The following is a 115,343-nucleotide window of genomic DNA, read 5'->3' on the forward strand; positions in this document are numbered from 1 at the left end:
CTTTCGTAAGAGTAGCTGTTATCTATTATGCCAGTTGCATCGGCAAGAGCTCGTCATTAAACAACTGGAAAAGAGCCTAAAAGCAGATGAGCAAAAAATTTCCATTTTAATGAGAAGGAACCTGAACAAAGAACGATAAAATGAGGTGCTATTATCTATAATAGCACCCCTTCCCTGTTCCGATTGCCATTAAGCACATTTGAATGAATGTTTAGTGCTTGTGCTGCATCTCCATTTGCTGATTTATCCGTTGCGCCAGTTCCTCTGAGGCATTCTTCAAATAGCTAAGGACAATGCTACGGGTTTCATTGGCTATGCCGGCTAGATCGGCAGCAAGGTTATTTACTAGATGTTCCTGTCCTTTGGCAGAAAGAGCCTGATAATATTCACCTGCCTGGGTGTAGTCATCCTTTTTAAACAAATCAGATCGTTCGAGGTTTCCTTGTACATATCTTCCTTCACCACTTGTTACAAGCTCAGCCGGAGACCAATTGTGTTGTTGATTGACGGGAACCGAGCGAAAATCAGGACCAATCCTCCGACGCTGCGAATCAAAATAAATATTGGCGCGTCCTTGAAGCATTTTATCGTCAGATAGTTCTGCACCTTCCAATAGATTGGTGGGTGAAAAGGCCACTTTTTCCACCTGCTCCATAAAGTTATCTGGATTTCGATTCAACACCATTCGCCCAACCGGCATCAAAGGGAATTGTTGTTCGTTCCAGACCTTGGTATCATCCAGTGGATCAAAGGGAAGGCTGGCTTCATCTTCAGGCTTCATGAGCTGCACATAAAGCCCATATTCAACCGTATTGCCCTCTGCTATCGTATCGTATAAATCCTTTCCTGCAACATCCGGGTTCTCGCTCATCCAACGGGTGGCTTCTTTGCTGTCGATATATTGCTCTCCCGATAGTGGAACCCATTGGTACTTCACATAATGGCGAATGCCCTGCGCATTTCTCCAGACGTAGGTATTGACACTGTGGCCAGGAATGTGGCGGAGGCTTTTTACCGTGCCTGCGTCTGAAAAAAGGCGGACCACGAAATGAGTGGATTCAGGGGCTCTGGCGACAAAGCTCCAAAACCGCTCCGGATCGATCAAATTGTTTTTCGGCGAGGGCAAAAAAGCCTTGATCGATTCAGGGAAGCGGACGGCATCCCGCACGGAAAACACGGGAATATGGTTGAATACCAAATCAAAAATACCCTCCTCAGTATAAAATTTTGTTGAGAATCCACGCACGTTGCGGGATGTATCCGGAGTCCCCTTCGTGCTTACGGCAAGCGAAAATCTTACCATGACGGGAACTTGCTGCCCTGGGGTTTGCAGGAAACTGAGTTTGGTATATTCGGTCATGGAATGAATCGTCTCAAAATATCCAAAAGCTCCATAGCCCTTTACGTGCACCGGTCTTTCTATGATTTTTTCATGGACGAAAGTTTCAAGTGTTTCATGCAATATACTGTCCTGCTCCAGAACCGGCCCACGTTCACCTACCGTCTGCGAATGATAGGCTGCCGGTATATCACCTTCCCAAGGCAAAGAAGGGCTATAGCCTTGGGAAGGACCGTCATTCATTCCCTGGATGTATGGTCTAGGGGAAGCTATTTCCTTTTTCAGTATTTTTGGTTTCGCTACTTGATCAGTGTTATCGCTTTTTAGATACTCGTCATGCTTTTGGACTTTTCGCTCTTCAGGGGGAGAGCTTTTCAATACGGTTTTGCTTTGCGGCTTGTTATTGGATAAAGGAGTTTTTCCTTCCAATTGATACCATCCGTTGTTTTCTTCCATACTTTTACCTCCCGTGTTCGCAGGTCACTTCTCTCATTATCTATGTATGCCTCGATGGAATTATGACATTGCACTATATGGAGACAAAGGCTGCCATGCATATTGGGGAGAGTGAATGTTAGGAGGGGGATTGACAAAAACAAGACCCTTGCTTAATCAACAAGGGCCTTGTTTTCCATCGAACTAACAATGTGTCTTCGTCTTTGATCAGGATTTCACTTCATTAAAAAATTGCGGCAGGTCATCTTTATGAGCTTCGAGCATTTCATCCAATATTTTTTTGGCAATGGTGTCCGATGGAACGAGCGGATTAATCGTCATCGCTACCAATGCTGTTTGATAATCCCCAGTCACCGCCGCTTCTGCAGCCACTCTCTCAAAAGATTTAATTTGCTGGACCAGTCCACGAACCGCTACAGGGAGGTCGCCAATTGCAATCGGTCTTGGTCCCTCCTTCGTAATCACACAATTGATTTCAATGGCTGATTCATCCGGAATGCTTGCAATGGCACCATTATTCCTTGTATTGACCGGCTGAATGTCCCGCTTATCATTATAAATCGAGTCGATGAGGCTGCACGCGGCTTCGCTGTAATACGCTCCGCCGCGCTTTTCCAATTGAGGCGGCTTTATATTCAGTTCCGGATCTTTGTACAATTCGAATAAGTCCTTTTCCAGTTGCTGAACGACTTCGGCCCGCGTTCCTTTTGTGGCTGAAGACTCCTTTTCCTCAGCAAGCATTTCATCTGTCTTGAAATAATAACGGTGGTATCCACATGGGATAAGGCCGATTCCTTTAATGAAATCACGATCCCAGGCAAAGCCCGCGATATTATTCATCGTCATTTCATTTTGCGGATTTCCAAGTGCCGTTATCACTTCTTCCTTCACGCTTTTTCCGTCCAGATACACATCAAGACCGAATACCATATGATTCAATCCGGCAAAATCGACCTGGACCCTGCTGGCATCAACATCCAGTGCCTTGGCGATGCCCATTTTCATCCCGATCGGGACGTTGCATAAGCCGACAACCTTCTTGATGGGACTATATCTTAAGACAGCCTCGGTAACCATTCCTGCAGGATTGGTAAAGTTGACAAGCCAGGCGTCGGGACATAGCTCCTCCATATCTTTGCAGATTTCAAGGATCACCGGTATCGTCCTAAGTCCTTTGAAAAGACCTCCTGGTCCATTCGTCTCCTGCCCGATTACATCGTATTTCAATGGGATCCTTTCATCCTTAGCTCTTGCGTCAAGGAGGCCGACCCGGAATTGTGTCGTGACGAAATCCGCATCCTTCAATGCTTCGCGCCGGTTCAGGGTCAAATGAATGTCAATGGGCAGACCGGCCTTTTCCACCATCCTTTTCGCAAGATTTCCTACAATGTTCAGCTTGTCCTTTCCTTTGTTTATATCAACAAGCCAGATTTCACGTACTGGAAGCTCGTCATACCGTTTGATGAAGCCTTCGATCAATTCAGGTGTATAGCTGGAACCCCCGCCAATCGTCACGATTTTTATACCATTTTTCAAAACGACACCCCACCATTTTTATTTTGTCTCATTTCACGATACATTTTAATCATTTCAGTAACTAGGTCACTTACCGTCTCTGCACTCATCATTTGATCTTCTGCATGCATAAGCAGCAGTGAAAATTCCACTTTTTGTCCAGAGGCCTCCTGCTGGATGAGACCCGAATGGGCATGGTGGCCTTCCAGCATATAAGTCCGCGAATCTTTCAGCTTTTCCTCGGCCTCATCATACCTGCCATCCCTTGCTTCATATAAAGCCTCCATAATCAAGCTTTTTGCTGTCCCTACATTACTGATAATCTGAAACGCTACCGCTTCCATCCCTTCCATGACTATTCCTTCCTTCCTGCACGTATGTTTGGTGATGGTGATACAGGGCACCGATCATGCCTGCATCATTGTTCCATTCACATGCTTCAATGCAATCGCCCTTTATATATCCATTTAACGATGTGACCCGCCTTCTGAGCTCAGGAATCAGTTCTTCCCTTACGCTTACGGCTCCGCCAATCAAGATTTTGCTTGGATTAAAGAGGAAATACAAATTATGTATTCCGATTGCAAGACTATCATAAAATCGTTCAACTTCTAAAAGAGCGATAGAATCTCCAGCTTCATAGGCTTGGAAAATATTCAGGCCTGTCAAATCGGCTGCCTGAAGCCCCTTTCGTGCGGCATAACGCTCCCTTATGCCTGTAATGGAACCATTCCAGCTCAATGTATTCTTTAAAGCTGCTCCACTTTTGGCACCGTGGGTGATCATATAACCAAATTCACCGGCCCCAAATGAAACACCACGGTATAATTGGTCATTAATGAAAATCGCTCCACCAACACCGGTACCCACTGTCATGCAGAGAAAGTGCTGATGATCCTTTGCTTTGCCTTTCCATTTCTCAGCAAGAGCGACACAATTCACATCATTTTCGACTGTGACTGGAAGCTTCGTCACTTCTTCCAAATAATTCTTAATATTGAAGCCATCAAAATCCTTGATGGCTCCTCCCAATTCGATAAACCCAGTCTCATTATTTACAAACCCGGGGGCGCTGAGGGCGATCCCACCCAAGCTTGGAAAAAGGGAAACCTTAGCCAAGATAGCTTGAAGGATGGCTTCCCCGCTGTTACGAACCGTTGTGAATATCCCTTTTTCCAATATGTCCCCGGATTCCGTCAATAAGCCGTATTTTATTTCCGTTCCCCCTATGTCAAAGGCTAAGTAGTTGGACATGAGCTGCTCCCCCCGTAACTCTCTACATATTTTTGATGGTAAAGTATAGCCCAGGGCCAAACTTCGATAACTGAAAAACCTGTTTAAGGTGCTTCACGGCTTCCTCGATATCGAGTGGGGTCTTGGCTTCGAAAACCGCTTGGACCCGATTGGCGGATAAAAGGACAGTCTGGATCTGTTCGTCTTCGTATTGCGAGAAGAAGTCACAAAGATAGGCTATTTGCCCGCAATTCATTTGAATTCGATAAGTGTTCATTCCTTCTCCTTTCTATGCCGGTAAGTCATTATTACTGGATTCTGATGATTGCTGGATGGATGCCGCCTTATTGGAAGCCAGCACGAATGGCAGGTAGACTAGCGTTGATACGGCTAGGCAAATGAGACCAATGAACAGGGCCATCCAGTTCCCGCCTGTTCCGAAGAATGCAATGAGCGGACCAGGGGTCGTCCACGGCACAGCATAGGCAATAGGTGGTATCAGCTTCGTGCTGATGGCGATATAGCCAATCAAGATGTTTACAGCAGGCACCAGGATGAAGGGGAAGATCAAGATTGGATTAAGTACGACGGGCAATCCAAAAATGATCGGTTCGTTGATGTTAAAGATGCCCGGGGCAATGGATAGCTTTCCGATATCACGGTAATCCTGTCTCCTCGATGCAATGAAAATCGCAATGATCAACCCCAAGGTCATGCCAGATCCCCCGTAGTTGGCGAATGCATCATTGATGGCCCACGTGACAGGGTATGGCGCACCCCAAGCCGATCCATGTGCGGCCACATAGTTCAGGTTCTCGAGCCCTGCCTCGGCAAACATTCCTTCTCTGATCGCCGCGATCGTATTGGGACCATGAATTCCGAAAACCCAGAGGAGATTGGACACGATGGCCAAGAGCACCAATGAGAAAATATTCGTCCCCAAGTTTTTCAATGGAGTTTGAATCGCTGCATAAATCAATTCATGTATCCCATTTGGATAGATAGCTAGTATGATTGCATTACCGACTGAGAACAGAACCGTAATGATGACGATGGGAAAAAGAACCTTGAACGTTCTAGCGATGGCCGGCGGTACGGAAGCGGGCATCGTGATTTGCAGGCGCTTCGATCTGGACAATCGACTGAATATCTCACCGACAAGCAAGCCGATGATCATCGCTACGAAGAGTCCTTGGGCGCCAACCCATTGGGTGGAAAGAAAATTGGCCCCGTCCACGACGGTATAAGCAGGATAGACGATGAAAAACGTTGAAAGGGCGGTCAAACCGCATAGAAGATCATCTGCCTTCATGGCTATCGCTATATTCCTGGCAATCAGAAAAACGATGAAAATGGATAAAATGCTAGTTGAACCATTCAATACTGGTGCAAATACTTGCTGGTAATCTGCTAAATTAGGAAATAATTTATTCAAGAACAGCAGTTTAGCAATGAACCCATCCGGAGCCAGCACAGCAAAATTCAAGAGAACAATCAATGAACCTGCCAGTGTGATGGGAAAAGCCAATATAAATGCATCTCGAATCGCGACAATATGCCTTTGCGAGTTCAATTTAGCCGCAACCGGAACAAGGGCTTTTTCCATTACACGCTCAAAACTAGCCATGAATCCCATAATATACCCTCCTGAAATCGTTTTTGTTAGTGCTTTTACCCAATGAGCTTTAAAGCCCGGTCCAGGATTGCGCTTCCGTTCATCGTTCCATATGCTCTCATTTCTATGACCTCTACAGGCACCCTCCCTGCTACAATGGAATCCACCTGCGCTTTTTGATAGCGGACCTGGGGACCCAATAAGACGACGTCCACTTCCTCCGCCGCTTTGGAACATTCAGAAATGGGCAAGGCTACAATATCGATGTCGATGCCCTTTGCTTTCGCCGCATCATTCATTTTATTGACCAGCAAGCTTGTGGACATGCCTGCGGCGCATACCAATAGTATTCTTTTCATCGTTCACTCCTCCTTCGATTTAATAGATTGAATATTCTGTAAATTATTTCCGTTTGTCTCCATCAATTCCTTATACCAATAGAAACTCTTCTTCTTTATCCGTCGAAGATCGTTTTCACTATGCTCATCCCTGTTCACATAAACAAAGCCATAGCGTTTTTTGTACCCATTCAGCCAGCTTAAAATATCCGTGAATGACCACGTACAATACCCGATAAGATCGACTCCGTCACTGATGGCATCCTGACAGGCCAGGATGTGACTTTTTAAATAGTGAATGCGATAATCATCATTCACGATGTCGCCATCGAGAAGCGTGTCATATTCACCTAACCCATTTTCCGTGATGAGGATCGGAAGCCCATATCTGCTGGTCAGCCTGCGAAGACCGATGCGAAGGCCGGTCGGATCGATTTCCCAATCCCAATTCGTCGTATCCAAGTGTGGATTTCGCTTCGATTTAAAAAGACCGGGAATCCCGCTTTCCTCTGAAGTTCCTTTCTTCCCCGTCGTGTTCATGGCCCCCTGTTCAATGCCATCAAGCGGGTTCATTTCAACGGTTCCCGTCCGATAGTAATTGACCCCGATGAAGTCTGGCCTTCCAAACGCAAGGAGTTCCATATCTCCCTCCAGGATTGTCGGTGCGATATCCTCCCGCTCTAAAAATTTCATGCTAATCTTCGGATAGGTCCCCCAGCAATAAACGTCCAGCCACCAATGGTTATTAAGATCCTCGGCATTTTCGGAGGCAAGGATATTATCCGGCTCGCAAGTGTAAGGGTATGTCGGTCCATAGGCAAAACTCGGGCCGATCTTGCCATCAGGTACGAACCTTCTGAATGATTGTATCGCTTTCGCATTTGCCAGGTTAGCAATATGATTGGCTTCATACATCCTTTTGGGATCTTTCACTCCTGGTGGATGCAGCCCTGTCCGGTAGCCTAATCCGATGAATACATTCTGCTCGTTCAAGGTGACCCAATACTTGACCCGTTCCCCAAAGCGTTTGAACAACGTGATGCAATATTCGTTGAAGTCATGGATGATCTCCCTTGACTCCCAGGCACCGTATTCCTCCATTAATGCTTGAGGAACATCCCAATGATAGACGGTCAAAATCGGTTCAATGCCGTGTTTTAATAGTTCATTAATCAGGTCATCGTAATAGTTTAACCCCGCTTCATTGACTTTCCCTTTACCTTCCGGGTAAATCCGGCTCCAGGCTACGGAAAAGCGATATGTTTTCAAGCCCATTTCTGCCATTAAAGCAATGTCTTCCCGATATCGGTGATAGTGATCGACCGCCACATCCCCGTTCGTACCTTCATAAGTCGTTCCAGCCATTTTCGTGTAAACATCCCAGACGGAAGGACCTTTTCCATCCGCTTTCCATCCTCCTTCCACTTGATAGGCCGCCGATGCAGAGCCCCAAAGAAAGTCATCCGGAAAAGGTCGTTTCTTTTTATGAATCATGTCTTCACCTCTTTCTACAAAGAATTGTATCCGCTTTCAACAAGATGGTAAATACCATTCCTCCTTTCTGTTTTTTGTGACGTATATTGTCATGTTTTACAAAAAAGAAACAGGATGTTTCCAATCATTTATAAAGTTCTTTTGCAATTGCCTCCAATAGATACACTACCGGTATTTGCGTCGTTATATTCGATTTGCCGCTATATTCCTCCGTAACGAAATAAGCTATATTCAAATCGGAAATCCTTGCAATCGTGCTGACCTTGTTATTCGTTATGCTGACAATGGTGCTTCCCACTTCTTTTAAACATTTGATAAGATCAATGATTTCCGCTGTTTCTCCAGATACGCTCAAGGCAATCGTCACACTATTGCTGGAATCCTTCGATTGGATCGGGAAGAAAGGATCCTTAATATACAAGGATGATTTCCCAAGGCTCGAAACGTAGCGTGACCCATATTCGGCCATGATGCCAGAGCTGCCGATGCCCAAAAAAATGACGCTTTCTGCCTGGGCTATCAATCTTGCCGTTTCTTGGATATATGATTCGAAGCTTCCCTTTAACGTCCTTTCCACAAACTCGGATAAAGAATGCTGGGTACTCTTAAGCTTGATGTGCTGCTTTTCACTCATATACATTTTAAGCTTCACTTTGAATTCCGAATAACCGGCGCAATCGACCTTCCTGCAAAAACGCAGAACAGTGGAAGTGGAAACATGGTTTTCATCCGCAAGCTCCCTAATCCTCATATAAGCCACCTTCTCGGCATTTTTCGTTATATAACCGTATAAGGAGCATTCCAATTCATTAAAAGATGCAATGGCTTCTCTAGTAAACATATAATATCCCCTTTTCCTTGTCAGTTAATGACTATTGTCTCAAATCAATTCCATACTCGTATGTATATTTCGATTTCTATGCCATTTTTCCTTTTATTACTTTGAATTCAACGTTTATTTGAGAGTTAGCTTCACTGAATGGTGAAATGAAAAAACCAATGCATTGGATGTAAAACGGCAGAAAAATATATGCCTGTCCCTTTCATGAAAAGAGACAGGCATATTTCTTAGAGAAGTTTGTTCATTCAAGCCGACTTTTATAGTACTTTCGAAGATTTATTCAATGTCAGTTTTAGTACATTGCTTTGCGGTGACTAAAGTGCTTGATATGTTTGGTTATTGCCAGCCGCCGCCAGTGCAGTAACTTCAATGAAAAGTACGTCAACATAGATACCAGGTTGCGGAGATATTTTAACATCTTACATATTTGCGTTTGAAACCGAGCCGCCCTCTTTGAATTTCTTTTTCAATACTCTCGGCAGCATTTAAGTAACTGTTTTTCTTCTTGTCCCGTTTAACTTCTACTGTCCCAACTTTCTTTGCGGTGTCGACTGCCTTTTCGTGTAGCGGCAAATACGAAATCCCCACATTGCATAGAAAATTATTCATAGAGGATTTCGTTCGTTCAGGCGAATCATGAATAAGATCTTTCACGAGATCAACCTGATTGGAAATCTTTATATCGGAAAATTCATCGTCTTGGCGATTGCCTAAAAGCCAGCAATAGCAACTCCAGCCCGCTGACATTCTCAGGTCATCGCCGCTTGAAATCCATTTGTCTGCAACATCTTGTGCAAGATCTGATTCTGATAAAGTTACGGCCACCACATAATCGGAAAGCATATAAAAATACGCTCCATCCATCCAACGATTAAAATCCGACTCATTCATGGCTTTTGGGTCTGCAATAATGCCTGCAAAGTACATCGCATCGTAGTTACCTGTGGCATAAAGCTCTTCAGCTAAACGTTGATTTATTTTTATATTCTTTGCAAGTGGCTTCATGGCACCGGTTGCCACACCAAAAAGCGGCTCGTGAGCACCATTGGATATGTACATTTTTTTCGTTCGTTCCTTACCGAGTGCTTCTAGCTCCTGCATAACCGTATTGAAATCCATCATTTTGCACGCCCTTTCTTTAATAGTTCCTGGATAATTGTATACAACTAGCTTTTATTCTCTATCAAGTCTTCAACACCTCTCCATTTTACCATTAGTCTAATAGGAGCACCCTACATCTTCCGTACACAAACAAAGCAGGCAATGAAATTGGTCAAATTACAAAATATTCAATTTAGCAAATTGGTGCCATCATATCTGAATGAAGCAGCTTAAATCCCTCATATTTCAAAATGGCATACAAACTGGAGACACTCTGTTCGTATGATCAACGGTTGCTTCGTTGTAATCCTGAAGAAGAAACAACTTTGTAACCTGTAGTATTTTCATCGATGGAGACAATGGTTTGTGCACCTTCCCTTTTTACTGTAATAGAGAGAATACCTTTACCAATGCGGATTCCTTGCACGTTCAGTTCATTCATATTATCCAGTAGGCAAGGATTTAAGTGGATTTCTTCAGATGGGCTGTCAGGAAATAGTTGAAGTAACGACTGGATGAATGTTAATGGTGTTGCAGCAGCCCAAGCCTGGGGTGAACAGGCAACTGGATATTTCACGGGTTTACCAAGCTCAGATGAATACCCGCAAAATAATTCAGGCAGTCGATCATATTCAAAATGTTCCGCCGCTTGCATTAATCCTTGCATCACTTTATTTGCTTCTTGTTGTTTCCCCGTTTTACTTAATCCGAGGATTATGAGACTGTTATCATGAGGCCAAATGCTTCCATCATGATAACTAATAGGATTATAAGCAGCCTCATCTTCCCCCATGGTGCGTATGCCATAGCCAGAAAACATTTTATCTGATAACAGCATGGTCGCTACCTTATCTGCTTTATCCTCATCCAGCATCTCCGATAATAAAACATGACCTGGGTTTGTTGTGATGGTACCTACCTTTTCTTTGTTTTGATCTAAGGCTATTGCGTAAAAAGAAAGATCATCCATCCAGAACTGCTCATTAAATTTTTCCTTCAGTAGAGCTGCTTCCTCTATTAACAATTTAGCTTCCGAGTGTTTATGGACCGCTTGATACAATGAAGCCATGCCCATTTTCGCTTGATATACATAACCCTGGACTTCTGCAAGGGCGATAGGACTTTTTGCAAATTCTCCGTTTCTATGAACAACAGCGTCAGCGGAATCTTTCCAACCTTGATTGGCAATTCCCTTACTCGATTCTTGATGATATTCGACAAATGAATCTCCATCTCTATCACCGTATTCATTAATCCATGTAAATGCTGCATCAAGGTTAGGCTGCAGGTCATTAAGTAACGTAAAATCGCCTGTCCATTTTACATATTCCGTTAGTAATATGATAAATAAAGGGGTTGCATCAACTGTACCGTAATAGGGAGTAAACGGAATTTGATTTGTATTGGCCAACTCACCATAACGGATTTCATGCATGATTTTCCCTGGCTGCTCATCACGCCATGGATGGTTTTCTTTTCCTTGATAGACAGCCAAAGTCCTTAATGTCCCTTTGGCTACTTCTGGATTGAATGGAAGCATCTGCAAGGCTGTGATTAAACTATCGCGTCCGAACAGAACTCCATACCAAGGTAAGCCAGCTACAGGAAAGGGACCATATCCCACATCGGAAAGTAAAACACGGATATCACTTAACCCTCTGGTAATTAACCGTTGGAGCGTTTCGTGGTCAGTTTTTACTTTTGTCGTACTGCTATTCCATTGTTTGTAGGATGCTCTTAATTCGTGAAATGCCTCCGTCATGGGGAGTATTTCGCTTTCATTCTCTCCTGCGATTTGAGGTCGTATCGTTAGCGCGACCTCCTCTTCTTGTGCATGCTCTAATGTGAAATCGAATGTAATTTCACCTGTCTCCGTTACCTTAGCGGGTTCTCTGTCCCAAGAGATATAAGTTTCTCGGGAAAGATTATCAGAACCTTGATAGGTAAAAATCAAAGACTGATCATTAACCATTTGTCCAGTTCGTTTTCCGACTTTTCCCGTTTGGAAACCACGAACAATGAACATGTCCGTAAAATCAGCATCCACCTCAACCGTGATTGAGAATGAAATACGCTTCGGGGAGTAATTTTTTAACGTAAGTGCCTCATATAAAACTCCATCGTTAATGAAACGCTTTCTCAGGATTTCTATCGATTCTCTCCATAAAATGACTTCTTCATCATTTTCCATATGAGGATTTGTAAGTAAGATCGTTGCCATATAATTTTCATCGGCTTTGGAAGACAATAGAATTGGATCTTCCCCATTAATTTTAATATTGAGTTTATTTAAAAATCTCGTGTCCTTTGCATAAAGACCTAGCCCATACTGGTGTTTTTCCGTGATATTTCCACTTTCATCTGTTAACAAAAACAAATCATTTTCCTTGATTACACGGTATTCCACTTAATCTCCCCCTATTTCCGAAACGTTTCGGATTTACTTGTCTTACATTCTATCTTTTTAAATCTGATAATTCAATGTTTTTTTAACAAACCTTATTCACAGGCACGATAACATATCATGTTAAGAACTACTGTTGCCTTCAATACTTCCATTGGATACGGATTTATTTAAATCCCATTTTTGGAATTTTATCAACGTAATCTCTTTTTCAGAAAAAAAGCTTATACCTTTGGCTGTCTGGTCTGGATAAATCCTGGCACTCATTACTTTTTCACCATTATTGATAAAAACCTCTATAGAAGATTTATCAATGAAAATACGTAAACATAGTTTATTATCATGCAGTTTAACTGGAACTACTCTACTTCCTTTCGGACCGCTTCCAGAACGGTCCCTGTTAAGCTCAAGCAAGCTTTCCGCTCGATTGTACATAAGCAAAGTCTCTTGATTTAATGCTTCGCTTTTTCTAACTTTCACTCCAAAAGTTAAAGAAGCTTGTGCGTCAATGATCACCTCAAGTTCATAACTATCACCTGAAATTTGATTGAAAGTATGTTCGCCCTCAACCGTGATATTTTTATATTGAACAGCATTTTCACGAAGCTTTTCAATTTCCAATATAGGATTACTTATGATTTCATTGTCTTGAATCGTTAACTCACGAGGAATGGTCATGGCCCCTGCCCAATTGTTTTTTTGTTCAGGCATCTCGCTTTCCCACATCGCCATCCAAGCTACCATAATACGCCTTCCTTGAAAGTCTTGAATGGTTTGCGGAGCATAAAAATCAAAACCATAATCCAATAATCGAAAATCCCCATGACTGAACATTCCGGTTTCATAATCTAACTTGCCTTGAATATATCCCGCTTGATGGAGATTATGATAACGATAATCCTTTGGCTTCATACCTTGTGGGGAAATCATTAATACGTCCTGCCCATCTAAATGAAAAAAATCCGGGCATTCCCACATATATCCTAATTGTCCATCACTCTTTGCCATGACGTTCATAAAATGCCAATCGATTAAATCTTTTGAGCGATATAACAGTGCTTGCCCTTGTTGGTCCTTTGTACGTGATCCGACCACGCAATAATAATCATCACCATGCTTCCACATCTTTGGATCTCTAAAATGATGAGGATGGATATCTCCATTTGGTGCTGATGAAATGACGGGATTTTTACTACTTTTATTAAAATGGACGCCATCTTCACTTACAGCAAGACACTGAGTTTGCCTTAAATCGGTGTCTTGATCATTACCTGTCCAAACATTCCCCGTATACAAGGCATAGAGAAATCCATCTTTTTCTATCGTACTGCCTGAAAAGCAACCATCCAGGTCGTAGTCTTCGCTTGGAGCCAACGCTATCGGCAGATGTTCCCAAAAGACTAGATCTTCACTTTTTACATGTCCCCAAAACATAGGTCCCCATTCAGCGCTATATGGGTGATGTTGATAAAATAAATGATATTCATTTTTAAATGTACTGAACCCATTAGGATCATTCATCCAAAAGGCCTCCGTGCTTATATGATAATTTGGTCTCCAATGATCCCCGCTAACTTTCTTCATGTTGTGGCGAATGGATAGGGCTGCCCTTTCAATCGCTTCTTGATGTCGACTATCTATCCACATGATTTACCTCCTTTTCCCCTTTATTCTCATCGATTTTCCCGATATCTTTTAATGAATCAGGTGTTCCATTGTTTCACTCATACATTAATCTAAATGTGTAATGAAATACAAGAGTAATTTATTTATTATCAATTTTCCAAATAAAAAAAGATTGAATATTTATTTTAATGGCGCTAGAATATAGTGAAAGTAATCCGAAACGTTTTGGAGGTTTTTTATTGACAACGATTAAAGACATCGCAAAGGTTGCTGGGGTTTCCGTCACTACTGTATCCCGTGCATTAAATGGTTATTTTGATGTAAATGAAAAGACCAAACAAAAAATCTTAGCTGTTGCTAAAGAGCTTAACTACAGCCCTAACACCCTAGCGCGCGGACTTGTTATGAAGAAGTCCAAAACCATTGGGTTACTCGTATCCGGTATGAGTAAGGAAAATATAAAAGACAATTTTACATTTGAAGTACTCTGTGGAATTAACGAAACGGCCTCAACCCTAGGTTACGACTTGATTTTATTTAACACAAACACCACGAAACAACGTGAAAAGACCTATACACAGCTTTGTCGTGAACGACGTGTCGATGGCGCTATTGTTCAGGGTATCAGAAAAGACGATCCATATTTAAAAGAAATCTTAGAAAGTGATATTCCTTGTGTATTGATAGATATTCCCATACAAACGGATTCTGTTGGATATGTAACGACGGACAATGTATCAGGTGCCAAAAAAGCCATTGAGCATCTCATCCAACTAGGTCATAAAAATATAGGGATGATCAATGGACATGAAGGGGCTTATGTAAGCGAAGAACGATTAAAAGGATTTATGGAGAAGCATACGGAGTATAATCTTCCCGTTAACAAGGAATGGATTGTGGATGGTGCTTTTGAAGAAGATGCATCGGAAAGGGTTACTTATAAGCTCTTGGAAGAATATAAAGAAATTGATGCTTTATTTTGTGCTAGTGATGTCATGGCACTGGGAGCTTTAAAAGCTTGCCATAAATTAGGGAAGACTGTACCAGATGACATTTCCATAGTCGGTTACGATAATATTACCCTTGCTTCCTATTGTCTGCCACCATTAACCACGATTGGACAAGAAGTGTACAAAATTGGTTCTGAAGCTGCTGACCTACTCATTAAAATGTTAGAGGATAAACCAACCGATCTGTCCCGTTACGTAGATACGAATTTAATTATTAGAGACAGTACTACTAAAAACTATAAATAGTTTTTAGTTTTATATAATTTCCGAAACGTTTCGGAAAAAATGCTATTTACAGTGAAACCTATACTTACCTCACAGTAAAAAAAGAAAGCGCTTCAACCATGTGTAATTTTCTAATTATTAAGTTATTGGGGGATTTTCAGTTTTGGAATTCACATGGAAAACAATTACATACAAGGGGTTGTTAACATGAAAAAGAATTTAAATTATTGGTCATTAAGCGGATTTACTTTTTTCTATTTTTTTGCTTCTACATCTGCCATGTCCTTGTTTGCTATTTGGCTGGGACAAACATTAGAGCTAAGTGGCGCACAAGTGGGTATGATTTTTTCGATTAATGCCATCGCTACCCTTTGCTTCCAACCACTATACGGTTTCATTTCGGATAAAATTGGATTGAGGAAACATCTGCTGTGGCTCATAACATTTTTAATTATGCTGATTGGTCCATTTTTTATTTATATATACAGCCCACTCTTACATTACAATCCTTTTTTAGGAGCAATAATAGGAAGTGTTTATCTCAGTGCAACATTACTAGCGTCGTTTGGTGCCATTGAATCATACGCGGAACGCACCGGAAGAACATATAATTTTGAGTATGGACAGGTAAGGATGTGGGGATCCTTAGGTGCCGCAGCTGCAGCCTTCTTTTCAGGAAAACTGTTTAACATCAATCCTCATATCAGCTTTTGGATTGCATCAGCCTGTAGTATCTTCTTAATTATCTTTCTTCTATTAATGAAAGTTCATGTTTCGGGAGAAGAACAAAAGAAAACGGATTCATTAAAGTTAACAGATACATTTTCTTTACTAAAGAACAAAACTTTTTGGATATTTATGGTGTATGTTCTAGGCGTAGCTTGTGTTTATTCTGTCTATGATCAGCAATTCCCTGTTTATTATGCTTCCTTATTCTCTACAAGTGGTCAAGGTAACCAAATGTTTGGTTATTTAAATTCGATTCAAATCTTCTTAGAAGCAGGCATGATGTTTATTGCCCCGTTTATCGTTAATAAAATAGGTGCCAAGAAAAGTTTGGTAGTGGCAGGATTACTCATGGCAATTCGTATTACGGGATCGGGTTTAGCAGTGGAACCAATAGGCATTTCTACAATGAAAATGTTACATTCTTTCGAACTTCCCATTATGTTGATTGCCATCTTGAAATTTATTGATGCAAATTTTGATGCAAAGTTCTCGGCAACGATGTATATTGTAGGTTATTATTTTGTGTCTCAAGTGGGTCAAGCCCTTCTTTCCCCTATACTTGGTCATTGGTACGATACTATCGGTTTTTCTAAAACCTATTTAATTTTAGGTGTAAGTGTATTTGTATTTGTTATCACATTCGCGGCTTTGAGGCCAACTGCTGTACCTAAACACGTTCATTTTCCTAATCAAGCTGTATAACGATAAAAAATAAATAGATACAAAAAAGCAATTCACACGTAGTGATTGCTTTTTTTAAGGTATTTCGATATAAACTTCTCTTTGATCCAAACGTAGGTCAAGGCAGCCTTTGACTTTTGAAGGGATCAAAGATGATGGAGATTGTCCGTACCAATTTCTTTTTTGGTTTTTAAAAAAATGATTTGTAAATCTCTTGGTGCTCCTTACACTCGTTACAGGAATATTCTATTTCCAATGCATCTTCCCTAACCGTATGAATCGTCTCCTTCTTGCACGTTTCACAGAATCTCTTTTGGGATATTTCCTTCATATCAATCACCTTCCGCGTTTTTTGGCCTTTGTATATTTTGCGGAAATCAAATAAAATCATACCTTTTTCTTGAAGAAGCTTTTTTTTGCTCATTACCGTTAGTAGACGTAAAGGGTTCGGATCTTAAAACGTCCGCACCCTTTTTCAAAACCCCTCGAATGTTCGTTTATGGATAATTTTCTTTCATGCTTCCTGAACATGTTTTGCTATTTTCGTTTTTTATTCATTTAATTTCGCGGACTTCTTTGAGTAGAAATTAAATTCAACACATGCTGTTTTCCTGGTGCGGCTTGAATGGCGCCTTTTACAGAAGCAGTAAGAGCCCCACTGGCATTGGCAAACTCAAGTAGTTGTCGGTGATTTTCGCTAACCTTTGCACATAAATTATCAGTGGAAATATTTAACGAAAGTAATTCGGATAAAAAACCCCCAATAAACGCGTCACCCGCTCCTGTAGTATCTGACACAGCCACTTTAAAGCCTTTATCTTCAAAATGCTCTCCATTTTTCAAATAAATGGAGGCTCCGATACTTCCTTTTGTATATACGACTACTTTCACATTCCCATTAAAGAGAGATTGAATAGCATCCATTTCATTTTCAATTTTTGTTATGAAAGGTAGCTCGTCTTCTGAAACTTTAATAATATCTGCCAAAGGCAGAAAGTCTAGAATGGTTCTGCGGCAACTCTCTTCATCAGGCCATAATGGAAGGCGAACATTCGGATCAAAACTCACAATTCCTCCTACTGCCCGAAAATCATCTATCACTTTTATATGAGTTTGTCTCATAGGACTTTCAACTAAATCCACTGAACAAAAATGAAGTAAATCTCCTTCGCTAAACCATTCTGCTTGAATCTCATCCGTTGAAAGCATCAAATCTGCCGCATTCTTTCGATAAAAACTAAAGTTACGTTCACCTGATCGATCTACAGATACAAATGCCAATCCCGTTTCCCCTTCATTGCTTCGAATAATACAGGAAGTATCTACAGCATTTTCTTTAAGTACATCCACCAGATAATCGCCAAAATTATCATTGGCTATTTTCGTTAACATGACCGATTTTCCCCCGTATTTCGCAATAGCAATGGCCACATTCATAGGGGCTCCCCCAGCAACACGTTCAAAACTAGTGACCTCTTTTAACGCAAGATCTTTTTGAAGCGGTATAAAATCAATCAATACCTCACCCAAGCAAAATACTTTATTCATTCGGTTCACCTCAAAAGAAGGAACAAGTAATGGCATACCTGTTCCTTCGTTATTTTGTTTTATTCCCAAATATCCTTTAAGCTCCAATATGTCAATTCTTTAATTCTGACTTCCCCATTTTCAGTAAAAACCTCGATACCCAACTTTTCTTCAATCGGATAAATGCGACTGGTCATCGTCGTTTGTCCTTCGTTTGCAAAAATCTCGATAGAGGATCGATCAACAAAGATTCGTAAGGAAAGCAACTCGTTTGCTTCAAGAGTGGCCGTTCTTCTTCCATCATTTACCCTCCCAGATTTAGAGCAATCGAGTGTTAGTTTTTGTTGATTTAAATTGTACGTTAGAACAGTTTCTTCTTCATTGACTCCACGGATTTTTACCCCTATAGCTGATGCATGACAATTCTCTAAATCAAAAACAGCTTTAATTTCAAGTAACTCTTCATTGACCTCCACCAAGTAACTATCAGCAACCTTTTGTTGCCGGATTATATTGTGTTCCGCATTACGTAAGGCATCCAACTCTTGAACAGGATTCATCAAAAGCTTATGATCCTTACCTAACGTTAATTCACGTGGCAATGTTAAGGCACCACACCATCCATCTGCTTTTGTAGGCATATCCGACTCCCACATGTCCATCCACCCAAAGGCTATTCGACGATTTTTATCATCGACAAGCGTTTGAACTGCATAAAAGTCGTGACCGTGATCCAATTCGATAAATGAATCATGTGTAAAATCATTTGTCTGGTAATCATAATCTCCTACTAAATAACCCGTTTGATAGAGATTATTATATAAATCTTTCTCTGCTTTCATACCTTGAGGTGAAATAAGTAAAACGAATTTTCCGTCCAATTCAAAGAAATCCGGGCATTCCCACATAAATCCGAGTGTTTCGTTTCCTTCTGCCAATACACCTACGTATGACCATTTACGTAAATCGAGGGAACGATATAAGATGACTCGTCCAATCTTGTCTTCTGTTGAATTACCGATTACCATATACCATGAATCTTTATGTTTCCACACTTTAGGATCACGAAAATGAGTATTACTATCTGCAGGAGGTTCAGGAATGACTGGATTTTCAACAATTTTATGAAAAGTTATGCCATCTGTACTGACGGCAATATTTTGATTTTCATAAATAATATCCGTTTCTTTATCCACATCATGGTGACCTGTGTATATTAACGTCAATTCGCCGTTATTATCAACCGCACTTCCAGAAAAACATCCATTGGTATCACACGTATCTCCTGGAGCAAGGGCAATAGGTAAGTGTTCCCAGTGAACGAGATCCTTACTTTTTACGTGTCCCCAGTGCATGGGTCCCCAATTTTCATCATATGGATTGTGTTGATAAAACACATGGTAGTCCCCTTTGTACTGTATCAAGCCGTTGGGATCGTTCATCCAGTTAGCAGGCGCCATAATGTGATAACCTAACCGATATTTATTCTTGACCTTTCCTATCGCATGATTCAAAGCATCCTGCGCTTGCTGTAGTTTATTTTGTGTAATCATTTTGTTATCTCCTTATCTAGCTTTTTTGTTTCTTTTACATCCTTTCTTGCTCTTTTCCTGTGTCAACCGGTTTCAGTTTGGAGTGATGCCTATTTAATATAGAAGTAAAGTTCAATAATCCAATTGAACATAACTGAATTTAAAGACATTGTATTGATGAGATAGTAATCATTTGCACAAAGCTGTTGTTCCTTAGCCATTTTTCCTTATTTCATAGGATATGAACTCAGCTTTTTTTGAATGTTGGTTGCTCAAGAAAAACATAGCAGTGAAAGTAAAGATGTAGACAATTGCGCCAAGCACAAAGTACGTCGTTTCAAAACTTGTTGTGTCATAGAGTTTACCAATTAAGGATGAAAAGAAAATGACACCAACCTCCCCAGACACTTTAAAACCAATTAAGTAAATCGTCGCAGAAAGCCTTTGGTCGAAATTTAGTGAGATATATTTAAAAATCGCTACGAGTAAAATAGGAAGTTCGACACCATGCAAAAGCTTGATAAGTGAAATGCCAACAGCGCTGTCGACAAGTGCTGACCCTACAATTCTCGATCCCATGACGAAACCAGCTAAAATCAAAGCCTGTTTTGCACCAATTCGATTTACGATAAATGGAGCGACAAACAGCATTGCTGATTCAAGTAAGACTTGGAATGAGTTTAGATAGCCATAAACTTGATAGCCGGTTTTTACATCCTCAAAATGTTGGGTGAAATAAATAGGAAATAGCTGAACATCATAAATAGTATATATACAAGCAGTTCCAAAAAGGAATGCAACGAAGTACCAGAATTTTTTCACACTGAAGATTGTAAGAATGTCCTTTACACTCAAATTTGCTGTTTTTTCTTCTTCCTTTGCACTCACTTCATTTTTAAAGAAACAGTTTAAGATAAAGAAACCAACCCCTGCAAGCGAAGCCAACCAAAAATTAATATGAGGGTTAATGCTCAATAATATCCCAGCTATGAATGTCGCACATGCATACCCGATTGAGCCCCACATTCTTGATGTACCGTATTCAAAGGTGTACTTACGGCTAAGCTTCTCCGCATAGGATTCTATAAATGCAACCCCAGCAATGAAACCAGCTCCAAAATACAGCCCGCCAAGTATAGCACCTGTATAGAAGTTTGACTGCAATAGCGGTTCATACACAAAGATAAAAAAAGGACCTATTCCCATAAGGAAAATACTCTGGAACCAGATGAGGTATTTCTTCGTGCCAATCTTATCTTGAATCACACCATAGAGAATCATAAATATGAGTGAAAGAAAAGAGTTAATGGAAAAAATTGTTCCCGTTTGTGATCCTGTCAAACCAATCGTTCCATTTAACCAAATCGAATAAAAGGACCACCAAAATGACCATGTAATAAAGAAAAGAAACAAATAACCCGATGAAAACCAATAATTCTTATTTTTGAACGTTTGCATGTTATCACCTATCTTTCAGTAGAAATATGATGGAACAGGTTGCGACACAAAAAACTGAAATCGATTTCATCTTTTGGAATAGGATGGATTTCACCGTAAAAACTTTCAAATATATATTCCTTTAAAGCATTTTCAACTTATGATATCTGTGAATATGATAGAAAGACTTTTCATTACAGATTTCTTTATCAACGATCATGAATGGTACCGCTTACTATTTTCGCGAACTTTTCATTATTGAGCCTTACTGCCTAAAACCTGAAAGCTGTTTAGTCATACTTGTTTACCTGCCGATTACCTCCTTTGATTCGGGAAGCAAGAATGCACCTTACTTGCCAGTTTAATGTTTGTAAAAATCAAAACCTTTCATACTGTAACTTTTCTACTGTTTAAGATTTGATAGTAGAAACAATTCTGCCCCCATTTTCAACAATGAAAGCACTTGCAAAATCATTATATGTCAACCGGTACCACATGTCAACGGGATGACATAAGAAAAACACTGCTTATGCAATGTTTTAAGTAGTAGATCCTCTTAATAATGTTATCGGCAGACTGGTTTCCAGTTGAAGATTATTAAATTCTCCTTCCATTTGTCTGTCCAAAATATCTATCGCTTTTTTAGCCATTAAGTTTATCGGTTGCTTAATCGTTGTTAATTCTGGAAATAATGTTTGAACGGTTTCCGTTCCGTCATAGCCAACTACCTTTATCTGACCTGGAACATCTTTTCCACGCTTTTTAGCTTCCGCTATAAAGGAAGCAGCAAATAAATCATTTGTTGCAAAAACACCGTCTACTTCAGGGTGTTCCGTAAAAATAATGTCAGCAACCTCCCTTTGGCTTTGGCGATCAAAAATTTTCGGGATTTCGTAGATTATCGGCTTTTTTCCATTTTTCAGCATAATGTCCACGTATGCATTCCTTCTTAATCTAGCTGGTGTTTCCAATTCTCCTACTGAATCAATTAGAACAACGTGCTTACACCCCTCTGTAATTAGCAATTCTGTTGCAATTTTTCCGCCTTCATAATTATCAGAACTTACTACAGGAACTGTATCCGATAAATAGCGATCGATAGCGACAATTGCCAAGTTTTGTTTGTGATAATCTAAAATTCCCTGGTTATGTGTCCCAACGATGATCCCATCCACCTGATTTCGTAATAACATCTCTAAATATCTTTCTTCTTTATCCATCTGATTTAAACTATTACAAAGCAACACTTTATAACCTAGAGAATTACAAATATTCTCGAGATGGAAAGTAAGTTCACCAAAAAACGGATTGGATGTCGTTGGTAAGATTATCCCAATCAGGTTTGAACGTTTTTTAAATAAAGATCGCGCAACATCGTTAGGGAAATAGTTAAGCTCTTTCATCGCTTTTTGCACTTTTTCCCTAGTCTTGTCACTTATATAACCACGATCATTTAAAACCCTTGAAACCGTTGTAGGTGAAACACCCGCTGATTTTGCCACATCTCCTATCTTAGCCTTCATTCTTAATACCTCCTGCTCTCTCTTTGCAAAAAACCTTAATATCATTATATCTTATTTGAAGTAATATAGTATTTAGCTAGGACATTCATAATTTAATGGTAATAATCATTATTTACATTCCAAAAGCACACTAAACTTATACTGATATTTTAAAGCTTTTCATCCTACATTACACTGTTTTGCATAAATTTATACGAATCATAGCAAATAACGGACTGCGTATTTTTATGTATGAAAAGGATTATTACCTCCAATGTTAGGAACAGCAATAATAAGTGCAAGTAGAAAACATAGGGGTAGCCTCTTTTCTTTCATTCTTTAAAATTAGATTGACCACTTCAGTCAGTTATATTTCACTCCCGTTGACCTCTGTGGTCAACGGTGTTCAAGTTTTATTTTTTACAAAAAATGATATTGTCGCATTTACAGCTTTGGAATAATGTTGGTTTGATTTGATACTTATAACCTTGATGAACAAACAAAAAGAAAGAGCGTGTTTTATGGAAAAATTGCTTAAAACACGCTCTTAATATGTTGGAATTTAGAATAACTGTTCTAGCAAAAATGGTCTTTTCAAAGCAAAAGTATATAATTGGCCAGCCGAATGAAGTTAAGCAATGTAAAGGAAGAAATATGCCTGTAAACGAATATGCGAGATTACAAAATGTGTCTAGAGCTTCATTAAATAGATAGCTGCAGAAGGGAAATAATCGTCCATTTTTTGAATATTGAAAGCTAATATAGAATAATGAATGGTATTTAGTGTAAAAGTGTAATTATCGGAGAGTGCTAATCATGATTATTAAGTTCATTCGTTTTCGTTCATTTCATTTATGCTCATTCATTTTTGGAAAGACAATCATAAATCAAAGAAGATAGTTGTTGCTTATATGAAGTAACAAACAAGCCCAATTTCTCTATAAGGTTACAGAGAAGTTGGGCTTGTTAGTATTGTAATATCCGTAACGTTGATTTCCCTTTTGAGTGAAGGTTATCGTTTCGATAAGGAAGACCATGTGCCCTCAAGCCATTTATCGAAGTCTGCGCCCTTTTCCCCCTCATACGTATCATATATATCCATCCGCATCTTCTGTAGTTTTTCCTTGAATTCTTCATACGTATGGTTTTCAGGCAAGCTCTTCTTAATTCTTAATAAGATTTTCGCTAACCCTTTAACCAATTCCCCTTTTTTTCTGGCTGGCAATTGAACGTCTTCTCCTAATCTTTTCAATTGACGGTAGGATGCCTCCTGAACTTTATAAACGGAATCACTGTTCATGATATTGGTTAGTATATCGATTACTTGTTGGTTTTTCCATTGTCCTAACTCTTCTATCGCATCCAAACGTTCCCTCCAATTAGATTTACGATTGGCGGACTTTTTTAATTCCTCATAGTTTTCAGGTAACTCGATCATTTTTGTTTCTTTATTTTTCAAATGAATCATTTCTCCTTCTGTCTTTGTGTAAATATCTGGATATTTAACGACAAGTAATTCCGATCCTGCATAAATCCTCTACTTGAAATCCATTATTCCCTTCCTCATTATACCCTTTTCCATATTTTAATATAGTTAAATTTCGTAACATGCTGCAAATCACGAACTTTATCGATGCCTGTCGTCATCCTCCATGTTTTCAACAGCCTTGAAGTTCAACTGTCACTTCAAGCCACAGGCCTTGGCAAGAACTTCAACAAGATGCATGCTTTTGATATGGTTTGCCGCGCCATCCTTTTGGATGCCGATGTTCATTTGCATTTGGCACCCAGGATTAACCGTCACGATTGTAGTCGCCATCGTTTTATTAAGGTCGTTCATTTTTCCATCCAGGATTTTCATCGATTCCTCAAAATGGAGAAGATTGTAGATGCCTCCAGATGCACAGCAACGGTCATATCCTTCCATTTCCACGTAAATGATTCCTGGTATCGATTGCAATAGTAAACGCGGTTCCTTTTGCACCTTCTGTACATTGCGTAAGTGACAGGAATCCTGAAAAGTAACGATGCCGCGATATTCTTCAGTAAAAGGAAGCGGCCCTAAATGATGAAGAATTTGGCTGATATCTTGCGATTTTTTTGAAAAGTCCATTGCTGCACCCGCCCATTCACAATCATCGGCCAATAGCTGTTCATATTCCTGAAGCGAAGCACCGCACCCCCCAGCATTATTGACAATGACATCTGCATCGATTTGCATGAAAGCCTGGATATTTCGTTTCGCCAGGGCCTTTGCTTGCATCGCTTCGCCTTGATGGGAATGGAGCGCACCGCAACAGCTTTGATTTGCCGGGAGTACGACCTCACATCCCACCAGGGTAAGCAGTTCGATGGTAAGACGGTTGATGCGTGACATCATTGAATCCATGATGCAGCCAGTGAAGAAGGCTGCCCTTAATCGCGTTTCCTCTTTGGCTGGTATGACCGTCCCTGGCTTGAACCGTTTCGAGGGAGATTCGATTGGCGGAAGCGCCTGTTCTAAATGGGCCAGAGCAGGTGAAATTTTTTTGAGCAATTTCGAAGAACGAACAAGCTTGGATAACCCTGATTTTTGATAAAACATGACTCCATTTCCGAGCAGCGTCATCCGTTCTGGATAAGGAAAAAGATGAACCAATGCCAGCTTCTTTAATTTTTTCATCTTTTTAGGCGTGTAAGGTGCAATCGCTTCCTTAGCGGCCTCCAATATATGCCCGTATGGAACTCCGACCGGACAGGCCGTTTCACAGGCGCGACAACCTAAACAAAGCTCGATCGGCCCGCTTAAATCCTTTTGAAAATCTATTTTTCCCTCGGCAGCAAGTTTGACTAGATTGATTCGACCGCGTGGTGAAGCGGATTCCACACCCATTGATTCATATGTTGGGCATGCTGGCAAGCAATACCCGCATTTAACGCATTGGTTTGTCCAGTCATAGGCATCAGTATGCAATTGTTGAACCGCTCCATTTTCTTTGTTGGATGTGGCAGGTGCATTCATGTAACCAACACGACCTTTGTCTGGCCCTTTTCAGGAAAAATCTTGCCAGGATTCAAAATATTATTGGGATCCCAGGCTTCTTTAATTTTCTTCATCATATTTACTCCATTTATCCCTAATTCCATTTCCATATAGGGTGACTTCAATGTACCGATTCCATGTTCCCCGGAAAGCGTTCCGCCCAGTTCTATCGCCGCTTCGAAAATTTCACTAACGGCAAGCTCGACTTTTTTCATTTCCGCTTTATTTCGTTTGTCGGTAATGATGTTCGGGTGCAAATTTCCATCACCGGCATGACCGAATACAACCAAGTTCAATTCATATTTATCGCGGATTTGCTTTAATCTCTCCATCATCGCCGGAATTCGATTGCGTGGGACCGTGGCATCTTCCGAGATTTTTGTTGGCCCCATTTGGGTGATGGCCGGGGACACCAATTTACGCGCGCTCCATATTGTGTCACGTTCATCCTCCGATTCCGCTATCTTGACGTAGGAAGCCCCCTTAGCTCTGCAAATATCCGCGCATTTGTTGATTTCTTCTTCAATTGCCAACGGATGACCATCGATTTCGATGATCAAGATGGCCTCTGCTCGTAACGGCAAGCCTGAAGGCCGATAGCTTTCCACAGCACGAATGCATGCCTGATCCATCAATTCCAAGGATGAAGGCAGAATCCCTGATGATAAAATGCTTGTTATCGCATGGCCCGAGTCAATGAAATGATTGAAGTGGGCCACAAAGGTTTTTCGACTTTGCGGCTTTGGAATCAAGCGGATGATCGCCTCCGTCACGATCCCCAAGGTACCTTCCGAACCGACGATTAAACGGGTCAAGTCGTACCCGGTCACATTTTTCACAGTCTTTCCGCCAGTACGGATGATTTCTCCTGTAGGTGTGACCACTTCTAAGCCGATCACATATTCTTTAGTCGTTCCATACTTCAACCCTTTTGGTCCGCTCGAATTTTCTAATAAATTCCCGCCTATTGTGGCAACATTGGAACTGCTTGGGTCAGGTGGATAAAACAACCCCGCTTCCTCGGCTTTTTTATGGATGGCTGCAGTTATCACTCCTGGAGACACAATGGCAAGCATGTTTTCCCTGTCAATAATCAATTTATCCCGTAAAAGGGTCAGATCAAGAACCATCCCCCCTTTTACAGGTAATGGGCCGCCGCTTAGAGATGTGCCCGCTCCTCTAGGGGAAACGGGGATTTTGTGTACATTGGCCAATTTCACTAACTCACTGACTTCCTTCACGTTTATAGGCTGTAGGACGACTTCAGGTAAATACTCCCCAAAAGAAGCGTCATAGCTATAACAATACCGCTCCGCTAAATCAAGGAACATCCGACTTTCAGGAATGATTTGACTAAGAGCATCAAGGGCAACCTGCTCCATATGCTTCACTTCCTTTCTAGGCTCATAGCGGTCATCCATTTGTGTGATGTGAACCGCCAAAAACTTTCCCGACACCTTGGATTTTTTCTAGAATGATGATCAGCAGCACGGATATGAAAATGACTACGCTTGAAACGGAAGCGACGATTGGATTGTAGGCATCCTGCATTTGGGAGAAAATCTCGATTGGCAGCGTGCGCATTTCTGGTGATACCATAAAAAGGGAGACCGTCACATTATCAAAAGATGTCAAGAAGGCAAATAAACCTCCCGAGATGGCCGCAGATCCGATCAGTGGCAGCGTCACTTTTAGGAATACAGTCGCAGGATTGGCTCCCAATATCGCTGCGGCACGTTCAAGATTGTAATCAAATCCGCTTAAACCGGTCAACACAAGCCTCATGACATACGGGATGCAAATGACGATATGGGCAATTAGGAACCCAGTAGACGTCCCGGCTAGCATCATTGGTGTAAAGTACATTAACAGCGCTATCCCCAAAACCAATTGAGGGACGCTTAATGGAGACGTTAAAAGGGCTGTAATATAAGATTTTCCCGGTATGTCATACTTTGCGATTCCAAGTGCCCCCAAAGTCCCGAATATGACGGAGAAAAGTGCAGCCAACGCGGCAAATTTTGCACTGTTGAAAAATGCTTCGAGAAATTCAGGGCGCTCCAAGATTTTCGTGTACCATTGCAACGAAAACCCATCGGCTGGAAAACTAGGATAGTTCGCACTTGTAAAAGATGCTGGGATGACGACGATCAGCGGAATCAAGATATAAATGATTGCCAACACGGCTAAGGCAATCCGAAGGCCACTAAACGCTTTCATCATCGGAAAACCTCCTTGAATTTCCCTTTTTCAAACATTCTAGTAAAAATGGTCACTGAAATGACCGTCGTTGCCAATAGAATATAAGAAAGGGCAGATCCGAATGTCCAGTGAAGCAGGTTATTAATCTGGTCGTATATGACAACAGGCATGACCGGGACGTTGGCTCCACCCATGAGTGCCGGCGTGACATATGCACTCATCGATAAGCTGAACACAAGGATGCAGCCTGATACGATTCCAGGAATGCTCAACGGCAATGTTATGGAAAAGAACCTTCGGAAGGGGCTAGCACCAAGTATGGCTCCCGCCTTGTCCAGGGAAGGGTCGATATTATAAAGGCTGGCAACGATCGATAGGATCATGAACGGCAGATAGGCATTGGATAGTCCGATCACCACACCGATTTCCGAAAATAATAGTTTCAATGGCGCATTGATTATCCCGAGCGCCATCAAGGTTTGATTGATCGTTCCGTTTGGCAGTAACAGCAGGTACCATCCAAAATTCCGCACAACGATACTTACCAAGAGCGGCGAGACGATCAAGAGGGTGATGTAACCTCTGATTCGCGCTGAACTTCTTGCCATTGTCAAAGCTACAGGATACCCTAGGAATAAAGCGACCAATACGGAATATAAACTGATTTTTACAGTCAGCCATAAAGAGGATAGGTAGTAGGTATCGGAAAATAATTGGGTATAGTTTTTCAGGCTGTATACGGCATCCTCTGCCCCGAGATTATCGGTTGATATAAAGCTTAAATATAGGATGTATAACATCGGTATGACGAAGAAACCGAATATGAATAGCAGAATGGGCGTTAAAAGCAGTAACCCTGGCACCCACGCCTTCCTTTTCTTGAGTTTAGGTTTCTGCTGCGGCTCAATCGGATTCGTTTCCGTTTCTATTTCTTGACTAGCATAACTTCTGATGGGCTCCATCCGATAAACACCTCACTTCCAATATGCCATGAAGAATCAAAAGCGGAAGTCAATACTTGAATGCTCTTTCCTTGGAGCAGCACATTGATCTCCCAAGATGTACCAAGATAATTGATTTGGGTGATTCTGGCAAGATGGAAGTCTGGTGGCGGTGAATCTGTTCCATTGGCGGAAATGATCTCCAGCTTTTCAGGTCTGATATAAATTTTGACCGCATCTCCTGGAATCAAGGAACCATCATCACCCATAATATTATCGGCGTCGACATGAGTGATATCAGAGCCTATCAGGACTGTGATTTTTCGATTATCACTAGCCGTCACGTTCCCTTCAAAGCAATTCGATTTTCCGATGAATTGAAAGACGAATTCAGTTTTGGGATGATTGTATATATCAGTCGGGGTACTGATCTGTTCGATTTTCCCCGCATTCATGACAACTACTCGATCCGACATGGAAAGAGCCTCTTCCTGGTCATGTGTGACAAAAATGGTCGTGACGCCAATTTCCTTTTGCAAGCGCTTGATCTCTGTCCTCAATTCGTGCCGTAACTTGGCATCGAGGTTTGAAAGGGGTTCATCAAGAAGGAGGAGCTCGGGCTCGACGACAAGTGCCCTCGAAATGGCAACACGCTGGCGCTGTCCTCCTGATAGTTCCCTTGGATAACGATTCTCGAGCCCGGACATTTTCACTAATTCAAGCGCTTTGCTTATTTTCTTTTTTTGTTCGGACTTTCCGACCTTACGTAATTTCAACCCGAAACTTAGATTTTCATAGACTGTCATATGGGGAAAAAGGGAATACGTTTGAAAAACCATTCCTAAATCTCTTTTATAAGGTGGAACCTTTGTCACATTATTGCCTTTAATATGGACCTCGCCCCGATCCGCATCGAGAAATCCTGCGATGAGGTTCAAGGTGGTCGACTTGCCGCATCCTGAAGGGCCAAGAAGGGTGAGCAGTTCCCCTTGTTTCACCTCGAGGTCGATCCCATTGAGAACAACATTCGTACCAAACTGCTTAAATGCGCCTTTTATCTCCACATCATTTTTGGTTGTCTCGGATCGATGAATGGGCTCCATGGTCACCCTGGTGGTTTTTGCTTCTTTTTTAACTACTTCCATATGATCTGCACACTCCTTATTATTTAAGTTTTTTTCCTAATTCAGGAGTCACCTCTTTTGCCCATCTGTCCGACACCTGAGCACGGATTTCGGCGAACTTGGCGAAATCAGGTTTGAATGTTTTGTCACTATCCTTTAGTCCGATTGATTCTTCATATTTCCCCGGTAGTTTCATCCCTTCCACCGTCGGATAAAATCCTTTTTCGGAAATGAATTGTTGCGCTTCTTCACTGACTAAATAGTTTATGAATTCAAGTGCTTCATTACTATTGGGCGTATTCTTCACAAGCCCTGCACTGAAAGCCTGTAGCGGCACACCTTCTTTCGGTACAGCCATTTTGATGGGAATACCCGAAACTGCCAGTTCACCTATCGAATAGCTGCCCATGACCGTTACATCCGCGGCTCCTTGCTGGATCGCAGGCATCATCTGCGTCGAGTTTTTATAAAACGTATTGGAATAGCCAGCAAGGTCTTTTGCTTTTTCAAGACCTGGTTCGATGTTTTCCGTAGTGCCACCGTTTGATAGCGCTAAACCATTTAGGGTATTGAAGCCCCAGTCATTCGTAATATCCGCAAAGGCCGTTTTCCCTTCGTAAGCCGGTGAGACAAGATCATTCCAGGATTCAATTGGTTTTAAATTTTTCTTTTTAAAGGTTTCCGTATTATAAGCTGGGGCAATGACCAAACCGAATACGGGGGCAGCTGCATTCTCAGTCGGAATGAAGCGCGGGTCCACCGATTTCATATTCGGCACATTGGAGGCATCAACCGGTTCGATCAGGTCCTTATCCTTAGCCCGTATCACGTCCACTGGAACAAAAAAGGCAATATCAATTTGTGGAGCGTTTTTCTGCAATTCCACTTTAGAAAGGATTTCACCTGATAGTCCAGAGATATAATTGACGGTTATCCCTGTTTCTTCTTTGAACTTTGGAGCAATTACATCCCGTATCGCGCTTTCAATGACGCCTCCATTTCCGGCAATCGTTATTTTCTTCTCTCCTTTTTCTCCTGAATTCGTTTGTACGGCTTCCCCCGGCTTTTGAGGAGTCGGGTTACCGCAGCCTGTAAGAGCAATCAAAATCATTATTGAAAAGATACTCATTATTTTCTTCATACTCATTTCCTCCGTTTTTTCATTTTTTCTTCAACCCATGTTCGGTAAAATATTTCATGGCGCCAGAATGAATTTCGAGCGGAACTTGTTCGGCTGCAACACTCATTGAAATATCAGAAGCGGCGGGATGTGTAGCCTGTAGCTCAGGCAAATGCTCATATAATGTTTTTACAAGATTGTAAGCATGCTTATCGGACATTTCATCGTAAGTGATCAAGACATTCTTGATGGAAATCGTTTGAACCCCTTTATTCATTCCCTTGTATGTATCAATGGGAATTTCATTTTGGGTGTATACACCATATTGCTTTTGCAGACGGTCAATAATTTCATTCGGTATCGGAATGATTGAAAGCTCCGTTTGCTCGGATGTGTAAGCGATTTCATTATTCGGAATTCCTGAAGAAAAGAAAGCGGCATCAATGGAACCATTTTGCAACGCTTCGGCAGCCTGGGAAAAAGAAAGATAGGATAAATTCAATTGTTCAGGCTGTAAATCTGATTCCAAAAGGATTCTTTCTGCAATCAGCCTAGTACCACTTCCGCTTGTACCAACACTAACCCTCTTCCCAGCTAAATCGTCCAAGGAATCAATATCATGTTGCTTGGTGGTAACTAGCTGAACATAGTTGGAATATAGGGTCGTTAATACACGTAACCTTGAATCATCCGTATAAGGCAACTCAAGTACGTCCACTGTCGTAAAACCAATTTCTGCGCGGTGTTGGCTGACGAGCTCGGTGTTTTCGATGGAAGCTTGGGTGACCTGGGTCCCTGATATGGCCCCGTTATATTTTTCGTACATGGCAGACAGCCTCTGACCTAATGAAAAATAAACACCTGACATGTCTCCGGTTGCTATGATCAGCATCCTATTCGATAAATCCTGTCCACCACCAATGGGTTGTCCCTGAAGGGAAGAAGCAGGTTTATATATTTCCTGCTGTTCATTCATAAAAGAACATCCCGTTATGAAACAAAGTAATATAGTTAATTTTAGGGATAATGTTCCATTTTTCATCGTGTTCTCCTTTCTTACTCTGTTTTAGTTGCAAGTAGCATGCCAAATGAAGTTACCGCGCAAAGACGAGAAAAATGCCGTTTTATCTACAGGAAACCGGAAAATTTTTCCGGATATCCAGAAAAATTTGCCGGTTCAGTTGTTATCTTATTCATTTTTTGAAATGAGTTTAATTTTATCACGCAGGCTTCTTTCTGATATTTTTAGGACTTGCGCTGTTTTTTGCCGATGATTCTTACAGTAGTGCAAAGTGGCGGTTATGACTTTTTCTTCTATTTCTTTCATGGATATGCCAATGGGAACGCGAAAACTGTTATGATCATCCTCCAGCACATCTGGCCGAAAGACGAACTTTTGTTCTTGAACATATTGTGGCAGGTCTGTATCCTCCATGCATTTCGAATTTGATAGAGCTACCGCATATTCTATAATGTTACCAAGCTCGCGGACATTCCCGGGATAATGATAATCGAGCAAAATCTGCCGTGCTGCGGCTGAAAATGTCTTGTCCTCCTGGTTCATGTCACTAGCATGTTTTTTCATATAATAATCCATCAGGATCGGTAAATCTTCTTTCCTTTCTCTAAGCGGAGGCACGGAAATGGGGATGACATTGAGCCTGAAAAATAAATCCTCCCTAAACTCCCCATCCATCACCATTTGTTCGAGATTTTTATTCGCTGCACTAATTATTCGGACGTCCAAAGATCGTTTCGTATTGGATCCGAGCGGAGTCACTTCCCGTTCCTGTAATACCCTTAATAGCTTGGCTTGGAGGGGAAGGGGCATTTCACTAATCTCATCAAGAAACAAAATGCCTCCATTAGCGGCAACGAACTTCCCATCCTTCCTGTGGGTGGCACCTGAAAAAGCTCCCTTTTCGTATCCGAACAATTCAGATTCCAGCAGCATTTCGGGTATTGCAGCACAATTGACAATTTGCATGGGCTTGTTTTTCCTTCTTCCCAGCGTATGGATGTTTCGAGCTACAAGCTCTTTGCCCGTCCCGCTTTCTCCTGTAATAAGGACACTGGAATCAATGTCTTTCACTCTTTCAATCATTGAAAAAATGCGCTGCATCGGCCTGCTGTTACCGAGAAAGTTCCCTGATCCCCTCTGCTTATCCAATTCTTCATGAAGTGTCTCCAATTGATTCGTCATCTGAGTGAATTCAGTGGCCCTAATCATAAGCAACGAAAGTTCTTCAATATTTAAGGGCTTTTCGATATAATAATAGGCCCCTTTTTTTATGGCCTCAATGGAAGTATCGATGGATGAGTAAGCCGTCATCATGATGACTGCCAGATTAGGAGCCAATTGTTTGATTTTTTGAAGGATATCAAGTCCGCTTTTATTGCCTATCCTCAAATCAAGCAGAACGATATCAAAAGGATGATTTTCAATTTTTCGAAGACCTTCATCCGGGTCTGTCGTTGCCGTGACTTGATACGAATCCTCCAATGCGAAGGTTAAGGCGCTGCAAATAGCGAGTTCATCATCGATCACTAATACATGTAACTTCATATTGATCTTCCTCCTTCATGGTTTCGGTCGTAGATAATGGGAGTAAGATGGTGAATGTCGTTCCACAATCGGGATGGCTTTTCACCTGGATATCTCCGTTGTTTTCTTTAATGAGCCTATACGATAACGTGAGTCCCAAACCGACGCCTTTATCTTTATTTGTATAAAATGGTTCGAAAATATGATTCTGATCTTCCTGCTTGATTCCTTTCCCTGTATCGGATATGCTGATCCGCCCCGTTTTTTCATTTTCTTTATTAATTGTAATTTTAATTATTTTTTCGACTTTTTCTTCCACAGCTTGAATTGAATTCAATATTAAATTAAGAATAACTTGGTGGATCTGTTGTAAATCTATATAAAAGATAAGGTTCTCATCAATTGCCTGTTCAAAATTTATTTTCTTTTTTTCCATTGTCACCTTATGGAAAGCAAGTAATGATATAAGTTCATGGGCAGGGCAATTCGTTATATTCGGCGGCCGTGGGCGTGCATATTCAATTAAATCAGTAACTATCGCATTAAGGCGGTTGACCTCATTAGGTAAATGCTCCATTAGAACTTGTCGGAATTGAGGTTTATCGTATTTGCTCGGAAGCAAGTCTATGAATGTTTTTATTGAGGTTAACGGGTTTCTAATTTCATGAGCAACCCCGGCAACCAGTTGACCAAGTGCGTGCAGCTTTTCCTGTGTGATCAATCTTTTCTCCAATGTTTTCTTCTCCGTTTCATCATTCATGGAAAGTAAGTACCCGGTATGTGACTTTTCCGTATTGAACATTTTATGCATCGAATAGGAAATCACCTTTTGCTCGTGCTGTCCATTTAAAGCTCGAATCCGAAGGGACCCTGTACCCTTTTTTTCTCCTTGTTTAGGATAGGAAGCATCGAACATCTTCAAAAACTCATTATGATTCGAAATATTCAGAATCATTTCCTTGGAAATGTTCAGGATGTCTGATGCCTTTTCATTGCAGCTTGTAATGAGGAAATCATGATTGTAGGTAATGATGCCCGCATCGATATTGTTTAATATTTGTTCTTTGAAAGCTTCACTATTCGCGAGTTTTTGGCGTTGTTTCTTTAAATCCTCATTCAATAGATGCAATGTTCGTGTCTTGGCATGAACGGATTTTTTAAGCTTTTGATTCCATATGTAAATAATGAAAAGAATGATGGCTCCTGCGGTTAATATCATGGTCAACCAAAATATGAATTGCTCCAGTCTAGCGATTTTTCGATCGGATTGCGGCATGATCCATTTATCGATGATCCCATTTAATTGTCGATTGGCTTTAAGTTCAGTGAGTGCATTGTCCATCATGAATAGTAGCGTTTGATTTCCTTGCTTTACAGCAATCGTATAATCCGCAGGTTCAATGACCTCATCAAGAATGATGTACTGTTTTTCCTTGCGGAGTTTTTTCAAATAAAATTCCGCTGTCCATTTGTTTCCGATGAATACATCTGCGCGTCCATTCAATAACGTTAACACTCCGGAGTATTGATTCGATACAGTCGTTAAGTTGGTATTTCTCATATTGAGAAAAGTGCCGATTACTGGAGTTGTATGGTCCAGGACTACGTGGGCATCGCGTAAATCCGTCAGCGTATGGATATCCTTTTTCCTATTGCTTGGGATGATGATCGATTGGGACATGGTAAAGTAAGGCTGGGTGAAATCAAGTTGATTATCTTTTTCGATACTATAGGTACTGCCGACAAGGGCATCGATCTCACCATTCATTAATGCTTTTTCCGCTTCTTGTATCTCCATCGGAACATACTCGAAAACAGCACCGCTATTTTTTGCTATTTCCTCCATTAATTCAATATTGATGCCGTCCATTTCATTGGCTTCATTTTTAAATGAAAATGGAGGGAGGGCAGTTTCGACCGCAATGATGAAGGTTTTTTGTTCAGCCAAAACATCTGAAGACCACGGTATTTGCCCAAAGGATGCACAACAAACTAGACTTAAAAATGCCATAAGGTTCTTTTTGATTAAAAAGCCCTCCTTTCTTTGATAGTCATGCAAGCAACATTCCCTTCCCAAAAACGTCATGATACTACTATTTCTCCGATTACGCCTTGAACCCTTTTTAAATATGTTAAATGATGAGGGTAATCTGACACAATTCAACAAGAATCTACATGTGGCTTCATGTTAAATCAATGGATATAAACCCAGCATTCAATGCTGGGTTTCAGTTGGATTTCACTAATAGTCTTTATTTTTCACTTTCGAGTGCTTTTAGCATTTGTCTTAAGGCTCCAAGATGATAAGCGGAATGGGCGATGGTCGCATTCACATTTGTTAGCCATTCCTCTAAATCGATTGTATCGATTTCGGCTAAAAGAGTGTGGTATTCAGTTTGTAGCCCTTCCTTGATTTCGGTCCATTTTGCCTCATCAACTTGAGAAATGGTCCAGCTAGCACCCCAATCCTTTTCAAACTCCTCGCCACTGATCATCGTCCGGATCACCCATAAATAATAACGGATGTGGTCAGCGTGAGCGGCTATAGTCGATCCGTGAATGGAAAGAGATGCATCTTCCGCGCCGACATCTTCAAGAGTGCCAAAAATGCCTGCATTCGGTCTTGTATCTGTATAATAGCTTCCTCCATTTTCCGGTCCCTCAAACGTCTCATTCAAAAGCATTTTTAGCGATTCCGCCAACGTCTTCCCCATTTTCCATTCCCCTTTCAAGCGTTATAATTTGCTTCAACCTTTATCATACACCATGAAGATCCCACATTTGGATTTATTTTGAAAGAACATTTTGCTTTCAAGCCTCCCATACTCCCGTTAGCATATGATGAAACCGGAAGAAAACGAAAAAATCCTTCGCAAAATGTCTGATGAAGCACATGCGTTGCAAAGTGAAAAAATAAAAGGGTGTAATAGCTAGTGCTTATAGGTGGATACGCTGCGAGCAGCCAAAGGTTACGATACTAAATCAAATGTTTCACGGGGACACCACCATATGACCCTCTTCGGTGTTCCAATTTCTTCGCCTGCCCTCTAAACGGCGGGCAAAGGAGATATTGCCGGGAGAGCACATAGGGGAGATCTTGCATACGAAAAAGAGCCAAGGGCGGACTGACCTCGGAAAGAAGGGTGCATGAAGTGGAAAGTAACGTTCAAGCGGAAGCTTTCCAACAGAGCTTTTCTGCGTTCTAACGGAGTTTAACAACACAAAAAACGTAGCCAAACTCCGGGATCATCGAGTTTAGCTACGGTCTGAGAGGATTAACCTTCATTTTACATTAGCTTATATTGGTAGTTCATATAATCATGAGCAGCCTTTTAGCAGTTTCCTAGACGCTCATCCAAAGACAAAATCCGAAAGGTAGACTCTTGGTCTCTGCACAAGCCGCCCATAACTATTTGATTATCTTTAGTAATGGTGACATATCTGAACGTTTCATCGTTGTTCATGTTAATAGTGGTTTCCGGTGTCGTTTCCATCTTTGCAAAGCCTTGTTCTGTGTACGTAAGCGGAAGTAAGTCATCCAATCCTTCATCTGGGCTACCGAGCCACTTAAACATAAAATCCTTCAATGAAAATTGTTCGATCATCGATAAATGCTCTTTAAAAATTAATTGATCTCTTGTTACTTCTTTCAACTTATCCACTCCTCAATCGTATTTAAGTGTATATGGATAAACGGCTAACATCAAGAGCATTCCAATGACAAACGATTTACATTTAGATTACGGCTTTCACTTAGGTTCGCAGTCACCCTTACAAACTACCAGGAAGATGTATACGCACCTTTGCCAGCCATTGGGGTGGTTAGATTTTTATTCTCACCTTGCTGCCATGTAATCTTGCCATTTTCATCTTTCATGATGAACTTGAATTGATAAGATTGATTGGCAGCTAAACGGAAGGTTCCGCTCCAATTGCCTTTTTCACTTTGAGTCAGTTTATATTCATAATCGACTGGATTCCACCTTCCGATTTCCCCTCTATCTCCAATTAAGTATACCCCCCGTGTCGCTGGGACATTATCAACGGTGAATGTAACCGGAATCGATTTGCTTTGCAATTTATCCGCCAACAATCGTAACTCTGCTGTTGGATTTCCTTTATCATCGAATAAATAGGACATTCTTAAGAAGGTGAAACCATCAAAACCATAGTTGAAAACCATTTCCGCTATATTATCATAGCTACCTACATCGTTGATGGCTAAGGCGTTTTCACCGTTAAGCGATAGACCCTTTTTTGTAGCCAATGTAGCAATTTGCGCAACCAATGTTTTAGGTGAGCTATACTGGGGCGCCGTTTGAGCGGCGGAGTCCCCCATTTCCAAGCATGTGAAGGTGAGGGCCAATTTGGATTTCTTGAATTGATCAAGAAGTTGGGAGTAGTTATAGTACCCAGCACTATACTCGGCCGAATGTGGCATGAACGGATCATTCATTTTCCAATGGACTCCTGAGATTTTAGCTCCAATGGGAACTTTGAAGACACGATCAAAATGCTTATGGGCCAATCTTGAGATACTTGCAAGATGTTTTTCCAGTGTTCCCTGATACCATTTCATAAAGTCTATTCCAAATGCAGTGTCAATTGCACCGCCTACCTTGAAAAATTCATCTCCGTTATTTGGCGGCTGAATCTCATCCCAGTTCGTATACCTTTTTCCCCAAGCGACATTAAGTTTGGTTATCGATGCATATTTTTCTTTCATTGAAAGCCTGAAATCCGATTTCGCACCATCTGTATAAGCTTGAAGTTCCCCCCTTCCCGGATATTTCCAACCATTCGTTTTCTGATAGGAAGGATATCTTAATTCCCCTGCCGGTCCTGCACTTAAGTATATTTTTGCAATCAAATTTCTTTTATCTGAGAAATTCTTTGCAAAGGACCTGTACAATTCCTCATATTGAATTGAGGTACCTTCCCACCAAGGGGCGAGTACTTCTTTATTCCAGTCCCCGCTTTCGCTCTTGAATGCCATGTTTTCGGCAGAGTCTTCCTTCCAGAGCCAGCTAGGAATGGGATAGCTGCAAACATCTCCTACATTTTCGCCACATTGATGTGTGGACAAAATGGGGACCCATTTTAAACCGGATGCCTCCACTGCCTCACTGTACTTTTGATAATAAGACCAATCAAACTGATTATCTTTTTCACTCTCGACCAGCCCCCACCATATATCTGTCGTTATGGCGTATACACCATTTTCCTTCAGTAGCTCCAACTCCGCTCTAAAGGCGTCCCAGTCTGTTATTTGACCCAATGGCGCCATGACATAGAGCCTGTAATCTGGTTTGACTTCTGCAATTCCAGCTGAATCACTTGATAAAGGAACAAAATAAAACATGAATTTGAAAACGCCAGTCGATAATTTTCCCAAAAAAACCATCCTTCCCTCATCAATAATGGAAGCAATACATATATAAAAATGGTCAGGAAATTGTTCTTGATGCTAATCGATAAAAAGGGCGGCTTGTACCAAAAGTATATTTCAATTGGGAATATTTATCAATCAGTTTCATCACAATGCTAAGGGCCCGTTCAATCTAATGGCCTTCATCTCAGCACGAAACAAGTTCTTGCTTCATATGATGTGTTATGGGGTGTACAGGAAAATGGAAGGGTTGGGTGCTGATATATGAGACAATCTCCAATTTATAATATTCCGTTTCAAAATATCCAAGAAAAAAACATGTCCTTTGAAGTGGTCTTCAACCATATTGCGGAGTTTATGAAATTAAATCCAGCCGGTAACTTTCGTCTTATGATCGGCACTGATTCGCAGGTACATAAAAAACATACAGTATTCATCACTGGCATCGTAATTCGGCAGGTCGGAAATGGAGTTTGGGGCTGCATAAGGAAAGTGATGATTCCTAGAAGGATGACGCAATTACATGAACGAATTTCGTATGAATTGTCATTAACCGAGGAGCTCGTTTCCATGTTTACGGAAGAAAGAAAAAACCAGCTAATTGAAATTGTCCTTCCTGCCGTTTATCAAGGAGCCACCTTCACTATGGAGGGCCACATTGATATAGGAATAGGAAAACGGAACAAAACGAGTGAGTTCGTAAAAGAAATGGTCGCTAGGATGGAATCGATGGGAGTTGAACCGAAAATAAAACCTAATGCTTTCGTGGCTTCAAGCTATGCCAACCGATATACAAAGAACGAGTAAAGGTTGTGCGTTCACTATTAAAATAATTTAACGAAAATGACACCCATTTGTATAATGAGTGTCAGTCCTGCCGTTTCAAGCCACCTTTTCACCTGGGCAATTGTGCAGCCTATGCTAATTTCCCCACATATGTACGGACCATTTCGGCGGTAACCATTTTCCGAGTAGGTATAAATCTTTCATTTGCCAAAGCGTTGATTTGGATGGTGATCATATTGATGGAGTCTGTTGTAAAATCCTTTTCAGCCTTACATAATTCAATCGCTTCTTGAATATAGTCTTCCCGTTTTTGATCCAAAAACGAAAATTCAGTGAATTCCTTGTTTTGCTTTTGGGCATGTAACGTTATAGCCTTATGTACACTCATATCCACCACTCCTAATGTTTTGTTTTGTCGATACCTTCATATTAACAAGTTTATGGGGGAAATTAAAGGATTAATAAAGCTGGATCACCAGTCTCCAACGCTCTAGCCAAACGCACTGAAAAAGCCCTTGAAGCGGTGGCTCAAGGGCTTTCGGGATGTCGTCACTTATAAACTATACTTTCTGTTGCCCCTTGGCCCCGTTGATGGAGTAGCTCACTGCCATGCTTGCATTCAAGGAGTGATATACGGAACAGTACGTATCCTTCGATAAACGGATGGCGCGAACCACTTTATCCTCCGGAAGCTCCCCTTCCAGTAAATAATGGATATGATAATGCGTAAAGCGTTTAGGATTTTCCTCGGCCCGTGTCCCGTCAATTTCCATTTGGAAAGAAAGCGGCTCCAAACGCATTTTTTTCAAGATCATGACTATATCAATCCCTGTACAGCCTGCCAAGGATTGTAAAAGTAACTCGGTCGGTCTCGCTCCGCTATTTTGTCCCCCTACATCCTCTGCAGCATCCATCTTTACTTCATGACCTGACGGGGTGGTTCCGGAAAAGGCCAAATCCCCTGTCCATTTAATGTTTGTCTTCATTTTTATCAATCCTTCCCTGCTCTTTATTCTTAGGTGAAACGTTCGGAGAGACCCTCCGGCGTGTATGAAAATTTTTTGAAAAATATTGTGAACAACGTCAAATCATGTGGAGAATTTGTGGTAAGAAGGTTTGTATTTATTTTATGTAGTATAGCTTGAAAATATCTAATAAAAATTTTCATAGGTAAAGTAATGCTGGCAAGGCCTATTAATCATTAATAAAAATCTGAAGTTCACGGATGGAAAAAAGCAGGGAGTACCTTCCCTGCTCTTATATACGCATGTTTATACTACTGGATGTCCAGGGATTTCGTTTCAGCCTTCTGGTTGTATAAAGGTAAAATGAAAACCATCCCAAGAATAAAAAAGAAAGCGGCGATTTCAAACATGGCAATGAGTGAAAATTGCTCTTTCAACATGCCTGCAACACTCATGGTCAATACCATCGAGCCAGTGAATAGTGGCGTTAATATTCCATTGACCCTTCCAATGAACGCACCTTCCGTCCGTTGCAATATCAGGGTATTGATTCCAATTTGGATACAAGGCAGCATAAGACCATTAAAGAACTCGGCTGTAAGTGTGAGCCAAAGATTCGTCGACAGCCCGAGTACTGCCAATCCAATGGCATTTATGAGCATTCCTAGGGCTAATAACCGTTGTGGTGCCACCTTTTTGGCAAAGATCATCACACCTGCTCCGCCTAAGATCATGCCTACACCATTCATCATGAATAACCATTGGAGATTTTCCTTAGGCAGCCCTAAACGTTCGGTAACAAGGAAGATGGATAAAGGCTGAATGAAGCCAAGACCGAGTCCTGCTCCAAGAAAACATAATCCAAGCAAACTCAGTTCTTTTTTATGAAGTACATAGCTCACTCCACTTTTCATTTCCTGCCATAATGTCGTTTTACCGGCTTCTTCATCCAATTTCCGATCCTTCGGAAGGAATGTGAGGGCGACTGCCGAAAGTAAAAACGCTACACCCGTAATGGCTATCGAGATGTTGATTCCAAACGATTGGAAAGCAAATGTACCGAGTATCGGTCCTAACACCATGAATACCGCAAATACGGTTTGATACACAGACATTCCTGTTTGAATTTGACTCTCGGGCAAATGCATCTTAAATAACTTCATGCCCGATGGCTGGGAAAATTGGGAAAGGATCGCCGAAATCAATGTCGCAAAAAACACTACCTTCCAAGTTCCGAAGATAAGGGCGATAAGCACGGCGAATACGGATAATGCACTTAAAATATCGCACCAAACCATCGTTTTTTTAGGGCTCCAGCGATCTGCGAACGTTCCGCCAATAAATGAAAAAATAAAAATCGGGGCAAATTCCGCCACGGAAATCATGGAAATCGCAAAGGCATCTCCGTTGGTCTGTTCCATGACAAACAGCAAAACGGCAAAATTCCGGACCCATATCCCTATTTGTAAAAATAATCCGGAAAAGATGATAGCACGAAAAACAGGGTTCATAAATATGTTGGATTCTTTTTTACTTAAAGGTGCCAATGTATTTTTTCCCAATATAAAACCTCCTGCTTTAGTATCTGGACAGGAGGTGGCATAATACAAATTAATAAGGCAAAATATCCCTGAAGAAGGGGACACAATGATCTTGTTTGTACATACCAATCCTATCCAGAAAAAAATCGTATTTAACACGCTTTTCCCTTAAAGAATAGGATTAAATGATCATTGTCTAAAGTCACCCTTCCATTTTATGTTAATTACATGATAATCGACTCCTTTTGAATAATCAAGGTTAATTTTTCATTTTTTATGTAAGACGAATTTTTTAAAACAGAAATACCTTGATAATAAGTAAATGAATGGGCTCCATTTTAGCGGGATGTTCCTTTTTAATTTTCAATCAAGCGTTCATGATTAGGGTCTGCCTGGACGAGCAAATGAGAAGATGGCATTAAGATACGATGCTCATGTAACGCAGACATCATTTCAAACCTTACATTTCTTGACGTTTCAAAGTAATCGTCAGGCTTCACAAGTCCCACTATACATAGCTCATAGCCCACATATTTGAAACCCGGATTTAAATCGGTAATGCCGATATATCGAAAATCTTCTTCAGGTGTGCCGTCCTCGAACCTTAACAGGCTTTCACCAAATTTCTCATTACAGGTAAGGCAAATAACTTCAAGCAACCGTTTCACCTTGTCTGGTTGTTCCTGATAACTTACCGTGATTCGCTCAATGATCCGCATTCTCCCTTTATTAAAATTTTGAATCGTCCTAATCTCGCTGTGTGGAATGGTCAGCAGTTTTCCAGACCATTCCCTTATCTGCATGAACCGAATGCCGATTTCCTCGACTGTTCCGGAACTCGTCCCATTGAATGCCACGAAATTCCCGACGCGGAATTCATTATCTGACAGCCTTACAAACCCCAACAAAATATCCTTGAGCATTTGTTGAGCGGCAAATCCAATCACGACCCCTACAATACCGGCTCCAGCTAGTATCCCTTTTAAGTCTATGAACTGTCCGATCACATAAATGAGGAAAAGTGCGGAAATTCCGTACCTAAGAGAAGAACGTGTAACACCTTGTATCGTTTTTTCCACTTCTTCCTCGAAAAAACTTGACCTTTTGAAGAACCATTCTACCATCTTATTCAAAACGTAATAAACTACCATTAGCAGCAGTGCTAAAATGAATAGCCTCATTAATAGGAATTCTTCCAAATATTTAAAAGCACGCTCCGTAATATCAAAAATATTCAAGTTGCCAACTCCATTTCCGGCTTATTCAGAATCGATTAAAATCCAATCATCATCCTTGCCAATTATTCCTTTATCAAGAATAAGCCTCGTTTTCAACCGATAGGAAACCTCGCGTTTATAAGGCTCCTTTAGCATTGGCAGACAAAAGTTAAAAGGAATTTCATTACTTTCCCCAGAATTTATTCCTCTGGAAGATAAAATGGTGCTCGTCTTCAAGATTTCTTCCTTTCCCGTAGAATGAGTATCCATGATGAGATCACATTCTATCCTTCTTATTCTTTGCTCAAGGGTACCACCCTTAATCAAGAAATAGCCATTTATGCATTCTCCAGATTTATACGTATTTTTCGGAAGGATTAAGTCGATCTGTGCAGATCCTATTCCTAAAAGTAACAAAGATTTTCTCAGTATCAAAGAATACACTCCATTTATATTTATTTGTTTTTTCCTTTTCATCATATCTTGATGATGATCTACTTAAAAAAACCTTTACCGATTTCGGTAAAGGTTTTTCGAATAGAAAAAAGACCTTTACCAACAGGTAAGGTCTGGCTAACAGCAAGATGCTGCCAACAACGCCGAGAGCTTGGAGCTCCGTAATGACGACATTGCTGTTAAAGCTACTCCCCTTAGGAGATTATATTCATTATCATACGGTAGAATTGGAAAGTTTGTCAAACCTTTATGTATAGTCATATAAGATATGGAATAAATAGTGAGGAACTGGTCTGAATTTTGTTAATGGTTGGAATTTACTCTCTAGGTTTTACCTGAACTTGTTCAGGGAATAAGAATTATACATCAGGAAACCATGGATACTTTACTTCCATATATATCTTGATAGTCGGTCTGTTAATTACAAGAGGTTGTCTTAATCATCGGTACGTCCGGAACGAAAAGCGCATGATTCATAAAAGAAAGAATAAAATGAACAAAATGTGTATGTATTTAAAGAAACGTAAAAAAAATGATTATTTTAGAAGATTTTCTTTTACTTCTGTCAAACTTGTTGTAATATAAATGTAACAATTGTAATATTAATTACACTTTCGTTACATAATCATCCTAATAGGGATTGGAGAGAGAAAGTATGAATAAAATATCAGGTTTGCTATTATCCATCATTTTGTTATTCACATTGAGCACAGGGGCAACAGCTCAAACGACATCACAGAATCTATCTGACACAAATGCACTTAAAATAGCCGATAATGCGAGTAAACATTTTTGGAATGCGTTACATGGCTACAAAACTCAATCATGCACACAAAAAACATTCAGCTATAAAGGAACAGAGTACTCCTATCTTTGCCAGGAATTCAATACAAAAGATAAGCTGGTTACTTATTTAGGAGAAACATTTACTGATAATGCGATTGAAAAAGGGTTAACAAACTATAATTACATGACACATAAAGGTAAATTAGCCCGTCCAATCGGCGATGGCGATGGCATGCTAGAATGGAAAAAAGCCAAAATCAAATCTGTTCAACAAAAACAAAACGTAAGAACCTATAACTTAACCGTCCCTACCGTCGATGGCGATTCAGTCAAAAGAACGGTTACGTTCACCAAATCCGGATCCACTTGGAAAGTGAATCAATTCGATGCAGTCCAATAATCTATGATCTGAAGGCCTCTCATATGTCGATAACCATATGGGGGCTTTTTTTGTTTTTTTCCTTAGGAACCGTAAACGCTGCCTGTGACTGGGATTCCTACCTCTAAATTATTGAACCCCTCTTTGCACAATGATGGGATTTCCCCCTACTATTGATTTATTTGACCCATATAACAGTTAACCAGATACCCATAAAATATAGATTCGAAAATTGGTTCCTTAAATAGATCCTTGCCACACAAAAATTGACGGTTAAATTGTGAGCTTATGGTGATTTATTGGAAGGTTTGTGCTTTATTTTAGCTTAAATAAGTGGTTTTCCCCATCAGATTCCACTAGCTTATCCCCTCCTTCTGCGGCTACTTCCTCAAGGGTATTGCTATATGAATAAAAAGAGGATCAAATGTAGTTAAAAGCACTTCGAATAATGAAGGGAATCATAAAAAGGTTCCGGATGGGAATATCATCCGAAACCTTTTTGTAAATAAGCTGAACACAGAAAGGACACAGTGTCTTAGCGGATTTTTGCTTTCCGAAAACCTTGATAAGCATCGAATGCTGCAAAAAAGATAACGAGAAGAATCAATCCCCAGTAAATCGAGTCTTTCCATTCACCGATTGAAAATATTTTTGTCATATACGCAAGGAAATCGTCTGTCAGTAAATGCGGATTACTGATGATGATGATGAATGCAATCGTCGTGAAAAGTTGATAAAAGGTGTGGAGCCAAGCGAGCTTTAGGGTCCATTGCCCTGCCAGTAATTTATATATCGCAAGGCAGACACCTAAGATGATGATGCAGAAAATGAGTAACCAATAGGCATTCAATACCTCTTGATTAAAAGTGGGTGTTACAAAAGTGAGTCCATCTTTACTACTTTCATAAACCCCCAGAAGGCTGCTCGCATTGAAATAGAGAGCAGCGAAAATGCCGATGCCTAACAAGCCTCCAAATATTTCGACTTTAGTAATCGCTTTTTTCGCTGAGATATTCGATATCTGTTTTAAATCATCCGGTGTCCAACGTTTAAATCCTTTCGTTAAAGGCCTATGATCTTTTGAAGTATCCGTACGTTCTAAAACGGCAAATAAAAGCGTTAACCAAAAAAATACTTGAATGGCGGTACCGAAGATGCCCACGATTCCTTTTCCAATGATGATGAAGATCACTTCTATTACCGTTTTTTCACCCAAATCAACAAATGTGCCATCTCCAATCAATGAAATTAATGATAGGACGGCTGAAATTGGTAAAATCATTTTCAGAAGACTGATATAGACATCATAATAACGCGGTCCAATCAGATGCATTGGCCGATCTCGATAACCGCTTGCGAGTGTTACCGGATCTCCTAATTTTTTAAGCACCTCCTTCACGTCTTGTTCAGTATAATCCTTACAAAGCATATCTTCGATCGTAGACTGAAGCTCAAGCGCAATATCATCGCGGTTTTTTTCTGGCAGCCTGCGGGTCACTTCCTGAATATAAAGTTCAATCAGCTCCATCTTCTCCCTCTCCTTTTAACAATATATAAAGTTCTTGAGACGTTTTTTCCCATTCTTGTTTTAATTGGGTGAAAATTTCTTCTCCATAAACACTTAAAGAATAATACTTCCGCGCTCTACTTTCGGACGTATCCCAGGAGCTGGTCACCAATTCCTGTTTTTCCAGACGGCGAAGCAAAGGATATAACGTGCTTTGATCGATGGAAATTCCCGATTTTTCTAAACGCTGGACAAGCGAGTACCCATACTGTGGGATTTTTAACTGACTTAGAACCGCTAACGTCAAAGTGCCTCTTCGCAGCTCGGTGGTCAATGAATTCAGTAAAGTGCTCATATCATCACCTCTCCTCTATACTATATGTCGTACAGCATATCTTATACTATGCATCATACACTATTTTAGTTCCGACACCAATAGGAAATAACCATATTTTTCAAAAAAGCATAAAAGGTTTTCCCATATTTCGTCATTTGATTTTCGGATGCGTCCTCTTTTCAGATTCGTATCAATCGATTGATAAAATCCGCTTTACCTAATTTCGACCCTTGAAAAATACGGAATCCGAGACCAGGTCAAAATTATTGCCTCCGGAAAATTATTCACTCCCGATCGAATTGACATTGCTTTAGCAATGGGAGCGGACCTTGTGAACATTGCAAGAGGATTCATGATTTCCATAGGGTGTATCCAAATGATGAAATGCCAATCAAATGCATTGCCCTGTCGGGGTAGCCACCACTGATCCCGCTTTGCAGAAGGCACTTGTCATCGATGAATGTTACGAACTTTCTTGTTACGATTAGCGAGGGGCTGTTTCGGTTTTCAGCTGCCGCTGGACTGGATTCACCAATCCATTTTCGCCCTGAGCATATTTGCTATAAGGTGAAGATATTCTGAAAGAAGTAAAGAGACAAATTAGTGCCAGTCAATGAAAATCCACCGCCCGGATGCAATGGGCGGTGGATTTTTTTCAGGTTATTGACTTTCTCCTCCAATTAAATGGCTTGATAATACAAAAGCCCATCACGAGTGAATTTCCTGCATTGGTTATTCAAAAGCAGGTATTCAAGATGGGCCAAGGTTTCACCGACGGCGAATCTTGATTCGTGGATAGGTAAGTTTCCAAAAAGGATACTGCAGGCACTTTTTACAGTAATGGGATCTTTCATGCTTTCATGAATGACATGCAGGCGGTCTTGATGGTGATTCAATAACTCAACGATTCGTTCGTTGGCATTTCGAAATGGCTTTCCATGTGAAGGAATGACATATTCAACGTCTAACCTCTGGATTTTTTTCAAGGAAGAAAAAAACGCCTCCAACGGGTTGTCTAAGCCCTTGAACCAATACGATATATTAGGAGATATTCTAGGCAATATATGATCTGTCGAGAACAGAACGCTATTTTCCTTGTTATATAGGGAAATCAAGCCATCAGAGTGACCCGGTGTGAAAATTACCTCGTACTCGCATTTGCCAAAACGGAGCTTCATGCCTTCTTCAAGGTGATGATTGATCGTAGGATATGGTTTTACTTGTGGGATGAAGCTGCTTTCGTCACTGGATAAAGCTGTGGCTAGGTCATCTTCCATGCCACATGCAGTATAATTTTCCTTAAGGAGATTAAGTGCCGGCGCTTCCCAGTACGTTTTCCCTGCATGTTCATCCACTTGCGTCATCCACACTTCGGCATCGGTTAACTGCTGTAAGGTCCCGGCATAACCGAAATGATCTGGGTGATAGTGGGTGACGATTATATCACGAACATCATGTTTGGCAATGATCGGCTTCCATATATCCCTTGTCATTTCGTTATTTAACCCCGTATCCATGATCGTCCACCCTTTTTCGCCTTCTGCAAGAAAACAATGGACATGGTTCAATCTAAATGGCATGGGGATGGTAACTTGAGTAACTTTCAATTCATTCAGCAACTTTAACTTCTCCTTCCGATGTAACTTTCAGTTTCATTATTGAAAAGGGGTACAAATAGTACGTTAAATAAAGGTATATCATGTATCAATTCGACGAATTCCTTGAAGTTCCTCTATCCATCTTCTACATTTTTAGCTGAACGATGGATGTTCCAGCTCATGAAAAATGAAAAACGCCACTTAAAGGATCACGGCACACTGCTATCATCAACTGCTGCTTCTAACCAGTCCGTTTCACCAAGTGTCATTTCTAAGTGAGCAAACCAACTGGCCTTTGTCGCGCCATGCCAATTTTCTTGGCCGGCAAGAAACCCGCTCGCTCAAACAGTGATACTGTATATGGCTCTCCATCCGCCAATTTTAACTTAACGAGATTCTGCTCGCTAACAGACACAATCTTGATGGAATGACCAGTTGAGAACGTTTTAAAAAGCACATTTTCCGAGGCTTGAAGAAGGTTTACCAAATTAGCGAATGCTATTCGGAATCGTCAAATTAAGTGAAGTAGCTCGTCATTTTGTAGTATTACCTTGAATCGGTCTGAGAAGAGTTTAAGAAAGAAGGAGTTAAAAAGATGGAAATCGCGGATTCCTGAATCATCAAAAATAACGCCATCCATAGGATGGCGTTCGCACTTACATCTCTTCCTCTATCGTTTGAACAAGGATAAAAAGAAAATGATAGATTAAATTAAAAGCATCATCTAATGTTAGGTCTTCTCGAAACCCATTGACATTATTCAAGGCAAAATTAACATCCCAAAGTCCGTCACCTTGGTTAAACATTAAACTGAATGAACCAACGTCTTCTTGGATTTGCATTTTTAAATACGTCTTTAATGCTTCACCCATTTTTTTCTGGAATTTCAATCCGAACATCGCGTTATAGGTACCGAATACATCATCGCATTCTACTGAAAGTGCCTCCACTCCGATTAATTCGAACCAGTCGGATTCAAAGTATAGGAATTCATCTTTATTTTTTTTCAAGTACTCAATAGGCTGGGCTAAAAATGAAGCATTCTCTACTGCTATCAACTCTTCGCTCTCTTTATTACTGCGTTCGATATATGCATCGGCAAAACGTGATGTATTTTCCTTTAGCATTATAGTGGTATCTTCAGTGATTAGTTTATGCTTTTCTATATACTCCTTTTCTTCATTAAATACCTCCAGCTGGTCATTGCTGATGGTTTTTGATATGTATGCTTCCATTCGTTTTCTTAACATATGATGTCCTCCTCGTATCTTTTCAAGCTTATGCAATTTCCATCATAGCATATCCTTTCCTTAGAAAATAACTTTGTGAATGAAATTACATTGATGATTGTGGAATTTGTATCATGTCTTCGTTATAGTAATGGTAAAGCATGTATACATATAGAGAAATGAGATGTTTAAAATGCAGAAAATCATTGTCATAGGAGCAGGAATCCTGGGAGCCTCCACTGCCTATCAGCTTACTAAAAGTGGGGCTGAAGTAATTATTATCGATCGTCAGGATGAAGGACAGGCAACAGCTGCCGCAGCAGGAATCGTATGTCCCTGGATATCGCAAAGGCGGAATAAAGCATGGTATCACCTTGCTAAAAATGGAGCGGCTTTTTATCCTGCTCTGATTGATGAACTGAAACGGGATGGGGAAACCGAGACAGGTTATGCTCAAGTCGGGGCCATCAGTTTACATACCGAAGAAGAAAAACTGATGGCGATGAAGGAGAGAGCCGAAAAACGGAAAGAAGACGCACCGGAGATGGGCACGATCACATTACTTTCCCCTTCGGAAACAAAGGAATTATTCCCGCCTCTTTCCAATGAATATGCAGCTGTTCATGTAAGCGGGGCCGCTCGGGTCGATGGTCGCGCGCTTCGGGATTCTTTACTGCGTGCATCGCAAAAAAACGGCGCGAAATTAATCTACGGTGAGGCATCTCTTACATATAAAGGTTCACAGGTTAATGGTGTAACCGTCGAGGACGATTTCATATCTGCTGATCAAGTAATCGTTTGTGCTGGGGCATGGGCTTCACAATTACTGAAGCCACTTGGTGTGAATTTTAAAGTCAGCTTTCAAAAAGCCCAAATCATCCACCTTGAATCTGCTATTGAAGGGACGAATAACTGGCCGGTTGTCATGCCTCCCAGTGATCAATATCTACTTGCCTTCAATCATAATAAAATCGTTGCCGGCGCTACCCATGAAAATACGGAAGTGTTCGATACCCGAGTGACTGCTGGAGGCTTGCAGGAGGTTTTCAATAAAGCTCTGAATACCGCTCCTGGCTTGGCAAATAATGCGTTTGTTGAGGCGAGGGTCGGTTTTCGTCCGTTCACACCAGGCTTCCTGCCAGTAATCGGCCCGTTGCCTGATTGGGAAGGGATAATCATTGCCAATGGCTTGGGAGCTTCAGGTTTAACGATGGGTCCTTATATTGGCTCACAACTGGCAAACCTTGCGCTTGATCAGGAACTTGATATCGATTTGGATAAGTATGACGTAAGAGGTGCTTTGGAATGCTAGACCTTCAGCGTGGAATCGTGTATTTTCCCAGTGCGGCCTCTGCTTTTTTGGTTGTTAGCCGTCAAAAAAAGATAAATGCTACTCTTCCCTTAGGTGGCAGCATTTATCTTTAATCATTTAACGAATTTATTGGTTGAATCTTCCGCGTTGGCGCAGTAATTCACGATTCAGGTTCGGATCTTTTTCGAAAGCAGCACGGCCGTGAAGCCAAAATATATTATTGACGACAACTAAATCTCCTACAGGGAGCTCCAATTCAATTACGCTTTCATCGTTTTCCAAGGAATGCGATAAATCCCGTAAGTACTTGGCCTGTTCGATCGATTCAGGATAAACGAATTGATCGATAAAGCATATGCCAGGCTTGTTATTGTGATTAAAGAATGTCAATCTTTCAATTTCCTGATCAATGTTTTTGCTCTTTGGAGCTTTGCAAGTGAATTTTTGACTCGAAATTGGATGATTGACGTAATGATCAAGTTCTTTCCAATCGTCCAGATGCAATAAGCGAGATTCTCCACCACGGGCATTCTCTTCAATCATCTTCATCATCAATAGCCAGTCCACCGGCTCATCCACAAATGTTCCGTCCGAATGAAGCGTGAATAAACGATACGCTTGGCGCAGGTATGAATCACTGCTATCCGTATCTTGTACACTAAATCGCGCATAATATTTACCTGACATCGCATCATGGTTTGGTGTTCCAAGCAAGTATGAAATGGCTGTAGCAAAAGCCACATATTCATCGGTCTTTTCAGTGACTCCCTCCAAACCGAGGGTGAACCCTCCTGAATCCCGGTCATGAACGATGCTGCGAAGCACTTCTCCGAATTCCGCTTTTCTTTTATTCTTCCTTTATGTGGTTTCCGATGACCTTACCTAATCCTTCAATTGAGGCTAATATTTCAAAGTCACTATCACCATTTAATCTATATTCATTTAAAGCATTTACTACTTCCTCGTCGGCTTCATTCGGATTAATCATGGTAATCGCCCAACTAGCCCAAAACCTACTCTTCCCTTCTTGCTCTTTGACAACTGTCTTTAATTTCTCAAGACTGTTTTCTCCAATTCTCGATAGACTTAGAGCTGCTGAACTTCTTATTTCTTCCTGTTCATTTTGCAAACAATAGATCAATGTATTTATGGAATCTTTTGCTTGGGAACCAATTTCCCCCAGTGTGACAATAGCCATTGTTTTCAACGATTGCTCTTCTGTATCTTCAATTACTTGTATTAATTGTGGTACTGCAAGTTGTGCTTTATTTTTCAGATTTGCAATAGCTGTGAATGCCTTTACTTTATCAGTAGATTTTAATCCTTCGATGTCTTTGTTTATAATATCTTTGTCTCTATTCATAAACAGATCCTCCTTAATGAATAGTCATGATAAATACGTCCCAACAATACCCCTAAGATTTCCAACCCTAGAATCGGCAAAATATTTAGAGCTTCTAAATAGAATATTTTTTTCACGAAAGAACCGGGCAATAAAAATAAATCCCCTGTCAAAGCATGCTTTACTACACCAGAAAAAAACCATTCAGTATATGTGCTACAATTAAAAGCACTAATGCAATACTTAAAGCTATGTTACTCCAGCTAGCAAGCCCCCCATAATATAACAATCATCACTATAGATTGCGTAATATGAACATACTTATCCTTCCGAAAGATCGCCCATTCAAACCAAATAAAAGAATGAATTCCTGTTAAAAACCCTGCTTCCCACCAAGTAGGCTTTTCTGTAATATTATGAATCCGATTGAACATGGATTGATAATCTCCAAACTCAGACCAAAAATCCGCTTCTCTAATTACCTTTTTTTTAAATCTAGCATTTTGAGTAGAGACATACATCAGAATCACGGATAACAAAAAAATGGATAAAACAAGAAAGATTGATAAAGGACCTGGCTGACCATTAAAAAACAAACCAAATTGTTTGTATATATGAAAAATAAATGTCTCCGATTTGTTGGTGAAAAACCGATATAAAGACACGGAATTTATTCAAAAAAGATGAAAAAGCCAATGATAGAACCTAAGAACAATTACAGGCTTGATAGTTTCGTTTTATCTCCCGCATTAATTTGTTGAAAATGGATATCCAAGTCTTTTAATGCAGCGACCAAAGCATTCGCTGCTTTGCCCCTGTAATAGGTTTGAATTGAATCTATCGCCTCTTCGACACCATCGTTTAAACTGGTACCCTTTAATAATTCCCCGATAAACTCCCGTCCATGCTCAGTTGCCAATGTACACGAAGCCTCGAGTACAACCCCAAATTTAATATCGACTTCTGCCGTTATGGTCAACGTTTCAAATACACTTTTCGCTGCCATTCCTTGAGGTAAACGTGCATGCCCTGCAATGAATATTGTTTTACCATTAAACATGAGACTTCTTCCTCTCCATATAGGTATTTATTTTGATAATATTGCTTCCGTTAAATGCGATTGTTCCGGAATACGGCTAACAACCTCTTTTCCAATTTCAATCGAGGCCGTGGCAGCTGGAGAAGGGGCATTGCATACATGAACCGTACGTTTTCCCATGATGATGTGAAAGTCATCGACCATATTACCGTCATCCTGTAACGCTTGAGCCCTGACTCCAGCGGGTGCAGGGACTAAATCGTCCTCTGTAATATCCGGTATCAATTCCTGCAGGCTTTTCGTGAACTGTTTTTTACTGAAAGAACGGACATATTCATCCATCCCTTCCTTCATGAATTTACTGGCCAATTTCCAAAAACCTTTATAACGTAATACTTCAGTTAAATCCTTCGCATTGAAGTCGGTTTTTTTATATCCCTCCCGTTTAAAACTGAGTACGGCATTAGGTCCTGCATCAACTTCCCCGCTGATCATCCGCGTAAAATGCACGCCTAAAAACGGGAATTTAGGATTAGGAACAGGATAGATCAAGTGCTTGACGAGATAGCGTTTTTCAGGTATGAGCTTGAAATATTCACCTCGGAAAGGAACGATTTTCATGTCGGTTTTATATCCTGCTGCTGCAGCTATTCGATCACTGTGCAAGCCTGCACAATTAATGACCATCCTTGCCTTCATGGTTTTATTGCTCGTTTCGATGGTGACCTCATCAATTTCCTCGGCAATCTTTTCGACCTTAGTATTCAGCATGATTTCACCTCCGCTATCCAGGATGATGTCCGCCATTTTTTCACTTACCTGACGATAGTTGACGATGCCTGCCTGGGGCACACGTATCGCACCGAGTCCATTTACGTGCGGTTCGATTTCCCTTAACTCACCTACATCGATTTTCTGTATCGTCAGCTCATTTTGTAAACCGCGGATGTATAAATCATCTAGAAGAGGCATCTCTTCTTGCTTCGTCGCAACAATCACTTTGCCGCAAATATCATGTTCAATTCCATGTGTTTTGCAGAATTCCGTCATGGAGCGGCTTCCTTGGCGGGCAAACTTTGCCTTGAAACTGCCAGGCTTATAATAAATTCCGGAATGGATGACACCGCTATTATGTCCTGTTTGATGATCTGCAACAACCGCCTCTTTTTCAATGATCACCACTTTGGCATGAGGGTATCGCTGATATAGGGCCATACCTGTTGATAAACCTACAATTCCCCCGCCAACAATTGCAAAATCATACACATTGGACACTCCTTTTATCGTTATTTTTTTGTATTCAACAGCTCCATATAAGCGATTAGGTTATTCTTTGTCCGTAAAATGTGATATTCCACCGCTGCCCGCAGCTCTGCAGGATCGCCCCTGAGTGCAGCTTCGTAGATCATCCTGTGCTCCTTTTGGGTTTGCGGATAATAATCAATCAACAAATTGGGGGCAATGGGTGATATTCCTAACGTTTCGACCATTTTTTGAACCCTTGGCCAAGGGCAGCCTTTTCGAAGCGTTTCATGGAACGCCGCATTCAGATGAATGTAATGCTCATTAGTAACATCGGTTAATTGAAGTTTTTCCATTTCGAGCAGAATCCCTTTTAATATTTCCTTATCCTCTCCCGTTAAAAAGGGCAGCGATTTTTCGGCGGCTAGTCCTTCAAGTAGTGACCGGGTATGGTAAATCTCCTCAATATCTTCCCTCGTTATAGGTGTGACGATAGCCCCTTTATGCGGAACCATTTCGACCAACCCTTCCATTTGCAGCTGTGTCAGGGCTTCACGAATGGGCATTCTGCTTACTTTCAAGCGATCAGCCCATTCCTCTTGGATCAGTCGATCTCCCTTTTTTAAGGTTCCATTTAAAATCGCCTTTCTAAGATTTTTCGTTACATTTTGAACGATCGTTGATTTATCTTTATTGGAATTGACCTTATCCAATTCAACTTCCACCTTCCATCTATTGGATACAATTTTAACTATATCAACTAAATAAAGCGATTACAATACAGAAAATTTAAAATATTGGATACAATTCATCAACAACTTCACTATTAATCAATCATATTGGGAAATGGAATTTAGTCTGAAAGGGGATCAAATTCAATCAATCCTCTTACAATAATTGTAATTGTTCAAACCATCAATATTAAGACTGGCAGCAAAGGCTCCATTTATTGAAGGATAGTATAACCCAAAAAGAATTCTCAACAGCCTGGACTCTCATAGCCGACAAGCCATTGAAGGAATAAGGCTAAGATTTCACTTTTTATTGTGAAGGATATCCTCACTTCCCTCGTATGAATTTGTTTAATAGATAATGCAGTGAAATTATTTAACCATAATAATATTATGTAAACAATATATTGATCAATTAGCCACTTTGTGAATACAAAATGGCTAGATTTGAGGAAATCCTCTTGTTTTCGGCCCTCTTCCAATCTTCACAGCAGCGACATCCTCCTTCTTTTACAATCCAATTATATTGAAATGTGGTTTGCAAACGGTTTAGTCCTGCTATTGGAAAAATGGTACCACGGAAAAAACACGTAAATCTTCCTTAAAAATAGAAATCCATCAGCGTTTCGTCCATTAAATCCTGGGTGAGTCCTATGTATATCATCGTATCCTTTGGATTGGAGTGATTGAGGATTTGCTGCAGTAAAGCGATATCCTTAAATTTTTGATAATGCAAATAGCCGAAGGTTTTTCGGAGAGTATGTGTACCTACATCCGGAATATCCGCCATATCTGCTGCCTTGTTCAATACCCGGTATGCCTGGACCCTTGTGATCGGGCCATCCCCTTTTCGGCTCGGAAACAAATATTGTTCATTTTTCAGGTTCATTTTCCGCACATACTTCCTTACTTCTTTTCGAAGCTGAGGATTGACAAGAAACCGTTTAATTTTCTCTGTCTTTTGCTCGACGATGACGATATGCGTTCCCTCAAGAATATCTCTCACACGCAACTGTAAGAGATCGCCTATACGCAAACCAATATTAATTCCAATTGAAAACATCATATAGTCCCTATAACTGCAATACTTCAATAGAGATTTTTTCATTTTATCTATATGATCCAGACGGCGAATCGGCTGGACATTCTTAATTTTTTGAGAGGCTGACTGCATGAGTATTCCATTCCCCTTTCTCCTTCCTTCATTGTACGTGAATTGCAGAAAAAAAGGCAAGTTTTTTTAATAGATGAGCTACTTATAAACGTTGATTTAACAGGGTTTTGAATGTATCAATAGAGGTCCTTTGTTACATTCGGAATAATCTAACAATTTTGACCGTAAATCTTACTGATTCTAGCAAACTCCTTTAACGTCATTTAAAGCTTCGATATGCGATTTTATATCGTTCACGACCAATGACTCTAGTTTTTTCAAACAACACCTTTAAACGCTAAATATGGAGCTCGTCATTTTGTCTATTCTATAAATTTTCATCAGAAAAAATAAAAATTTCCACTATTTCCATTTAATTGTCTTTCACACCAATGGGATGGGAAAAACCGAATTTAGGCTGAACCATACCGCAGGGAATTATCAGCTTTGTCGATCATCGACTGATGTCCCAACCACCTATATGTTACCAATCTTAAAAACCATACATATCCAAAGCAATAGGTATGTTTATTAACAACTCTTTCATTAAAGCTACGAATATAGATGGCAACCGTTTTGGACCCTTCCATATAATCGAGGTTGGCTTCATTATAAAAAATGTATGAATTTCGTATATTTGCTAAAGAATGAATCTCTCGTCATTAACTTTGAAGGATTGAGGTTAAATATATTGGGAGGGTATACTTACGAATGAATGGACTATGAAAGATAATCACGTCGTCCATTTATTTTGGCAGCATCTAATAAAGGATGGAACTAAATCTTTTGCTTCTTCTGGAACATCTTTTTCTTAGCTTGAAATGGTTGTGAAGAGACTGAATTGGCTAAGAAATCAGCGAAATTGAAAGGTCGATATAAAAACATTCAGACATGGACAGTCAAGCTACATCATCAAGTAAGTATGACAGTAAATTACATTTGTAAAATCACCAATGTATCTGTATCTTCATTTTATAGAAAGCTATAGGAAAAGAACGAAATTCCATTTAATGAGCATTCAATGGAGTATAGGGCAGGAATATTTTGCGAGAAAGTCGAAGTTGTTTTATAGAAAAATAATTTAGGCTCGTGAATATCCAAAGTTAAGGTTCATGAAATGTTTTTCTGTTATCATGAACTGTGACAAGTTTTTTTGGAAGAGGTTTTAAAAAAATAGAACTAGTAAATAATAAATTTTTACATATAAGGAGATGAAACTATGGAGAACAACAAATTACTAAGAATGGACAATGTCGGCATCGCTGTAGAATCCCTTGATGACGCAATTTCTTTCTTCGAGGAGATTGGCTTGAACCTTGAAGGGCGAGCCACTGTCGAAGGTGAGTGGGCTGGCCGCGTAACCGGATTGGGTTCTCAGTGTGTAGAGATCGCCATGATGGTTACCCCAGATGGTCACAGTCGACTTGAACTCTCGCGATTTCTCACCCCGCCTACTATATCAGATCACCGGACTGCTCCTGTAAACGCCCTTGGTTATCTACGCGTCATGTTCACCGTTGAAGACATTGACGAAATGGTATCCAGACTCACTAAGTTTGGTGCACAGCTCGTTGGCGAAGTCGTTCAATACGAGGAATCATATCGGCTATGTTACATTCGTGGAGTCGAAGGACTTCTAATCGGTTTGGCTGAACAACTTGGCAACAAATAAGAAACAATCAATATTGACATATATATTCCTGAAGTGAAAATTGAAACAGAAAAGCAGTTTGAAAGCAAATAGATAAAGTCGGGCATGTCATATCAAGGTCGATTTTCTCGAGTGAAATGCCTGATTTCTCCCTTTAATGCTGAGAAATCAGGCTTTTGACTAGGGTAATTACTAAAACGCTGTAAATCGGTATTTCCCTGATACTACCTCAGGAAAGGAATTGATTTTGACGGTTTCAGTGCTGAGCCACTCTATAAAATTACTAAAAGATCGTTGGCAGCCCTGCTGGAGGGAAAGGGAGTCATGGCTTATTACTCCGATCACGGACTGGTTTCTACGAAATTCAACCATAATGGTCCATGTGCGTGATGAATGAATTTTTCCCGCCAGTAGGGTTGGTGAATTGGGACGAATTTACCAGTCACAACGGTTGCTACTATACAGACATGCAAATCACGATTTCGTAATGCATGCAAAAAACATGGCTGTGGCAAAGGGTTTATGGAGGTTATAGCATGGAACAATTCCAGTGCTCGGAAACTATAGAGGAAGAACTATATTACCTTGGAATTACAGCATCTATCTGGTCAAAATGTTCATTTTGAAAGGTTCTTTAAATAAGAGCACATGAATGTAAAGTCAGCTCGATTCCTGACAATTACCGATTCATAATCTCAATTTCCCTCCATTTGTCATTCCTTAATGGCTTAGTCACGTTGATAGGTCAGCTTGATTCCTCATTTAAGTAACTTAGAATAAGTTGTGTTGTAAGGGCTACACCATAATTTAAAGCGGTCAAATTTACATGGAACTTCGGATGATGCCATGGAAAACACTCTTTGTCCACCGTTCCTGTCCCCCAATAGATAAAAACAGAAGGAACAGATTGGGATAAGTAGACAAAATCATCACCGCTCATATAAGGATTTTCCAATTCAATCATGCTGTCTTTTCCAATGCTGGTTAAAGCAGCCTCTTTCGCCAACTGAGTCATGTTTCTGTCATTCCGAGTGGCAGGATAGCCTCTTTCGAATTCATATGTGTATGTTCCGCCCCAAAAATTCGTTATTGAATGCAACAGTGCTTCAATTTTTGCTTCAATGGCATCTTGTGTCCCGTTATCGATCGTTCTTACAGTGCCTGCCAAATCCACTCGATCGGCAATGGCATTTGATGTGTACCCACCTTTTATTTCCCCAATCGTTACGACGGCTTTATCTAGGGGTGATACCTGCCTTGCAACAATGTTTTGAATGCTTGAGATGAATTGACCGGCCATCGCTATAGCATCAACACTTTGGTGCGGAGCTGCTGCATGACCGCCCTTTCCAATCAAGGAAATATATATCCGGTCACTGCTTGCGAGCATATAGCCGTCTTTTACTTCGAATTGACCTGGTAGTAAATAAGGGTTTGTATGAACACAAATCGCTGCATCCACTTTTGGGTTTTCCAGAACTCCTTCCTCAATCATGCGAACTGCTCCTCCGGGATGAACTTCCTCTGATGGTTGAAACATTATTTTTACCGTTCCTTTTAAATCGCCTTTCCTCTCTTGCAAGAAAGCCCCTACACCTAAGCCAACCGTGATATGTGCATCATGGCCACATGCATGCATAGCTCCCTCATTTTTGGAGGCATATTCCAGGTTTGTCTGTTCAGTAATTGGTAAAGCATCAATGTCCGAACGCAGCAGGATGGTTTTTCCCGGTTGTTCACCATGAATTTCGGCACAGAGACCTGTGTTTGCCATTTTCCTGTATGGAATGTGTAGCTTTTGCAGTTCATTTTCAATGAATCTCTGTGTTTCATATTCTTCTGTACTTAATTCGGGATATTGATGAAGATGTTTATAAACACGTTGAAGATACGGCTCATATTTCTCTTTTATATCTTTATAACTAATTTCATTTTTCATAAAATCACCACTTCCTGTATATTGAGCTGATAATATTAATCTAATCTATTACATATTATTTCTTGTATGTTGATATCCCACGCAGCTTATCTAAAACTCCAACCGTTTATCACTTCTGGGCTGCGCAATCCATTACTAGTATATTTGAAACATTCGCCGGATCTCTGTTGCTTGATGTGTTTGAGTTAATCCAAGCTGAAGTAAAATTCTTGCCTTTTGCGGTGTTAGATTATCAGACGCGACAAAATGACTTTCCAGATCAACCGGTTTTGGCGTTACAAAGCCATTACCAATCCGAGACGTGCTCACCACCATAACACCCCGTTTGTTAGCATCTTGTAATCCTTGACGAGTCAGGGGGAAAATTCCCCCATTGCCTGTGCCTGCGTGCACAATCCCCTCTGCTCCTGCAGCAACGGCAGCATCGACAAGATCCCGCGTGTCCTGACTATGCCCAAATACAATATCAACACGAGGCAATTGACGCAAATCAGATATGCCGAACTCGGACTTTACTGTATGCTTTCGCATACTTTTATAATAAAAATGCGGCGTGCCATCCACCATGTCCCCCAACAATCCAGCTTCAGGTGGACCAAATGCGTCAATGGCAACGGTATGACGCTTACCTGTTTCACGCGCAGAACCAATCCTGCCGTTTAAAGAGATTAAAACACCATGACCTCGTGCCGCTTCACTTGCGGCTAATGCAACACCATTGAATAAATTAAGCGGACCATCTGCACCAAGTGCTGTTGCAGGTCTCATCGCCCCCACCATTACGACCGGCTTATCACTTTTTACGGTTAAATGAAGAAAATATGCCGTCTCTTCCAATGTGTCCGTACCATGTGTAATCACCACTCCATCGCAATTGGATTGTGCTAATAACTCATTTACCTTTCTTGCTAACAGAAGCCAAAGCTGATCTGTTATAGCGAAACTAGGTATGTTGGCAATCTGGTACCCACTTACCTCTGCTAAATCATGAACCTGTGGAACTGCTGTTATTAACGCTTCTACTGAAAGAACACCCGCCTGATACTGTGTGGTTTGAGTGGCGTTTGCACCTTTTCCGGCAATCGTTCCCCCAACAGCAAGGATGGTAATCCGAGGTAAATTTTCTTTACTCATGCCTGATGTCCCCTTTCATTCCCTGTTTCATTTTCCAAATGGGATAGTACTATTACTGTCCCCAATCCCGTGGCCTACGGATAGGAGATGAGTACGAACAAAGGAAAAGTTATATTCGTATCCAAAGTCTTTCTTAAATACCCGCTACCTCCCCCATGAACTATGCTTCTTTACGCGGGCTTTATATGAACTTAATGGGTGAATCCATTTGCAAGCTTGTCCAGTCTTTGTAGCTAGTCGCTCGTTACATTTGAAGTTTCCACTTCTCTTCGTGTAATCAAACTAACCATAACTAGAACGAATGCATTCAATATCAGTGCGATGAATCCAATGTTGATGTCCGTGATGAGTGATGGCCAATCCGGGAAAATCATCCCTAGCTTTGTTTTGGTGATGGTGAAATAAGCCAGGAATATAGCTCCGGAGATAATACCTGCAAAAGCCCCCTGTTTTGTTACAAATGGTTTTTTCATTAAGCTAAAGATGAATGCCGGGAACAACTGGGTCAAAATAGACGAAGCGAAAATACTCAGCTCCACGATAAAATTACCTCCTTGGAAGACGAAGTAAAGGGACATCAATGCAAAGACAGGTACCAAACTTTTGGCGACTGTAGTAACCTGTGTCTCCGTAGCAGCAGGCGCAACGACTTGATAAACGTTTTTAGCTAGTAACGTAGAAGCATTTAACAAGATCATAGAACCAGGAACTAAAGCTGTCAGTAAGCCTGTACCACCGACGATCCCAACAAACCAGGGATTAAACGTTTCCTTCACGACACGAAGCAAAGCAAGATCGGCATCCGTTCCTTCCAAGTCAGGCACTTGCAGAATTGCCGCAAAACCAACAAAGAAGATTAATACAATCAAAATTTGATATAACGGCATGATAATCGCATTTTTACGCAATGATTTGGCACTCTTAGCAGAATATGTTGCTTGGAAAGAGTGAGGGTACATCCAATAACCAAGACCCACCACCAAAATCGTGGACAAATACCAGGATATACTTTGTTCTTTTGCAGGGAGAGTAAGAAACCCCGGTCTTGCTGCATCAATTGCCTGGAACATGGTTTCAAATCCTCCGTAAAAGTGGATTGGCAGGTAAATCCCTAAAAAGATGGCTATCCCTAAAATAATAACGTCTTTAATCGCTGCAATACTGGCAGAGCCATGGATGCCAGAAATGCTCACATATACAATCATGGCAAGAACACCGATCCACATTGCCAAGTTAGGCGAAATCAAGCCATAAGAGGTCTCAGAAACTATGATCCCCAAACCTTTTAATTGAATCATCAATAAAGAGTTCAAGCCCAAGACAGCCACGATGGAAACTACTATCCCCAGTGAAGGACTTTTGTACTTACTTGCAAAGAAATCGGAAAAGGAAAGCAGCTTATGCTTTTTGGCGTATTTCCAGACTGCCGGCAACATCCAGTAAGACATAATGAATGCGAGGCACCCATACCCTAAAATATAAAAAGCAGGTGCTCCTTTGCCATACGTATAACCACTAGCTCCTAAAAAAGTAAAGGTCGTGTAGTTCTCCCCAGCCAGTAATAAAAAAACGAAAAGGGTACCAAAGCCACGCCCACCCACTGTCCATTGTTCTAAACTCATTTTTCTCCCTTTTTTTGCACGAATCGCGACTAATAAAGCAACCAGCAAGAAGAGGGTAATAATCAGCAGTGCGCTATTCATTCATTTTCCTCCTTATTGATCGGATCCAATTTGTAGATAATAAGCATGATTCCTGAGGAGATAACCAGCCAAAGAGTATGCCAAAACATTAAGAATGGCATTCCTAATACAATCACATTCACTTTGCTAGCAAAAACGCTACCAACAAGTATTCCGATAAATGGAATCAACCCAAGAAGATAAACCGGCTTCAAAATAATTCCTCCTTTTTTCTTTGAAATCCCTTAATGAAGCAGGGAAATATAAAAAAGTAAGGAGTGCTTGTATAGAAAGTCAAAGCCTTTCTAACAAGCGCTCCTTACTTCGTAAACAAAGTAAATGGCTACTCATCTTTACCATATACGTCTCATCTCTTAAGAATCAATCAAAAGAGTAGCGACAAATCATATTTTTTTTATTAATTCTCCGCCAGAATGACTTCTGTCATGGACCATTGGCTTACATAATCGTAATCACGCAGTATCACTTCTATCTGTACAGTAAATTCCTGCTCCAATAATTCCTTGATTCTTTTCTTGAATATTTGGGACATCTGAAAGTCCACTTCCCGTTTTAGTGCTGGAACTTCACATTCCAGAGCAAGTGATTGCGGTGTCCGTCTATGTTTCGTACGAAAAGTAATGAATTGATCCTCAATTTCAATTTTCAACAAAGTTGTGCCTGCCCCAAATAGTCCTTTGCACACTTCATTGTAAAGAATAGTCAGCTTTTTCTTGGTTTCATTAGAATCAATAAGATACATGCTATCACCCGAAAGAGTATAATTTGAAAGCGCTTCCTAAGGGTAATTATACCTATATCATGCGGTTTCCGCAACCGAATTTGAGACATTTTACCTCCTTTCATTCTGAACTGACCTCAATGAGAACAATATTTTTAGTTCATTACAGCCCTAAAGGCGCAAAAAAATGCCAGTTATATGATAAAACAGTATACATAAGTGTAGAATAATCCTGCTAATATTCAAATGAAACTTTCCTGAAATTTAAATAAGAATTATCCTTTCCAGTGTACGTTATAATTAACAATAATATCATTATGTAAACTAAAAACATCAGATAAAGAGATTATTACCCATCCCCTCTTTATCGATTTTTATCTTTAGGTCAATTAATGGATATAGAAACTGGCCTCATCAATGATTTCAATTTCTTCGTATGCTTTCAGTTGTTCCATCAATTGGAAAAGTGCCTCATCCTTTTTCTTTGCTTCGATCATGCAATCCAGCTGAGGAATCGTTCCTTTAATCCGCTGCAAAAACTCCATGAATGAAGACGCATCAACGTACTCAGCATGTGCCCTAAATTCCTTATCCGACCTTGGACTTGAAATATGCATCTTGGGAGGAAGTTTAGAATTTTTCCAGCTATTAATGATTCGCTCCCAATGTTCAGTCCAGTTCTCACCTGGTAAGTGATGAGCAAGATAGTGGTGATAATCAAACACCATGGGAATTCCTAGTTTTTCACATAAGTAAAGTGTTTCCGACAAAGTATAGGTGGTATCGTCGTTTTCAAGGATGACCATGCTTTGAAGGGATTCAGGTATCAAGCCCCAATTATGGATGAACTGTTCTAAAGCCTGTTCATGTTCCCCGTAACCTCCGCCCACATGCAAAACACAGCGATGCTCGGGATCCAACCCCATATGGCTCAATAAAGTATGATGTATTTTCAAGGTTTTTAATGATGTCTTCAAAATTTCGATGTTGGAACTATTCAAAATGACAAAATGATCGGGGTGAAAATCTATCCTCATCTTTGGATGCTTGGATAGGAAAGCTCTTATTTTAGTTAGTTCGCCCGAGATTGGCTCGATATAATCCCAATCTTGGATTTCTGGATGATTGGCTAATGGAATCAGCTTAGATGAAAGTCTAAAAAACTGGATGCGATTGGCTTCGTTATGAATCAGTAAACGCCAACAATTATGAAGGTTGGAAATGGAAATGCGTTCGAGTTTCCTTATGGCTGCCTCTCTGTCCTTTATTTTTGAAAACTGGGCATAAGTCATCGTCTGGGACGGTGAACAGTTTGGGACATGATTACTCATCGCTACATAACCAAGGCGTATTAATGTCAATGAAATATCTCCCTTACATTTATTATATAGTGAAAGTATTCCCTAACGTGTTCAGGATTTATTACCATTGTCAAAGAAACCGTACTTCAGTTGAAATGAAAAATGGCTTAATTTCGAATTACATTAGAAATTAAGCCATTTTCCCCTTTACATTTCCAGATTTACACTTGAGGGGTTGGAGTCGGTTTCGCATATCCCCTTTTATATTTTTCGTCAATTTTATGCCTGATTTGTTTAATGTTCATGCCGTCATTCCAGTCCAATATCGATTGTGCCGCTATTTCCAAACAAACACCACATTTGGTCCCATGATCATCCCAAATCACTTCACCATTTTCTTTATTTTCATGGATAAAGCAATCATAGTTGTTTTTATGACCAGCTGATTCGCCGCAACCGCAATAACAAGGGATTTTTTCCAATAGATCTTTATTTTGGGCAACCGCTAAATAAATCGTCTTCATATCGTCCGGTTTTCCAGATAAGAAGCCTGGCGCTATTTCCTTACTATCGGTTGCTTCTTGAACATCACCTGATGCTTCATGTTCAGAATGTCCTTCATGATTTATTTCCTTTTTTTCGGAAACATTTTTGTCTTCATTAGCACAAGCGGAAAGAAATAATGTAGAACAGATTCCGAAGGTCATGGTCATCATTTTTAAATTCATATAGACACCCCTTGTTCCATAAAGATATTCCTATTTTATTACATGAAAGTCATTTCAACAAATTAATTCAGGCATAATATTTTGATTCATGATATTTTTAATAATACATATGAAGATAATGGGGGCACGGATATTTGTACCCCTTTGAATCTTTCTATCTCTTCAAGGCCAGCCAGCTGCCCATTCGCTAAAACGGACCATTCACCTTGCTGCGGAAGTGTCAGGCATACCGACTGCCAATTTGCGTTATGGATGACCGCCAATCTTGAATCCTCCGTAAATAGAGTGAATGCAACCACATTAGGCGGGGCATCGATGAACTGTAAATGCTGCTCGATTTCTTCGGGTGTGCTCATTCTAAATGCACGAAAATGCTTCCGGATTGAAATTAGGCCTTTCATATATTCGACTTCGTGATTGAAATCAGCCCTTCTTTTCCAATCCAAACGGTTTATCCAGTCAGATGATTGATAGCTATTTTCATCACCATCCTTTGAACGCATAAATTCCTGTCCCGCATGGAGCATCGGAATTCCCTGTGACAGCAGGACGATGGCAGAAGCTAGTTTATGCATCTGTTTGCGCTCGGTTTCGGTGGCTTCTGAATTGGTGATGTTAAGTTTATCCCATAGGGTGTAGTTATCATGCGCTTCAACATAATTGATGACCTGATCGGGTGATTGATAGGTTGCAATGTGCTCATCATAGTGCAAACCGCCAGCGATGCTTTTTCTTATGATATCTTCCATCCCTTGTTTGCCATTGATAAATCCTTTATCATGTTCGTTCATGACGAAACCTTTTAACCCGTCCCTGATTGCATCATTGAAATGGGCGACACCTGGCATTTTCCATGCGTTCTTTTGATTCGCCTTCTGCTCTTGTGGCAATGGGGTATTCATATCCCAGCCTTCACCTAATAAGATGATCGTGGGATCAATTTCGACAAGCGCTTTTTTAACTTCATTCATCGTTTCCACATCATGAATTCCCATTAAATCAAAACGGAAGCCATCGAGGTTATATTCTTTAGCCCAGTAAATGATTGATTCAACGATGAATTTACGCATCATTTTATGCTCAGAAGCGGTGTCATTCCCTACACCAGTGCCATTTGATATAGTACCGTCGGCGTTATAACGAAAAAAATAGTTGGGCACAAGCTTATTGAAGTTCGAATCAGCCACTGAGTATACGTGATTGTAAACGACATCCATGATAACACGCAAACCATGATCATGAAGCGTCTGGATCATTTCCTTCAACTCCCTGATCCTCAACTTCGGTTGATACGGGTCTGTCGAATATGACCCTTCTGGTGCGTTATAGTTTTTCGGATCATAACCCCAATTATATTGCGGTTCTTTTAATTTCGTTTCATTGACGGTGGCAAAATCAAATATCGGAATGAATTGCACATGGGTCACTCCTAAGTCCTTTATATGGTCAAGCCCTGTCTTCACACCGTTAGGACCCTTTGTCCCCTCTTCAATTACTCCCAGGAATTTTCCCTTCTGTTTAATCCCGCTCTCCGGATGAATCGATAGGTCTCTTGTATGTAATTCATAGATGATGACGTCCTCCGCTTTTCCAAACGGAGGTTTATTACGTGTCCATTTTTTGGGGTTCGTATCAGCCAGATCAACCACGACTCCTCTATCCCCATTGACCGTGACTGCTCGTACATAAGGATCAACCGCTTCGCTCCATTCCTCTCCTATCTTCACTTTATATGTATAAATCAAACCATCGTGATCTCCGATTAATTCAGCGGTCCAGGTCCCCTTTTCGGAACGATCCATCTCGATTTCAAACCCCTCTGTATCATTCCATTGTTTATATGTGACAAGTTTCGCTTGGGATGATATAGGTGCCCATAACCTGAATGCCGTTTTATCTTTGCGGTAGGAATTGCCCAAGTCTTTTCCGTCGAAGTAATGAAGGCGATCCAATTCATCTGGATTTAGTGGCTGAATATTTGCTGCAGGAAGGGAAGCTGAAACCTCTTCCGCTTCTTCACCAGCCGCTTTTCGATTATTGATATTCTCTTCTTCAAAATATAATGAATCTTTAATATGACATTCCCCCATTGACATTCCCAATAGAAAATAGGAATTCGTTTACTATTTATCTTGTAACACTGAATAGGGATATTTTGCTTCCCTACACTAAGATTTTCCCTTGACTTGAAGCTATAAACTCGGGATTAGGAAAATATCCGGAATTTCAATCTTGTTATTTAATGATGGTTAAAACTATTTCCACATCTCGGGATCAATAAGATAATTCTAAAAAAAAATGCCTCCATAACAGTTTTACGGTCTTGGAGGCATTTCTAGTACAATTTATGGTGTATTAATAATTTTCACATGATCGTTTTCAACAATTGCACTGAACTTCTTCACGTCAGGCTGTTCAAAAATGTAGTCCGTGATTCCGTCTTCAAGCTGTTCCTGCAGAACTCTGCGGAGCGGTCTTGCACCGAAAGTAGGATGATAACCCAATTCAATTAGTTTTTGTTTTGCTTCCTCCGTTACGATTAGGGAAATCTCTTGTCTAGCCAGTGTTTCGTCGAGTTCCTCAAGCATGATATTTACAATTTGAAGAAGGTCTTCCTTCTTCAATGCCGAAAATTCGATAATGCTATCGAACCTATTCAAGAATTCCGGCTTGAAGAAGCTGCCCAATGATTGGAGGATGCCTTCTACAGCTGCACTTGTGCCAAATCCCATGACCTTTTGCCTTTCTCCTACACCGGCGTTACTTGTCATGATGATGACCGTGTCTTTAAATGTAACAGTACGACCTTGACTGTCGGTTAATCGGCCATCTTCCAAAATTTGCAGGAACATGTGCATAACATCCGGATGTGCCTTTTCAATTTCATCCAATAAGATGATACTGTATGGTTTGCGGCGAACCTTTTCAGTTAATTGACCCGCTTCTTCATGTCCAATATATCCAGGCGGGGAGCCAATTAACTTGGAGACACTATGTTTTTCCATGAACTCACTCATATCAAGACGGATCATCGCTTCCTTGTCTCCAAACAATTCGGCAGCAAGTGTTTTGGCCAATTCCGTTTTTCCGACACCCGTTGGTCCTACGAAAAGGAAGGAACCTGTTGGACGATTTTTAGACCTCAGTCCTGCACGGCTTCTGCGGACGGCCTTCGCAACCTTCGTGACGGCTTCTTCCTGACCGATGACTTTACTCATCAATTTCGCTTGAAGGTGAACCATCCTCTCTTGCTCGTTTTCCTGTAATTTTCCAACCGGTATCCCGGTTTTTTGTTCAATGATGCTTTGAATGTTTTCAATGGTAACGATTGGTTTTACTGGGTTGCTTCCTGATTGCAACAATTTCTCAAGTTTTTCTTCTTCATCACGCAATGTTGCCGCTTTTTCGTACGCTTCTTCTTTTAGAGCCCATTCTTTTTCTTTATAGATTTGGGCAAGACGCTCTTTCATATCCGTTTCTTGTCCATCTTCAATCGTCAGGTTCAACTTGGAACCTGCTTCATCCATCAAGTCAATAGCCTTGTCTGGCAGAAAACGATCTTGAATGTAGCGGCTGGACAGCTCGACTGCCGCTTTCAGTGATTCCTCACTATAGGTTACACCATGATACGCTTCATAGCTGTTCTTTAATCCTTTTAAAATCACAAGCGCTTCTTCCATTGACGGCTCATCAACTTGTACAGGTTGAAAACGTCGTTCAAGTGCTCCGTCTTTTTCGATTTTTCGATATTCGGACAATGTAGTAGCGCCGACAAGTTGCAATTCACCCCTGGCTAGTGCAGGTTTCAAAATATTTCCGGCATCCATGGATCCTTCTGCTGAACCTGCCCCGACGATTTGGTGAATCTCATCAATGAATAAGATGATATTTTTCCTTGTTTGTAATTCACTTATCAGCTGTTTCATCCGCTCCTCGAATTGGCCCCGAATCCCGGTATTGCTCACTAGAGAAGCAACGTCTAGCATATAGACCAATTTGTTGCGCAATTTAGCAGGTACAGCTCCTTCGGTAATAGCAAGAGCCAATCCTTCGGCAATGGCCGTTTTACCTACACCAGGTTCACCTATGAGAACTGGATTATTTTTATTACGCCTATTCAGAACTTCTATCACACGTTTTATTTCTTCATCCCTGCCGATTACCGGATCGATCAGACCCGCTTTTGCTGCATCGGTCAAATTACTTCCATACTCCTCAAGCAGTCCGCCTTCTTCAGTCTGCTTTTCGGAATCTGGTTGAGGTGCTTCGTTATAATTAAATGGATTCAATGAATGATGAGAACCATTGAACTGAAATTTACCAGTATCGATTCCCCCCATTGCTGCTCCCAGTTTATTTCGTTCTTCTTTATAACAAGTGGAGCACAGTTTTACATCATGCTCCTGACCATTCATATTTAGATGGACTTGGATATTAGCTTGGTTTACATTGCATTTTTCACAAAGCATGTAGTACCCCTCCTTTAAATTTGTTGCTTAAATTCTTTGACCTTCTTTGACCTTCTGAATTTATTATACATTGACCTTCTTTGACTTTCAATCATTTTGTCTTGAAATATTTATCACATCATCACGTATTTTCATCACAGTGGGCATTTTGGATATCCTTAATGGTTTGCCTAGCATATAAAATGATGAATATAGAGTCAAATGATTCGGCCTCTTTTCTAGAAGAATCAGCGCCATTTCTCTTTATTACCCCCACAGTACGCCTAATAACCTACATATGTTAGCCAGTTTTACCGGTGACACAGTCAACAAAAGAGCATGATTGAAAATGAGTACCCTAATGGATTTGCATATACATTATGTTGTTATAGCCTGTTACATTAAGGTGGAAGCTATAATCAATGAAAAGAGTTGCGGCAAATAAACATCGAAGCTACAATTCTTTGATGGGCGCAGCTAATATGGAGGGAAATAGTATGTATGACAAGGACTTTTTACTAAGGGGTATTTCACAGACTGAAGCGTTTGAATTCTTTGACCGTATGGAGACTGTCGGCTCCGGCGAAATGAGAGGACTATGGAAAGGAGAAGAACTTAGAACGCGACATCCTATGGAAGGAATATTGACTGCTTCGAATTGGTACGGCAAAGAGTTCATTAACGATGAGCATGTCCAGCCACTTGTATTCCAAAAGAAAAATGGAGAATTGTTTTCTGGTAATCCTGGGCTCATGCCACTAAACATAAGCTATGGAAAAATTCATTACAATTGTCATGGGAATTTTTCGTCCCATTTTAAAAACAAAAAAAAGCAGGGCAAGGCTGCGACAGATTCAATATCGAGGTAAAATAAGTGCAGCGATGGTTTACGATCAAAAAGGTATCATTGATGTGTTTCGGAAAGTTGACGATGTTACAGTGCTTGGTGTAATGGATATGAAGATTCAATTTCCCGGTCAGTCATATTTCTTTGTATTAAAAAAGTGAATAAGTCATAATGAGTTGAATTTTAGAACAGTTTTTTCCTTTGTAACTTTTTAAAAATTGATTGAAGGTACACCATGAACATCGATTATGTAACCACTTAACGGAACACCACCTCTTGTAGGCGTATTTCCATAAGTCACTTTGTGTTTTGCATATAATAAATATTTTTTTCACATTTATCATTAGTGATAATAATAGTAGTGTTCTATGAAAACATGGAAAACCGCTATTGTTTAAAGAAGACTGGTATGAAAAAAAACAGCTAATTTCGCTTTTCTCTTCCAATTCATTAACGGATGCAGCACTGTCGGAAGCGTTGTAAGGGACTTACCATGCGGAGAATATTTCGAGTGGATGGAATTGGAAACGAATGAAAAACTTGATGGAATGATTTTGGATTATACGAAAGAAGAAGCGGCAATGGACGATGAAGCCATTCACGAAACGATTATCTATATCGCCACTTATATTTTTGCATTGATGAAGAATGCAGATTGGATTACGTTTAATTTCGGAGTTCACATGCAGAAAGTGACTAGGAAAGAATGAATCGATTGGTAAGGCAAGGATTAAAGCCAGCTATATAAATGAGGATGATTTAAAGAGACTAATCCAAATAGATGAAGCTAATGGATCAAGGAGAGGTGCATTGCAACCTCCCTCTTTTTAGAGGATTTTAGCTTTTCTTCCTTTAGCCCACCCGCTTGGAAAATTAGCCGAACAAAAAAAGAGACTTCATCAAGTCTCATGCTTTTGTATAGGGAAAATGCATGGCTTCTATTTATATGCGTTTTGCCCCGATGAACATCGGCTTCCAATATGTATTATTGGTTTTGGCATATGACACTCCCTTAGAGGATGCAGAGTGTATGAATTGATTGTCACCTATGTAAATAGCCACATGTGTAGGCTTTTTAGCTTTATTTGGTGCAAAGAACATTAAGTCCCCTTTTTGCAACGTTTTAACTGACTTGCCTTTTTTATATATTTCAGCAGCAGTCCTCGGTAAAGTCTTGCCAGCCTTTTGGTAGGAATATTTCACTAGACCGGAGCAATCAAAACCTGATGACGAAATGCCGCCCATTTTATATTTTGTACCTAATTCACTTTTGGCCACTTTAATCGCTTTTGTATGATATGATGCAGCTTCGGCTTGGCTCCCTGTAAAGGTTGCTGACCCAAGCATGATAGCTAATGACAATCCGACGACAATTTTCTTGAACAAATTATTTTACCCCCTGATGTGATTTGCTAAACCTAATATACTAGAAAATGCATATCATTCGCATCACAGGTTCTTTACATTTATGTTACATTTAGTAGAATTAGGTAGAATGACCAAAAAAAAACGAAAAAAAAGTCGGATTTTACCTATATTCTCATCTACCCCCTCTTTAGCCAGTGAATCTAAAAAAACAGTGGTTGATTCAACCACTGTTAAAACTCCTTAGAGTAGAAGGGCAAAAATAACTTTACTCCCCGTTTATTGAACGGCAAAAATTTCATATCGGCGATTAAATGACTGATATATCCGAATAGACATGTAGTGAAAATCCCGTCAATGCCCATCGCTGCCTCGAACTGAAAGGCAATGATACCGAAGAAAACAATGCCAGCAATGGAATGGGTATAACTTCTATGAGGCGTAAACGATGCTAGAATCATATAAAGACCCAGCAGCCATAACCAGTCTTCCTGTAAAGACATGCCAATGCCCAATATCCCTAATCCGCTCAGGGTCAGCATATGCCTTTGTGTTATGAATGAGGAAATAACGATTATTCCAATTCCTGCCCCTGCACCGATCCACTTTTCCTTCTCAAAACCCTCCAAAATGCTATAAATGATCATTACAATTCCAATCGTTTGAGCCAGGGTCCGTATGAACTTGTGTGAAAACGTAATCCTATTGCTTAACTTCCCATCGATATCCATGTCTGGCATGAGGCCAGAAATGCCCCCGATCCCAACCAAGAATAACGTGGTGGTCGGATCCGTTTGTAATGAATTTGCCGTTAAGTATCCAACTGTTGCACCTAGTGCCATGTGTGCTGTACCGTTCAATTTCTCTCTCCTGTTCCGCTAAGAAGTTGTGTTGCCCCCAAGAAACGAATGTTTGTTCGAACCTTCATTAATACTATACATTATTTTTAAGTGGATTTCTTTATTTCTAATGAAAAAAAGCAAGATTTATCAAAATTCCCTTACCAAGTCTATATAACTAATTATGAAGCCTAATCTTAAAAAATCTTTGATTTTTTCTTTAAAATTAGGCTGTTTCATGAAATTTTATCCATAATATGAATATACTAATCTATAAGGGGAGTGATTCAGATAGCTTTTTTAAATGCCTTCAACAATTTCAAAAAGGGGAAAAAGTCTAAGAAAATAAAAAACATGGATTTTCGGGAGCAGCATGTAAGGAGATCGTCTGAGCTCATCGGCAACAATGTGATTGTCCAAAATATTATAAATAATCACCTTGCAAAAAAAAATAACCACTTATAGGGTGGTTATTTTACTTACGGGGAATATTCGGTCACTTATCTTTCCGATCATTTACATCAAAAATGTAATGATACTGCAAGTAATAATCATAAATGACGTTATGGAGTATTTTAATTAAGGATTTATCGAAGGTATCGAATTCGGTTTGATAACTGTTTAAGACAGTGACGAATTTACCATCCATGTTTTCAAAAAAATGAAGGAGGAAGTTTTTGTAATATTCGCTATCACTGTTACTTTTATTCGTGATGCAGGCATCACCTGTTTCGATCGACATATCAAGCATCGCTTTGATCGACTTGGGCAGCTTTGCTTTCTTGAACTGATTCAACGTATAGATATCATAGGTAAAGGTAAGATCTAATTGATTGGAATAAAAGTCTACCGCACTGTCCAAAGTGTAGATCAAAGGAGTCATGAATTCCTTGCTGTTGGCAATTTCCTCCGATATCTCCAATTGATATTCCTCGGATGTCAAATATGCGGCAAATTTCATTTTCGAGCTACTCACGCTGAATACCTCAAATACGGCTGCATCTTGTTTTTCAATTTCAAATTCTATATTAAAAAATTTAAAGTGCTTTAATCGGTAAAAAGCGATTGGTGCCAATAGAAAAAGCAAAATCCAGACGAGGTACAGAAATAGGGTATTAAAAATGATTTGGTAAAATTCAGATGTGACGATCGGTTCGATGATTAATGTTATCAATGTATGTTCAAATCCCACTGAATCGGGAGGGATTTGGGGATGGACTGGGATGGTTGCTTCCTCTGGCTTCGCCCAAGATTCAAATGCTAAATGGCCCATCGCTACAAGTGTATAAACAAAAATCAGGATAGTGCCAATCACATATAATTTTGGCATGAAACCTATAATCCTGTCGAAAACAGAAATCCGTTTTTCTGCCTGTTCCTCTTTAGCCACTGTAATTGCTCCTTTTAAGATAATAAAATCAAGAAAAGCCAGATAGCGTCTGAGCAGTGGAGGGACACTGCTATTTAATTTATATGTTTGTCATGATGTGAAAATACGTAAATATCGTCCTTCAGGCGGTCTATTCCAAAATATTTTCGACGCTTTCATAAGAATGGAGAAAAATCCGTCAAAAAAAATGCCCTACCCCTTCGTTCGTGAAAAGGAGCGGACATAAATGGCAGTAATTTCATTTTGCAGTTATCCGTTTAACGAATATTTTTCGACCTTCTTCAAAAAAAGCTCCAATGCTTTCGATGCTTCGAAATCTAACTTTTTTACAATTGAAAATGGCCTGATAATGGGTTCACTTTTCAAATGAAAGGTTTTCAATTCATTGGATTTCAATTCCTTCTGGACAGTCAATCGGGATAATAAGGCAATCCCCAGCCCTGCCATGACCGCTTCTTTCACCCCCTGGATACTGGTGAAAATAAAGCTTCTCGTGACGTTTAGCTCCAAGCTGCCGAGAAGTTTGTCTGAATATGTGCGGGTGCCTGATCCTTGCTCCCTAAGCACCCAAGTTTGATCCTGCAGCATGTAACCCTCAATGATATCCATTTGGGAAAGAGGATGCACGGGAGGAACGACGATGATCATCTCATCCTTCATGAATGGGTGGACTTCGATATCCTTATATTCCGTTTCCCCTTCAATCAAACCTATATCGAGCTGATTTGATCGTATCCCTTGAATGACTTCATTTGAATTGGAAATGATGATTTGTAAATCCACCAGCGGAAATTGGGCAGCATATTCCGCCAAAACCTTTGGAAGATAATATTCCCCGATTGTAAAACTGGCACCGATTTTCAGGGTGCCGCTAACCACATTATTGAAATCATTAATTTCCCTAATGGCAGTCTCATAATGATTTAGCATTTGCTTTGCATGACGATATAAAATTTTTCCAGGTTCCGTTATTTGGACTTGTTTCGGAGATCGATATATCAATTTCGTTCCTAACTCATTTTCCAAATTCCTTATATGAAGACTTACACCTGGCTGGGACAGGTTCAGGATTTCCCCAGCTCTGGAAAAGTTTTTCTGCTCGATTACAGTTACGAATACTCTTAAAGGATCCATGATTTCCCCCTTATGTACTTATCGTTTATTCTATCATAAGTAGAGCTGATCATTGAAATAGCAAAAATATATTTCACTTATTATTATTTTCGCTTTAAAGTGGAGATATCAACATAGATGGAGTGATCACCGTGGAGCAAGCAAAAGTAAAAACAAAAAAACTTGGATTTACAATAGGAATCGGCTTGACCTTGTTAATTGCTATTGCGGCAAAATACTTGGCAGAGCTTCCATTCCTTCATATAATGGGTCAGTTAGTGATTGCGATACTCATAGGCGTTGCATGGAAATCAATTATCGGTGTACCCACACACTCAATCGTGGGTACAAATTTTTCAAGCAAAGTACTATTGCGGATGGGCATTATCCTGTTAGGGATGCGCCTGAACCTTAAGGATATATTTTTTGCCGGGCCCCGCACATTTGCGGTGGGCGCCATAAGCCTTGTATTTGCTATATTAGTAGTATATGGCTTGACCCGTCTTTTTAAAGTAGATAAAAAACTGGGCATTTTGACAGCTTGCGGAACCGGAATTTGTGGTGCCGCTGCCATTTTGGCCATTTCCACGCAAATTAAAGCTAAAGAAAAGGACACAGCCATTGCCGTTGCGACAGTAGCTGTTTTAGGCACAACCTTCACTTTCGGTTACACGATCCTTTATTCGTTCCTCGGATTATCCGATCCTGGATATGGTATATTTGCTGGAGCTACGCTACATGAAATTGCTCACGTCATCGCGGCAGCAGCACCAGGAGGTAATGAGGCCGTGGACTTAGCGGTCATGGTCAAGTTAACGAGAGTTGCCTTGCTCATCCCTGTTGCACTTCTAATTGGCTTTTTAATGAATTGGAAGGAGCGATCAACGAATGAAAGCAAGTCTTCCTTTAAATCGATTCAAATACCGTGGTTCATAGTGGGATTTTTATTAATGAGCGCCCTTAATAGCTCGGGATACGTTCCTGCTTCTGTAGCGGAAATGCTCGTATCGCTTTCTTATATCCTCATGGCCATGTCGATGGCGGGGTTAGGGTTGAACATAGACCTCTTGACCTTTAAGCAATATGGCGGAAAACCATTCGCGGCCGGTCTGATAGGTTCCATTGTATTATCGGTCCTAGGATTTGCATTGATTCACGTTTTTCATTTGAATTAGCAGGAACTAAACGGGAAACTTCATTAAAATAGGCATATACAGCTAAATATCAGCTTAAAAAAGTTGATGACTTACATGAACTGGACCTCAATTGTGAGGTCCAGTTTTGCTTGCAAAGATTTTTTCCTGAACAGTAGAAAAATAAAAGCAGTAATGGTAATGAGGTAGAGTAAACCATATTGGATCTATTGGTGCTCATCTGAGTTTACTCCAGCAGTCGGTTATACAATTTGATATTTTGGGATGATGCTTTGAAAAATGGTATACACTCAATACCCTCAGGAGATGTACTCAATTTTTGAACTAACACAAAATCTCCCACAGGAAACCATGACGATTTTTTAATTCGATGTCATGTATTCTTCGAGACTGGAGGTTGAAGAGTATCTTTCAAAAAAAGCGAAAAAAGCCGACAAGAAGGAATAATTTCTGGAATGATAAAGAAAAGCTCGTTCCACTGATGGGATATTATGTATTTTGTTTACATCGTGAATAAAATCAACAGTAGTGTAAAGAACGCACTAATTTCAAGACAAAAAAAGACAGTGGGCAAACTCGATATCATCGAGTTTGCCCATGCTACTATATCAATTTCCTTAAATGTGTTTTTTCCCTTTTGGATGGGGAACATTGGCTCCATAAAAAATTTCATCCATTTCGGTTTGGAGCCTTTCTATTATTTCCTGCCGCTCCCCTGAATTTAGTTTTTCCTCCGTATACCCGAATAAATAATTATTGATATCGAACCTTTTCAGCTTACATTTTGTATGGAATATATTCTCCTGGTATACATTCACATCAATCATGTCATATAGTCCCTTCACTTCTTCAGGAATATAGTTTTGAATTGAATTGATATCATGATCAATGAACAATTTTTGACCGTCTTTATCCCTCGTGAACCCTCTTACCCGATAATCAATCGTGATGATGTCGGTATCGAAGGAATGGATAAGGTAGTTAAGAGCTTTAAGAGGAGATATCTCCCCACAGGTCGAAACATCGATATCAGCCCTGAAGGTGCTAATACCTTCATTTGGATGAAACTCGGGGTATGTATGAACGGTAATGTGGCTTTTGTCGAGCTGCATGACCACATTATCCGGTAATGGACCTGGTGATTCCTCGTAAGTACCGGTAGGCACCTCGACGACAGGACCTTCTGAAACAAGGATCGTTACACTGGCCCCTTGGGGAACATAATCCTGCTTGGCCGTATTCAGTACATGTGCCCCGATTAAATCCGCTACGTTATGCAAAATTTTCGAAAGTCTTTCTGCATTGTACTGCTCGTCGATATAGTCCAGGTAAGCCTCTCTTTCTTCCCTTGTTTTCGTATAGCATATATCATACATATTAAAACTTAACGACTTCGTCAAATTATTAAAGCCATGCAGTTCGATTCGTTGCTCTGGTGTCAGTTTCATGATCGATTCCCCTTATATATTTTTTCACTCCCCTTATAATTACCCTTTTTCATAAATAAAAAACTAATCAAGCTATACTGATCTCCGTTCATGATTATCCCGTCCCGGCTACTATGTAAAACGACCGATGCATTGAGCTGCATCGGTCTCCTTTTTAGCTGTTTTGTTATACATTAGACTGTATGAATCTTTTTCTTTTTTATCGGTGAAAGAGCTCGTTCCATCCATCCTAGTAATAGATCTGAAAGGATGGCCATCAATGCCGTCGGAATGGCACCGGCGAGAATGATGGCTGTTCCATTCGAAGCATTCGTTCCCCTGACGATGATATCGCCTAGGCCGCCAGCGCCAACGAAGGTACCAACTGCAGTGACTCCGATTGCAACGACAAGCGCTGTTCGTAACCCTGCCATGATGACGGAAAGAGATAATGGCAATTCGACCATTCTTAGTAGCTGGAATTTTGTCATCCCCATTGATTTTCCCGATTCCAAATAAGCATGATCTATACTCGTAATCCCGACATACGTATTTCTCAGGATCGGCAGTAAGGAGTATAAGAACAAAGACACAATCACTGTATTCGTTCCTAATCCCATCACTAGCATAAGGAGGGCCAGCATAGCAAGTGCTGGTGTAGTTTGTATCACATTCGTTATCGAAAATACCCACGTACTCAATTTTTTATGCTTAGCGATGAAAATGCCTGCCGGTATGGCTATGATGGCTGCAAATAATACACCGTAAGCGGACATTAAAAAGTGGCGATAAAACTCGGTAAGCACATACATCCAATTTTGCGAATAATACGTTCCGAGCTGTTGTAAGGTTTCCATCTAATAGCACCTCCCGTTATTCAAAATAGTGATGCGCTTTAAGGAATTCCGCTGCCACGACTGATGGTTCCTTCAAGTTCCCATCCACTTCATAGTTCAGCTCCTGCATCGTTTCCGTATTAATTTCACCAATTAACTTGTTAAGCTCGTCTTCTATCTGCGGGTACCGCTTCAATAATTCTTCAGTAACCACAGGTGAACAGTCATAGGGCGGGAAGTATTGTTTGTCATCTTCCAAAAGCTTCAAGTTATTAACCTTAATTCGGCCATCTGAAGAGTATGCAAGGACAATATCCATCTGCCCGCTTTTGACGGCATCATATACGAGACCAATCTGCATCGGGTATGTTTCGCCAAATTTCAAGCCATATGTATCGACGAATCCTTGATATCCATCGCCTTTTCTTTTCAACCACGCGCTATCGACACCTAATCTTAGCTCACCTGCATCGTTTTTTAAATCAGATATTTTCTCATAGCCTTTATTCTCGGCCAATTCATTTGAAATTGTAAAGGCATATGTATTATCAAATCCATAGGAATCAAAAAATTTAAAACCATATTGCTTCTTGAATTCCCTTTGTACAATTTCCAGCGCTTTTTCTGGGTCTTTTTCGATTTCCTGCCCAAGAACACTTGTTAAGTCCGTACCTGTGTATCTAGTTGCAGCAATATCGATATCACCTGTTTCCATCGCTTTTTGCTGAACGAAATTCGAGCCAAGATTTTTAATGATTTTCGTTTCGAGGTCCGTATTCCGCTCAAGTAGCTGAGCGATCATGTTTGCCAAAATTTCGGACTCCGTCATGCTTTGAGCACCAATCTTCACCGTAGTATTTGACGAAGAACCCAATCCAGGCAAGGAACACCCACTGATGATCAAGGTACAAGCCAACAGGGCGATTATCATTGAACTTTTTATTTTATTATGCATGGTATTCCTCCTCAAGCAGCTTCCTTCATTCCCTTTAATCCTTTTGGTACGACTTTTCTTTCTATGACCGAAAATGCAAAATCGACGAGGATGGCCATGATGATGACGGGAACGGCCCCAGCGATGATATATTCCGTTTGGTATAAATTCAAACCGATGAAAATGTAATCACCAAGTCCTCCCCCTCCTATGAAGGAAGCCAAGGTCGCCCAGCCTATTAAATAGACGGAAGCCGTGCGAATCCCTGCCATGATGACGGATAAGGCAAGCGGAAATTCAACAAGGCGAATCCGCTCCCAGCTTGTCATCCCGATGCCCCGGCCGGATTCCAGTAAATTTTCATTTACTCCTTTAATGCCTGTATATGTATTCCTGAGTATGGGTAAAACAGAATAGAAAAATAATGCAATTATTGCGGGTGTTTTACCTACGCCTAGGAAAGGAATGAAAAAAGCTAGTACTGCAAGACTTGGTAACGTCTGCATAATATTAGCAATTCCGATTATAAAGGAAGCACTCCTTTTCATCCGGGTCAACAAAATGCCAAGCGGGACGGCGACAATTATTCCAAGAAACACGGCGATCAATGATATGTATAAATGTTCCCATGCCTTAAAAATCAATTCTTGCCAGTTCGTTTGTAAAAAATCGAGCAAAGTTTCCATCTTATGCACCTCCTAGAACATTTCAACCATTTCAGCTATTTGATGTTCTTCCTCTCCCCAAATGCTGTCATAAACGATGTCGACTAAAGTTGCCCTAGTTACAATTCCGACCAAATGTTTATTGTGGTCAACTACCGGCACGTATTTAAATCCTCGCTTCAGTATCTTCTGAACGGAATCACGAATTAAAGAATCTTGATTCACTGAATAAACTTCTGTGTTGATCACTTCACTGATGAATGTAGCTTTTTTACGGAATTCACTGATCGTTTCTACATCCACGAACCCCTTCAAAACATTTTGCTCATCGATTACAAGTAAAGAATCCACCCTTTTCTCACGCATGATCTTGATGGCATCGTTTAGGGACTTTTCCTCAGTAATGGAAATCGGATTACGGCTCATGATCTGTTCCACCAACTCAACATGCGGTCTTGTTTGAAGCAATCGATCCTTACCGATGAATTCTTCGACGAATTCATTCACAGGGTTTCTGAGAATTTCATCCGGTGTCCCCACTTGAACGATTTCCCCAGCCTTCAATATGACAATCCGATCCGCTAACTTAATCGCTTCATCCATGTCGTGAGTAACAAAAACGATGGTTTTATTTAGTGTACGTTGGAGATTTTTGAATTCCTCCTGAAGGGCATCACGGGTAATCGGATCAAGTGCACCAAATGGCTCATCCATTAAAATAAGTGGCGGATTGGAAGCAAGTGCTCTTAATACACCAATTCTTTGTTGCTGACCGCCGCTCAATTCGTGTGGATACCTCTCTAAATATTCAGGACCCATATCGACAAGCTGAAGTAATTCAAGCGCGCGTTCTTTTTTTCTCTTTTCTTCCCATTTAAGGAGTTTTGGAACGAGCGTGATATTTTCCAGTATCGTCATGTGTGGGAAAAGTCCGATTTGTTGAATGACGTACCCGATTTCCCTTCTTAACTGCACCGGATCTTTATCCATTATATTTTCGCCATTTATCAGAATCTGGCCTTCCGATGGTTCAATCAGACGGTTAATCATTTTCATGGTCGTCGTTTTACCGCAGCCACTTGGACCAATGAAACAAATGAACTCCCCTTTTTTTATGTCCAATGAAATATTATTTACAGCCTTTTTGCCTCCCTTATAGATTTTCGATACTTTTTCGATTTTTAACATAACAAGCACCTCCATCTTTCATGTACAATTACAAATTTTACAAAAATATTACCTTTTATAAGCACAGTCTGTTATACCCATACCTTAAAACTCGTAAACATATAAAATATAAAAGTCTAGTTCTTTATATTTATATTGAAAAAAATGGAACAAAAAAACCACCTTTAAAAAAGGCAGTTAATAGAGTCAAGTTATGAACATGTGTCAAAACCCGCCATGATGGGCAATGAGGTTTTTCACGGTTTCATTCGATCCAAAATGGAAGGATGCCTCAGAAATGTCCCGATGACGTTTGATAATTTTATCATCACTCCTATGGCCGTACCCATCATGCAACTGCATGCACCTATCAGAAATTCGCTTGGACATTTCAGTGATCCAATATTTGGCCATCAAGACCTCTTTCATGATATTGTCTCCATTCATATGTTTACAGATCAAATCATCTACAAAAGTACTGCCCACTTGAATATCGGTCGCTATTTCAGCAATGGTAAACCTTGTATTTTGACACTGACTAATGTTTTTATTAGAACCTTTACTGTCCATTATATATATCTTCGTCAAGTGAAGCATTTCCTTTGCTGCCATTAGAAATCTAATCGCACACATAAGACTTTCCTGCTGTAGATATTGATTGAAATATGATAAACCTTTACCTTCTTCACCGAGGAGGCTGCTAACAGGTACTGCTGAGTCATCAAAAAAAAGATCCGCTGTTTCCAAGCCAGTCTTGCCATCTTTTACTAGCTTCCTCCCCTTAGTCAATCCTGGAGTATCTTTGTCAACCAGCAGCAAACTGATTCCGTCAAGACAAGATCCGGCTCCAAGATCGTTATTACAGGCTACAATCATCAAGTCGGCGCTATAACCATTCGTGATGATTGTTTTGGCTCCATTTATCCGATAATACCCATCTTTTTTGAAAGCAGTGGTTTGGATATTCGCTAATACAGGACACACATTCCTCTCTGACAGCGCAAAAGCAGATTTCATCTCTCCTGAACTGAATGCAGGTAAATATTTATGTTTTTGCTCCATTGTTCCAAATGAAGCGATATAGCGGGCCGCAATCTCTGAATCAATGAATATTGCTGCTAAACCAGATTCGATCCTTTCCAATTCCTCTGCCAGCACAACTGAATAGACAAAGTCCGATCCAAATCCACCGAATTCCACATCAAGCCATGGATTTAAAAATCCGTTTTCCCCCATTCTCTTCAAAATGAGCTTGGTATTGCCCCCTCTTGTTCCCATTGATCATAATAGGGAACTGCCTCCTTATGAAGAAATTCACGAAATGCCTGTCGATATGATAAGTGATCTTTCGTGAAGAAGGAACGTGAATCATCCTTATTGACCGCCAAAGCGTTAACCATAAGTAAACCTCCATTCGCAAATGTTTTCGGTTAGTTGCAACATTCATAGTAATTAACAGTTCTGCTCAAAGAAAAAGAAGAATGAAAAATGTAAGCGGTTACTAAATTCGACTTTCTAATGGAAAATATGGTGTACAATGTTCAAGTTCAACAAAAGTATCTAATTCCCTTTTATACATCTATTTTTTTATTTGGAAATTATTGTTTATAGGAGTTTGTTGACTTTGGTGTTACTACCTGATTTATTGAAGGTTTTAAATATATATTCTGACGAGGTTATTATTAAAATATCAATAAGATACGTAAGGTGTGTTCCTTCAGGAATACTACTTCCTGACCATTATTTCTGTTAATAGCTCGTGTATTTCATTGTTGAATTACCTTATTACTACCTTACAATATGACCTGGCCTTATAATGCTTGGAGTTTTTTTTGCCCTATTTTAAGTCCATTTGGTTATTTGTTTGAAACACGTCCGAATTGATTGGTTAGACATACCGTATTACCGCCAATGACGTTAATATTGCTAAACTACCCGATAAGAGAAAGGCTGCTGTATATGTACCTGATACTTGGTCAAGGTATCCAGTTACAGTTGGATCCAGTATTCCAGCTGTATTGGCTAAAAAGTGCATGTAACCTCCAACTGAACCAACATTTTGATGATTCACAACATCCTGAATGATCGCCCAGTAAATGGAACCGATTAAATACAAGAACAATAACGATGAAGCCACTAAACTTACAGCTCCTATGATTGTTGTTACAATTCTTGCAAGTCCAATACACACAGCAGAAATGAACAAACATGTAACCAATACAACCTCACGAGAAAATAATACTCTTTTTTCAGCGAACTTCTTGTATATTAAATCCGATAAGAATCGCCTTGAAGCTAACCCCATAAACCAAATACCCAGGGAATGACTGTAACAACACTCATTTCTTTGACATTTAAGTCATGAGTATCTAGTAAATAACTAGGAAACCAAGTTAAAAAGAATAATAGGATATAAGAATAAGTAAAGGATGTAAATAAACCTGTTTTTTGTTTCAAATAATAGCTTAAAGGAATTTTTTCATGTGAGGAAGCTTCATTAACATATTGTAGATTGCTTCGAATAGCAGCATGATTGACTGCTGGTTTTTCTTTACTAAATAACCACCAAGTATTAGTCCATGCATGAAGATAAAGGGGCAAAAGATATAAAAGTCAAAACGAATTAAAAACACATAAGTTGCATAACTACAAAAAAAAGGTTTTAAATATATATTCTAGCGAGGTGTTTTTTGTAATATTTTTAAACTTCTTTTCAGCTTTGCTTGCCATAAAAGCAAAACAAAAAGGTCGCTTCTACGACCTCATTTTGATAAATGAATCATGTTCCTTTGTTGCCATTTCTGAAGTTATCGTAATCAGTCTTAATGTAATGAAACACCTTTGAATTACCGTTATGGTCAGGATGCGTTATTTTTAATAAACCTTTATATCCTGCCAATACCTCTTTAACAGTTGCCTTTTTTGAAAGACCTAATTTTTTGCTATAATCATCTGATTGTGCAATGGGGAACGTATGGTTATGACCCGTTTGATTTTCCTTCAGCTTCCCTAGTTCATTCCGTAATTCAATATTTTCCGTTAACAAATCCTTCACTTCATTTTGCAATTGGCTCTTCTCATTCCTTAGGATGACAACTTCCTTTTTGTACATCTCCCTTTGCTGAATTAATGTTTTTTTGGCAGTTTCATGAAGTTCTTCCATTCCTTCTATATGTGTATCTTGTACTTGGTTTTTTAATTTTAGCCGATAGATGATTTCGTCCTTATTTTGAACCTTTACCTCATTTATTGGCAGCTTTTTAACCATGTCTTCAATATTAAATCCAGCATCTTTCTGACTTTTCCCCTCGTATTTTATCCTGCCTTCAGAGAGCCAGCGCCTGACAGTCTGTATACGAATCCTTTCTGAAACCCCTGCATCCTGTAACAGATCAAATGCCAGATCTGTGTCATCCGATGATCCTGTTTTTCTACTCACATTGCCTCCCTCATATTTTATCCTTCCTTCTCGCATCCAACGCCTGACAAATTGTATACTGTTACTTTCTGTTACACCCGCATCCTTTAACAGGTCGAAAGCTTGATCCGTGTTCACATTTTTCACCTTTCCTTTTACATGCCAAGTCATGTTTTTGCAATGTTGCAATCCATGGGTCTGACTTAGTCCCTGGCGCTATAACGAGAAAATAGACTTATGCTCCAGAGAATTATATATCACTTCGGAATTGTTATGTATTCGGCAGTTTCCTTCATTATCCGAAGCCTACTCTTTCAAGTAAAGCAGTTGCTCCAAATCCATAATATGTGCTGTATAGCCGATGCGTAATTCGCTGCAGTCAGCCTTAGCAACCTATTTGCATTACCTTTTACATGATATCATAGCTGCTTTTCATCCAAAGAACAAACAGATAAAGAATGAATGACAGATATCACAGCTTGATAACGAAAGCGTTTCAACAGCTATTATGAAGACTCTGCCTAGTATACTATTAAGAAAAGGCCACTATATTGATATAGCCCATAGGATATATTCGAAAAAAACCCAATCTCTCAGTGGTGCAAATGAGAAATCGGGACCAATTCTTTCCACCATATGCTTAAGGTTTGACCATGGCAATGACTTTTCACCATCTCTCTCCTTATTGATACTATAGTAATTATAACGATTTGACTTTATAGCGCATATAAAAAGTTATTTTTGGCCCTCTGTGTAAATTTGAAAGGTAATACCGAATTTGTCTGTGACAATTCCATAAGCAGGGCTAAAAAAAGCCTCCTGCAACGGCATTTTCACTTGTCCTTTTTCCGATAAGGCTTCAAAGATCTTGGTTGATTTCTCGATATCGTCAGTTGAAAGGCAAATCGTAACTTGATCTCCTGTCTGACTCATTTGCCCTGGGAATGTATCTGAAAACATAAGATCCGTTTCCCCAACCTTCACCATTGCATGTGATACAAGTTCCTTCGCTTCCTCTGGTAAAGGAAATTCCGGGTTTTCTGGCATTTCCCCGAAAGTTTGCGTAAAAAGGATTTTGGCGTCCAATGCTTTTTCGTAAAATTCAATCGCTTCCTTTGCATTACCGTTCATCATTAAATAAGGCGACAATCGCATGTTCATAGTAAAAAACCCCTTTGATTCATATTTGTTGGTGTAAAACCCCGAGTGAATTCCTGGGCTCCGTTATTAATGGAATGCACCTATACCATTATTACCCATGGTTTCATATTACAATAAGGAACATTTGTTCGTCAACACAAACTTATGAATAACAGATAAACCTTGATTTTCTTGTTACCTTTCATCGGTTGTATCAAAAGTAGAAGATTCCTCACTCATCATCACTAAACCTCCCCATCATAATGGAATTATAATATTTGCCATCTGCTAGAATTTTGTCATTTTTTAAAACCCCTTCCACTTCAAAATCATATTTTTTATAAAGATTAATAGCGATATCATTGGTTTCAAGAACGATTAAAGTCATTTTCTTGATTTCATTTGAGTTTGCCCAGTCTATGGATTCTTTTAACAGGCTTTTTCCTATACCATATCCCCAGAATTCTTTTAATGCACATACACCAAATTCCACTTTATGAGACAATTTTTTTATTAACTTCAGCTACTAAAAATAAGTTATTAATACTTTGTGTATCCTCTTTAATTATTTGTTTAAAACTTGCTTCATCTAACATCCTTATCCAGGGCAGACCTTATCATATAGTGCATGTTATTGACTTCATATTTTCTATGATTGATTTTCATTACGTCCCCTCCGTGTTTAAGCGGATAAGAGTACTTTTTTTAAGTATCCAATTAATTAAAAGCTTTATCATTCAAATACATTTCCTTTTTTCACTAAACACAAATCCATTATCTTGAATATGATAAAACGAGCCCTTTAAGGCTCGTTCGTTGATTGCTTACTGATCAATCGAATCTGCAAGCTTCTCGATATCGTCAGAAGGATGAATGTGAAGGCCTGCGGTCGATGTTTGGGCTGCGGCATACATGGCTGCGGCTACCTTTTTCGCTTCTATGGCACGATAGGGTCGGAGGGGTCCAATGAAGATGAATTGGGCGGTGGAGATCAATAAACCTGAAATCTTCTCACCTGCCCTGAATTCATCCCGGTCGCCAAGAAGTAAGGAGGGGCGAAATATATGGACTGATTTCAGACCTAATTGCTTAAGCCCGTCTTCGACGTCGCCCTTCACACGACTGTAAAAAAAGGCTGATTTTGAATTGGCTCCCATAGCCGTTATGACAAGTATTTTCTCGACATTGCAGCTCTTCGCGATTCTCGCCGCTTCCATAAGATAGTCATAATCCACTTTACGAAACGCTTCTTTTGATTTTGCCTTCTTGATTGTTGTACCCAAGCATATAAACACATCCGTGACGTTAAATAAATGTGCAAAAGAAGATAAACGTTCGAAATCTACAGTATGTAACATGCAATTCGGTTCATTAATTTCCACATTCCTTCTTGTAAGCAAGTGAATTTCCTTATAAATATCGCTTTTACTTAGTTGTTTGACGAGCTGGGTACCTACGACCCCCGTTGCCCCTAAAACCATTGCTGTCTTCATATTAATCATGATTTCCTTCTTTCCTTCATGAGCTGGCAATAGGCGTCCTTCATTTCATTTATCTTTGTTAGCATTATGATAAATGATTTATTTGATTGAAGTCTTTAATGATCCATGAATCGACCTCGAATCTTATCGTGCTCAAGCATGCATTGGACAAACGCATATCATTGGATACAATTGATTCGTTGGACATCAACCGTAATATGAAATGAATGACGGCTCCGTGTGCAACAAGTATCACTTTCTTTTCTGGATATTCCTCCTGGATTTCTTGCAGTCCCTTCATCAGCCGGCTAGTGAGTGCCTCCTCGCTTTCCTGGCCAGGATATGCTTTAGCTTTGAATGTTGCCTTTCTTTTTGCGGCTGTCAATCCTTCAGCGGCTCCAAAATTCTTTTCAATGAATTCGATTTTCTCAATTACCGGAACATCCATATAATGAGCAATGATATCAGCCGTTTCCCTTGCCCTTATAAGCGGACTTGTAATGATTACATCCCAATTCTCTTTTATCAAGAATTCACCACATTGACGAGCCTGTATCCTTCCGAGTTCATTCAAAGGAATATCTGTCTGACCCTGCAGTTTTCCCTGTGCATTCCAATCCGTTTGGCCATGCCGTACTAAACAAATCGTCGTAATTGTCATCAAGCCTTTCTATATTGGATTAAGTTGGCTTTCCTGTCCTTCAATAATTGAATATCCTTCGGCCTCCGACCCTACCCATTTTTCATGCAATCGTATTCTCCCGTCAGTCAATATCTCTTGGTGGAAAAACAGCTGCCGCCTCTTTTTCTTTGATATGATTGTAGCGGAATTGAAGAGTCCTCTCAGGGTGCCTTTCATAATTTCACCGCCCTGATAGCTCCCTGAAATAATGGAACCTTCCTGTGCATAATGAAAGGACGTACTGCCCGATGCTTCTCCGTTTTCTGTTTGACTTTTTCCTTTAAAACCCCGCCCGTCATGATTAATCATCATCAATCCTCCAATGATTGATTTAGGATAATCATACCAAATTCCCACAAAAAAGAGTATGTTGAGATTCGTTAAAAAGATAAAATATGATTAAATTCCTTCTCGAAAAACGGACACAAAAAATACATAATATTCCCATTGAATTTCGTTAATGAATTGTGGTTAGATTATGGAAGATGTTACATGTGGGATGGTCATCCCCAATGCTCAGACATCGGAATATAACTAGAAGATATGGTGAGGTGCTCTTTTGAAAGAAATACTTCTGATTTTACTTTTGCAACTTATTTACGTACCGATTTACACGTTGCGAACCATTTTCTTAGTGAAAAATATCACCGTTCTTGCCTCGATACTGGGCATTGCAGAAATGTTAGTGTACGTTTTTGGATTATCGCTCGTATTTGGCGGTGACCAAAGCATCCTGGCCATGGTTGTATATGCCGTCGGTTTTGGAATCGGAATTATTTTTGGAACGAAAATTGAGCAAAAACTCGCCATCGGCTACATAAATGTAACCGTCAATACTCAATCCAAAAATGCACAGTTAGTCGATACGCTTAGGAACAATGGATTCGGTGTCACTCTCTATACAGGTGAGGGCAGGGATAGCAACCGTTTTCGAATGGAAATCTTGACGAAACGAAACCGTGAACAAGAATTAATCGCAACCGTAGAAAAATTCGAACCGAAGGCTTTCATCATTTCGTATGAACCGCGTTATTTCAAAGGCGGATTTTTACTGGATCGGTTGAAAAATAAGGCAAGCTAAAAGCAAAAAGGGAAAGCCCTCTCTCATGATGGCTTTCCCTTTTTATTTGGTTTTTGATTTTTTTATTTTCACTGCTTTCGTTGCCGGCTGTTTTTTAATCCACTTTATATATTTTTTTAAAGAGTCATCATCCTTTAGCAATGCTATCGTATAGAGGCGGATGGCTAGCTCCTTATTTGAATATGACGCGTGAATCTGTTTATGGCATGATTTACAAAGAGCGGCAGTCGGTAAATGACTGCCGCCTTCTTCTCTTGGTATTAAATGATGAACGGTCAATTCTATCCCATCTCTTTGACAAAGCTCACAATTACCTATCATTATTAAGCACGTCCGTTAAGGCTTAACGGATTTCCCTTCCTCAACGATATGAAACATCAAATGGGCAAGGTGATGGACGGGCCCGTAGTCTTCTTCATCGTCTTCTTCCACTTCTGCACTGTCATTCATGCCTTGCAAATAAAGCGCCATGAATTCATAAAAATCAGGTTTAGAAAAGGAATAACAATCACTTGGATCTTGATCACCTTCTTCATACTGTAAAACCAAATGAGATAAATCCCCCTCATCATCTTCAGCATCAAAAAAGACGAAATATCCGATATTAGTATCCAAATCAAATAACCTGCGAAATCCACGGGACGTCGTTTTTTCAAACTCAGCGGCTGTCAGTTTTTGCACCTGCATGCTGTCTACATTATCTTCCTGATGGAAACCCACGATGAATGTCTTCATCACATTACCTCCTACCTGAATATCGGTAATCAATAGTATCCCCATTTAACAGGATTTATCCAAATTAAATATTTGCTTCCAAGATGACCGGGCAATGATCGCTGCCCATGATATCACAGTGGATGTTTGCATCCTTGAGAGAATCGGACAATCGTTTTGAAACGATGAAATAATCGATTCTCCATCCAATATTCCGCTCTCTTACTTTACTCATATACGACCACCAAGTATAGGCACCTTCCTGTAACGGATAAAAATGGCGAAATGTATCGATAAATCCTGCATGAAGCAACTCAGTCATCTTACCACGTTCTTCAAGCGTAAAACCTGAATTGCCGATGTTAGGTTTTGGGTTTTTCAAATCGATTTCCTGATGTGCGACATTAAGATCGCCACAAAAGATGACCGGTTTAACCATGTCGAGCCCCTTAAGGTACTCGATCATCGCTTCTTCCCATTCGAGACGATAATCGAGCCTCGTCAAATCCCTTTTGGCGTTTGGTGTATATACATTCACCATAAAAAATTTCTCGTATTCGAGGGTGATGATCCTTCCTTCTGGTTCCTCGGTCAAGTCGCCTACACCATATTTCACTGAGAGCGGTTTTTCCTTTGTAAAGATGGCAGTACCTGAATACCCTTTTTTCAACGCATAATTCCAATATTGATGGTACCCTTCAAGTTCAAGTGAAATTTGCCCTTCTTGAAGCTTCGTTTCTTGAAGACAGAATATATCCGCATCAACGTCTTTAAAATAATCTAAAAATCCTTTCTTCACACAAGCCCTAATTCCATTTACGTTCCAGGAAACCAATTTCATGTTTTCTTAAACTCTCCTTATATCCGTTAATTTCTTTTCTTATCCACTATACTATTTATCCGATTTTTTTCCCATTAGAGTACATTGGAAAACAATCTGGCAAATGATTCTTTTGAACGTTCGAGCATACTGCGATTATTATATTCAATGGGGTCAAGTTTTTCACTATCCAGCATATCTTCCTTATAATGAGAGATAAGATCACCGATGGAACGGCTGCCCATAAGGAAGACATTGACTTCGAAATTCAGATGAAAACTTCTCATATCCATGTTTGCCGTGCCGATGGAGGCGATATCGCCATCAACGATGATGAGTTTCTGATGTAAGAAACCTTTTTTATACGAGTAAACTTCAACGCCATATTGAAGCAGCTCCCCGAAATAGGAGCGGCTGCCGTATTGTGTCAAGAAACCATCATTTACCGCAGGAACCATTAACCTAACCTGGATTCCTTTTACGGCCGCATGTTTGATAGCTGCTTTGATCGCTTGATTAGGCACGAAGTATGGACTGGCAATCCAAACTGATTCGGTAGCGTTATTGATAAGTGCATAGTAAAAATCACTCATGATTCCCTGCTGCGTATCGGGCCCGCTAGCCACCACCTGGACAGCTCCGTCCCCTTTTCCGCCTTCGCTTTTCAGTTCCGGACGCTCTTGCAATACATCTTCGCCACTGACATATTCCCAATCCAAAAGAAAAACGGTATGAAGCATATATACCGCTTCCCCTTTAAGGACCATATGTGTGTCCCTCCAGAATCCAATCTCTTTATTTCTTCCTAGATACTCCTCACCGACGTTCAAGCCGCCGACAAAGCCAATCTCTCCGTCGATGATGATGATCTTCCGGTGATTTCTGAAATTGAATTTTTGATTGAAAAATCCATTTTTCAAAGGAGAAAACGGAAAGGCTTTTATACCGGCATTTTTCATTCGTTTAATTTCGTTATTCGACAGCTTTAAACTGCCGGCTGCATCAAAAATGAATAAAACTTCCACTCCAGCTTGTGCTTTTTCAATGAGGATATCGATTATTTCCGTGCCAAGCCTATCTGATCGAAAAATATAATACTCAATATGAATGAACTTTTCTGCCTTTTTTAACTGTTTTATGATTTCCGTAAACGTTTCATTGCCATTTTTCAAGACTTCCGTTTTGGAAGACGTACTGATAGTGGTCTCAGAAGCATTTTTGGCAAACGCTGCAAACGATTGCTGGTGATTATTCAAGAATGATAAATCTGGAGCTGATACCTGTTTTACAAGGCTCTTCCATTCCGCTCGATCTCGTTTCCTTTTGGTTTGATATAAATAACCTTTTAAATAGAGTTGTCCTGAAAATAAATAAAACACATATCCGAAAACAGGGAAAAACAGCAGGACGTACATCCATAATAGCGTTTCGTGCGCAAATCGATTTTCGAGCATGAGGGAAAACATCGTTACGAACATGACAAATATATATAATCCCATAAAAAACAGCTTCATATCAATGCTAACTTGCGTAAACAAAATTACGTAAACAGCAGCGATTATTATAAATAAAAATATAATTTCCATTCTTCTTCTTTTCATCTTTTCATTCTCCTACACAGCAATTTTTTATATACATATAATCCATATACCCATAATTGATGGCAAAAGAAACAAAACACTTACGAAGATATATTTTCGTAAGTGTTTTGCTTGATTCTTATCTATTTCTTCAGGACGGGAAGCAGGCTCTCATATAACTTTATATAAGCCAGAGATGAAGAAGTCCAACTAAAGTCCAGCTTCATGGCACGTTCGACCAGACTCTTCCATTGCTTCGGCTGGAACTTATACAGCCCCACCGATTGCTCAATGGTATGAAGCATTTCGTGTGCATTATAATTTCTAAAACTGAAGCCATTCCCTTCACCTGTAAATTGATTGTAAGGAATGACGGTATCACGAAGCCCACCTGTTTCCCTAACTAATGGAAGGGTGCCGTACCTTAAAGCCAGAAGCTGCCCAATTCCACACGGCTCGAATTGTGAAGGCATCAGGAATATATCAGATCCTGCATAGATTCGCCTTGCTAAACCCTCATTAAAATATGTATGGACGGAAACTTGGTTCGGATACTGTTCAGCTAATTGACGAAAGGCAGATTCATATTGTTCCTCTCCTGTACCCAAAAGGATGAATTGAATGCCCTGGCTCATCATTTCATGAAAAACGTGGAGAATGAGATCGATTCCCTTTTGATCAACGAGCCTTGTCACCATGGATATTACCGGAATATCTTCCTTTACTGGAAGATTCAATGATTCCTGCAACAGGCGTTTGTTTTCAAGCTTCCCCTCATAGGAATCGAAAGGAACGGCAAGGTATCCATCTGTGCAAGGATTATATTCTTCATAATCGATTCCATTGACTATGCCTTTCAAGTCACTATTTCTTTTTCGTAAAAAACCATCCAAACTTTCTCCATAATAGGGAGTTTGAATTTCTTCTGCATAACTTTGGCTTACCGTTGTGACGACATTGGAGAATGCTAAGCCAGCTTTCAAATAGCTTACATTTCCATGAAACTCAAGACCATCGATATTAAAATATAATTCACTCAAATCCAGTAGTTCTGCTAGAACCGTTTTGGAATAGACCCCTTGGTATCGTAAATTATGTATCGTAAAGACCGTTTTAATATCCTGATAGAATGGATGATTGTGATAATGGGCTTTCAGCAATACACTGACAAGGCCAGTCTGCCAATCATGACAGTGAACGATATCCGGCTTTTCTTCCAAGTATGGCAAAGCCTCTAATATGGCACGGGAAAAAAAGGCGAATCTTTCGCCATCATCAAAAAAGCCATAACTCCCGTGTCTTTTGAAATAATACTCATTATCTAAAAAATAATATGTAATGCCATTAGAGACAAGCTTCTCAATTCCACAAAATTGCTGGCGCCAGCCTACAGGAACTTCAATGCTCGTCATATGCGTCATTTCCTTTTTGAAATGGTAAGGGAGATCCTCATATTTAGGCAGGATGACACTTACATGGACCCCCTGTTTGATTAGCGCTTTCGGGAGCGCACCTATCACGTCTCCGAGCCCTCCCGTTTTTATAAAGGGGGCGCATTCTGAAGCAGCAATTACAATGTTCATTGCCGCACCTCCTCTATTTATATGACTTCCGCTTTTTTGATTACCGCAGGCTGTTCGCTGCCGATGACCGTTTTTTCTTTTGTTATTTTCACTTCTTTGTCCGTTATCGTATTTTCGACGATGGCACCTTCTTCAATTTCCCCTTTTTGCATGATGATGCTATTTCTAACGATTGCACCTTTCTTCACCTTTACCCCGCGGAAAAGAATGCTGTTTTCTACAGTCCCTTCAATATCACAACCATTTGCTATTAAAGAGTTGGTAACACTGGAAGATCTGGAATACTTTGTCGGAGCCTCATGCTTGATTTTTGTATATACATCCCATGTATCTCCGAAAAAGGAACGGATAACGGAAGGTTTGAGAAAATTCATGTTACTGGAATGGAAACTTTCGATAGAATGGATGAATGGCATATCACCGGTAAAATTGTAGCCTTTGACTGTAAAACGATGAAGATTGGCTTTCACTGCATCTTTCAAAAAGTCATATTCCCCACTGGCCACACAGCTTTTAATCAAATTGACCAATAAGGACTTACTGATGACGAAGGTTTCTAAACAAACATGGTCTCCAGGTCTAGGGATGGTATAAAAACTGATGTCCGAGATATCTTCATTAGAATCAACGGAGCAGGTGTGGTAGATTGGCTTCTCAATGACTTCCCCGACATAATCCTTATACACGACGGTTATATCCGCATCATGTTTTTTATGATAAGCAAGCACTTCATTAAAATCCAGTTTACTAACATGGCATCCCGGGGAAATGATGACAGTATCAGCCGCTGCCCGCTCGAAAAAGCTAAGGTGATCATAAAATTGTTTCATATCGCCTGTTACCGTTTCATCCGGATGGATGGGCGGGAGGATGAATAACCCTCCAGAACGTCTATCCAGGTTCCATTCCTTACCTGAACCAAGATGATCCATGACCGATAGATATTTTTCTTTCGGAAAAACGGCTACTTTCGATACATCGGCGTTAATGAAATTCGACATCGTGAAGTCTATCAAACGATAACGGCCACCAAATGGCACAGATGCTACATTACGATGAGCGGTCAGCTCTTTTAAATGTTGTTTTTCATTGATTAAGTTAATAATACCCAACACACTTTCCATAGCATCTTCCCCTTTTCCTAGTTAAGTGTTATCTTCTTTTTATTTGGATTGATAATGGTCTGATTTTCTCCAATTAACGTTATATCGGCTGTAACCGCTGAATTCCCAACGACTGCACCATCTTCAATAATACAATTGCTGGCAATGATGCTTCGTTCGATATGAACGTTTTCACCAATGGTTACGTTGGGCATGATGACTGAATCTTTTATTGTTGAACCATTACCGACCTGAACATTATACGATAGCACCGAATGTTCAATATTACCGTGAATCATGCATCCTTCATTGATTAAGGACTGACTGACCTCAGCATTTGCTGAAATGTATTGCGGCGGGTGATTTGCATTACGGGCAAAAATTTTCCATTGCTGATCATCCAACTGGAAATTCGGTTTTTCCTCCAATAAATCCATATGTGCCTGCCAAAGGCTCTCTACTGTTCCTACATCTTTCCAATAATCATTAAATCTGTAGGCATATAGCTTCTTCCGATCTTCCAGCATCTTAGGAATGATGTTGCTGCCAAAGTCATTGGACGAATCTGCATCTTTTTCATCATTGATCAGATACTGCCTTAGCTTCTTCCAATTGAAAAGGTAGACACCCATTGAAGCGAGGTTACTCTTTGGATATTTTGGTTTTTCATCGAATTGGGTGATCTTATCATCATTATTGGTGTTCATGATCCCAAAACGGCTTGCTTCTTGCCATGGCACTTGTATGACCGCAATGGTTGCCTCTGCATTCTTCTCGACATGATAATCGAGCATCTTACTGTAATCCATCTTGTATATATGGTCACCAGAGAGAATCAGTACGTGCTCAGGATCATAGTTGTCAATATATTGGATATTTTGATAAACGGCGTTTGCCGTCCCTTTATACCATTCTCCGCCCTCCTTGCCTTGATAAGGTGGAAGAACGGATACTCCGCCAACATCCAGATCTAGATCCCACGCTTTCCCGTTCCCTACATAATCATTTAGAATCAATGGCTGATATTGGGTCAGTACCCCAACCGTATCAATACCAGAATGAGTGCAGTTGCTTAATGGAAAATCAATGATTCTATATTTACCGCCAAAGGGAACAGCTGGTTTCGCCAACCCGATGGTCAGCTCACCTAACCTTGAACCCTGGCCTCCTGCCAATAACATTGCTATCCATTTTTTTGCTCCCATTATTCGTTCACTCTCCCCCGTCTTTTTTTTGTTTGCTTCATATAAATAGAAATGCCTAATGGAGGTACAGTTATTTCCATACTGAATGGTTGATTATGATAAGGTTCTTTTTTAACGGCAATGGGTTCCTCGTTCACCTGACCAGAACCTCCGAAAGCTGCGAAATCGCTGTTGAAGACCTCTAAATATTTACCATGAGATGGAACGCCGATCCGGTATTGATGATAAGGCTGCGCAGAAAAATTACAGACCACAATACAATAATCGCCTTTGCGCTTACCTTTTCTCATAAAGGTAATGATACTCTGACTACTATTGTTTGGATCTATCCATTCAAACCCTTCCTGGACATGATCAAGTCTCCATAATGAAGAGGTTTCTCTATAAAAAGCCTGGAGGGTGTGAAAGTAATGGGACAGTTTTTCATGAGATTCATATTCCAATAGCAGCCAATCCAATTGCTCCTCATCTTTCCATTCGATGAATTGGCCGAATTCACCACCCATGAAGAGGAGCTTCTTTCCAGGGTGCGTCATGAAATAACCAAAAAGCAAACGCAAATTCGCAAATTTCTGCCAATAATCACCGGGCATCTTGTTCAATAATGATTTCTTGCCGTGAACCACTTCATCATGTGAAAAGGGCAAGATGAAATTTTCTGAAAAAGCATAGAAAAATGAGAATGTCAAAAGGCTGTGATGGTATGGCCTTTCACCAGTTTCAAGCTTCATGTATCGAAGGATATCGTTTGTCCAGCCCATATTCCATTTATAATTGAAACCCAGTCCGCCCATATCGGTAGGAGAAGTTATAAGTGGGCGATCTGTTGCTTCTTCAGCCATCATTAATGCATGCGGATATTTTTTGAAAACTGTTTCATTCAGTTTTTGCAGAAATTCTATCGCTTCTAGATTTTCCTCACCGCCATTTTGATTCTTCAGTTTGACCGGCAAGGGATTGTCATGGTTTAAATACACCATTGAAGATACCGCATCGACACGGACCCCATCAATATGGTATACGTCCATCCAAAACAATACATTTGAAATAAGGAAGCTGTTGACTTCCGGTTTGCTGAAATCAAAATTATAAGTCCCCCATAAAGGACGATTGGCCCTATTATGGTCAATGGGTTCATAGAGAGGTGTGCCATCGAAACGTGATAATCCATGAGCATCTTTACAAAAATGGGCGGGAACCCAATCAAGAATGACCCCTATGCCACGTTGATGACATTTATTGATCAAATACTTGAAATCTTCCGGTGAACCATAGCGGCTCGTTACAGAATAATAGCCTGTAACCTGATATCCCCAAGACTTATCGAATGGGTGTTCCATGACCGCCATGATTTCTATGTGTGTAAAACTATTATCAATTACATAATCCACTAATTCATCCGCCAACTCACGATATGAATAAAATTCTCCATCTTCTTTTTGCTTCCATGTTCCGGGGTGCACTTCATAAATGGACATGGGCCTATGATAGACGTTTTCCTTTTTCCGATCTGTTATCCACTTCGAATCCTGCCATTCAAAATCATCAAGCCTTTTAACAATCGAGGCTGTATTTGGTCTGACTTCAGAATAAAAGGCATATGGATCGGCTTTAAGGATACGTTTATTTCCAGGTGTATGTATTTCGTATTTGTATAGTTCCCCTTCTTGAAGTCCTGGTACGAACAACACCCAGATGCCTGAACGCTCGATCCGTTTCATTACATGATCGGTTCCTTCCCAATCATTAAAATTGCCGACTACTGAAACTTGCTTGGCATGGGGGGCCCAAACGGCAAATCGCACTCCTTCTTTACCTAGGGATGTAATTATGTGTGCCCCAAGCATTTTATAGCTTTCATAAAGTGTTCCTTCATGAAACAAATATAAGTCGAAATCGCTTGGATAATGCTCTTGTAGCTGATCCAAAATTGTATTCAATAAAACCCCTCCATCAATATGAACTCGATAACATTTCATCCACCCTTCCCCAGTTATTATATATATTCGTTGGAAATAGCATTAATCCTTCAATGGAGGTGAAGATATTGTAATAAATGCCCGTTTTTTTGAAAATTAAAACATTTTATTGAAAAAAATAAGCCATATTATGTAAAAAAACATTATTCCAATAAAAGCTCTTCCTGTTTTATAGGAAGAGCTCTAAGGTACAAAGTATAAATGCTTCATGTCACTTGTTCTGTGCGAATCATGTCGGTTTTCGTTAAGAAAAGATAGGATAATGAAACGGACCATGCCAAAGGGGTATTCTTATTAGGAACATCACTTCCGCCGATATATAACTCTGGAACTTCCCAATTTTCAGGAATGATGCTTTTCGTCTTATCTATATATTCCACCGCCTTGTTCACCATACCAAGCTCCATATAGCATAAGCCCAACCAAGGAAGCCCAAAGCACCATTCCGCTTCGCGACCCTCGTTATAATAAAGATCGTTTTCATATCGAATACAACCGTTTTTTCTCTCAAGGAGCCCAGAAACGTTATTCAGGATTTGAAGAGCGATATCACGGTCGACAAGTCGATAAGGATAAATTAAAGATAAAAGTGCTAGATCCGCCACTTTTGAATAACTTTCCCTAGGAAGCAGAAAACGGAGTGCCTCTTCCCCCTTTTTAATCAGTTCAGCCCTTACGTTGACCAACATCCTTACTGACTGTAAACCGGCAACACATGCACCGATGCTCGAAGCGTGAATTTCGATATTCTCTTCCCACATCCCATTATCTTCCGACTGCCAATATTGCAGGCACTCCAAGTAATGGACCAGCTTCTGAACGATTTGTAAATCACGTTCATCTCGAATTACCTTTTTCCCATGCCTGCATCCTTCGCCGACGCCCCATAAAAAAGCACCGATTGCATCGTTTTGAGCATGCCCCCATTCATCCGGCAGCTCCTTCAGGTCAATCGAATAACGAGCATGGATATATTCAAATAGAAACTGGGGCTTTTGTTCAGTATGAATATCTATCTTCCATTCATAGGTTTGAAATAAGTCGAATAAGGCATGATAGGCTTTTTCATAACGATTGGATGGGTCATTTATAAAAGGCAGAACTGTATATACCACATCCCTGATCCAGACATAATTATAATCGTTGGAAACGCTGGCAGTATATGCACCATTAGGAAGCCGCATGCGATCAAGAACCTCTAGGGCACCATTTACATTCATTAATAGAACACCTCCATAGTTATTTCCTCATTCCCATTGTTGACAGACTACCGTATTCTAAACGTCTGTTCTTCCATTTACATATTCGAAGCGCTTACAATTCAGCCAGTTGTAACGAAGTCTTAGAAGTTCTTTCACCCTAGTTTATGTATTCAATGCCCTTTTTGATAATCAAGCTTTCCTAGTTCAGTAAAAAGCGTCATTTGCCTACTCGTTCCGCATACATCCAAATCGCCCTTCGTTTGTACATCATTTAGATGCGAACAAAAAACCAGTAACGGATTTCCATTACTGGTTATATCGGCCTATCCTTGAAATGTTTAGGTTTCATTGAAAAAAAGCGGCTGTCAAAGAAATCGGTAGTGTCCCCACAAGCAGGCTTTGAAGGACTTGCCACCATCTTATTCAAATCCCCGTTTCATCATTTTCCAGATTTTTAAGCAGGATGGGCAATTCCCTATATATTTCGATGATTTCTTCTATCTTCATTCTCACCAAGCCGCTGGATGAAGGGGCGACGAATTCCATCGAAGCATTGGACTGAGAATTTTCCTGTAAGCCCCAAGGGATATTTCGTGATTGACGATATTCCTGATAAACCCCTTTGCCCACGAAACAGACAAGTTTTGGCTTATACTTTTCAATTTTACTTTTTAATTGCTTTCTTCCGTCGATGTATTCTTCCTTCGTAATATCAGCAGCACCTTTTGTAGGTCTTGAAACGATATTCGTGAATCCGTAACCTAAATCCAGCAAGGTTAGATCCTCATCGGGATGAAATTTCCTTGGTGTCAAACCAGACTCGTAGAGGATTTTCCAAAAACGATTGGTAGGATTCGCATAATGATGGCCCGTTTCCCCTGAACGGATGCTTGGGTTGAAGCCAACAAACAAAATATCCAGATTCTTTCTTAAATGATCAGCTATTCCTTCCATTTCTTAAAACTCCTTTTCAGGTTCCTTATCTATCCATTGTACAAAACGAAATAATAATTACCTACCAATACACCCTTTCTACAAGAACATATCTGCAAAATGTCCATTTCATCTTTGATCGATGCAGATATGGCAAGTTTATGTATCCAGTCATTCTGTCACAAGAAAAATCACACATAAGTATTTTCCTATGTGTGATTAAGATATTTACATAATTTGTCAAGATCCTTTTGAAAGCCGAAGCAGCTGTACTTAATCGGTGAAAAGAAACAGCCACCTTATCGATGGCTGCTTCTTCATATTACTTATTGTGCGTTATCTACACGAACGTAGTTTATTTGGTTTAATGGGATGGTAATGATATCTGGATCTCCATCATATCCACCGGATGTTTCCGTTAAGCGAACGATTTCATCGGTCACTAAATGTAACACTCCCTCAAATAAATCACTGCTCGTTGCCACTTCGACCGGGTTCCCGATATAATGTCTTAATTCTCTAAAAAAAATACTTGATAACAATGCATTCTCCTCCTTATATAGGCTCTCTTACAGAATTGATGGCACGGAACGGAACGAATACAACAGTCCCAGCTGCTTCACTAATGACGATATAATCAGCTTCAATCGCACTTAAAATTCCCGTCACCGGTGCAAAGTCAGTGGAAACCGTTACGGTTTTTCCTAGTAATCTCAATAAAATCCTTCTTAAATCACTGAACTGGTCTCCTGGAAAATCCGGTGTATCGGGGAAGTCTGGTGTAACTGGCGTATTGTTTCCATTTTCAATTAGCCATTTATAGTAGAGGTATTCGCAATAATTCTTTTTACATTCTTTCTTGCTGCTCATTTTTTTACCACCTTTTTGATTGTCTTTTATACGATCATCTATTCTATTCTCATCTTGCTTGTGTGCACACTTCTTGCTGTCTTCCTTTTTGCAATGCTCCCCCTTTCCCTTCTTTAGTACAGCACTGAATTCGTTATCGATCGCAAGCGTGAATCCCGGTATGGTCCCTATGGAAAATGAATTTTCGGTCTGCAATTTTGTAAAAAACTCACCTAAATTCGATCTTCTTGAATTCCTTGATCCACTTGATTCCTTTGAGGATCTTGACATTTTGCTGCTCCTTTCTATATGGCTTCAAAAGTAGTATATTGACAAAGGATGTTTTCGGCTTGGACTAATCCACCTTTTTTTACTAACTTAATATTTTTTATTAAGGATGTTCAAAACCATGTCCACTTCTTTAAAAAGCGGAATATGATACGGATGAGGTGATAAATGTGACATATAAACGAATGAAGAATAACGGAAATTTCGTATTTCCATCGTGCTCCAAAACATCAGGTTCAACAAAAAGATGCCTGGACTCATTGTCAAGAAAAGATATCTGCTTATCATTCATAAGTTCTCATCCTACTAATCCAGGTTTTTATGCACCTTTAAATAAGGTTAATCGCATTATTGAAAAACGGTTAGGCTCTATCGACACGTTTCACATAAGGGGCACGCTCACATGAAGCCAATGAGAATCATGATGGTGTTGGATACATTGGATGTAAGCGGAACGGAAACTCATGTGCTAAGTCTCGTTAAGGAGCTGCAGGCTAGAGGAGTATATATAGCAGTAGTTACAGGAGACGGAAGTATGATAAGTCGTTTACGGGAGACGGGGTGCGCCATTCATAAGGTTGATTTTCCTGCCACCTTCACGGCGAAGGCAGGAAAGGGCTCAATATTAGTAAACAACCTTGTAGATTTGTTTCAGCAAGAGCAGATAACACTTGTCCATGGTCACCAGATCAATTCAGGCTACATCTCTGCCAAAGCAGCGAAAATCGCCAATATACCGTTCATTTTCACACTGCACGGCACCTACTTTCTTGAAAGCGATATAAAAAGTGTCCTGCAGCTATCAGATGCCGCCATTGCTGTTAGCGACCCCGTTAAAAAATGGCTGCAGCCATTTTTTGCGAAGGAAATCGAAGTGATAGCAAATGGAATCGATACGGCCTTATTTTCCCCTTCACCCTCAATGGAATTAAGAACGAAAATGAATATTCCACTTAACGCCAAAGTCATTGTTTACTGCAGCAGAATAACTCGGCATAAAGGAAAAATCTGCATGCTCTTAATTAAGGCCTGCAGAGATTTAAAATTAAAGGATATTTCCAACCTGCATGTAATCATCGTCGGTAACGGTCGGCAATTAAAGGATATTAAAAGTATGGCAGCAAGTATCCAATCATCATGTAAGGAGGATTTCATCCATTTCACCGGGGAACAAAAGGACGTCAAGGACTATTATGCAGTTGCAGACTATGTGGTGGGCACAGGCAGGGTTGCTTTGGAAGCAATGGCATGCGAAAAACCAGTCATTTCTTGTGGAAACCTTGGATACTTTGGAGAGGTGAACAGAGATAACTTTCAACAAGCGTGGGAGTGCTATTTCGGGGATCACGCTGCAGAGCAGACATGCAGCCAAGCGTTGCTTTATCGCGACCTGCGTAAACTCCTTCGATCGGATATTGGCTGGCAAACAGGACGGGATTTACGGAAATTGGTAGTGAATCAATTCGATAGTAAAAAAAACATACTACCGCTCATTGACGTATATATAAATACGGTCCAAACATTTGAACAGCAGCAGGCCATTAATTAATGGCTCTGCTGCCCATACATACAATCGGATATTTTTTGGGAAGCACAGGGAAATTGGGAGGCTTAAGCTCGTTTTCATGAGTGAGGATTGTGGAAGATGAAAAATCCTGCTCATCCATCAGCGATATGACATGTAACTCAAGTCATTTCTTCCGAAGGATGGGTGAGCAGGATACGTGGAAGTACCTATCACTTCTATCGTTAGGACACACGCTGCCGTTGTTCTAATCGATCGAGTTTTTTTGCTGTGGACATCTTATTGAAGGTATGTAGGATTCCCAAAAACCACAATACCACAATGCCTGTATACATATACAAATGTGCTTCAACTGGCACCCACGTTGTTAAAAGCGTCCGTACGTTTATCAAGATAATGAAGCCTCCGACCAACACGCCCATTAATTGAGCCGGAAGCATACGAACGAGCCAAGCTGCAATCGGTGCAGCAACCACCCCGCCCATGATTAACGCCCCGACCCAAAGCCAATTAACAGCCTCCCAGCCTAACGAAATGATAAAACCTAGGCTTCCAAAGAAAGCGATGGCAAATTCACTTGTATCGACCGTTCCGACTGCTTTTCTTGCAGTCATCCCTTTTTTGGATAACAAAACGGGTGTTGCAATCGGTCCCCATCCACCGCCTCCTGTAGCATCACAAAATCCAGCAAAGAGCCCTAGCGGAATGGATTGCTTAACGGTCAATGGCTTTACGGTGTCATGTTCCTTAGACGGTTTGAAAATAAATAAAAAACGAAACAGAACGTATATCCCAAGCCCAAATAAAAATACGGCAATATACGGTTTCGCTAATTCGGCAGGCAGGTTGCTCAGGAAGCAGGCACCTACAAAGGCACCGATCGAGCCGGGAATGATCAAGCGGTAGACCATATGTTTATCCACATTCCCAAATTTGATATGAGATGCTCCTGACACAGCAGTCGTTACCACCTCCGATAAATGAACGGAAGCCGATGCCACTGCCGGTGCAATTCCAAATGTCAACAATAGGGAAGTTGAACTCACTCCATACCCCATGCCAAGTGAACCATCGATTAATTGAGCTAGTAAGCCGATAAAGGCTAAAACGATTAACTTTTTCATGACCTTCACCTTCTTTATACGAAAATAAACACTGGATAACATAGAACCGCTAGACTGTCGTTGGGCTGATTCCGGACAAAAAGGCACCTGACCAACAAGGCGTTTCTTGTGGTTAGGTGCCTTCAGTTTTTCTGATCGGCCCGTTGATTCATTTTTCATTCAGCTTCTACTGGCAATAGCCTAGCCAAAAAACGATATCTTTCCTTTGTCGAATGCTTATACACATCGGCAATCGAATCTTTCAAAAGCTTGGACTTTTCCTCATGTGTTAACGGACTTTTCTTTATGATCTTCCTTGCTTCAAAAAGGAATTCCAAATATTCCTCATATGATTCATCATAAACTTCTCCTAAATCATTCCTGATTTTTTTCGCAAGTGCCGGGCTTGCTCCATTAGTCGATACACTTATCGCTAGCATGCCTCTGTTCAATGTAGCTGGTAAATGAAAATTTCCAAGTTCATGATTGCTGATTACGTTCACCAATTGACTATGTGAGGCAGTCCTATACACCCGTTCATTCACTTCTTCAGAATTTGTTGCAACGATGATTAAAAATGCCTCTCGATAGTCAGCCTCTTCCACTTCTTTTAATGAAACATGTATCTTCCCTTCCTTTTTCAGCTGCTGGAACCCTTGGCATATCTCAGGACTCACGACTGTCACTTCTGCTCCAGCTTCCAATAAGGGACGAGCTTTAAAGTAACCAATTTGACCACCGCCGATGATGATACACTTTCTATTTTCGATATTAAGCGTAATTGGATACATAAGCTTCCTCCCCATTCAATTCATGTATACGTTCTTTCAATACCCGTTCGATTTTCGGATGGTACCCTAGATAGTTACAGAGGATGATTTTTCGTCCGTTTGAATCCCCGACTTTTTGTAAACCGTTTTGGATTGATTGCATCAATATTCCCGTAAACAACAGGTAAGGAATGATGAAAACTTTGTTCGCTTGAGATTCGTCAGCCATCTCCAAAGCTTCGACATAACTTGGTTTGGCAGCAGTCAGATAGCATTCTTGCACTTGGCTTTTTGGTAACCTGTTTCGAAGCAAATCAGCTAGCTGGCCTAAATCCCGTTTAACATCCGGATCACTGCTTCCTCTTCCAACCAACAAAATTAAAGAATCCTCGGTAACCTTTTCATTCGTTTCTTCCAATCGTTCCATTAAAATATCGACCATTTCATCACTTACACCAATTGGCCTGCCATATTTCAAGGTTACGGCTGGATATTGCCGTTTCATTTTGTCCAATATGATCGGGATATCATGTTTCGCGTGCGCCGCAGTCAGCAATAAGAGCGGAATGGCAACGATACTCGTCGCACCTTGCCGTATGCATCGTTCGTAGGCTTCTTCAATCGACGGTGCTTCCAATTCCAAAAAACAATATTCCTGAATTTCATTTGATTGAGATTTCATGCAAACTTTTATAAAATCAATGGCCTGGGCTGAAGCTTCTTTAACGCGACTACCATGACATATGTATAAGATGGCCTCCATCAATAGGCCTCATTCGCCAGCATATTTTCCGTTTGCTTTGTTTCAAACCACTTGATTTTTTCGCGTAAATTGACGACATCGCCCACTACGATCATACATGGATTGGAAACTTGTTCAGTGTGAGCCGTTTCCACCACTTTAGACAATGTACTGACAAAGGTCCTTTGATTCAATAGAGTTCCCCAATGAACAAGAGCTACTGGAGTGTCTGGACTCTTCCCATGCTCCAGTAGCTTCCCTTGAATATATGGCAGGTTTTTCACTCCCATGTATATCGCTAAAGTATCAATGCCTTTCGCTAGGGATTCCCACTTGATATCATCCTCCTCATCCTTTTTGCGATGACCGGTAACGATCGCAAATGTCGAAGCATGATCTCGATGCGTAACGGGAATGCCTGCATAGGCTGTCGCCGCTATCCCAGCCGTAATACCGGGAACAATTTCAAAGCTCACACCACTTTTGGCAAGGGCTTCTGCTTCTTCTCCGCCCCTTCCAAAGACAAAAGGATCGCCGCCTTTCAAGCGGGTGACGACTTTTCCTTTTTTTGCATATTTAACCAAAAACCGATTGATCGTTTCTTGCTGCAATAAATGATAGTCCGGCAGCTTTCCGCAATTGATCAATTCCACCCCGGGTTTTGCATGATTCAACAGCTCTTTATTGACAAGTCGATCATATAAAATGACATCAGCTTCCTGGATGCATTTCAATCCTTTTACCGTTATTAAATCTGGATCTCCGGGACCGGCTCCTACTAGATATACTTTCCCCATTTTTGCTACCTGCCTTCCCTTAGAGAATCGTTTCGAACTGTGATAACACGAAACCAGCTCCATTTTTGAGTTTCTTTTTTTCATATAATGAGATATCATCCACGTCCGGCATTTTCAGAAAATGCTTTTCCAGCTCTACATCAACAAGCTGAAAAGCTTTTTCATCAGAATCGGCAACAATGACGACATGGATTGGGTCATCATCGATTGTGACTTCAAAACGGTATAGATTCATAGAGTGCTTACATCTCCCATTAAATGGCCACTTCTGCCAAAATATCGTCAAGCTTGGTTTGCAACTCCACTTTTCCTACCCTTTCCACAAACTCGAGGAAGGTTTCTGCTGCAAGCTTCGCCTGCTTGAAAAATAGAATGAGCTCTTTCAACACATGGTAAAGTTGTTCAGCTTCCACTTTCCCTTTAAGCTTTTCATTGAACTTCCCGCCTTCATTCAATGTACCGCCTACGTAAATTTCAAAAGCTTCGACCATTTTTTTATCCTGGTTTTTCATCTTTATGCCCTGGAGCCCTATTTCGGCAATCGCCCGTTGACCACAGTTATTGGGACAGCCTACCATATGCATCCTAACCGGTACATCAAGAACCAGTTCCCTATCCAGCCTTTCAGAAATGGCTCTCATCCTGTTTTTGGTTTCCACGAGAGCCAGGTTGCAATATTCAATGCCAGTACAAGAAACGGAATAACCTATGAATTTTTTCGGCTGGTACGGAAACCTTTCAAAGATGGATTCCTGCTTCAATTCCTCAAGTTTGGCTTCCGGAACATTTGGAAGGATTAGATTCTGTGAGTTACAGTAACGGATCTCACCATTCCCATAATTCTTTGCCAGCTCGGCAAACTCGATCACTTCTTCCGGAGTTAGGCGTCCAACTGGAATGTTGACACCTACGTAATGGAGTCCTGGTTGTTTTTGTTGATGGACCCCGTAAAAATAACCAGCATTCCAGCCCCGCACTGCACTTTTTCCCTTTTCGGGAAGCGGTCCCGTGTATTCCAGCAGTTTTTCCAGAAATTGTTCAGGACCCCAATCAGCGACAAGGAATTTCAAACGTGAGCGGTGACGTTTTTCACGGTAGCCAAAATCACGGAATATCGTCGTGATTGCCGCTGCAACCTCAACGGTCCTTTCAGGTAAAATAAACAAATCAAGCTCCTCAGCGAGCATCGGGACGGAGGATAATCCTCCACCTACTTTTACATGAAAGCCAGCCTCTGTTTTGCCATCTATTTCCTTGGTTGCAGGATTGAACGATACGCAATTGATTTCAGCATTCGAAGCATTGTGAATATTCGAACTTATTGACATCTTATATTTCCTTGGAAGGTTAGAATAATCTTCATTGAAGCGGAAATATTCAAACGCAGCATAAAGGACTTCACGTGTATCAAAAAGTTCATCACGGTCAATCCCCGCCAGCGCATTCCCGATGATATTTCGGGTAATGTCACCACAAGCACCGGCGGTAGTCAATCCAACCCGATCTAAGCGGGCCAAAATATCCGGGATTTGCTCTATCGTCAGCCAATGAAATTGGATTGCTTGACGAGTGGTGATATCATATACTCCGCGGCCGTAATCTTTAGCGATGTTCGCTAGTGCGATTTGTTGATCATAAGTCACGATACCACCGGGTATGACGACACGCATCATCCAGTAACCCGCTTCTTTGGGACGTTGCAAGTAAAGGCCGGCCCATTTGAACATATCCCATTCCTCTTTAGGAATCGATTCAAATCCATTAGCAGCATAATGGGCAATATCGTCAAAAATGGCGAGCCCGTCTTTTTCCAATTTCCTTATTTCGGTTTTATTTTTAGCGATCAAAGGATTCTCCGACCAAAGTTTCTCGTATACCATTGATTTTTCCTCCTTGATCAAATCGCTCTCTTTGCTGTCAAAAAGCTGATTACTTGTTCGACGCACTCTTCTACACTGTACCGGTTGGACTCTAGAATGATTTCCGGCTGTTCAGGCTCTTCGTATGGAGAGTCGATACCCGTAAAGTCTTTGATGATTCCTTTACGTGCCTTGTCGTAGAGACCTTTAGGGTCGCGGACCTCGCACTCCTCGATGGGGCACTTTATGTATACTTCAATGAACTCCCCTTCTGCAAGCAAATCCCGCACAATCTTGCGGTCTGCGCGGAAGGGTGATATGAAGGCGGTCAATACGAACTGCCCGCTATCGACAAAAAGCTTGGAAACTTCGCCTATTCGCCTAATATTCTCCGTTCGATCTTCTTCTGAAAATCCTAAATCTTTATTTAATCCATGGCGGATATTGTCCCCATCCAACACATAACTGCGTATATTCCGGTTATACAGCTCTTTGGCAACTGCATTTGCAATCGTTGATTTCCCTGATCCCGACAGGCCCGTAAACCATAGGACCGTGCTCTCATGTCCGTTCTGCTTCCGGCGCAGTTCCTTGGTCAATGACGATTCATGCCATGTTACATTTGTGTTTTTACTCATTATGCTCCCCCTCTTACTGCACTTCTTCATATTTTTACCAATCAGTTAAAAACTTCATTCTTTTTTAGCCCTTCGATCAACACCTCAATGACTTCTTTACGGCTAAATGTAGCTGGAGGAATTTCACCATTTCGCAGCATTTCCCTTACCTTCGTTCCGGAAAGGATTACATGATCCTCCTTGTCATGCGGACAAGTTTTGGCTGATGCCATATTACCGCAAGCTTTGCAATAAAAACTATGTTCGAAAAATAACAGGGTAATCCCTAGCTCATCCGCATTAAAATTCCCGAAGATTTTTTGCGCATCATAAGTGCCATAATAATCGCCAACCCCAGCATGATCACGGCCGACAATAAAATGGGTACAGCCATAGTTTTTACGTACCATCGCATGGAAAATGGCTTCCCTCGGTCCTGCATATCGCATCGCGGCAGGGAAAACGGCAAGGGAGACCCGATTCTCGGGATAATATTTTTCAAGAAGCACCTTATAGCTCTCCATTCGAACATCAGCCGGAATGTCATCAGATTTAGTGGCACCTACAAGCGGATTCAAGAATAGACCGTCGACGATTTCCAAAGCTGTCTTTTGGATATATTCATGGGCACGGTGGACTGGGTTCCTGGTCTGGAATCCGACAACCGTTTTCCACCCCTTCGCTGCAAAAGCTTCCCTCGTCTCGACAGGATCCAAATAATGAGCATGAAATAGGGAACGTTCAATCCTTTTGACCAATTTTATTTCACCGCCGGCATATACATTTCCACGTTCATATAAATTTTTCACCCCTGGATGCTTCTCGTCATCCGTCTGATAAACCAACGTCGCTTCCAATGTTTTATCTGGAGTGAAGATATCGGAAACAGTAAGGACGCCGTATGTTTCCCCCTCATGCGTAAGCTTTACTTCCTCTCCGATAGTAAGGGTCTTTGCTGACGATTCCGATAATGGCAGTGTAATCGGTATGCTCCAAACATGGCCGCTGCTCAGTCTCATAGTTTTGACAACAGCCTCGTAGTCTCTTTTTGTGAAAAAGCCTTTTATCGGGCTATATGCGCCCGTCCCTATCAACTCAAGGTCACTTAAGGCAATCGCATCAATTTCGACTGAATTTTTTATTTTACCAGTATCATATGTTGGTTCCCAAAGATCGATTAAAGTTCCTCCGTGAGGCAGACTGTTTGTCATGCTAATTTCCCCCTATGTTTTCTATTTATTTAGGATAAATGCAAGCCGCATTCCGTTTTTTGAGCGCCTTGCCAGCGTCCTGAGCGTAAATCATCCGCATTAATGGCAGCTGAAGTGCAGGTCTTACAGCCAATACTCGGATAACCGTTATCATGCAGGATATTATATGGCAGTCCATTTTTATGTGCATACCGCCAAACGTCCTTCCATGTCCAATGGATTAGCGGACAAATCTTAATTGATTGGAACTTATTATCTCTATTGATGTACTCGGTTGCGGCCCTTGTTTCGGATTGCTCGCGTCTCAGCCCAGACAGCCAAGCCGTTGCCGTCGAAAGCACCTCAGTAAGTGGAGTGATTTTACGGATATGACAACACTTATTAGAGTCACTTAGCCATAATTCGTCTCCATATTCCGAAGCTTGTTCCTCCAGCGTCAAAGCAGGTTTCTTCATCTCTATTGAAAGGTCCGGATATTTTTTTTTCACTTGATCGATCAATTGATACGTTTCCTCAAAATGGACATCCGTATCGAGGAAAACGATTTTGGCCGCAGGGTTCACCTTTGCCAGTAAATCCGTAAGCACGATGCCTTCTATCCCAAAGCTACACGCATATATGAGCTTATTCCCGTATTCTTCATTAGCCCATTTCAGTACCTCCAAAGCCCCTTTTGTCTCACTATCTTCAGGAAAGACCGGTAAAGAATCACAATTGAAATTTTCGTATTTAATTAATGCAACCAACCTTATAGCCCCCTCTAAAACTTGCTTGCGTATCAATGGCTGGAGTAACAGGTGATCGGAACCCACTGTATCTTTAATTCTAGGAAAAAGAGACGAATTTAACCAATATTCTCTTTATATTAGTTAAACACGCCTCTAGTTTTTCTAGTCAGCAGCTGTCTTATTTAATTCTAAGCTTTTCATTTCTTTCCATTTGAATGATTTTACCATCTTGGACAACAAGTGTGATGGATCCATACTTCATTGAATGAAGCATTTCTTGAAGTCTTTCAAATATTTCCTCAAGCTGATTCTCTTTATCCAAAATAGTTCCTCCTTTAAGAAAATCGACCACTCATTTAATTTTCTTAAATTTATATAATTCCACTCAACCTTACATTGTTATGGATTATTCAAAATTTTTATAAAAAACAAAAATCTTTCCATAATGGAAAGATTTCAAGGTAAATAACCATTACCTTATCTTCCAAAATGGTGAACCATTTTGTTGGATGTAGCACCTTGCATACATCATGCAGGTTGCTGGACTTCAAAGGGCCAATTCCCTCCGTCGCTCTGGATAAGTTTTATTATTTTAAATATTACCATATATTCAATCCTTGTCAATGGAGTTTTCTTATAAAACAACTTGGATTAATTAAATGGATGAATTGTAATTATTATACACGATATTCATTTTCTATTTTTTTGTCCATGTCCTACATGCTTGCATTTATGGATGATCTGCAATTGAATGAATTAGCTATGCAAGAAACGGAATCAGAGTGACACATTTCTTAATTGAATTGCCTCTACAAATTCCTGAACTTGACCTTGGACGCGATCGACCAGGTTCACATCATGAATCGGGTTTTCTGGAGTTGTTTTATCTATTTCCTTATCAACGAAATAAATGCCTTGCAATGGCTCGCCTTTTAAGATGGAAATTAACGGCTTTAGTGCATAATCAATCGCCAATAAATGCCTGTGGCTCCCCCCGATCATAATCGGAAGCACCGGTTTTCCCTTAAACGCATTTTCCGGCAGCAAATCAATCAATGCTTTCAATACACCCGTGTAGGATGCTTTATATACAGGTGATCCAATGATGATTCCCCTCGCTTTAGAAATCTTTTCTGCAAGCTTTAAAATTTCTTCGCTGTTATAAAGGCCTTGGAACAAATCATCTGCTGAAAATTCGGTAATTGAATAATATGCTGTGGCAAAGCCCTCTTTCTCAACTAATGATTGAATATGTTTCAGTGAAATGTCCGTTCTTGATGGAATTGCAGGACTTCCTGATAATATGACAATTTCGCTCATGTACATTTCCTCCTATTATCTTATTTCCAAACTTGCACTTTCCTTCATGTATTATCTGTTATTTAATTTTATCGTAATAGTCTGAAAAATAGAAGTCAACTTACAACCCTTGGCCAGTTGTTGTTTATTTTCGTTTATTCCAACGAAATCGAACGTACCTATCTATATAAAACCTGAACGAATGGAATAATGCGTTTTTCAGTGCGGATCGTGAAGAGCGATTGCTTCAGTGAAAATCAATTCGACATAATCGTGAAAAAGGTCGTGCCAATAATTTATAGGGTTAAAAAAATATAGACAAACTCTATGAAATGAGTTTGTCTATATTCTGGACTCGATAGTGACAGCTGCTTTTTAACCGATTTTCAAATCTGCCTCTTTCAAGGATGCTTTTACCATATCTATAAAAAGTCGCATAAAACGATCATCACCCGTTAATTCCGGATGAAAAGCACTGACAAGGACATGTTCCTGTCTTGCAGCGACGACTTTATTATCATATTCAGCCAAAATCTCCACATCCACCCCAGCTCCAACAGCATATGGAGCACGGATGAAAACGGCTTTGAATGGTTCTTCCATTCCATTGATCGATAAGTTCGCCTCAAAGCTATCACGTTGACGGCCAAATCCGTTTCTTTTCACGGAAATATCCATCAATTCAAGATAAGCCTTTTCATCGCCAGACAAACGATTGGCCGCCAATACCATTCCCGCACAAGTACCGAAAATCGGTTTTTTTTGGTCAAAGAATGTTTTGATTGGACCCATAAAGCCATAGCGATCCATAAGCTTTCTCATCGTCGTACTTTCCCCGCCAGGTATGATCAAGCCATCGATTTCGCTTAACTGTGATGGTTTTTTTACGATTAATGCTTGCGCACCGGCTGAATCGATTTGGTTCAAGTGTTCTTCAATTGCTCCCTGTAATCCTAAGACACCGATCGTTATCATCTTACCAACCACGTTCCTGCATACGTTCTGCTGGAGCCAGCTTAGAAATATCGATTCCTTTCATTGCACTGCCTAACTCTTTTGACAAACGGCCTATTAATTCGTAATCCGTAAAATATGTAGTAGCTTGAACGATTGCCGATGCGAATTTTTCAGGATTTTCCGATTTGAAAATGCCAGAACCTACGAATACGCCATCTGCCCCTAATTCCATCATCAATGCAGCATCAGCTGGTGTAGCGATTCCGCCAGCGGCAAAGTTGACAACAGGCAATTTTCCTGTCCGCTTGATTTCTCTTAAAATCTCAAATGGAGCACCTATATTTTTCGCTTCCGTCATCAATTCGTCGTCACTCATTATACTTACCTTACGGATTTGGGACTGTACCTTTCTCATATGGCGAACAGCTTCCACTATATTTCCAGTACCTGGCTCTCCTTTTGTACGAAGCATTGATGCACCTTCGCCAATCCTACGAGCAGCTTCGCCTAAATCACGGCAGCCGCAAACGAAAGGAACTGTGAATTCACTCTTTAAAATATGATATTCCTCATCTGCAGGAGTCAGCACTTCACTTTCATCAATATAATCCACACCCATTGATTCCAAGATTCTCGATTCAACAATATGACCAATTCTCGCCTTGGCCATGACTGGGATGGATACGGCATTCATTACTTCCTCAACAATTCTTGGATCGGCCATTCTTGCAACGCCCCCAGCTGCCCGAATATCGGAAGGGACCCGTTCCAATGCCATAACGGCAACGGCACCAGATGCTTCAGCGATTTTTGCTTGTTCCGCATTGATGACGTCCATGATTACGCCACCCTTTTGCATTTGTGCCATTCCTCTTTTAACTGTTTCAGTTCCTAATAATTTTTCCACAATGATTCCTCCTAATATTTGCATTTTTTAGATTTGTTATTTAGTATAAAAAATAGTTGACCGCATTGAAAGTGTCAGTTTCCAACAATTTAATGGGTTCAGCAATTAAAAATCAATAAGGCGGGAACTAAATGAACATGCTAACGTGTGATTTAAATCGATTTTGTGACGTACCATTGTACGAGCAATTATATTCACATATTAAAAAAGAAATAATTGAGGGCAGGCTTCCGTTTGGAACAAAGTTGCCTTCCAAGCGGAAATTAGCAGAGTTTCTACAGATTAGTCAAAATACCGTCGAGACTGCATATGAGCAGTTGACTGCTGAGGGATACGTTGAAGTCATTCCGAGAAAGGGATATTATATCCAAACATTCGAGGATTTAGAGTATACGCAGTCTAAGCATGTTGCGTTGGAGCCATATAGAGTTCAACAAGGAGCAGTTCAGTATCACTTTCATCCAAGCCAAATTGATACGGAAAATTTTCCTTTTGAAAAATGGCGAAAATATACGAAAAACAAAATTGATGTGTCCCGTCAAGAGCTTCTGCTACTGGGCGATTCTCAAGGGGAATATGAATTACGCTGTGAGATAGCTCTTTATTTGTATCATGCCAGGGGGGTTCAATGTGTTCCTGAACAAATCATCATTGGTGCCGGAATGGAGATCTTATTGCAGCAGCTCGTCCTGCTTTTTGCCAAAAATACCATTTACGGTGTGGAGGATCCAGGTTATCACTTGATCCACCGCATTTTACGCAGCTATCCAAATGAAGTGCATCCTCTTGAAATAGACGAAGAAGGAGTAAAGGTCAACCCGATTGAAGATTCCAGCATCG

At 40.4% G+C, this 115,343-nt stretch carries 106 protein-coding genes, 5 pseudogenes and 1 riboswitch (1 of these 112 cut by a window edge); of the genes and pseudogenes, 15 read left to right on the forward strand and 96 right to left on the reverse strand.

The genetic code is table 11. The features are described from left to right. Window positions 1–211: 211 nt before the first annotated feature. The 12 genes from ABE28_RS11565 to ABE28_RS11620 form a co-directional block, all read right to left on the reverse strand. The gene (locus tag ABE28_RS11565) at window positions 212–1,582 is read right to left on the reverse strand and encodes a catalase (RefSeq protein ID WP_064465322.1); all 1,371 of its coding nucleotides are present in this window, start codon (window positions 1,580–1,582) and stop codon (window positions 212–214) included. 420 nt (window positions 1,583–2,002) lie between these two features. Beyond that, on the reverse strand, window positions 2,003–3,331 hold the full coding sequence (locus ABE28_RS11570) for a 6-phospho-beta-glucosidase (RefSeq protein ID WP_064465069.1): 1,329 nt from the start codon (window positions 3,329–3,331) through the stop codon (window positions 2,003–2,005). After that, a complete protein-coding gene (locus tag ABE28_RS11575) occupies window positions 3,328–3,663 on the reverse strand; it encodes a PTS sugar transporter subunit IIA (protein WP_064465068.1) in 336 nt (111 codons plus the stop codon). The genes ABE28_RS11570 and ABE28_RS11575 overlap by 4 nt, the downstream gene beginning before the upstream one ends. Next, entirely contained in the window at window positions 3,623–4,564 is a 942-nt protein-coding gene (locus ABE28_RS11580; RefSeq protein WP_064465067.1) for an ROK family protein, read from the reverse strand. Before ABE28_RS11580 ends, ABE28_RS11575 begins: the two co-directional genes overlap by 41 nt. A gap of 22 nt (window positions 4,565–4,586) precedes the next feature. Further along, window positions 4,587–4,820, reverse strand: coding sequence for a hypothetical protein (locus ABE28_RS11585; protein ID WP_064465066.1), 234 nt, complete (start codon window positions 4,818–4,820; stop codon window positions 4,587–4,589). 12 nt (window positions 4,821–4,832) lie between these two features. After that, on the reverse strand, window positions 4,833–6,179 hold the full coding sequence (locus ABE28_RS11590; protein WP_064465065.1) for a PTS sugar transporter subunit IIC: 1,347 nt from the start codon (window positions 6,177–6,179) through the stop codon (window positions 4,833–4,835). A 35-nt stretch (window positions 6,180–6,214) separates the two neighbouring features. Continuing rightward, window positions 6,215–6,517 (reverse strand): PTS sugar transporter subunit IIB, encoded by a 303-nt coding sequence (locus ABE28_RS11595; protein ID WP_064465064.1) that lies wholly within the window; start codon window positions 6,515–6,517, stop codon window positions 6,215–6,217. 3 nt (window positions 6,518–6,520) lie between these two features. Next, window positions 6,521–7,990: a glycoside hydrolase family 1 protein gene (locus ABE28_RS11600; protein WP_064465063.1), complete on the reverse strand. Its 1,470-nt coding sequence runs from the start codon at window positions 7,988–7,990 to the stop codon at window positions 6,521–6,523. Window positions 7,991–8,114: 124 nt separating this feature from the next. Then, window positions 8,115–8,831, reverse strand: a complete 717-nt coding sequence (locus ABE28_RS11605; RefSeq protein ID WP_064465062.1) for a MurR/RpiR family transcriptional regulator — start codon at window positions 8,829–8,831, stop codon at window positions 8,115–8,117. A 411-nt stretch (window positions 8,832–9,242) separates the two neighbouring features. Further along, window positions 9,243–9,950, reverse strand: a complete 708-nt coding sequence (locus tag ABE28_RS11610; protein ID WP_064465321.1) for a DNA alkylation repair protein — start codon at window positions 9,948–9,950, stop codon at window positions 9,243–9,245. 268 nt (window positions 9,951–10,218) lie between these two features. Next, window positions 10,219–12,339 carry an amylo-alpha-1,6-glucosidase gene (locus tag ABE28_RS11615; RefSeq protein WP_064465061.1) on the reverse strand — a complete coding sequence of 707 codons (2,121 nt, stop codon included), beginning with the start codon at window positions 12,337–12,339 and terminating at the stop codon, window positions 10,219–10,221. Between the two features lie 120 nt (window positions 12,340–12,459). Then, entirely contained in the window at window positions 12,460–13,983 is a 1,524-nt protein-coding gene (locus ABE28_RS11620; RefSeq protein ID WP_064465060.1) for a glycoside hydrolase family 32 protein, read from the reverse strand. 218 nt (window positions 13,984–14,201) lie between these two features. Between ABE28_RS11620 and ABE28_RS11625 the strand changes: the two genes are divergently transcribed. Together ABE28_RS11625 and ABE28_RS11630 are read left to right on the forward strand one after the other, a co-directional pair. Next, on the forward strand, window positions 14,202–15,218 hold the full coding sequence (locus tag ABE28_RS11625) for a LacI family DNA-binding transcriptional regulator (protein ID WP_064465059.1): 1,017 nt from the start codon (window positions 14,202–14,204) through the stop codon (window positions 15,216–15,218). A gap of 186 nt (window positions 15,219–15,404) precedes the next feature. Further along, on the forward strand, window positions 15,405–16,628 hold the full coding sequence (locus tag ABE28_RS11630; RefSeq protein ID WP_064465058.1) for an MFS transporter: 1,224 nt from the start codon (window positions 15,405–15,407) through the stop codon (window positions 16,626–16,628). 537 nt (window positions 16,629–17,165) lie between these two features. On the opposite strand, the gene ABE28_RS11640 is transcribed toward ABE28_RS11630, so the two are convergent. The 17 genes from ABE28_RS11640 to ABE28_RS11720 form a co-directional block, all read right to left on the reverse strand. Further along, the gene (locus tag ABE28_RS11640) at window positions 17,166–18,155 is read right to left on the reverse strand and encodes a carbohydrate kinase family protein (protein WP_064465320.1); all 990 of its coding nucleotides are present in this window, start codon (window positions 18,153–18,155) and stop codon (window positions 17,166–17,168) included. Between the two features lie 59 nt (window positions 18,156–18,214). After that, complete coding sequence (locus tag ABE28_RS11645; protein ID WP_064465056.1) at window positions 18,215–19,687, reverse strand: glycoside hydrolase family 32 protein; 1,473 nt, start codon at window positions 19,685–19,687, stop codon at window positions 18,215–18,217. 192 nt (window positions 19,688–19,879) lie between these two features. Continuing rightward, on the reverse strand, window positions 19,880–21,124 hold the full coding sequence (locus ABE28_RS11650; protein ID WP_064465055.1) for an MFS transporter: 1,245 nt from the start codon (window positions 21,122–21,124) through the stop codon (window positions 19,880–19,882). 518 nt (window positions 21,125–21,642) lie between these two features. Continuing rightward, complete coding sequence (locus ABE28_RS11655) at window positions 21,643–22,626, reverse strand: LacI family DNA-binding transcriptional regulator (RefSeq protein ID WP_064465054.1); 984 nt, start codon at window positions 22,624–22,626, stop codon at window positions 21,643–21,645. 991 nt (window positions 22,627–23,617) lie between these two features. Further along, complete coding sequence (locus ABE28_RS11660; protein ID WP_064465053.1) at window positions 23,618–24,073, reverse strand: HEAT repeat domain-containing protein; 456 nt, start codon at window positions 24,071–24,073, stop codon at window positions 23,618–23,620. Between the two features lie 213 nt (window positions 24,074–24,286). Next, the gene (locus ABE28_RS11665) at window positions 24,287–25,606 is read right to left on the reverse strand and encodes a (Fe-S)-binding protein (protein ID WP_064465052.1); all 1,320 of its coding nucleotides are present in this window, start codon (window positions 25,604–25,606) and stop codon (window positions 24,287–24,289) included. Next, the gene (locus ABE28_RS11670) at window positions 25,603–27,009 is read right to left on the reverse strand and encodes an FAD-binding oxidoreductase (RefSeq protein WP_064465319.1); all 1,407 of its coding nucleotides are present in this window, start codon (window positions 27,007–27,009) and stop codon (window positions 25,603–25,605) included. Before ABE28_RS11670 ends, ABE28_RS11665 begins: the two co-directional genes overlap by 4 nt. A gap of 31 nt (window positions 27,010–27,040) precedes the next feature. After that, window positions 27,041–27,847: an ABC transporter permease gene (locus tag ABE28_RS11675; RefSeq protein WP_156775940.1), complete on the reverse strand. Its 807-nt coding sequence runs from the start codon at window positions 27,845–27,847 to the stop codon at window positions 27,041–27,043. After that, complete coding sequence (locus ABE28_RS11680; RefSeq protein ID WP_064465050.1) at window positions 27,847–28,791, reverse strand: ABC transporter permease; 945 nt, start codon at window positions 28,789–28,791, stop codon at window positions 27,847–27,849. Before ABE28_RS11680 ends, ABE28_RS11675 begins: the two co-directional genes overlap by 1 nt. Further along, window positions 28,755–29,873, reverse strand: coding sequence for an ABC transporter ATP-binding protein (locus ABE28_RS11685; RefSeq protein ID WP_064465318.1), 1,119 nt, complete (start codon window positions 29,871–29,873; stop codon window positions 28,755–28,757). The genes ABE28_RS11680 and ABE28_RS11685 overlap by 37 nt, the downstream gene beginning before the upstream one ends. A gap of 61 nt (window positions 29,874–29,934) precedes the next feature. Beyond that, window positions 29,935–31,035, reverse strand: a complete 1,101-nt coding sequence (locus tag ABE28_RS11690) for an ABC transporter substrate-binding protein (RefSeq protein ID WP_064465049.1) — start codon at window positions 31,033–31,035, stop codon at window positions 29,935–29,937. A 19-nt stretch (window positions 31,036–31,054) separates the two neighbouring features. After that, window positions 31,055–32,056, reverse strand: coding sequence for a TAXI family TRAP transporter solute-binding subunit (locus ABE28_RS11695; RefSeq protein WP_064465048.1), 1,002 nt, complete (start codon window positions 32,054–32,056; stop codon window positions 31,055–31,057). A 147-nt stretch (window positions 32,057–32,203) separates the two neighbouring features. Continuing rightward, entirely contained in the window at window positions 32,204–33,580 is a 1,377-nt protein-coding gene (locus ABE28_RS11700; protein WP_064465047.1) for a sigma-54-dependent transcriptional regulator, read from the reverse strand. After that, a complete protein-coding gene (locus ABE28_RS11705) occupies window positions 33,552–35,618 on the reverse strand; it encodes a transporter substrate-binding domain-containing protein (RefSeq protein WP_167353400.1) in 2,067 nt (688 codons plus the stop codon). Before ABE28_RS11705 ends, ABE28_RS11700 begins: the two co-directional genes overlap by 29 nt. A 193-nt stretch (window positions 35,619–35,811) precedes the next feature. After that, window positions 35,812–36,273 carry a hypothetical protein gene (locus ABE28_RS11710; protein ID WP_064465045.1) on the reverse strand — a complete coding sequence of 154 codons (462 nt, stop codon included), beginning with the start codon at window positions 36,271–36,273 and terminating at the stop codon, window positions 35,812–35,814. 618 nt (window positions 36,274–36,891) lie between these two features. Beyond that, a complete protein-coding gene (locus tag ABE28_RS11715; protein ID WP_064465044.1) occupies window positions 36,892–37,212 on the reverse strand; it encodes a hypothetical protein in 321 nt (106 codons plus the stop codon). 125 nt (window positions 37,213–37,337) lie between these two features. Continuing rightward, the gene (locus tag ABE28_RS11720; RefSeq protein ID WP_064465043.1) at window positions 37,338–38,963 is read right to left on the reverse strand and encodes a family 14 glycosylhydrolase; all 1,626 of its coding nucleotides are present in this window, start codon (window positions 38,961–38,963) and stop codon (window positions 37,338–37,340) included. Window positions 38,964–39,212: 249 nt separating this feature from the next. On the opposite strand from ABE28_RS11720, the gene ABE28_RS11725 reads away from it, so the two are divergent. Then, complete coding sequence (locus ABE28_RS11725; RefSeq protein ID WP_064465042.1) at window positions 39,213–39,755, forward strand: ribonuclease H-like YkuK family protein; 543 nt, start codon at window positions 39,213–39,215, stop codon at window positions 39,753–39,755. A 109-nt stretch (window positions 39,756–39,864) separates the two neighbouring features. Here ABE28_RS11725 and ABE28_RS11730 read toward each other — a convergent pair whose 3' ends face one another. From ABE28_RS11730 to ABE28_RS11750, 5 genes are all read right to left on the reverse strand, one after another. Continuing rightward, a complete protein-coding gene (locus ABE28_RS11730) occupies window positions 39,865–40,122 on the reverse strand; it encodes a DUF2533 family protein (protein ID WP_064465041.1) in 258 nt (85 codons plus the stop codon). A gap of 172 nt (window positions 40,123–40,294) precedes the next feature. After that, window positions 40,295–40,720 carry an OsmC family protein gene (locus tag ABE28_RS11735; RefSeq protein ID WP_064465040.1) on the reverse strand — a complete coding sequence of 142 codons (426 nt, stop codon included), beginning with the start codon at window positions 40,718–40,720 and terminating at the stop codon, window positions 40,295–40,297. Between the two features lie 290 nt (window positions 40,721–41,010). Next, window positions 41,011–42,261 carry an MFS transporter gene (locus tag ABE28_RS11740; RefSeq protein ID WP_257390779.1) on the reverse strand — a complete coding sequence of 417 codons (1,251 nt, stop codon included), beginning with the start codon at window positions 42,259–42,261 and terminating at the stop codon, window positions 41,011–41,013. A gap of 335 nt (window positions 42,262–42,596) precedes the next feature. Next, window positions 42,597–43,478 (reverse strand): mechanosensitive ion channel family protein, encoded by an 882-nt coding sequence (locus ABE28_RS11745; protein ID WP_064465039.1) that lies wholly within the window; start codon window positions 43,476–43,478, stop codon window positions 42,597–42,599. A 21-nt stretch (window positions 43,479–43,499) separates the two neighbouring features. Next, the gene (locus ABE28_RS11750; protein ID WP_064465038.1) at window positions 43,500–43,892 is read right to left on the reverse strand and encodes a sporulation protein; all 393 of its coding nucleotides are present in this window, start codon (window positions 43,890–43,892) and stop codon (window positions 43,500–43,502) included. Between the two features lie 676 nt (window positions 43,893–44,568). On the opposite strand from ABE28_RS11750, the gene ABE28_RS11755 reads away from it, so the two are divergent. Beyond that, window positions 44,569–45,099, forward strand: a complete 531-nt coding sequence (locus ABE28_RS11755) for an IseA DL-endopeptidase inhibitor family protein (protein ID WP_064465037.1) — start codon at window positions 44,569–44,571, stop codon at window positions 45,097–45,099. 514 nt (window positions 45,100–45,613) lie between these two features. Here the strand turns inward: ABE28_RS11755 and ABE28_RS11760 are convergent. Together ABE28_RS11760 and ABE28_RS11765 are read right to left on the reverse strand one after the other, a co-directional pair. Next, on the reverse strand, window positions 45,614–46,606 hold the full coding sequence (locus tag ABE28_RS11760; RefSeq protein ID WP_064465036.1) for an HAAS signaling domain-containing protein: 993 nt from the start codon (window positions 46,604–46,606) through the stop codon (window positions 45,614–45,616). Further along, on the reverse strand, window positions 46,593–46,940 hold the full coding sequence (locus ABE28_RS11765; protein ID WP_064465035.1) for a PadR family transcriptional regulator: 348 nt from the start codon (window positions 46,938–46,940) through the stop codon (window positions 46,593–46,595). The genes ABE28_RS11760 and ABE28_RS11765 overlap by 14 nt, the downstream gene beginning before the upstream one ends. Window positions 46,941–47,151: 211 nt before the next feature. On the opposite strand from ABE28_RS11765, the pseudogene ABE28_RS24520 reads away from it, so the two are divergent. After that, window positions 47,152–47,504: pseudogene (locus ABE28_RS24520) on the forward strand (glutamate synthase-related protein); the annotation flags it as partial. A 98-nt stretch (window positions 47,505–47,602) separates the two neighbouring features. Here the strand turns inward: ABE28_RS24520 and ABE28_RS11770 are convergent. Together ABE28_RS11770 and ABE28_RS11775 are read right to left on the reverse strand one after the other, a co-directional pair. Beyond that, on the reverse strand, window positions 47,603–48,541 hold the full coding sequence (locus tag ABE28_RS11770) for an MBL fold metallo-hydrolase (RefSeq protein ID WP_064465034.1): 939 nt from the start codon (window positions 48,539–48,541) through the stop codon (window positions 47,603–47,605). 635 nt (window positions 48,542–49,176) lie between these two features. Beyond that, window positions 49,177–49,770 carry a hypothetical protein gene (locus ABE28_RS11775; RefSeq protein ID WP_064465033.1) on the reverse strand — a complete coding sequence of 198 codons (594 nt, stop codon included), beginning with the start codon at window positions 49,768–49,770 and terminating at the stop codon, window positions 49,177–49,179. A 172-nt stretch (window positions 49,771–49,942) separates the two neighbouring features. Here ABE28_RS11775 and ABE28_RS11780 point away from each other — a divergent pair, with 172 nt between their 5' ends. Further along, a complete protein-coding gene (locus tag ABE28_RS11780; protein WP_064465316.1) occupies window positions 49,943–51,061 on the forward strand; it encodes an NAD(P)/FAD-dependent oxidoreductase in 1,119 nt (372 codons plus the stop codon). A gap of 126 nt (window positions 51,062–51,187) precedes the next feature. On the opposite strand, the pseudogene glaH reads toward ABE28_RS11780, so the two are convergent. The 6 genes and pseudogenes from glaH to ABE28_RS11820 all read right to left on the reverse strand — a co-directional run. Continuing rightward, window positions 51,188–51,895 (reverse strand): annotated as a pseudogene (gene glaH / locus ABE28_RS11785) (glutarate dioxygenase GlaH); the annotation flags it as partial. Window positions 51,896–51,908: 13 nt separating this feature from the next. Further along, window positions 51,909–52,424, reverse strand: coding sequence for a HEAT repeat domain-containing protein (locus ABE28_RS11790; RefSeq protein WP_064465032.1), 516 nt, complete (start codon window positions 52,422–52,424; stop codon window positions 51,909–51,911). A gap of 694 nt (window positions 52,425–53,118) precedes the next feature. After that, the gene (locus ABE28_RS11800; RefSeq protein WP_064465030.1) at window positions 53,119–53,463 is read right to left on the reverse strand and encodes a DUF3870 domain-containing protein; all 345 of its coding nucleotides are present in this window, start codon (window positions 53,461–53,463) and stop codon (window positions 53,119–53,121) included. A 27-nt stretch (window positions 53,464–53,490) separates the two neighbouring features. Then, window positions 53,491–54,708 carry an L-2-hydroxyglutarate oxidase gene (gene lhgO, locus ABE28_RS11805; RefSeq protein ID WP_064465029.1) on the reverse strand — a complete coding sequence of 406 codons (1,218 nt, stop codon included), beginning with the start codon at window positions 54,706–54,708 and terminating at the stop codon, window positions 53,491–53,493. A gap of 20 nt (window positions 54,709–54,728) precedes the next feature. Beyond that, on the reverse strand, window positions 54,729–55,397 hold the full coding sequence (locus ABE28_RS11810; protein ID WP_064465028.1) for a GntR family transcriptional regulator: 669 nt from the start codon (window positions 55,395–55,397) through the stop codon (window positions 54,729–54,731). A gap of 619 nt (window positions 55,398–56,016) precedes the next feature. Then, window positions 56,017–56,589, reverse strand: coding sequence for a site-specific integrase (locus ABE28_RS11820; protein WP_064465026.1), 573 nt, complete (start codon window positions 56,587–56,589; stop codon window positions 56,017–56,019). Window positions 56,590–57,430: 841 nt separating this feature from the next. Between ABE28_RS11820 and ABE28_RS26090 the strand changes: the two genes are divergently transcribed. Beyond that, complete coding sequence (locus tag ABE28_RS26090; protein ID WP_373921343.1) at window positions 57,431–57,556, forward strand: helix-turn-helix domain-containing protein; 126 nt, start codon at window positions 57,431–57,433, stop codon at window positions 57,554–57,556. Window positions 57,557–57,787: 231 nt separating this feature from the next. Then, entirely contained in the window at window positions 57,788–58,240 is a 453-nt protein-coding gene (locus ABE28_RS11825; protein WP_064465025.1) for a VOC family protein, read from the forward strand. A gap of 724 nt (window positions 58,241–58,964) precedes the next feature. On the opposite strand, the gene ABE28_RS11830 is transcribed toward ABE28_RS11825, so the two are convergent. From ABE28_RS11830 to ABE28_RS11870, 9 genes and pseudogenes are all read right to left on the reverse strand, one after another. Further along, a complete protein-coding gene (locus tag ABE28_RS11830; protein ID WP_083232056.1) occupies window positions 58,965–60,158 on the reverse strand; it encodes a M20 metallopeptidase family protein in 1,194 nt (397 codons plus the stop codon). Window positions 60,159–60,293: 135 nt separating this feature from the next. Then, window positions 60,294–61,292, reverse strand: coding sequence for an asparaginase (locus ABE28_RS11835; protein WP_064465024.1), 999 nt, complete (start codon window positions 61,290–61,292; stop codon window positions 60,294–60,296). A 233-nt stretch (window positions 61,293–61,525) separates the two neighbouring features. Then, window positions 61,526–62,995, reverse strand: coding sequence for a sodium:solute symporter family protein (locus ABE28_RS11840; protein WP_064465023.1), 1,470 nt, complete (start codon window positions 62,993–62,995; stop codon window positions 61,526–61,528). Beyond that, the gene (locus ABE28_RS11845; protein WP_064465022.1) at window positions 62,992–63,189 is read right to left on the reverse strand and encodes a DUF3311 domain-containing protein; all 198 of its coding nucleotides are present in this window, start codon (window positions 63,187–63,189) and stop codon (window positions 62,992–62,994) included. Before ABE28_RS11845 ends, ABE28_RS11840 begins: the two co-directional genes overlap by 4 nt. A gap of 203 nt (window positions 63,190–63,392) precedes the next feature. Beyond that, the gene (locus ABE28_RS11850; RefSeq protein WP_064465021.1) at window positions 63,393–63,737 is read right to left on the reverse strand and encodes a hypothetical protein; all 345 of its coding nucleotides are present in this window, start codon (window positions 63,735–63,737) and stop codon (window positions 63,393–63,395) included. 368 nt (window positions 63,738–64,105) lie between these two features. Beyond that, on the reverse strand, window positions 64,106–65,077 hold the full coding sequence (uvsE, locus tag ABE28_RS11855; protein ID WP_064465020.1) for a UV DNA damage repair endonuclease UvsE: 972 nt from the start codon (window positions 65,075–65,077) through the stop codon (window positions 64,106–64,108). Window positions 65,078–65,238: 161 nt separating this feature from the next. Continuing rightward, window positions 65,239–65,745 carry a PCYCGC motif-containing (lipo)protein gene (locus ABE28_RS11860; protein WP_083232057.1) on the reverse strand — a complete coding sequence of 169 codons (507 nt, stop codon included), beginning with the start codon at window positions 65,743–65,745 and terminating at the stop codon, window positions 65,239–65,241. 86 nt (window positions 65,746–65,831) lie between these two features. Continuing rightward, window positions 65,832–67,712, reverse strand: a pseudogene (pulA, locus tag ABE28_RS11865) (type I pullulanase); the annotation flags it as partial. 378 nt (window positions 67,713–68,090) lie between these two features. Further along, a complete protein-coding gene (locus ABE28_RS11870) occupies window positions 68,091–70,214 on the reverse strand; it encodes an ATP-dependent Clp protease ATP-binding subunit (RefSeq protein ID WP_064465016.1) in 2,124 nt (707 codons plus the stop codon). Between the two features lie 401 nt (window positions 70,215–70,615). On the opposite strand from ABE28_RS11870, the gene ABE28_RS11875 reads away from it, so the two are divergent. From ABE28_RS11875 to ABE28_RS11880, 3 genes are all read left to right on the forward strand, one after another. Further along, window positions 70,616–71,062 (forward strand): GXWXG domain-containing protein, encoded by a 447-nt coding sequence (locus ABE28_RS11875; protein ID WP_257390780.1) that lies wholly within the window; start codon window positions 70,616–70,618, stop codon window positions 71,060–71,062. A 13-nt stretch (window positions 71,063–71,075) separates the two neighbouring features. Then, window positions 71,076–71,201, forward strand: coding sequence for a DUF4334 domain-containing protein (locus tag ABE28_RS25725; protein ID WP_257390781.1), 126 nt, complete (start codon window positions 71,076–71,078; stop codon window positions 71,199–71,201). A gap of 288 nt (window positions 71,202–71,489) precedes the next feature. Then, window positions 71,490–71,750, forward strand: coding sequence for a DUF4825 domain-containing protein (locus ABE28_RS11880; protein ID WP_083232059.1), 261 nt, complete (start codon window positions 71,490–71,492; stop codon window positions 71,748–71,750). 232 nt (window positions 71,751–71,982) lie between these two features. On the opposite strand, the gene ABE28_RS11885 is transcribed toward ABE28_RS11880, so the two are convergent. From ABE28_RS11885 to ABE28_RS11905, 4 genes are all read right to left on the reverse strand, one after another. Next, the gene (locus tag ABE28_RS11885; RefSeq protein ID WP_306807335.1) at window positions 71,983–72,426 is read right to left on the reverse strand and encodes a C40 family peptidase; all 444 of its coding nucleotides are present in this window, start codon (window positions 72,424–72,426) and stop codon (window positions 71,983–71,985) included. A 212-nt stretch (window positions 72,427–72,638) separates the two neighbouring features. After that, entirely contained in the window at window positions 72,639–73,265 is a 627-nt protein-coding gene (locus ABE28_RS11890; protein ID WP_064465012.1) for a metal-dependent hydrolase, read from the reverse strand. A gap of 475 nt (window positions 73,266–73,740) precedes the next feature. Next, on the reverse strand, window positions 73,741–74,634 hold the full coding sequence (locus ABE28_RS11900; protein WP_064465010.1) for a hypothetical protein: 894 nt from the start codon (window positions 74,632–74,634) through the stop codon (window positions 73,741–73,743). 249 nt (window positions 74,635–74,883) lie between these two features. Next, window positions 74,884–75,768 carry a selenium metabolism-associated LysR family transcriptional regulator gene (locus ABE28_RS11905; RefSeq protein WP_064465008.1) on the reverse strand — a complete coding sequence of 295 codons (885 nt, stop codon included), beginning with the start codon at window positions 75,766–75,768 and terminating at the stop codon, window positions 74,884–74,886. 131 nt (window positions 75,769–75,899) lie between these two features. On the opposite strand from ABE28_RS11905, the gene ABE28_RS11910 reads away from it, so the two are divergent. Next, entirely contained in the window at window positions 75,900–76,922 is a 1,023-nt protein-coding gene (locus ABE28_RS11910; RefSeq protein WP_064465006.1) for a YeiH family protein, read from the forward strand. Between the two features lie 596 nt (window positions 76,923–77,518). Here ABE28_RS11910 and speD read toward each other — a convergent pair. The 14 genes and pseudogenes from speD to ABE28_RS11975 all read right to left on the reverse strand — a co-directional run bounded on the left by speD (window position 77,519) and on the right by ABE28_RS11975 (window position 88,963). Next, a complete protein-coding gene (gene speD / locus ABE28_RS11915; protein WP_064465004.1) occupies window positions 77,519–78,349 on the reverse strand; it encodes an adenosylmethionine decarboxylase in 831 nt (276 codons plus the stop codon). A gap of 173 nt (window positions 78,350–78,522) precedes the next feature. Then, the gene (locus tag ABE28_RS11920; protein WP_064465002.1) at window positions 78,523–79,185 is read right to left on the reverse strand and encodes an ABC transporter permease; all 663 of its coding nucleotides are present in this window, start codon (window positions 79,183–79,185) and stop codon (window positions 78,523–78,525) included. A gap of 16 nt (window positions 79,186–79,201) precedes the next feature. Further along, on the reverse strand, window positions 79,202–80,119 hold the full coding sequence (locus tag ABE28_RS11925; protein ID WP_064465000.1) for an osmoprotectant ABC transporter substrate-binding protein: 918 nt from the start codon (window positions 80,117–80,119) through the stop codon (window positions 79,202–79,204). Between the two features lie 11 nt (window positions 80,120–80,130). Then, the gene (locus tag ABE28_RS11930) at window positions 80,131–80,784 is read right to left on the reverse strand and encodes an ABC transporter permease (protein ID WP_064464998.1); all 654 of its coding nucleotides are present in this window, start codon (window positions 80,782–80,784) and stop codon (window positions 80,131–80,133) included. 12 nt (window positions 80,785–80,796) lie between these two features. Next, window positions 80,797–81,951, reverse strand: a complete 1,155-nt coding sequence (locus tag ABE28_RS11935; RefSeq protein ID WP_064464996.1) for a betaine/proline/choline family ABC transporter ATP-binding protein — start codon at window positions 81,949–81,951, stop codon at window positions 80,797–80,799. 204 nt (window positions 81,952–82,155) lie between these two features. Then, entirely contained in the window at window positions 82,156–83,166 is a 1,011-nt protein-coding gene (locus ABE28_RS11940; RefSeq protein ID WP_257390782.1) for an acyl-CoA dehydrogenase family protein, read from the reverse strand. Window positions 83,167–83,171: 5 nt separating this feature from the next. Beyond that, window positions 83,172–83,330: a hypothetical protein gene (locus ABE28_RS25730; protein WP_257390783.1), complete on the reverse strand. Its 159-nt coding sequence runs from the start codon at window positions 83,328–83,330 to the stop codon at window positions 83,172–83,174. A gap of 488 nt (window positions 83,331–83,818) precedes the next feature. Then, window positions 83,819–84,510, reverse strand: a pseudogene (locus ABE28_RS25045) (MFS transporter); the annotation flags it as partial. A gap of 199 nt (window positions 84,511–84,709) precedes the next feature. Continuing rightward, on the reverse strand, window positions 84,710–85,369 hold the full coding sequence (locus tag ABE28_RS11950; RefSeq protein ID WP_156775750.1) for a molecular chaperone DnaJ: 660 nt from the start codon (window positions 85,367–85,369) through the stop codon (window positions 84,710–84,712). Window positions 85,370–86,083: 714 nt separating this feature from the next. Next, entirely contained in the window at window positions 86,084–86,509 is a 426-nt protein-coding gene (locus ABE28_RS11955) for a VOC family protein (protein ID WP_064464990.1), read from the reverse strand. Between the two features lie 211 nt (window positions 86,510–86,720). Next, window positions 86,721–87,118, reverse strand: a pseudogene (locus ABE28_RS11960) (GNAT family N-acetyltransferase). A gap of 194 nt (window positions 87,119–87,312) precedes the next feature. Further along, window positions 87,313–87,990 (reverse strand): NAD(P)H-binding protein, encoded by a 678-nt coding sequence (locus ABE28_RS11965; protein WP_064465312.1) that lies wholly within the window; start codon window positions 87,988–87,990, stop codon window positions 87,313–87,315. 64 nt (window positions 87,991–88,054) lie between these two features. Next, window positions 88,055–88,630, reverse strand: a complete 576-nt coding sequence (locus ABE28_RS11970; protein WP_306807293.1) for a histidine phosphatase family protein — start codon at window positions 88,628–88,630, stop codon at window positions 88,055–88,057. 9 nt (window positions 88,631–88,639) lie between these two features. After that, complete coding sequence (locus tag ABE28_RS11975; RefSeq protein ID WP_257390564.1) at window positions 88,640–88,963, reverse strand: avidin-fold protein; 324 nt, start codon at window positions 88,961–88,963, stop codon at window positions 88,640–88,642. A gap of 247 nt (window positions 88,964–89,210) precedes the next feature. Here ABE28_RS11975 and ABE28_RS11980 point away from each other — a divergent pair, with 247 nt between their 5' ends. After that, the gene (locus ABE28_RS11980) at window positions 89,211–89,732 is read left to right on the forward strand and encodes a DUF2179 domain-containing protein (protein ID WP_064464988.1); all 522 of its coding nucleotides are present in this window, start codon (window positions 89,211–89,213) and stop codon (window positions 89,730–89,732) included. Window positions 89,733–89,774: 42 nt separating this feature from the next. On the opposite strand, the gene ABE28_RS11985 is transcribed toward ABE28_RS11980, so the two are convergent. The 12 genes from ABE28_RS11985 to ABE28_RS12040 form a co-directional block, all read right to left on the reverse strand. Next, the gene (locus ABE28_RS11985; RefSeq protein ID WP_064464986.1) at window positions 89,775–90,053 is read right to left on the reverse strand and encodes an HNH endonuclease; all 279 of its coding nucleotides are present in this window, start codon (window positions 90,051–90,053) and stop codon (window positions 89,775–89,777) included. Window positions 90,054–90,068: 15 nt separating this feature from the next. After that, a complete protein-coding gene (locus ABE28_RS11990; protein WP_064464984.1) occupies window positions 90,069–90,467 on the reverse strand; it encodes a hypothetical protein in 399 nt (132 codons plus the stop codon). Window positions 90,468–90,531: 64 nt separating this feature from the next. Beyond that, window positions 90,532–91,287 (reverse strand): exodeoxyribonuclease III, encoded by a 756-nt coding sequence (locus tag ABE28_RS11995; protein WP_064464982.1) that lies wholly within the window; start codon window positions 91,285–91,287, stop codon window positions 90,532–90,534. Window positions 91,288–91,361: 74 nt separating this feature from the next. After that, complete coding sequence (gene cls / locus ABE28_RS12000) at window positions 91,362–92,867, reverse strand: cardiolipin synthase (RefSeq protein WP_064464980.1); 1,506 nt, start codon at window positions 92,865–92,867, stop codon at window positions 91,362–91,364. Window positions 92,868–92,989: 122 nt separating this feature from the next. After that, window positions 92,990–94,429 (reverse strand): glycogen synthase GlgA, encoded by a 1,440-nt coding sequence (gene glgA, locus ABE28_RS12005; protein ID WP_064464978.1) that lies wholly within the window; start codon window positions 94,427–94,429, stop codon window positions 92,990–92,992. Window positions 94,430–94,446: 17 nt separating this feature from the next. Then, complete coding sequence (glgD, locus tag ABE28_RS12010) at window positions 94,447–95,553, reverse strand: glucose-1-phosphate adenylyltransferase subunit GlgD (protein ID WP_064464976.1); 1,107 nt, start codon at window positions 95,551–95,553, stop codon at window positions 94,447–94,449. A 17-nt stretch (window positions 95,554–95,570) separates the two neighbouring features. Further along, on the reverse strand, window positions 95,571–96,737 hold the full coding sequence (locus ABE28_RS12015) for a glucose-1-phosphate adenylyltransferase (protein ID WP_064464974.1): 1,167 nt from the start codon (window positions 96,735–96,737) through the stop codon (window positions 95,571–95,573). Continuing rightward, window positions 96,737–98,677: a 1,4-alpha-glucan branching protein GlgB gene (glgB, locus tag ABE28_RS12020; protein ID WP_257390565.1), complete on the reverse strand. Its 1,941-nt coding sequence runs from the start codon at window positions 98,675–98,677 to the stop codon at window positions 96,737–96,739. The genes ABE28_RS12015 and glgB overlap by 1 nt, the downstream gene beginning before the upstream one ends. 245 nt (window positions 98,678–98,922) lie before the next feature. Continuing rightward, a complete protein-coding gene (locus ABE28_RS12025) occupies window positions 98,923–99,936 on the reverse strand; it encodes a glycoside hydrolase family 15 protein (protein WP_064464970.1) in 1,014 nt (337 codons plus the stop codon). Between the two features lie 405 nt (window positions 99,937–100,341). Beyond that, window positions 100,342–100,872: a mismatch-specific DNA-glycosylase gene (locus ABE28_RS12030; RefSeq protein WP_064464968.1), complete on the reverse strand. Its 531-nt coding sequence runs from the start codon at window positions 100,870–100,872 to the stop codon at window positions 100,342–100,344. Between the two features lie 305 nt (window positions 100,873–101,177). Further along, window positions 101,178–101,393 (reverse strand): LSm family protein, encoded by a 216-nt coding sequence (locus tag ABE28_RS12035; protein ID WP_064464966.1) that lies wholly within the window; start codon window positions 101,391–101,393, stop codon window positions 101,178–101,180. 13 nt (window positions 101,394–101,406) lie between these two features. Next, the gene (locus ABE28_RS12040) at window positions 101,407–101,991 is read right to left on the reverse strand and encodes a DUF2642 domain-containing protein (RefSeq protein WP_064464964.1); all 585 of its coding nucleotides are present in this window, start codon (window positions 101,989–101,991) and stop codon (window positions 101,407–101,409) included. Window positions 101,992–102,391: 400 nt separating this feature from the next. On the opposite strand from ABE28_RS12040, the gene ABE28_RS12045 reads away from it, so the two are divergent. Continuing rightward, window positions 102,392–103,537, forward strand: coding sequence for a glycosyltransferase (locus ABE28_RS12045; protein WP_083232060.1), 1,146 nt, complete (start codon window positions 102,392–102,394; stop codon window positions 103,535–103,537). A 200-nt stretch (window positions 103,538–103,737) separates the two neighbouring features. Here the strand turns inward: ABE28_RS12045 and ABE28_RS12050 are convergent, their stop codons facing one another. The 13 genes from ABE28_RS12050 to pdxS form a co-directional block, all read right to left on the reverse strand. Beyond that, on the reverse strand, window positions 103,738–104,637 hold the full coding sequence (locus ABE28_RS12050; protein WP_064464962.1) for a sulfite exporter TauE/SafE family protein: 900 nt from the start codon (window positions 104,635–104,637) through the stop codon (window positions 103,738–103,740). A 155-nt stretch (window positions 104,638–104,792) separates the two neighbouring features. Beyond that, window positions 104,793–105,407, reverse strand: a complete 615-nt coding sequence (locus ABE28_RS12055) for an NAD(P)-binding protein (RefSeq protein ID WP_064464959.1) — start codon at window positions 105,405–105,407, stop codon at window positions 104,793–104,795. Continuing rightward, window positions 105,388–106,149: a sirohydrochlorin chelatase gene (locus ABE28_RS12060; RefSeq protein WP_064464957.1), complete on the reverse strand. Its 762-nt coding sequence runs from the start codon at window positions 106,147–106,149 to the stop codon at window positions 105,388–105,390. The genes ABE28_RS12055 and ABE28_RS12060 overlap by 20 nt, the downstream gene beginning before the upstream one ends. After that, window positions 106,149–106,925 carry a uroporphyrinogen-III C-methyltransferase gene (gene cobA, locus ABE28_RS12065; protein WP_064464955.1) on the reverse strand — a complete coding sequence of 259 codons (777 nt, stop codon included), beginning with the start codon at window positions 106,923–106,925 and terminating at the stop codon, window positions 106,149–106,151. The genes ABE28_RS12060 and cobA overlap by 1 nt, the downstream gene beginning before the upstream one ends. A gap of 19 nt (window positions 106,926–106,944) precedes the next feature. Continuing rightward, on the reverse strand, window positions 106,945–107,160 hold the full coding sequence (locus ABE28_RS12070; RefSeq protein WP_064464953.1) for a DUF3906 family protein: 216 nt from the start codon (window positions 107,158–107,160) through the stop codon (window positions 106,945–106,947). Between the two features lie 19 nt (window positions 107,161–107,179). Beyond that, entirely contained in the window at window positions 107,180–108,805 is a 1,626-nt protein-coding gene (locus ABE28_RS12075; RefSeq protein ID WP_064464951.1) for a nitrite/sulfite reductase, read from the reverse strand. Window positions 108,806–108,822: 17 nt separating this feature from the next. Further along, window positions 108,823–109,422: an adenylyl-sulfate kinase gene (gene cysC, locus ABE28_RS12080; protein WP_064464949.1), complete on the reverse strand. Its 600-nt coding sequence runs from the start codon at window positions 109,420–109,422 to the stop codon at window positions 108,823–108,825. 41 nt (window positions 109,423–109,463) lie between these two features. Beyond that, a complete protein-coding gene (gene sat / locus ABE28_RS12085; protein WP_064464947.1) occupies window positions 109,464–110,612 on the reverse strand; it encodes a sulfate adenylyltransferase in 1,149 nt (382 codons plus the stop codon). Window positions 110,613–110,641: 29 nt separating this feature from the next. Next, the gene (locus tag ABE28_RS12090; RefSeq protein WP_156775945.1) at window positions 110,642–111,346 is read right to left on the reverse strand and encodes a phosphoadenylyl-sulfate reductase; all 705 of its coding nucleotides are present in this window, start codon (window positions 111,344–111,346) and stop codon (window positions 110,642–110,644) included. A 172-nt stretch (window positions 111,347–111,518) separates the two neighbouring features. Then, on the reverse strand, window positions 111,519–111,662 hold the full coding sequence (locus ABE28_RS12095; RefSeq protein ID WP_083232061.1) for a YezD family protein: 144 nt from the start codon (window positions 111,660–111,662) through the stop codon (window positions 111,519–111,521). 152 nt (window positions 111,663–111,814) lie between these two features. Further along, window positions 111,815–111,924: riboswitch (SAM riboswitch) on the reverse strand. Between the two features lie 193 nt (window positions 111,925–112,117). After that, the gene (ssuE, locus tag ABE28_RS12100; protein ID WP_064464944.1) at window positions 112,118–112,660 is read right to left on the reverse strand and encodes an NADPH-dependent FMN reductase; all 543 of its coding nucleotides are present in this window, start codon (window positions 112,658–112,660) and stop codon (window positions 112,118–112,120) included. 354 nt (window positions 112,661–113,014) lie between these two features. Beyond that, the gene (gene pdxT / locus ABE28_RS12105; protein WP_064464941.1) at window positions 113,015–113,614 is read right to left on the reverse strand and encodes a pyridoxal 5'-phosphate synthase glutaminase subunit PdxT; all 600 of its coding nucleotides are present in this window, start codon (window positions 113,612–113,614) and stop codon (window positions 113,015–113,017) included. Window position 113,615: 1 nt separating this feature from the next. Continuing rightward, window positions 113,616–114,527 (reverse strand): pyridoxal 5'-phosphate synthase lyase subunit PdxS, encoded by a 912-nt coding sequence (pdxS, locus tag ABE28_RS12110; protein ID WP_167353401.1) that lies wholly within the window; start codon window positions 114,525–114,527, stop codon window positions 113,616–113,618. Between the two features lie 107 nt (window positions 114,528–114,634). Here pdxS and pdxR point away from each other — a divergent pair, with 107 nt between their 5' ends. Beyond that, a protein-coding gene (gene pdxR, locus ABE28_RS12115) for a MocR-like pyridoxine biosynthesis transcription factor PdxR (RefSeq protein ID WP_064464937.1) crosses the window boundary here: on the forward strand, window positions 114,635–115,343 show its 5' portion. The gene runs 686 nt beyond the window's last position; 709 of the gene's 1,395 nt are visible here — the first part of the coding sequence; its start codon is at window positions 114,635–114,637; its stop codon lies beyond the right edge, outside the window.

Origin of the sequence: Peribacillus muralis (genome assembly GCF_001645685.2) — a bacterium.
Taxonomy (GTDB): domain Bacteria; phylum Bacillota; class Bacilli; order Bacillales; family DSM-1321; genus Peribacillus; species Peribacillus muralis_A.

Bases quoted from the DNA above. Each gene is read 5' to 3' on its own strand.
- ABE28_RS11875 (WP_257390780.1), top strand. From the start codon at position 70,616: ATGAAAAGAGTTGCGGCAAATAAACATCGAAGCTACAATTCTTTGATG.
- ABE28_RS11675 (WP_156775940.1), bottom strand. From the start codon at position 27,847: ATGAAAGCGTTTAGTGGCCTTCGGATTGCCTTAGCCGTGTTGGCAATC.
- ABE28_RS11970 (WP_306807293.1), bottom strand. From the start codon at position 88,630: ATGACAATTACGACGATTTGTTTAGTACGGCATGGCCAAACGGATTGG.
- ABE28_RS11620 (WP_064465060.1), bottom strand. From the start codon at position 13,983: ATGTGGATAGATAGTCGACATCAAGAAGCGATTGAAAGGGCAGCCCTA.
- ABE28_RS11780 (WP_064465316.1), top strand. From the start codon at position 49,943: ATGCAGAAAATCATTGTCATAGGAGCAGGAATCCTGGGAGCCTCCACT.
- ABE28_RS11725 (WP_064465042.1), top strand. From the start codon at position 39,213: ATGAGACAATCTCCAATTTATAATATTCCGTTTCAAAATATCCAAGAA.
- ABE28_RS12055 (WP_064464959.1), bottom strand. From the start codon at position 105,407: ATGTATCCAATTACGCTTAATATCGAAAATAGAAAGTGTATCATCATC.
- cysC (WP_064464949.1), bottom strand. From the start codon at position 109,422: ATGAGTAAAAACACAAATGTAACATGGCATGAATCGTCATTGACCAAG.
- ABE28_RS12015 (WP_064464974.1), bottom strand. From the start codon at position 96,737: ATGGGAGCAAAAAAATGGATAGCAATGTTATTGGCAGGAGGCCAGGGT.
- ABE28_RS11735 (WP_064465040.1), bottom strand. From the start codon at position 40,720: ATGAAGACAAACATTAAATGGACAGGGGATTTGGCCTTTTCCGGAACC.
- ABE28_RS11640 (WP_064465320.1), bottom strand. From the start codon at position 18,155: ATGAATAAAGTATTTTGCTTGGGTGAGGTATTGATTGATTTTATACCG.
- ABE28_RS25730 (WP_257390783.1), bottom strand. From the start codon at position 83,330: ATGGTTAACGCTTTGGCGGTCAATAAGGATGATTCACGTTCCTTCTTC.
- ABE28_RS11920 (WP_064465002.1), bottom strand. From the start codon at position 79,185: ATGGAAACCTTACAACAGCTCGGAACGTATTATTCGCAAAATTGGATG.
- ABE28_RS12030 (WP_064464968.1), bottom strand. From the start codon at position 100,872: ATGGAAGGAATAGCTGATCATTTAAGAAAGAATCTGGATATTTTGTTT.
- cls (WP_064464980.1), bottom strand. From the start codon at position 92,867: ATGAAAAGAAGAAGAATGGAAATTATATTTTTATTTATAATAATCGCT.
- ABE28_RS11700 (WP_064465047.1), bottom strand. From the start codon at position 33,580: ATGAAGTTACATGTATTAGTGATCGATGATGAACTCGCTATTTGCAGC.
- ABE28_RS11575 (WP_064465068.1), bottom strand. From the start codon at position 3,663: ATGGAAGGGATGGAAGCGGTAGCGTTTCAGATTATCAGTAATGTAGGG.
- cobA (WP_064464955.1), bottom strand. From the start codon at position 106,925: ATGGGGAAAGTATATCTAGTAGGAGCCGGTCCCGGAGATCCAGATTTA.
- ABE28_RS11605 (WP_064465062.1), bottom strand. From the start codon at position 8,831: ATGTTTACTAGAGAAGCCATTGCATCTTTTAATGAATTGGAATGCTCC.
- ABE28_RS11955 (WP_064464990.1), bottom strand. From the start codon at position 86,509: ATGAACATGCGATTGTCGCCTTATTTAATGATGAACGGTAATGCAAAG.
- ABE28_RS11930 (WP_064464998.1), bottom strand. From the start codon at position 80,784: ATGGAAACTTTGCTCGATTTTTTACAAACGAACTGGCAAGAATTGATT.
- ABE28_RS11850 (WP_064465021.1), bottom strand. From the start codon at position 63,737: ATGTATCTTATTGATTCTAATGAAACCAAGAAAAAGCTGACTATTCTT.
- ABE28_RS11695 (WP_064465048.1), bottom strand. From the start codon at position 32,056: ATGAAAAATGGAACATTATCCCTAAAATTAACTATATTACTTTGTTTC.
- ABE28_RS11630 (WP_064465058.1), top strand. From the start codon at position 15,405: ATGAAAAAGAATTTAAATTATTGGTCATTAAGCGGATTTACTTTTTTC.
- ABE28_RS11790 (WP_064465032.1), bottom strand. From the start codon at position 52,424: ATGAATAGAGACAAAGATATTATAAACAAAGACATCGAAGGATTAAAA.
- ABE28_RS11870 (WP_064465016.1), bottom strand. From the start codon at position 70,214: ATGCTTTGTGAAAAATGCAATGTAAACCAAGCTAATATCCAAGTCCAT.
- ABE28_RS25725 (WP_257390781.1), top strand. From the start codon at position 71,076: ATGGTTTACGATCAAAAAGGTATCATTGATGTGTTTCGGAAAGTTGAC.
- glgD (WP_064464976.1), bottom strand. From the start codon at position 95,553: ATGGAAAGTGTGTTGGGTATTATTAACTTAATCAATGAAAAACAACAT.
- ABE28_RS11565 (WP_064465322.1), bottom strand. From the start codon at position 1,582: ATGAATGACGGTCCTTCCCAAGGCTATAGCCCTTCTTTGCCTTGGGAA.
- ABE28_RS11975 (WP_257390564.1), bottom strand. From the start codon at position 88,963: ATGATGATTAATCATGACGGGCGGGGTTTTAAAGGAAAAAGTCAAACA.
- sat (WP_064464947.1), bottom strand. From the start codon at position 110,612: ATGACAAACAGTCTGCCTCACGGAGGAACTTTAATCGATCTTTGGGAA.
- ABE28_RS11935 (WP_064464996.1), bottom strand. From the start codon at position 81,951: ATGTTAAAAATCGAAAAAGTATCGAAAATCTATAAGGGAGGCAAAAAG.
- ABE28_RS11710 (WP_064465045.1), bottom strand. From the start codon at position 36,273: ATGGGGAAGACGTTGGCGGAATCGCTAAAAATGCTTTTGAATGAGACG.
- ABE28_RS11965 (WP_064465312.1), bottom strand. From the start codon at position 87,990: ATGATTAATATGAAGACAGCAATGGTTTTAGGGGCAACGGGGGTCGTA.
- ABE28_RS12060 (WP_064464957.1), bottom strand. From the start codon at position 106,149: ATGGAGGCCATCTTATACATATGTCATGGTAGTCGCGTTAAAGAAGCT.
- ABE28_RS11775 (WP_064465033.1), bottom strand. From the start codon at position 49,770: ATGTTAAGAAAACGAATGGAAGCATACATATCAAAAACCATCAGCAAT.
- ABE28_RS11720 (WP_064465043.1), bottom strand. From the start codon at position 38,963: ATGGTTTTTTTGGGAAAATTATCGACTGGCGTTTTCAAATTCATGTTT.
- ABE28_RS11830 (WP_083232056.1), bottom strand. From the start codon at position 60,158: ATGAAAAATGAAATTAGTTATAAAGATATAAAAGAGAAATATGAGCCG.
- ABE28_RS11985 (WP_064464986.1), bottom strand. From the start codon at position 90,053: ATGATAGGTAATTGTGAGCTTTGTCAAAGAGATGGGATAGAATTGACC.
- ABE28_RS11905 (WP_064465008.1), bottom strand. From the start codon at position 75,768: ATGGATCCTTTAAGAGTATTCGTAACTGTAATCGAGCAGAAAAACTTT.
- ABE28_RS11760 (WP_064465036.1), bottom strand. From the start codon at position 46,606: ATGGAGCTGATTGAACTTTATATTCAGGAAGTGACCCGCAGGCTGCCA.
- ABE28_RS12075 (WP_064464951.1), bottom strand. From the start codon at position 108,805: ATGGTATACGAGAAACTTTGGTCGGAGAATCCTTTGATCGCTAAAAAT.
- ABE28_RS11860 (WP_083232057.1), bottom strand. From the start codon at position 65,745: ATGAATTTAAAAATGATGACCATGACCTTCGGAATCTGTTCTACATTA.
- ABE28_RS11590 (WP_064465065.1), bottom strand. From the start codon at position 6,179: ATGGGATTCATGGCTAGTTTTGAGCGTGTAATGGAAAAAGCCCTTGTT.
- ABE28_RS11690 (WP_064465049.1), bottom strand. From the start codon at position 31,035: ATGAAGAAAATAATGAGTATCTTTTCAATAATGATTTTGATTGCTCTT.
- glgA (WP_064464978.1), bottom strand. From the start codon at position 94,429: ATGAACATTGTAATTGCTGCTTCAGAATGCGCCCCCTTTATAAAAACG.
- ABE28_RS12050 (WP_064464962.1), bottom strand. From the start codon at position 104,637: ATGAAAAAGTTAATCGTTTTAGCCTTTATCGGCTTACTAGCTCAATTA.
- ABE28_RS12045 (WP_083232060.1), top strand. From the start codon at position 102,392: ATGAAGCCAATGAGAATCATGATGGTGTTGGATACATTGGATGTAAGC.
- ABE28_RS11995 (WP_064464982.1), bottom strand. From the start codon at position 91,287: ATGAAATTGGTTTCCTGGAACGTAAATGGAATTAGGGCTTGTGTGAAG.
- ABE28_RS11990 (WP_064464984.1), bottom strand. From the start codon at position 90,467: ATGAAGACATTCATCGTGGGTTTCCATCAGGAAGATAATGTAGACAGC.
- ABE28_RS11835 (WP_064465024.1), bottom strand. From the start codon at position 61,292: ATGAGTAAAGAAAATTTACCTCGGATTACCATCCTTGCTGTTGGGGGA.
- ABE28_RS11800 (WP_064465030.1), bottom strand. From the start codon at position 53,463: ATGTTTAATGGTAAAACAATATTCATTGCAGGGCATGCACGTTTACCT.
- ABE28_RS11600 (WP_064465063.1), bottom strand. From the start codon at position 7,990: ATGATTCATAAAAAGAAACGACCTTTTCCGGATGACTTTCTTTGGGGC.
- ABE28_RS11645 (WP_064465056.1), bottom strand. From the start codon at position 19,687: ATGATTACACAAAATAAACTACAGCAAGCGCAGGATGCTTTGAATCAT.
- ABE28_RS11685 (WP_064465318.1), bottom strand. From the start codon at position 29,873: ATGGAGCCCATTCATCGATCCGAGACAACCAAAAATGATGTGGAGATA.
- ABE28_RS11580 (WP_064465067.1), bottom strand. From the start codon at position 4,564: ATGTCCAACTACTTAGCCTTTGACATAGGGGGAACGGAAATAAAATAC.
- ABE28_RS11595 (WP_064465064.1), bottom strand. From the start codon at position 6,517: ATGAAAAGAATACTATTGGTATGCGCCGCAGGCATGTCCACAAGCTTG.
- ABE28_RS11940 (WP_257390782.1), bottom strand. From the start codon at position 83,166: ATGGGGGAAAACGGATTTTTAAATCCATGGCTTGATGTGGAATTCGGT.
- ABE28_RS11660 (WP_064465053.1), bottom strand. From the start codon at position 24,073: ATGATTCATTTGAAAAATAAAGAAACAAAAATGATCGAGTTACCTGAA.
- pdxT (WP_064464941.1), bottom strand. From the start codon at position 113,614: ATGATAACGATCGGTGTCTTAGGATTACAGGGAGCAATTGAAGAACAC.
- ABE28_RS11665 (WP_064465052.1), bottom strand. From the start codon at position 25,606: ATGAATGCACCTGCCACATCCAACAAAGAAAATGGAGCGGTTCAACAA.
- ABE28_RS11765 (WP_064465035.1), bottom strand. From the start codon at position 46,940: ATGAGCACTTTACTGAATTCATTGACCACCGAGCTGCGAAGAGGCACT.
- ABE28_RS11730 (WP_064465041.1), bottom strand. From the start codon at position 40,122: ATGAGTGTACATAAGGCTATAACGTTACATGCCCAAAAGCAAAACAAG.
- ABE28_RS11610 (WP_064465321.1), bottom strand. From the start codon at position 9,950: ATGGATTTCAATACGGTTATGCAGGAGCTAGAAGCACTCGGTAAGGAA.
- ABE28_RS11840 (WP_064465023.1), bottom strand. From the start codon at position 62,995: ATGAATAGCGCACTGCTGATTATTACCCTCTTCTTGCTGGTTGCTTTA.
- ABE28_RS11925 (WP_064465000.1), bottom strand. From the start codon at position 80,119: ATGCATAATAAAATAAAAAGTTCAATGATAATCGCCCTGTTGGCTTGT.
- ABE28_RS11650 (WP_064465055.1), bottom strand. From the start codon at position 21,124: ATGCAAACGTTCAAAAATAAGAATTATTGGTTTTCATCGGGTTATTTG.
- ABE28_RS11670 (WP_064465319.1), bottom strand. From the start codon at position 27,009: ATGGAGCAGGTTGCCCTTGATGCTCTTAGTCAAATCATTCCTGAAAGT.
- ABE28_RS11820 (WP_064465026.1), bottom strand. From the start codon at position 56,589: ATGCAGTCAGCCTCTCAAAAAATTAAGAATGTCCAGCCGATTCGCCGT.
- ABE28_RS12040 (WP_064464964.1), bottom strand. From the start codon at position 101,991: ATGTCAAGATCCTCAAAGGAATCAAGTGGATCAAGGAATTCAAGAAGA.
- speD (WP_064465004.1), bottom strand. From the start codon at position 78,349: ATGAAACTGACACCAGAGCAACGAATCGAACTGCATGGCTTTAATAAT.
- ABE28_RS11585 (WP_064465066.1), bottom strand. From the start codon at position 4,820: ATGAACACTTATCGAATTCAAATGAATTGCGGGCAAATAGCCTATCTT.
- ssuE (WP_064464944.1), bottom strand. From the start codon at position 112,660: ATGAGCGAAATTGTCATATTATCAGGAAGTCCTGCAATTCCATCAAGA.
- ABE28_RS11680 (WP_064465050.1), bottom strand. From the start codon at position 28,791: ATGGAGCCCATCAGAAGTTATGCTAGTCAAGAAATAGAAACGGAAACG.
- ABE28_RS11655 (WP_064465054.1), bottom strand. From the start codon at position 22,626: ATGAAGGCTAAGATAGGAGATGTGGCAAAATCAGCGGGTGTTTCACCT.
- pdxS (WP_167353401.1), bottom strand. From the start codon at position 114,527: ATGCAAATATTAGGAGGAATCATTGTGGAAAAATTATTAGGAACTGAA.
- ABE28_RS12025 (WP_064464970.1), bottom strand. From the start codon at position 99,936: ATGAATGTAAATGGTGCCCTAGAGGTTCTTGATCGCATGCGGCTTCCT.
- ABE28_RS11825 (WP_064465025.1), top strand. From the start codon at position 57,788: ATGGAGAACAACAAATTACTAAGAATGGACAATGTCGGCATCGCTGTA.
- ABE28_RS12070 (WP_064464953.1), bottom strand. From the start codon at position 107,160: ATGAATCTATACCGTTTTGAAGTCACAATCGATGATGACCCAATCCAT.
- ABE28_RS11755 (WP_064465037.1), top strand. From the start codon at position 44,569: ATGAATAAAATATCAGGTTTGCTATTATCCATCATTTTGTTATTCACA.